General features: G+C 68.4%; 71 protein-coding genes and 9 pseudogenes. 39 read left to right on the top strand and 41 right to left on the bottom strand.

The window, feature by feature from the left end; genetic code table 11:
- Positions 1 to 708 precede the first annotated feature (708 nt).
- The 8 genes and pseudogenes from ACZ4XD_RS27435 to ACZ4XD_RS27400 form a co-directional block, all read right to left on the bottom strand.
- Positions 709 to 927, bottom strand: a complete 219-nt coding sequence (locus tag ACZ4XD_RS27435) for an EF-hand domain-containing protein (protein ID WP_468046383.1) — start codon at positions 925 to 927, stop codon at positions 709 to 711.
- Positions 928 to 1,341: 414 nt separating this feature from the next.
- Positions 1,342 to 1,656, bottom strand: coding sequence for a hypothetical protein (locus ACZ4XD_RS27430; protein ID WP_468046375.1), 315 nt, complete (start codon positions 1,654 to 1,656; stop codon positions 1,342 to 1,344).
- A 1,098-nt stretch (positions 1,657 to 2,754) separates the two neighbouring features.
- A pseudogene (locus ACZ4XD_RS27425) lies at positions 2,755 to 3,824 on the bottom strand (IS30 family transposase); the annotation flags it as partial.
- 15 nt (positions 3,825 to 3,839) lie between these two features.
- The gene (locus tag ACZ4XD_RS27420) at positions 3,840 to 3,992 is read right to left on the bottom strand and encodes a hypothetical protein (protein ID WP_468046373.1); all 153 of its coding nucleotides are present in this window, start codon (positions 3,990 to 3,992) and stop codon (positions 3,840 to 3,842) included.
- Positions 3,993 to 4,097: 105 nt separating this feature from the next.
- Complete coding sequence (locus ACZ4XD_RS27415; RefSeq protein WP_468046371.1) at positions 4,098 to 4,454, bottom strand: hypothetical protein; 357 nt, start codon at positions 4,452 to 4,454, stop codon at positions 4,098 to 4,100.
- 143 nt (positions 4,455 to 4,597) lie between these two features.
- The gene (locus tag ACZ4XD_RS27410) at positions 4,598 to 11,074 is read right to left on the bottom strand and encodes a polymorphic toxin-type HINT domain-containing protein (protein ID WP_468046369.1); all 6,477 of its coding nucleotides are present in this window, start codon (positions 11,072 to 11,074) and stop codon (positions 4,598 to 4,600) included.
- 501 nt (positions 11,075 to 11,575) lie between these two features.
- Entirely contained in the window at positions 11,576 to 15,796 is a 4,221-nt protein-coding gene (locus ACZ4XD_RS27405) for a LamG-like jellyroll fold domain-containing protein (RefSeq protein ID WP_468046367.1), read from the bottom strand.
- 653 nt (positions 15,797 to 16,449) lie between these two features.
- Positions 16,450 to 17,229 (bottom strand): NAD(P)H-dependent oxidoreductase, encoded by a 780-nt coding sequence (locus tag ACZ4XD_RS27400; RefSeq protein ID WP_468046365.1) that lies wholly within the window; start codon positions 17,227 to 17,229, stop codon positions 16,450 to 16,452.
- A gap of 138 nt (positions 17,230 to 17,367) precedes the next feature.
- Here ACZ4XD_RS27400 and ACZ4XD_RS27395 point away from each other — a divergent pair, with 138 nt between their 5' ends.
- On the top strand, positions 17,368 to 18,216 hold the full coding sequence (locus ACZ4XD_RS27395; protein ID WP_468046363.1) for a helix-turn-helix transcriptional regulator: 849 nt from the start codon (positions 17,368 to 17,370) through the stop codon (positions 18,214 to 18,216).
- Between the two features lie 332 nt (positions 18,217 to 18,548).
- Here the strand turns inward: ACZ4XD_RS27395 and ACZ4XD_RS27390 are convergent, their stop codons facing one another.
- Complete coding sequence (locus tag ACZ4XD_RS27390) at positions 18,549 to 19,082, bottom strand: DUF1648 domain-containing protein (RefSeq protein ID WP_468046361.1); 534 nt, start codon at positions 19,080 to 19,082, stop codon at positions 18,549 to 18,551.
- Between the two features lie 682 nt (positions 19,083 to 19,764).
- Here ACZ4XD_RS27390 and ACZ4XD_RS27385 point away from each other — a divergent pair.
- From ACZ4XD_RS27385 to ACZ4XD_RS27355, 7 genes are all read left to right on the top strand, one after another.
- A complete protein-coding gene (locus tag ACZ4XD_RS27385) occupies positions 19,765 to 21,303 on the top strand; it encodes a sensor histidine kinase (RefSeq protein WP_468046359.1) in 1,539 nt (512 codons plus the stop codon).
- A gap of 3 nt (positions 21,304 to 21,306) precedes the next feature.
- Positions 21,307 to 21,711, top strand: coding sequence for a roadblock/LC7 domain-containing protein (locus ACZ4XD_RS27380; protein WP_127153809.1), 405 nt, complete (start codon positions 21,307 to 21,309; stop codon positions 21,709 to 21,711).
- Complete coding sequence (locus ACZ4XD_RS27375) at positions 21,708 to 22,061, top strand: DUF742 domain-containing protein (protein ID WP_468046357.1); 354 nt, start codon at positions 21,708 to 21,710, stop codon at positions 22,059 to 22,061. Before ACZ4XD_RS27380 ends, ACZ4XD_RS27375 begins: the two co-directional genes overlap by 4 nt.
- Positions 22,042 to 22,662 (top strand): GTP-binding protein, encoded by a 621-nt coding sequence (locus ACZ4XD_RS27370; RefSeq protein WP_468046355.1) that lies wholly within the window; start codon positions 22,042 to 22,044, stop codon positions 22,660 to 22,662. The genes ACZ4XD_RS27375 and ACZ4XD_RS27370 overlap by 20 nt, the downstream gene beginning before the upstream one ends.
- Entirely contained in the window at positions 22,659 to 23,933 is a 1,275-nt protein-coding gene (locus ACZ4XD_RS27365; RefSeq protein ID WP_468046354.1) for a cytochrome P450, read from the top strand. Before ACZ4XD_RS27370 ends, ACZ4XD_RS27365 begins: the two co-directional genes overlap by 4 nt.
- Before the next feature lie 554 nt (positions 23,934 to 24,487).
- Positions 24,488 to 27,562, top strand: a complete 3,075-nt coding sequence (locus tag ACZ4XD_RS27360; protein ID WP_468046352.1) for a non-ribosomal peptide synthetase — start codon at positions 24,488 to 24,490, stop codon at positions 27,560 to 27,562.
- A gap of 676 nt (positions 27,563 to 28,238) precedes the next feature.
- Positions 28,239 to 29,447 carry a polysaccharide deacetylase family protein gene (locus ACZ4XD_RS27355; protein WP_468046350.1) on the top strand — a complete coding sequence of 403 codons (1,209 nt, stop codon included), beginning with the start codon at positions 28,239 to 28,241 and terminating at the stop codon, positions 29,445 to 29,447.
- A gap of 99 nt (positions 29,448 to 29,546) precedes the next feature.
- Here the strand turns inward: ACZ4XD_RS27355 and ACZ4XD_RS27350 are convergent, their stop codons facing one another.
- Positions 29,547 to 35,552 carry a WD40 domain-containing protein gene (locus ACZ4XD_RS27350; protein WP_468046348.1) on the bottom strand — a complete coding sequence of 2,002 codons (6,006 nt, stop codon included), beginning with the start codon at positions 35,550 to 35,552 and terminating at the stop codon, positions 29,547 to 29,549.
- A gap of 56 nt (positions 35,553 to 35,608) precedes the next feature.
- Between ACZ4XD_RS27350 and ACZ4XD_RS27345 the strand changes: the two genes are divergently transcribed.
- On the top strand, positions 35,609 to 36,799 hold the full coding sequence (locus tag ACZ4XD_RS27345; protein ID WP_468046346.1) for an SLC13 family permease: 1,191 nt from the start codon (positions 35,609 to 35,611) through the stop codon (positions 36,797 to 36,799).
- 122 nt (positions 36,800 to 36,921) lie between these two features.
- Here ACZ4XD_RS27345 and ACZ4XD_RS27340 read toward each other — a convergent pair whose 3' ends face one another.
- From ACZ4XD_RS27340 to cynR, 10 genes and pseudogenes are all read right to left on the bottom strand, one after another.
- Positions 36,922 to 37,833, bottom strand: coding sequence for an inositol monophosphatase family protein (locus ACZ4XD_RS27340; RefSeq protein ID WP_468046344.1), 912 nt, complete (start codon positions 37,831 to 37,833; stop codon positions 36,922 to 36,924).
- Positions 37,814 to 38,479 (bottom strand): hypothetical protein, encoded by a 666-nt coding sequence (locus ACZ4XD_RS27335; RefSeq protein ID WP_468046342.1) that lies wholly within the window; start codon positions 38,477 to 38,479, stop codon positions 37,814 to 37,816. Before ACZ4XD_RS27335 ends, ACZ4XD_RS27340 begins: the two co-directional genes overlap by 20 nt.
- Positions 38,480 to 38,743: 264 nt before the next feature.
- Entirely contained in the window at positions 38,744 to 39,703 is a 960-nt protein-coding gene (locus ACZ4XD_RS27330; protein WP_468046340.1) for a hypothetical protein, read from the bottom strand.
- A 231-nt stretch (positions 39,704 to 39,934) separates the two neighbouring features.
- Entirely contained in the window at positions 39,935 to 40,147 is a 213-nt protein-coding gene (locus tag ACZ4XD_RS27325; RefSeq protein ID WP_468046381.1) for a DUF5958 family protein, read from the bottom strand.
- Positions 40,148 to 40,246: 99 nt separating this feature from the next.
- Positions 40,247 to 42,883, bottom strand: coding sequence for an NACHT domain-containing protein (locus ACZ4XD_RS27320; RefSeq protein ID WP_468046338.1), 2,637 nt, complete (start codon positions 42,881 to 42,883; stop codon positions 40,247 to 40,249).
- A 412-nt stretch (positions 42,884 to 43,295) separates the two neighbouring features.
- A complete protein-coding gene (locus tag ACZ4XD_RS27315; RefSeq protein ID WP_468046336.1) occupies positions 43,296 to 43,769 on the bottom strand; it encodes a nuclear transport factor 2 family protein in 474 nt (157 codons plus the stop codon).
- A 546-nt stretch (positions 43,770 to 44,315) separates the two neighbouring features.
- A pseudogene (locus ACZ4XD_RS27310) lies at positions 44,316 to 44,544 on the bottom strand (cytochrome P450); the annotation flags it as partial.
- A gap of 20 nt (positions 44,545 to 44,564) precedes the next feature.
- The gene (locus ACZ4XD_RS27305) at positions 44,565 to 45,140 is read right to left on the bottom strand and encodes a TetR/AcrR family transcriptional regulator (RefSeq protein ID WP_468046334.1); all 576 of its coding nucleotides are present in this window, start codon (positions 45,138 to 45,140) and stop codon (positions 44,565 to 44,567) included.
- A 161-nt stretch (positions 45,141 to 45,301) separates the two neighbouring features.
- Positions 45,302 to 45,781 (bottom strand): CoA transferase, encoded by a 480-nt coding sequence (locus ACZ4XD_RS27300; RefSeq protein WP_468046332.1) that lies wholly within the window; start codon positions 45,779 to 45,781, stop codon positions 45,302 to 45,304.
- A gap of 248 nt (positions 45,782 to 46,029) precedes the next feature.
- Positions 46,030 to 46,935, bottom strand: coding sequence for a transcriptional regulator CynR (gene cynR, locus ACZ4XD_RS27295; protein WP_468046330.1), 906 nt, complete (start codon positions 46,933 to 46,935; stop codon positions 46,030 to 46,032).
- Between the two features lie 124 nt (positions 46,936 to 47,059).
- Here cynR and ACZ4XD_RS27290 point away from each other — a divergent pair, with 124 nt between their 5' ends.
- Together ACZ4XD_RS27290 and cynS are read left to right on the top strand one after the other, a co-directional pair.
- Positions 47,060 to 47,659 (top strand): carbonic anhydrase, encoded by a 600-nt coding sequence (locus ACZ4XD_RS27290; RefSeq protein ID WP_468046328.1) that lies wholly within the window; start codon positions 47,060 to 47,062, stop codon positions 47,657 to 47,659.
- A 113-nt stretch (positions 47,660 to 47,772) separates the two neighbouring features.
- Positions 47,773 to 48,243, top strand: coding sequence for a cyanase (gene cynS, locus ACZ4XD_RS27285; RefSeq protein WP_468046326.1), 471 nt, complete (start codon positions 47,773 to 47,775; stop codon positions 48,241 to 48,243).
- Here the strand turns inward: cynS and ACZ4XD_RS27280 are convergent.
- Together ACZ4XD_RS27280 and ACZ4XD_RS27275 are read right to left on the bottom strand one after the other, a co-directional pair.
- A complete protein-coding gene (locus ACZ4XD_RS27280) occupies positions 48,203 to 48,631 on the bottom strand; it encodes a transposase (protein WP_468046380.1) in 429 nt (142 codons plus the stop codon). The two genes, cynS and ACZ4XD_RS27280, sit on opposite strands and share 41 nt — an antisense overlap.
- Before the next feature lie 425 nt (positions 48,632 to 49,056).
- Positions 49,057 to 49,641 carry a DinB family protein gene (locus tag ACZ4XD_RS27275; protein WP_468046324.1) on the bottom strand — a complete coding sequence of 195 codons (585 nt, stop codon included), beginning with the start codon at positions 49,639 to 49,641 and terminating at the stop codon, positions 49,057 to 49,059.
- A gap of 5 nt (positions 49,642 to 49,646) precedes the next feature.
- On the opposite strand from ACZ4XD_RS27275, the gene ACZ4XD_RS27270 reads away from it, so the two are divergent.
- From ACZ4XD_RS27270 to ACZ4XD_RS27255, 4 genes and pseudogenes are all read left to right on the top strand, one after another.
- A complete protein-coding gene (locus ACZ4XD_RS27270) occupies positions 49,647 to 49,775 on the top strand; it encodes a hypothetical protein (protein WP_468046322.1) in 129 nt (42 codons plus the stop codon).
- Between the two features lie 48 nt (positions 49,776 to 49,823).
- Entirely contained in the window at positions 49,824 to 50,207 is a 384-nt protein-coding gene (locus ACZ4XD_RS27265; protein WP_468046320.1) for a hypothetical protein, read from the top strand.
- Positions 50,208 to 50,407: 200 nt separating this feature from the next.
- A complete protein-coding gene (gene abc-f, locus ACZ4XD_RS27260; RefSeq protein WP_468046318.1) occupies positions 50,408 to 52,060 on the top strand; it encodes a ribosomal protection-like ABC-F family protein in 1,653 nt (550 codons plus the stop codon).
- 38 nt (positions 52,061 to 52,098) lie between these two features.
- Positions 52,099 to 52,245: pseudogene (locus ACZ4XD_RS27255) on the top strand (hypothetical protein); the annotation flags it as partial.
- A gap of 461 nt (positions 52,246 to 52,706) precedes the next feature.
- Here ACZ4XD_RS27255 and ACZ4XD_RS27250 read toward each other — a convergent pair.
- On the bottom strand, positions 52,707 to 53,981 hold the full coding sequence (locus ACZ4XD_RS27250; RefSeq protein ID WP_468046316.1) for an MFS transporter: 1,275 nt from the start codon (positions 53,979 to 53,981) through the stop codon (positions 52,707 to 52,709).
- Positions 53,982 to 54,111: 130 nt separating this feature from the next.
- On the opposite strand from ACZ4XD_RS27250, the pseudogene ACZ4XD_RS27245 reads away from it, so the two are divergent.
- From ACZ4XD_RS27245 to ACZ4XD_RS27235, 3 genes and pseudogenes are all read left to right on the top strand, one after another.
- A pseudogene (locus ACZ4XD_RS27245) lies at positions 54,112 to 54,289 on the top strand (IS5/IS1182 family transposase); the annotation flags it as partial.
- Positions 54,290 to 54,637: 348 nt separating this feature from the next.
- Positions 54,638 to 55,327, top strand: a complete 690-nt coding sequence (locus tag ACZ4XD_RS27240) for a FadR/GntR family transcriptional regulator (protein WP_468046379.1) — start codon at positions 54,638 to 54,640, stop codon at positions 55,325 to 55,327.
- A gap of 466 nt (positions 55,328 to 55,793) precedes the next feature.
- A complete protein-coding gene (locus tag ACZ4XD_RS27235; RefSeq protein ID WP_468046314.1) occupies positions 55,794 to 56,765 on the top strand; it encodes a GNAT family N-acetyltransferase in 972 nt (323 codons plus the stop codon).
- Between the two features lie 146 nt (positions 56,766 to 56,911).
- On the opposite strand, the gene ACZ4XD_RS27230 is transcribed toward ACZ4XD_RS27235, so the two are convergent.
- The 5 genes from ACZ4XD_RS27230 to ACZ4XD_RS27210 form a co-directional block, all read right to left on the bottom strand.
- Positions 56,912 to 57,067, bottom strand: coding sequence for a hypothetical protein (locus ACZ4XD_RS27230; protein ID WP_468046312.1), 156 nt, complete (start codon positions 57,065 to 57,067; stop codon positions 56,912 to 56,914).
- A 301-nt stretch (positions 57,068 to 57,368) separates the two neighbouring features.
- Positions 57,369 to 58,475: a PP2C family protein-serine/threonine phosphatase gene (locus tag ACZ4XD_RS27225; protein ID WP_468046310.1), complete on the bottom strand. Its 1,107-nt coding sequence runs from the start codon at positions 58,473 to 58,475 to the stop codon at positions 57,369 to 57,371.
- Positions 58,476 to 58,778: 303 nt separating this feature from the next.
- Positions 58,779 to 59,648, bottom strand: coding sequence for a hypothetical protein (locus tag ACZ4XD_RS27220; protein WP_468046308.1), 870 nt, complete (start codon positions 59,646 to 59,648; stop codon positions 58,779 to 58,781).
- Positions 59,645 to 61,510, bottom strand: a complete 1,866-nt coding sequence (locus tag ACZ4XD_RS27215) for a GMC family oxidoreductase (protein ID WP_468046306.1) — start codon at positions 61,508 to 61,510, stop codon at positions 59,645 to 59,647. The genes ACZ4XD_RS27220 and ACZ4XD_RS27215 overlap by 4 nt, the downstream gene beginning before the upstream one ends.
- The gene (locus ACZ4XD_RS27210) at positions 61,507 to 61,917 is read right to left on the bottom strand and encodes a hypothetical protein (RefSeq protein WP_468046304.1); all 411 of its coding nucleotides are present in this window, start codon (positions 61,915 to 61,917) and stop codon (positions 61,507 to 61,509) included. Before ACZ4XD_RS27210 ends, ACZ4XD_RS27215 begins: the two co-directional genes overlap by 4 nt.
- Before the next feature lie 308 nt (positions 61,918 to 62,225).
- Between ACZ4XD_RS27210 and ACZ4XD_RS27205 the strand changes: the two genes are divergently transcribed.
- The 3 genes and pseudogenes from ACZ4XD_RS27205 to ACZ4XD_RS27195 all read left to right on the top strand — a co-directional run bounded on the left by ACZ4XD_RS27205 (position 62,226) and on the right by ACZ4XD_RS27195 (position 63,468).
- Positions 62,226 to 63,071, top strand: a complete 846-nt coding sequence (locus tag ACZ4XD_RS27205) for a calcium-binding protein (RefSeq protein WP_468046302.1) — start codon at positions 62,226 to 62,228, stop codon at positions 63,069 to 63,071.
- A gap of 51 nt (positions 63,072 to 63,122) precedes the next feature.
- Positions 63,123 to 63,233 (top strand): annotated as a pseudogene (locus tag ACZ4XD_RS27200) (IS5/IS1182 family transposase); the annotation flags it as partial.
- Between the two features lie 52 nt (positions 63,234 to 63,285).
- On the top strand, positions 63,286 to 63,468 hold the full coding sequence (locus ACZ4XD_RS27195) for a hypothetical protein (protein WP_468046384.1): 183 nt from the start codon (positions 63,286 to 63,288) through the stop codon (positions 63,466 to 63,468).
- Positions 63,469 to 63,531: 63 nt separating this feature from the next.
- Here ACZ4XD_RS27195 and ACZ4XD_RS27190 read toward each other — a convergent pair whose 3' ends face one another.
- Entirely contained in the window at positions 63,532 to 63,882 is a 351-nt protein-coding gene (locus ACZ4XD_RS27190) for a hypothetical protein (RefSeq protein WP_468046300.1), read from the bottom strand.
- Positions 63,883 to 64,209: 327 nt separating this feature from the next.
- Here ACZ4XD_RS27190 and ACZ4XD_RS27185 point away from each other — a divergent pair, with 327 nt between their 5' ends.
- A complete protein-coding gene (locus tag ACZ4XD_RS27185; protein WP_468046298.1) occupies positions 64,210 to 65,112 on the top strand; it encodes an aminoglycoside phosphotransferase family protein in 903 nt (300 codons plus the stop codon).
- Between the two features lie 76 nt (positions 65,113 to 65,188).
- Here the strand turns inward: ACZ4XD_RS27185 and ACZ4XD_RS27180 are convergent, their stop codons facing one another.
- Genes ACZ4XD_RS27180 through ACZ4XD_RS27170 form a run of 3 tightly spaced genes read right to left on the bottom strand, consistent with a single transcriptional unit; the run spans position 65,189 to position 68,123 of the window.
- Positions 65,189 to 66,037, bottom strand: a complete 849-nt coding sequence (locus ACZ4XD_RS27180; RefSeq protein ID WP_468046296.1) for an ABC transporter ATP-binding protein — start codon at positions 66,035 to 66,037, stop codon at positions 65,189 to 65,191.
- Positions 66,034 to 67,110, bottom strand: a complete 1,077-nt coding sequence (locus ACZ4XD_RS27175; protein WP_468046294.1) for a FecCD family ABC transporter permease — start codon at positions 67,108 to 67,110, stop codon at positions 66,034 to 66,036. Before ACZ4XD_RS27175 ends, ACZ4XD_RS27180 begins: the two co-directional genes overlap by 4 nt.
- Positions 67,111 to 67,133: 23 nt before the next feature.
- Positions 67,134 to 68,123 (bottom strand): ABC transporter substrate-binding protein, encoded by a 990-nt coding sequence (locus ACZ4XD_RS27170; protein WP_468046292.1) that lies wholly within the window; start codon positions 68,121 to 68,123, stop codon positions 67,134 to 67,136.
- A 315-nt stretch (positions 68,124 to 68,438) separates the two neighbouring features.
- Between ACZ4XD_RS27170 and ACZ4XD_RS27165 the strand changes: the two genes are divergently transcribed.
- The 3 genes from ACZ4XD_RS27165 to ACZ4XD_RS27155 all read left to right on the top strand — a co-directional run bounded on the left by ACZ4XD_RS27165 (position 68,439) and on the right by ACZ4XD_RS27155 (position 71,595).
- A complete protein-coding gene (locus ACZ4XD_RS27165) occupies positions 68,439 to 69,173 on the top strand; it encodes a (2Fe-2S)-binding protein (protein ID WP_468046290.1) in 735 nt (244 codons plus the stop codon).
- A gap of 666 nt (positions 69,174 to 69,839) precedes the next feature.
- Positions 69,840 to 70,073, top strand: coding sequence for a hypothetical protein (locus ACZ4XD_RS27160; RefSeq protein ID WP_468046288.1), 234 nt, complete (start codon positions 69,840 to 69,842; stop codon positions 70,071 to 70,073).
- A 265-nt stretch (positions 70,074 to 70,338) separates the two neighbouring features.
- Positions 70,339 to 71,595, top strand: a complete 1,257-nt coding sequence (locus ACZ4XD_RS27155) for a protein-glutamine gamma-glutamyltransferase (protein WP_468046286.1) — start codon at positions 70,339 to 70,341, stop codon at positions 71,593 to 71,595.
- A gap of 396 nt (positions 71,596 to 71,991) precedes the next feature.
- Here the strand turns inward: ACZ4XD_RS27155 and ACZ4XD_RS27150 are convergent, their stop codons facing one another.
- The 3 genes from ACZ4XD_RS27150 to ACZ4XD_RS27140 all read right to left on the bottom strand — a co-directional run bounded on the left by ACZ4XD_RS27150 (position 71,992) and on the right by ACZ4XD_RS27140 (position 73,940).
- Complete coding sequence (locus ACZ4XD_RS27150; protein WP_468046284.1) at positions 71,992 to 72,345, bottom strand: hypothetical protein; 354 nt, start codon at positions 72,343 to 72,345, stop codon at positions 71,992 to 71,994.
- Positions 72,346 to 72,401: 56 nt separating this feature from the next.
- Positions 72,402 to 73,247: a hypothetical protein gene (locus tag ACZ4XD_RS27145; RefSeq protein ID WP_468046282.1), complete on the bottom strand. Its 846-nt coding sequence runs from the start codon at positions 73,245 to 73,247 to the stop codon at positions 72,402 to 72,404.
- Between the two features lie 180 nt (positions 73,248 to 73,427).
- Entirely contained in the window at positions 73,428 to 73,940 is a 513-nt protein-coding gene (locus tag ACZ4XD_RS27140; RefSeq protein WP_468046377.1) for a PLAT/LH2 domain-containing protein, read from the bottom strand.
- Positions 73,941 to 74,259: 319 nt separating this feature from the next.
- On the opposite strand from ACZ4XD_RS27140, the pseudogene ACZ4XD_RS27135 reads away from it, so the two are divergent.
- The 4 genes and pseudogenes from ACZ4XD_RS27135 to ACZ4XD_RS27120 form a co-directional block, all read left to right on the top strand.
- Positions 74,260 to 74,548, top strand: a pseudogene (locus tag ACZ4XD_RS27135) (transposase); the annotation flags it as partial.
- A gap of 217 nt (positions 74,549 to 74,765) precedes the next feature.
- Entirely contained in the window at positions 74,766 to 75,302 is a 537-nt protein-coding gene (locus ACZ4XD_RS27130) for a hypothetical protein (RefSeq protein ID WP_468046280.1), read from the top strand.
- 211 nt (positions 75,303 to 75,513) lie between these two features.
- Positions 75,514 to 76,497 (top strand): AraC-like ligand-binding domain-containing protein, encoded by a 984-nt coding sequence (locus ACZ4XD_RS27125; protein WP_468046278.1) that lies wholly within the window; start codon positions 75,514 to 75,516, stop codon positions 76,495 to 76,497.
- Positions 76,498 to 76,629: 132 nt separating this feature from the next.
- Complete coding sequence (locus ACZ4XD_RS27120; protein ID WP_468046277.1) at positions 76,630 to 77,631, top strand: AraC-like ligand-binding domain-containing protein; 1,002 nt, start codon at positions 76,630 to 76,632, stop codon at positions 77,629 to 77,631.
- 676 nt (positions 77,632 to 78,307) lie between these two features.
- Here ACZ4XD_RS27120 and ACZ4XD_RS27115 read toward each other — a convergent pair.
- On the bottom strand, positions 78,308 to 78,790 hold the full coding sequence (locus tag ACZ4XD_RS27115; protein ID WP_468046275.1) for a DedA family protein: 483 nt from the start codon (positions 78,788 to 78,790) through the stop codon (positions 78,308 to 78,310).
- 661 nt (positions 78,791 to 79,451) lie between these two features.
- Between ACZ4XD_RS27115 and ACZ4XD_RS27110 the strand changes: the two are divergent.
- Positions 79,452 to 79,706: pseudogene (locus ACZ4XD_RS27110) on the top strand (thiopeptide-type bacteriocin biosynthesis protein); the annotation flags it as partial.
- A 172-nt stretch (positions 79,707 to 79,878) separates the two neighbouring features.
- A pseudogene (locus tag ACZ4XD_RS27105) lies at positions 79,879 to 80,073 on the top strand (lantibiotic dehydratase C-terminal domain-containing protein); the annotation flags it as partial.
- Positions 80,074 to 80,586: 513 nt separating this feature from the next.
- On the opposite strand, the gene ACZ4XD_RS27100 reads toward ACZ4XD_RS27105, so the two are convergent.
- Entirely contained in the window at positions 80,587 to 81,438 is an 852-nt protein-coding gene (locus ACZ4XD_RS27100) for a LysR family transcriptional regulator (protein WP_468046273.1), read from the bottom strand.
- Positions 81,439 to 81,518: 80 nt separating this feature from the next.
- On the opposite strand from ACZ4XD_RS27100, the gene ACZ4XD_RS27095 reads away from it, so the two are divergent.
- Together ACZ4XD_RS27095 and ACZ4XD_RS27090 are read left to right on the top strand one after the other, a co-directional pair.
- Entirely contained in the window at positions 81,519 to 82,013 is a 495-nt protein-coding gene (locus ACZ4XD_RS27095) for a cupin domain-containing protein (RefSeq protein WP_468046271.1), read from the top strand.
- A 59-nt stretch (positions 82,014 to 82,072) separates the two neighbouring features.
- Positions 82,073 to 82,432 (top strand): DoxX family protein, encoded by a 360-nt coding sequence (locus ACZ4XD_RS27090; protein WP_468046269.1) that lies wholly within the window; start codon positions 82,073 to 82,075, stop codon positions 82,430 to 82,432.
- A gap of 383 nt (positions 82,433 to 82,815) precedes the next feature.
- Here ACZ4XD_RS27090 and ACZ4XD_RS27085 read toward each other — a convergent pair whose 3' ends face one another.
- From ACZ4XD_RS27085 to ACZ4XD_RS27070, 4 genes and pseudogenes are all read right to left on the bottom strand, one after another.
- Complete coding sequence (locus ACZ4XD_RS27085; protein WP_468046267.1) at positions 82,816 to 83,286, bottom strand: hypothetical protein; 471 nt, start codon at positions 83,284 to 83,286, stop codon at positions 82,816 to 82,818.
- Between the two features lie 747 nt (positions 83,287 to 84,033).
- Positions 84,034 to 84,159, bottom strand: a pseudogene (locus tag ACZ4XD_RS27080) (NADP-dependent oxidoreductase); the annotation flags it as partial.
- A gap of 72 nt (positions 84,160 to 84,231) precedes the next feature.
- Positions 84,232 to 85,356, bottom strand: coding sequence for an FAD-dependent oxidoreductase (locus ACZ4XD_RS27075; RefSeq protein WP_468046265.1), 1,125 nt, complete (start codon positions 85,354 to 85,356; stop codon positions 84,232 to 84,234).
- A gap of 95 nt (positions 85,357 to 85,451) precedes the next feature.
- Positions 85,452 to 86,345 carry an NADP-dependent oxidoreductase gene (locus ACZ4XD_RS27070; protein WP_468046263.1) on the bottom strand — a complete coding sequence of 298 codons (894 nt, stop codon included), beginning with the start codon at positions 86,343 to 86,345 and terminating at the stop codon, positions 85,452 to 85,454.
- Positions 86,346 to 86,416: 71 nt separating this feature from the next.
- Between ACZ4XD_RS27070 and ACZ4XD_RS27065 the strand changes: the two genes are divergently transcribed.
- From ACZ4XD_RS27065 to ACZ4XD_RS27040, 6 genes are all read left to right on the top strand, one after another.
- The gene (locus tag ACZ4XD_RS27065; protein WP_468046261.1) at positions 86,417 to 86,989 is read left to right on the top strand and encodes a TetR/AcrR family transcriptional regulator; all 573 of its coding nucleotides are present in this window, start codon (positions 86,417 to 86,419) and stop codon (positions 86,987 to 86,989) included.
- A gap of 838 nt (positions 86,990 to 87,827) precedes the next feature.
- Positions 87,828 to 88,097, top strand: a complete 270-nt coding sequence (locus ACZ4XD_RS27060; RefSeq protein ID WP_468046259.1) for a LuxR C-terminal-related transcriptional regulator — start codon at positions 87,828 to 87,830, stop codon at positions 88,095 to 88,097.
- A gap of 464 nt (positions 88,098 to 88,561) precedes the next feature.
- Complete coding sequence (locus ACZ4XD_RS27055; RefSeq protein ID WP_468046257.1) at positions 88,562 to 88,945, top strand: Hpt domain-containing protein; 384 nt, start codon at positions 88,562 to 88,564, stop codon at positions 88,943 to 88,945.
- Positions 88,946 to 89,123: 178 nt separating this feature from the next.
- On the top strand, positions 89,124 to 89,342 hold the full coding sequence (locus ACZ4XD_RS27050) for a histidine kinase dimerization/phospho-acceptor domain-containing protein (RefSeq protein ID WP_468046255.1): 219 nt from the start codon (positions 89,124 to 89,126) through the stop codon (positions 89,340 to 89,342).
- A gap of 603 nt (positions 89,343 to 89,945) precedes the next feature.
- Positions 89,946 to 93,395, top strand: coding sequence for a response regulator (locus ACZ4XD_RS27045; RefSeq protein ID WP_468046253.1), 3,450 nt, complete (start codon positions 89,946 to 89,948; stop codon positions 93,393 to 93,395).
- 82 nt (positions 93,396 to 93,477) lie between these two features.
- The gene (locus tag ACZ4XD_RS27040) at positions 93,478 to 94,302 is read left to right on the top strand and encodes a maleylpyruvate isomerase family mycothiol-dependent enzyme (protein ID WP_468046251.1); all 825 of its coding nucleotides are present in this window, start codon (positions 93,478 to 93,480) and stop codon (positions 94,300 to 94,302) included.
- Positions 94,303 to 94,494: the final 192 nt, after the last annotated feature.

Genomic DNA, 94,494 nt, shown 5'->3' with positions numbered 1-94,494 from the left:
CCGGACGAACTCCCACTCGGCATCCGACAGTTCATGGCGACGTATCACCCGACCATGATCCACCACCCGAGATCATTTGAAGACACTGCCTAGGGAGGCACCAGAGTCCTGCCGGACGGAGGTATCACTGTGCTCGTCCGGCTGGTGGGCGGCCGGCTCGGTCGCCGTGAGCTGTCGACCGACCCGGGCCGTGGGTCCGGGCCCTGGCTCACCGCCGGTGACACCGCTGGGGGAGTACGTCCCCTCGCACCGCGAGCCCGTGACCGGCGGTGTCCTGGCAAAGGCCCGGCCCACCGCGTCGTGCCGCTGATAGCCGCCGACGGCTAGACGGCCCCCATGGCCCCGTCCATCGTCTCGCAGCCACACCAGACGCGGGCTCATGACGGCCCGGGGTCCGCGCGCACTGCCGTATCCGGCTGGTCAACCACCCTCCGCGACTACGGGCAGCTCAGGGCTCCGACTCGACGCCAGAACCGCTGCAGACGCCGACAACCCACATTCGGCACCGGCGCACGTCATGACGGCCCGCCCGCTGCTCATCCCGTACACACCCCAGCCGTTCTCCTGACGCATGCAGTCTTGCCCAGGCCAGCGCTCTTGCCGGAATACGGGCGCAGACTCGCTTTGAGCGGCCCACGGGCTACGCCATGACGGGGGAGGGGCCCACTCCCTGCCTGCCGCCCACGCTCACGTGCCGGACCCGCAGCGTCAGCCCTTCATGGCCGCCCAGAACTCCTCGAAGGACATCTGGCGATCGCCGTTCGTGTCCAGCGAGTCGATCAGTTCCTGCGCCTGCGCTTCGCTGATCTCCGAGCCTTCCAACTCGGCCACGACCTTGCGGTATTCGTCCGCGGTGACCACGCCGTCCCCGTCGATGTCGTAGCGCTCAAAGACCTTGCGCGCCGCCGTCTCCATGATGTCTGCCATGTGCTTCACCCTTGTACGATCTTTGCTGACGAGCCCAGATTATCTGTCCGTCCGGAGCAACGCGGGCGCGGCCCAGTCTGTCTAGCTGTTGCGCGCCATGCCCGTTCCGAGGCCCACGACGACACTCCGGTCGCGAACACTTCAGTGACGGCCTGGGCGAAGCCACTGTCCGATCGAGCCCGGGCCGACACGGAGCGGCGATCTGCCGCGTAACCGGGAGCCCTACCCCGCCGACGCTTTGGCTACGGCCAGTCGATACCTAGTGCCGAATCAGGCAATGTTTGCCCTGTTGCGACGTGACGTGCCGTTCGGATGCTGGCTCGGGCGGCGAGGTGTTGCAGGCAATGCGGGTGGCAGCACGAGTACGCGCCACGCGAGATCGATAACGCTGAAGCGTGACGTCCGCTGGGTCCGCTACCGCCGGGCGGTCTCCTGCACGCTGAGCAGCAACTCGTTCTCCATTACGGCAGTCACGACCCGCACCTCCACGACGGAGCCGTCAACGATGTGGCGCTCCAGAAACCGGTACACGTCGGGCGTGATCCTGGTGACTTCCTCGATCTGGATCGACAGGCCAGGCTGGCTGCCGCCCGCACTACGCAGGGATTCTCCCAGCGTCTCAAGGCCGAGGATCGCTCCATCTGTCGTCACGAGCGCGAAGGACTCGTGGTGTGCGCCCAGGAATGCGTGGAGGCTTTCGGCCTCTCTGCCCCTCAGCCACGCAGTCAACTGGTCATGGTGTCGGGTCAACCGGCGCATGCCCGCCTGGCCCCTACCAGCAGCAGCCGGGGGCGCTCGCTTCGTTCCCTCCAGCACCGCCCACCCAGCTGCCAGGACGATAGCGCACCGCCGTAGCGAAGACGGTAGGGGTATCAGCCTCAACAAAGGCGGCTGGCTCCAACCTGCCCCGGACTGCATTCAGTCCGGGGCCTTTCGATCACGTGTAGGGCCTGAACGTGCGTAGCAGACGAAGGGCAGGGTTACCGATGGCGAGGACGTGGGCGAGGAGTCGGCTGTGGAGTGCGCTGAGACGGGCTCCGCTGCTCCTTGTGGCAGCGGCCTCTGGCCAGCCCGTCGTATCGGTCGGTGCCACTCGGAGCATCCCTGGACCGTGCCTCCGTGGGTACCACCGTTTGTGCCACGGTGTGTTCCACCGTGAGCACCACCCTACGTTCCAGGTCAGTTTGGACCTCAGGTGCATTCATGAAGCCTGGCGGTGCGATGTGCAGCGCACGAGGGGTGGCCGATGCGCGCTGTGCCGAGGTGACTCCCCTCCTCGCTCACGAAGCCAACCGCTGGTCCGCCATCTCCGGCGCACCGATCCACCTGCATGGCCCAGCGAACCGGTCGCCACCAAACTCGGCTTGGTCGCCTGCCCGGACGCTGTCTTGTGCCGCACGAACGTCGGTGCCATCACCGAAGTCGTCCCACTACGGCCGCTGAAAGACCGCGTCGCCCTCGTCGGGTGAGGCGAGAGCCTACGCCCCGGGCCTCAGCTGCTCGCCTGCAGAAAGGCCGCCGAACCAGTCATACCGAACTCGTACTGTTCACCTCGTGGGGCGACTTGCAGGACTACGAACGTCTTACGACCCATCAGGGCGCGACCTGCAACCGCTGGTCAATCTTGTCGACAAGCACGGCACAGCCATTCTCGCCGTCGTTCAACGAGCTCATTCACGAAGACCAGGCGCACGTGACCGTCTCGATGGAGCACGAAGCCAAAAGCTGTGAATGGCCCAACGTGCGGGTCGCCGACGACTTCCCACCAGGTAAGCCCCGCCAGGGCGCGGCGGATTCCAGGGGTCGTTGCAACACGTGGTTGGTTGATCAGGCCGCGAGCAGTTTCTGCAGGCGCTCGGCTGGGGTTTCCCAGTCGAGCGTTTTGCGTGGGCGGCTGTTGAGTTCGGCGGCGACGGCGGCCAGGTGCTCGGGACCGTGGGCGGTGAGGTCGGTGCCCTTGGGGAAGTACTGCCGCAGCAGGCCGTTGGTGTTTTCGTTGGAGCTGCGCTGCCAGGGGCTGGCTGGGTCGCAGAAGTAGACCGGGATGTCGGTGGCGACGGTGAAGGTGTGGTGGGCTGCCATTTCGGAGCCCTGGTCCCAGGTCAGTGACTTGGTCAGGTGCCGGGGCAGGGTCTGGACGGTGGTCTGCAGGGCTGTGCTGACGTCTTCGGCACCGCGGCCCTGGGGCTGGTGGACGAGCATGACGTAGCGGGTGGCCCGCTCGACCAGGGTGCCGATGGCGGAGGCGTTGTCCTTGCCGATGATCAGGTCGCCTTCCCAGTGACCGGGCACGGCCCGGTCGTCCGCTTCGGCCGGCCGTTCGCTGATCATGACCATGGGGTGGGAGAAGCGTGGCTGTCGGGCAGTGGCCTGGCGGTGAGGCTTGCGCCGGGTCCGACCCGTGCGCAGGGCGCTGGCCAGCTCGCGGCGCAGTTCACCGCGGCCCTGGACATAGAGAGCCTGGTAGACTGTCTCGTGGACCACGTGCATCTCCGGCTGATCGGGGAACTGTCTGCGCAGAGCGTGACAGATCTGTTCCGGGCTCCACCGCATCGTCAGGTGGGCCTGGATGAAGTCCCGCAGTTCGGTGTTCTGGCCGATCTTGCCGGGCTTGGGCCGGGCTTGGGCCGGGGTTGGCGCCGGTCGGCCCGGCGCTGGGCGGCGTGAGGGCGATAGGCCCAACGAGTGTGGTCACCGCGCAGGGGCGTGCCGTTGCGGCGGATCTCACGGCTGATCGTGGACGGGCTGCGGCCCAGCTCGGCGGCGATCGCACGGACGGACGCTTTCTCCCGCAGCCGGTCGGCTATGTGGATGCGTTCGTCTTCCCGCAGATACCTCGCCGACGAGGGGGCGGGCTCCTGCTCTGCCAGAGCAGGAGCCCGCCGTCGCTTTGGGTCGGTCCGGCCGTTTCGTCATTCGCGGCCGGTCCGTTCATGGACACCGACGCGTCGGCTTGCCTCTTTGTTGGTCAGCCCCATCTGCACGAGCCGGAAGTATTCCTCCCGCTCAGCTTGGAGCCTCACAGGCCCCTGAGCCTTGCGGACCTTACGGATCTCGAAGTCCATCGCACCCCTTGAGCTGGGGTGTTGCGACGACCACTAGAACCGAAGCGCACCTGGCGGGGCTTCATTTTTGCTAGCGCTATCGAATCTATCGCTTACCTATCTGCTTCATCGTCTGTCACTCTGAAAAACAGGGTCAAGCCAGACAGAAACCAGATTACCGGTATCGATACCCAGGACAATGCCACTGGCGATCTGGACGAAATCGGCGTCGTCGGAATCCTTCAGGTGAATGGCGACCCATCCAGATGAAGGGTCATGAGTAACCCGCAACTCTTCTCCAGGAACCTCAAGTGAGACTCCAGAGTGGAAGGAGTGAACTGATGAGATGGACACCCGTCCAGGGAAGCAGTTGGGTGCACCCAACTCGGCCACCTTACCCCGGACGTTCGGGAAATACCCCCAGGCGAACAGCACGTCTCGAGATTCGACGTCGACCTCGAGTTGCAGCGTGCCGATCAGCACGCTCGTAACCCCCTCTGAGCCAAGCCTCTCACTCAGCAAAGCTGCGCTCTGCGCGCTAAAGGAGAACCCGTACTCGGAATCATCGTAGGTGAGTACACCCTCAAGGGGAGATCCTTCTCGGATAGAAAACTTCACTTAGATGACTAACCTTTCGTGCTCTTGAAGAGGAAGTGGACAATCCTGTTCGAGTTTGCGTCGATGTTGAGTTCCCAGATCCCGTTGCTTCCGTTCATCGCTCCGGGCGTCCTCCACTCGACAACCCCGGTAGCGCCGCGGGAATCTAGCCTCGGGGTAGATCCCGCCATGATCTCCCCTATGAGCTGCCCATTGTTGCCATTCATGTAAGGACGTGCAGCCTTTCCGAAGTTACGGGCACCCACGTCTCGGGTGCCAGCGATATCCCAAGTGTGATTTTCGACTGTCTTGGTCATCGAAAGGTTCTCAACATCGATCTTCGATGCCAGATCCGCGACGCCGCAGTTGCTGTTGTGTACGAGAACCGGCGTCTGCCCCGCCAGCACATAGTACGTGTGCGTACCGGCGATGGTCAGGTCGTGAGTGCGTTGCTTCTTCTGGAAGTGTCGGACTGCGGTGATTTTGGCGATGGTGCCCTGGGGGGTGCGGAGTTGGGTACCGGGGCGCAGGTCGCCGGCGTCGATCCACTTTTTCTTGTCGAGGGACCAGAAGGGGTGGGTGTCGGTGGCGATGATGCTGGAGTCGCCGGTTGGGGTTGTGATGGTGAGGTCGGTGAAGTGCTTGTCGTCCTTGGTGACGATGGTGGCGACGACGGGGCGGGTGGAGGTCTTGCCGGTTTCGGGGTCGGTGGCTACGACCCTGTCGCCGGTTGTGACGTCTTCGATGTTCTTCTTCTCGCCGTCGGCGAGGGCTACTTCGGTGCCGGGCAGGAAGCTGTGGGCGCACGGGGAGGTGTCCCCTCGCCTGCCGCCGCCGGCTCGTATTCCTCCGCCGTCACGGCTGCCTGCGAAGGTCATCGCGCCACTGGCCATGGAGGAGAACAGGAGCTGGGCAAAACTCTCCGGGCAGTGGCCTTTCAACTCGGCGCACACTCCGAATTTGAGGTTCGTGAGCGTGACTTGTGTGCTTCCTTCCCTCGGGTCGATCTCGAACATGCCCTGGTAGAACAGCTGACGGCTGGTTGCCTCGGCATAGATGGCGTTGGTGAACTCGTCGGAGCGCTCCCATGTGGAATCGACCCAGAGTCCGGGAAGGACCGCTGCCTGCGAATGGCTGCGGTAGCCACCCCATTTCGACGGATTGATGGCCGCCAGCCCGTTCAGGAAGCGCTGCCGGTCCTGCTTCGAGCCCCAGTCCATCCATGGGCACAGGACGGGGTCGCAGCCCTTCGCGCCTGATTCGGCGGGTCTCATGAGGCCGGTGGGGTCGGAATCCGTCATCGGCGTGCTGCCGGCGTAGGTGTATCCGTTGAGGGATTCCGAATCGGCCAGGTTCAGCAATGGGTCGACGGAGAGGAAGCGTCCGGTCTCCGGGTCGTACTCGCGTGCCCCGAGGTGTGTCAGCCCTGTGTCTGTAGTGTCGTCGGTGCCGCCGACGTAGCCCTTGGAACCCGGCCAGTTGGTGGGTTTGGTGCCGCGGAGGCCGCCGAAGGGGAGGCTGCGACGCTGGGTGAGGGACTGGTCGGCCGCGTTGATGGCGAGTTGGCCGGTGCCGAGGCGGTCGGCGAGGGTGATGGTGTAGATGCCGTCGTCGGTCAGGACGGCCTGGTTGCCGCCGCCGAGGGGGATGTAGCGGGTGGCCTTGGGTTTGGTGGCGCCCTTGTCGAGGGTGAGTTCGGTGTGGTCGCCGAGGGTGAGGGTGGTGCGGTCGCCGGTGCGGGTGATCAGGCGGTTGCCGTCCGCGTCGTAGACGTAGGACGTGGTCTTGGTGTCGTTGTCGCCGGCTGGTTGGGTGACGTTGGTGAGGTGGCCCTCGGCGTCCCAGTGCAGGGATTGCTGGTCACCGTGCAGGAGTCGTGTGGTGGTGTTGCCGACGTTGTCGTAGTCGTAGCTGCTCTTGCTGGTGCCCGTGGGCCCTGTGGTGTCGATGGAGTTGAGGGTGTGCGGCTGGGGCTTGCCGGGGTCGGGGTAGTGGTAGGTGCTTTTGGTGTCCTTGGCTCGGTCGCCGGCGGGGTCGTGTTGGGTGAGGCTGGTGCGGTTGCCGGCGCTGTTGTAGGCGTACGAGTGCCAGTAGGGTGCCGGGCCGGCGATCAGGTTCCCGGCCGGACCCGCGGCGCAGGTTTTCTCGTCCTGGGTCCAGGCGTCGGTGAGGCGGCGCAGGTGGTCGTAGGTGAAGCACTGGGTGTCGGTGCCGGTGCGCGAGACGTCGGAGAGGGAGGTGACGTTGCCGGCGGGGTCGTAGCCGTAGGTGGCGGACTGGTCGACGCCGGCCACGTCCTGGCGGTCGACGCGGGCGTTGGACAGGCGCTGGGTGCCCCACTCGTAGGTGTTGGTGACCTGGGTGGGTTTGCCGCTGCCTACGATTTTGTAGGTGAGGGGCTTGCCGGTGAGCGTGTAGGTGGCGTCGGAGCGGATGTCTGTGCTGTAGACGGTGGTCATCCGCAGGGTGTCGTCTGCGTAGTTGTAGTTCCATCCCTTGCTGACAAGGTTCCCCATGGTGGAGAAGCTGCGTGCCTTGGGAAGGCCATTTCCGTAGTACGAGGTGCTGGCCTGGTAGGTGCCGGCAAGTGCGCCCTCGGAGTCGGGGATGACGGTGGCGGTGCGCTGCGGCCGGTAGAGGGTGTCGTACTGGGTGACTTTGGTCGTGTACGGCTTGCCGTTGAGGTAGCGGGTGGATTCGGCGAGCTGCCCCTTGGCGCCGGCGAGGGTGTCGTAGACCCACTTGGCGCGCAGCGGGCCGTCGGTTGTCTTGTCGTGCAGTTCGGTCTTGCGGCCGAGGCCGTCGTAGACGGTGGCCAGTACGGCGCCGTTGGCGTCTTGGCTGGAGGTCTGCCGGCTGCGGTCGTCGAACGTCGCCTTGGCTTCGCCCTTGTCGGGGTCCTGGGACCAGATCTGGTTGCCCAACTGGTCATATTGGTAGGTCCACTTGTTGCCGGCGGGGTCGGTGACGCCTTCGAGTTTGCCTGCCGGGGTGTAGGTGTAGCGGGTGGTCTCGGCCGGGGCGTCGGCGGATCGGGTGTGGTGCTGCAGGAGCTGGGTGGTCTGGCCGCGGGCGTCGGTAACCGTGGTGGTGGCGGTGGCGCCTTCTGGCGGGACGACGGTGGTCCGGTCGCCGCCGTGGAGTGTCTTGGTGACCGCCAGGACCTTGCCACCCTCGCCGTTTCCGGCGACATCCCGGCTCTCGGTTTCCCGGCCCAGGCCGTCGTATGTCTTCCAGGTCTGGGATTCGACGCTCAGGGCGTCGGCGGGCTTGAAGATCTCGCGTTCCGGCTTCTTCAGCGCGTAGTACGGGGCGAAGGTTTTCGCCGCCAGCCCGCGCTCGTCGTAGAACGTATCGCTGATCAGCCGCCCGCCGTCAGGGCCGGGCGTCTGGATCTGGCGGGGGCGCAGGTAGCCGTCGTACAGGGTGTAGGAGACCGTCTGCGACTGAGCGCTGGGGTTGAGGGTGTACTGGGCGACGGCAGCCGGCTTGCCTTCCTCGACCGTGTAGGCGAACTGGTAGGTGGGCAGGGAGCCGCGGTCGGGCAGCCATACCTTCACGGAGCGGCCCAGCGCGTCGTACTTCAGCGTGGTGCGCTTGCCGTTGGTGTCGACGGTGGCGGCGGGCTGGCCGCGCAGCGGGTCGAGTTCGGTGGTGGTGGCCTGGGCTGTGGCGGCGTCCTTGGCGTCGGCGGGGGGTGTGGTGGTGACGGTCTTGGTGGGGAAGCCGGTGGCGGGGGTGTAGGCGGTGGTGGTGGTACGGCCGTCGGTGCGGGCCGTGCGGGTGGGTGCGCTGTCACCGATGGCGGTGACGTTGGCTGTCAGGTCGGTGACTTTTTCCGGGCGTCCGTAGCTGTCGTAGGTGGTGCCGGACTCCAGGTAGGTGGCCGTGGTGCCGTCGTGCTTCTTCAGCTTGGCGACGGCGGTGGCATCGCCCTTGGTGGGCGCGGCGCCGTAGCCGCCCCCGTCGTAGGCGGTGCGGACATCGGAGATGACCTGCTTCGTACGGTCGGGGCTGCTGCCGCATTCGGTGGCCACGGTCTCGACGCGTGCGGGCAGGGTGAGGATGTTCTTGTCGGTGTTGGTGGCGTAGGTGGTGCGGGTGCACCGGTCGTCGTCCGTGGTGGAGTCATCGCCGCGGTCGCTGACCTCTTTGACACGTCCGGCAACGGTGTCGAAGGTGGAGGCGGTGGTGGTCGTGCGCCACTTCGCACCGGCACCGTCGTCGAGGGAGGTCCAGGCGCGGGTGCTGGCCGTGCCGGAGAAGTTGGCGGTGACCGTTCCCCAGTCGCGGGTCTTCTTGGCTGTCTGGTGGTGCCAGGGCCGGCTGACGGTCTTGGCCAGGACCTTCCCGCCGGGGGCTGAGAAGGTAGCCGTCTTGTAGGCGAATCCGGCCGCCGAGGCGTCGTCGGTGAGAGGCTCGCCCTCTCCAGCACTCAGCGAGACGCTGACGTCCTTGGTGCCGCCACTCGCGTTCTTGCGATCGCCGTCCATGCCGCGCAGGAAGTAGCTGTCCTCCTGCGTCCTCATGGTGTTGGCACCCGTGCCCTGGCCGCCGGTCTGGACGCGAACGTGGCCATAGCCGCGCCACTGGGACCAGGTCTTGAACTTTTCCTTCGTCAGCCCGTCATCGTCGTCGTAGTGCCAGGCCGCATCATCGCGGTAGTCGTAGCGGGTGACCTGGTCGGGTGCGCCGCCTGTGCGGTCGGTGGTCGTCACGGACTCGACGACGTACTTGTTGAACCACTCCCTGTCCATGTCGTCGCTGGAGCTGCCGCCGATGAACTGGGGGAAGCAGCGGGTGGTGTTGGACTCGGGCGTGGGCAGGTCGTTGAACGCGCAGGCGGGCTTGGAGTAGTTGACGTCGGTCTGGCCGCCGTATTCGTCGGCGATGGTCGACAGGCGGTCCTTGATGTAGGGGGCGTAGCCGTCGCCGGTTTTGTCGAGGCGGTTGGCGAGCTGGGTGTAGGCGAAGGTGGTTTTCGGCAGGGTGAGGGGTTTGGTGTCGGTGTGGCCGGTGTGCTGGATGGATTCCAGTTCCAGCTGGTAGTCGACGTCGGCCTTGCCCCAGCGGTGGTTCAACGCCCAGGAGTCGACCGGGGTGAGCGCGCCGTCCTTGAGGACCTCGGTGGTCACCCCCGTCAGGCGCTTGCGGGTCCAGAAGGTGGGGGAGAGGCGCCCCTGGTCACAGGCGGTGCCGACCTTGCAGTTCAGATCCCAGGGGGTGTCGTACCAGTAGAAGCTCTTGGCGTCGATGGTGTCGGCCGCGCAGGTGACACCGCTCTGCGGCAGACAGCGCTCGGAGTTGGCGAAGGACACCCGCGCCAGCGGCTTGCCCGCGTACAGGTCGCTGGAGGACCGGCCGTATTCGATGCGCTTGAGGTAGCCACCGCGGGTGTAGGGGGTGTCGTCGTCCTTGTTCAGGTCGCGGCCGTAGGAGTTGGTCTCCTTGTCGTAGTAGTACGAGATGGCGTTGCCGTGCGGGTCGACGACGTAGTCGAGGTTCCAGCGCCATGCCTGCCGGCACCAGGAGTCCTTGAAGGCGTCCTTGTGACAGTCCTCGCCGCTGTCGTTGCCGAAGACCGGGACTGTCCACGTCGAGTCCGTGGTGTCCTTGCCGGCGGCCCACCCGGGCAGCTTGTGGTAGCCGAAGTAGAAGCGGGTACCGGAGGGTTCGGTCAGCTCCCAGTACTCGTTGTCGTTGTCCTCGTTGTCGCGAGCCGAGGACGTCAGCCGCTTGATCCTGGTGCCGTCGTCGTTCTGGAGCTTCCACTCGTCCTTGCCGGCCGGGACCAGTTCGCCGGCCTTGCCGTTGAAGGAGATGAAGGCGTTGTCGTACCCCCAGCACAGGTCGCCGGGTTTGCTGCCGTCGGTGTGCTTCTCGCCGTCGTCGGCGCAGGGCTTGTAGCGGCGCTCGATGTAGCCGGGCCACAGTTCGAAGCCGTCACCGGCCCAGGAGCCCTGGTTGCTGCTGTTGCCGGTGCGGCCGTCGATGGAGCCGGAGGAGTACGACAGGCCCACGCTCGGCTTGAGACCGCCGGGGACCTCGGGGACGGGCATGTCGTAGGACCAGGTGAAGTCACCGGTGTTGAGGTTGGTGTTCCAGGTGGCGGAGGGGGAGAGGCTGGTGGCCTTGTAGTCGCCCTTGACGCTCTTGTCGTCACCGACCGCCGCGAGCACGGTGGGGCCTTTCGCGCGCAGTGGCACCGAGGACGCGATCAGGGTGTGCTTCTCGGTGTCGTTGCGGGTGGCCAGCGGCTTCGCGGTGCGGCACTCGGTCTTGTCCGGGGAGGTCGCCGCGCATGCGGGGAGTTCGACCAGACGCAGCCGGGAGGCGTAGCCGCCGCCGTGGGCGCCGGCGAAGGCCGCGTAGTCGACGGTCACCCGCAAGGGCGCCGGGGACACAGCGCCCTTCGTCGTGGCGGCGGTGTTCGGCTGGAGGGTGAACAGCATTCCGTCGACGCCGGCCCGACGGGTCTGCTTCCGGCCGAGGACTCGAGCGGTCACCGCGTCGGGCGTCGCTAAGCGCCCCGCAGCGGACGATGCCCTGACACCCTGGGCCGGTGCCAGTGTGAGAGGCAGATCCCCGCCCGCACCAGATGCCGACGACGCATCTCGTTGGGCAGGATGGAGGATTGCGGAGACGGCCTCGGGCCAATCATTCCTGGGGTGTGCTTGGGGAATTCGTGGTCCCTTGGCCAGCTTCCGCGGTGTAACCCGTATGCCATCGACCCCCGGAACGGGTTTTCCGGCGTCGGGGCGGCTCGATACTCCAGGCGCCGCCGCGGCTTGAGCCACCGGGAGAGCCTGCAACAGGGATCCCGCCAGCACCGCGGAGACGCCCAAAGCGACTCTGCGCTGGAGTCGAGTATGTCTGAAGAGACCACGCATGCCGTTCACTTCTGTTGCCCACCCCTCATTGCTCACCGACCGGAGCCCGTGGGCACCGTGGTGTTCCAAGCCGGAAGAAAAGTGCGTTGGTGTCGGCCGGTCCGCGCCGGCACGTCTTCACCCCGCCCCGGGCACGTTCGGTACTTCGGTGGGCAGCTCGTACCACTCACCAGCCAGGCGGCCGATCTGTTCCTCGGTGAGCGCGCCTTGGAAGGTCCATACGTCGTCGATCGAGCCAGGCCAGTAGTCCCGGAAGGCGCCGCGGCCCTTCGCCCGGCCGATCTGCAGAGACTTCAGTGCCCCGAGGGAGAGCACGTCTTCGGCCCACGGCACCACTTCGGTGCACTGTGCATCGTCGGCCCGGCCGTCGCCGTCCGCGTCCAGGCAGGCCGCCTCCCCGAGTTCACCGTTGACGTAAATACGCAGGAGCCTGGCGAAGCCGTCGTACACGATCGCGATGTGGTTCCAGTCCGCCACGCTGCTCATGGGGCGCGCGCTGCCTGCCCAGTCGTAGTCGGTATCGGCCGTGTCAGCCCGGGCGGTGACCGCCTGCCACACTCCATCACCTGTCTTCGTGGGGTTCGGCACGAACCCCATGGCAAAGCTGCTGGAATTTGTTGCCTCGGCGCTCACCAGTGACGCCGGACGGGCGGGGGCCGATGCCGCCTGTGCCCATGCGGTCACGGTGAAACTCTCACTCGTGTCGAGGGGAATCGCGCTGGAGGCATAGTTTTGGACGCCATCCAGCACCAGCCCTCCGTCTCCCAGGAACCCTGCACCGCTGACCTGCTTCGCCCCGCCTCCCAGCGCCATGGCCGGCCCCCGCGCAACGGAGTTGGCCCCCGGATCAGCTGCCTGGTCGAACTGCCACCGGCCGGTCAGGACCGGCCGGCGCTGGACGAGCTGGTGGATCTCCCCCTCGGAGACCGGGCGGTCGAAGACACGCACGTCATCGATCTGACCCGTGAGGTAGTCCGTGTATGCGCCCCGGTAGAGAGCCCGTCCGATCTGCAGGCCACCGTCGCCGTACCAGACCTGCGACGCCGCGGTGCTTCCCTGGAGGATGCCGTTGACGTACAGGCTCACGGTGTTGTCGGTCGTGTCGTGCACGGCGGCCAGGTGCGCCCACTTGCCGATGGCCGCCTTCTGCTTGGAGGCGATGCGCTGTTGGGTGACGTTGCCGTCGGTGGCGTCCTTGCTGGCCAGCCGGGCACTCCACACCCCGCCGGAGGCCTCGTACGACAGGTAGAAGGCGCTGAGGAAGCTGCCGTCCTGCGCGACGACGGTCTGGTTGCGGGTGGCGTCGGTGACCCGGGCCCAGGCGGTGACGGCATAGGACCGCTCGGTGTTGAAGTGTGCCGCGTCCACCGAGGCGTGGTCGTCCTTGCCGTCCAGCGTCAGACCGTTGCCCGCCACTCCTGCTGTGCCGGGTTCGGCACCGCTGTGGAGGACGGCCGGCAGGACCTCGCCGTGACCGGACACCTGCTGTGCCGCGGCCGGCTCGTCGAGCGGGAAGACCGCGCGGGCCGGGCGCCCGGGGCCGTGGATGCGCTCCTTGTTGTACAGCTGGGTGACCTCACCGGCGGAGACGGGCTTGTCGAAGATCTGCACTTCGTCGATGGACCCGGAGAAGAAGGAGCCGGGTGTTCCGCCGTAGGAACCGGCGCCCAGCTGGAGGCCGCGGCGGGCGTTCCAGGCGGTGGTGTACGGCGTCTGACCGGCCAGCTTGCCGTCGACGTAGAGCTGGAGCACCTTGGCGGTGCTGTCGTAGGCGCCCACCAGGTGGGTCCATGCGTTGGCGGTGACGCCGCCGGGCTGGGCGGCCATCGCGCGGGCGATGCCGGCGTCGGGGCTGTCGGCGGTGTACTGGTTGAACACCCACCGCTTGAGGTCGGCGGAGTAGTACAGCTCGAAGCCCGGCCGGTTGTTGCCCGGCTGGGTGGCAACGATCGCCGGATGGTCGGGAATCCGACTCGGGCGGACCCAGGCGGATACGGAGAAGCCGCGGGAGGTGTCGACGACGGGGATGTCGGTGGCCGCGTACCCATCGGTGCCGTTGAGGGACAGGGCGGTGCCTGCCACTCCTTCCGCACCGGGGGTGGCGCCGCCGTGGAGGTCGGCGGTCCGTGCCGGGGTGGAACCCTTCGCCTCGGTGGCGCCGCCCGGCTCGTCGAACTGCCACGTGGCGCGCTCGGGCTGGCCGGCTTTGACCCGGAACCGGTAGGTGCGGATCTCACTGTTGTTGCCGGCCGTGTCGAAGGCCTGGACGGTGACGAAGTTCAGCCCGGGCTTCTCCGGTTGGACCGAGATGTTCCGCGCGGCGCCGGCACTGGTGGTGACCGTGCTCTTGCTGGACGGGTCGCCGTTGATGCCGTACACGTAGCGGTTCACGTCACGATGGCTGTCAGCGACGGTGAAGGTGCCGTACTGGCCGACCCCGTCGTACCAGGGATCGTCCGGGTTCTCGGGGTCGGAGGGGGGATACTCCCCTGAGCTGATCGTGGGGGCCGCGGGCACTGTGGTGTCGAGGACGAAGTAGCACGCCTCGGCTGACCCGGTGAACGACCATGGGGAGTACTGGGCGCCGTCGTAGGTCCGCACTGCCCAGTTCACGGTCTTGTTTGTGGGAATCGAGGCGGGCAGAGTGACGACGAAGTCCCGGCCGGACTGCTTCGCTGTGGTCAGTCCCGGCTTCCACCGTGCGGTGGTGCCCTTGCCGTCTCCGGCGTCCCAGCTGGCCTGGAACTGGACCTGAATCCGGTCGTGATCCGGGTCGGTGACGTGGTTGGCGTGGATCTTGCCCCGGGTGCGGATCCGAGCGGGAGCGCCGGACTTCTTGCAGGTGCCGCCGTACTCCATCGTTAGCTGTGAGGGCCTCACCTGCGGCGGCGGCCGGTTGTAGGTCACCCGCAGGTAGGCCTTGTCCGAGAACCGTTTCCAGGCCAGAGCGTCGCCCTCGCTGCCGGCCTTCAACCCGAACGTCAGCGTCGGCCACTTGTTGTCCGCCGCCTCCTGTACGGCGGATCTGACACCGAACTCGGCGTCCTTGGCCGAGCAGCCCTCGTAGCCGTGGGCGAAGCTGTCCGAGGCCAGCTGCTTCTGCCAGAACCCGGACTCGTTCTGGGAGTTCCAGGTCGTTGCGGACGAGATCGGTCTGGTCCGCCACAGTTCCACCTCTTTTTCCTTGCAGGAGGCGGACCAGGTGTTGCGGACCACGAACTCGGCCGACAGCACCGACTTCCCGGCGAACGCCGATGTCGGGATCTGGTAGAAGAGCCGCTTGGTGTCCTCGGGCTGGCAGTGGTTCCAGTCGCAGTACCCCATCCCCGCGTCGTGGTCGCCGTTGAACTTCCACTGCGGGGAGGACGCCCAGTACTTCGACGCCATCGTCCATGAGGTCGCCCGCGGGGTGGACCACTGCGGGTCGATGTAGACGGGGTAGACGGTGTCCTTGCCCTTCAGGACGTCGGCGTCGGGCTTGAGGACGACCTGGTCCTGGCCCGCTGGGACGTCCACCCCCACGGGTGCGAGCTTGCCCGACTCACCGGCCGACGGTTCTTCGCCCTCACCACCGGGAGCACTCACCCGTCCGGCTGCCCGGGCTGCCTTCCCCTTGGCCGGCACGGTCTTGAGGTCCTTGCGGGCCGCGGAGGTCTTCCCGCCCGTGCTGGAGTCCCACATCAGTGGGGTCGGCGCCTCGAACACCGGGGAACCGGCACCCTTGTCGAGCGCCTCCAAACCACCCGTAGTTGTCTCTTTGACGTCCATGCCGGCGGCCGACAACTTCAGTCGAAGCTGCGCCAGCTGCGAACTGGCAGCAGCCTGCGCCGACTTGACGATCAGGAGCTGTGTGAACCCGTCGGCCTGAGCCCCCATTCTCAGGTCCACGCCGGGCAGTACGTCGGGGTACGTGGCCTGCGCCCCGTCGAGCACCGGAGCCGGCAGCGTTCCCGGCCAGGACAGCTCCAGCTCGCGCCCCGCCTTACGAAGCGTTACCAGAGGCTTGTCGCCACCACCCGAGAACGCCAGGTCTACGACTGCGGCCTTCGGCGCCACCGTCCCGTCACTGGTCCTGGCCAGGTCGGTATCGATGTCCCGCCAGCCCCCCGACGCCCGGGTCCGCACGGGACGCAGGTACTGCCGGGCCTGGAGTTTGCCCGCCGGAGTGGCCACGACATCAGCCGATTCACTGCGCAGAGAGGTGACTTCCACTTCCCGCCCGGTGCGCTTGGCCTGCTCCAGGGCGGAGTCCTCGTCGGGAGCCTGAGCGTCCGGGGCGTGTGCCGCGGCGGCTGCCGACGGGCGGGGCGCTGCCCATGCGGCCGCTTCAAGGGGCACGGGCAGCAGACCTGCCGTCAGCAGCCCACCTATCCCCGCTGAGAGCACCCGATGTAAGCGTCTTCGACGCACCGAGACCGGCATCCCGTTCCCCCACCCACAAAAATGAAGATTTCATGAAGAAGTTGTGAGCGGGAACGTATACGCACGCATGTCCACCTGGATAGCTCCATGAAACGGGCAATAGGCGAAACAACCGGCATTCCGTATTGCGGGGTTAAGTGATGCCCCTCACCATGCTGTGGGGTTGTACGGCTTCAAGCCGTCTCCGAGGTGAGAACGCGCCAACGGAGCGTCAGCGCAAGCTTGAGGGCGAGCAGGCCGATTGAGGGGCGAGCATGACGGAACCCGTCCCGGGCGGCTCGCCTCAAAATCGTCTGCTGCCGTCCGGTTACGCCGTCCCACATCACATCTCGACCCGCCATGCGAGGGGCAGCCAGCCTTGAGGGCTGCCCCTCCTGCTCTGTTTAAGGGCCTTCGGTTTCCTTGAACCCACGGGATCACGGCCCCGGGTCCTGGCCCAGACACCAGCCGCAAAGCAGCGGGTGATCACGCGCCCATCGCTGGGGCGGCTTGCTCGTCGTGTTGGCACAGCATCCGCATGCCGGGGGCGGGTGAGGGACGCCGGCCCTTCTTCGTGCCGGTGGTGAGGGTTAGCCGCGCACGTGCAGCCCGAAACCCGTGCGGCCCGCAGGTTCCAGTCCCTCCTTCAGGTGCAGCGAGGGGATCTCGTAGTCACCGAAGTTCTGCCGCCGGAACGCGATCGGCTCGGTCGACTCCAGGGTGAGCAGACGTTGCTCCCAGGACTGGGCGATGTCCGGGAAGTCCTCGCCGGTTATCCGGTCGGCGCCGTACAGCACGAAGGGCGGCAGCACCTCGATGCCCGGGTAGTAGAGGATGCCGTGATGGATCGGGAAGAGCAGATCGTCGATGGGGCCGTTGATCCCGCGAGCGGCGTAATGCGACTCCGGGCCGCCGGTGGTGACCGACAGCAGAGCCTTCTTGCCCGCGAGGGTGCCTTCACCGAAGCGCTCGCCGTATTTGGTGTCGCTGTGCTCGCCGACGCCGTACGCGAAGCGGTAGGTGAACACCCGGTCCACCCAGCCCTTGAGGATCGCGGGCATCGTGTACCACCACAGCGGGAACTGGAAGATGATCGTGTCGGCCCACAGCAGCTTCTCCTGCTCGGCGAGGACGTCGGGGGTGAGCGCCCCGGCGTCGAAGGCCCGGCCCGAGTCCAGGGCGAGCTTCAGCGGACTTGAGGCGTGGGGGCCGTAGTCCACGGCGTCCACGACCGCCTTCCAGTTCATGGCGTACAGATCGCTCACCCGTACCTCATGCCCGGCCGTCTCCAGAGTGGACACCGCGAGGTCCTTCAGCGAGCTGTTGAGCGACTTCGGCTCCGGGTGGGCGTGGACGATCAGCGTCTTCATGGGAACTCCTTCGGATCGGATGCCTTCGATCCTGGGCTCCGCGGCGCCCGGTGTTCAGGGGCGCCGCTTCCATCGGACGGGGCTTCCTGGTACTGGCAGGACCACCCTCACGGGCAACACCGAGGCCATACTGGGCATATGGACGATCTTGCGGGCTTCCTGCGGACCCGGCGTTCCCGGGTCGACCCGGCGACCGCCGGCATCCCCACCGACAGCCGCCGCCGGGTGCAAGGGCTGCGCCGCGAAGAGGTGGCGCACCTGTCCGGAGTCAGCGTCGACTACTACGTACGCCTGGAGCAGGGCCGCGCGACTCAGCCCTCCGAGCAGGTTCTCGATGCGCTCGCCCGCGTCCTCGACCTCGACGAGACCGAACGCGGGCACCTCTACCGGCTCGCCCGGCAGCGCCGCCGTCGCGCGAAGACGCCGGGTGGGCGGGTCCGGCCGGAGCTGCTGCGCGTTCTCGACCTGGTCACCGACGCACCCGCGCTGATCATGGACCACCGCCTGGACGTGCTCGCCGGGAACCGGCTCGCCGGCCTCCTCTTCGGCCGGCCGATGCCGGGCCTGAACACCGCCCGGCACATCTTCCTTGAGGAGTCCGAGCGCGGTCTTTACGCGGACTGGGAGAAATGCACCCTCGACGTGGTCGGGCACCTGCGCCTGGCTGCCGGCAAATACCCCGAGGACCCCCGCCTGGCCTCCCTCATCGGCGAGCTGGCGATGGGCAGCGAGCGGTTCCGCCGCCTCTGGGCCCGCGCGGATGTGCGCGCCCGCACACATGGACGCAAGGCGTACCGGCACCCGCTGGTCGGACTGCTGGAGCTGCACCAGGAGAACTTCGCGCTACCGGACGAGTCAGGCATGGAGTTGCTGGTGCTGTCCGCGGCCCCCGGCAGCCCCGCCGAGGACGGGCTGCGCTTGCTCGCGGGCCTGGGCACGGCCGGCGGCGACGCGCATCCCACCGTGAACGCCCAGGTCCGCGATTAACTCAACGACGCCCACCCACTGCCGACCCGGTCTTCCGGGCAGATCCAATACCTGGAGCGACGGACGTCGACGCAGAAGCAGGCCAGGGCTTTGTGGCCGCTGTCGAGGTGGTCGCCCAGCCCCAGTTGCTACGGGGCACCGCCGTTCGCTGATCGTTCGGGGGCGGCGATCCCGGCGAGTCTCGTCTGGGTCCGTTGTGCGCATCGTGCCGCCGGCCGGGGCGGCTCTGCCGTTCGACCTTGACTGCCTTGACTGTTGCATCAAGACCGGACCTGAGGTGTGGGGGCAGTGAACTTTCGCGTCGAACGGTCGGGCCGGAAGCTATGTGAAGCTCAGTGTGCAGGTGCTCGGCGGTCGCGGACGGCGGATCCCACCGTCAGGGCGGTCCCGGCGAGGATCGGCGTGATCATCGCGCTGAACAGCCAGCCGGATACTTCTGGCTCTGGCACCGAACGCCATAAGACTGAGCAGCCGATCAGGAGCGACATGCCCACACAGGCGTTGAGTGTCAACAACGCCCGGGCGGTCCAGAGGGCGGAGGCGCGTGTGCGAGGCCGGTTGAGTGACGACCTTACGAGCCCGTTGCCGAAGGGCGCAGCGCTGTCGGGAAGTTCGGCGCTTGGAGTTACCCGCAGTGTCAGCTCCGCGCAGGCGGTCAGCAGAACAGTTACGCCGATGTGTACGAATACGAGGACGAAGGCGCTACCGATGGACCGGCTCGTCCAGGCGTCCACCCCATCGGTGCCGATGTGCTGCGGTATCCGGCCCGGCAGATGCGGATAGCGGACGATGCCCCAGACGGACAGTGCGGTCAGAAGAGCGGCGTTGGGGAGGAGCCAGAGGCGTACGGGAGATGACAGGACCATGCGGCCGATTGTCCGACGAACGCGCAAGGGTGGGTACCGTTTTACCGGTGATGGCCGGCTGGAGCGTGGCGGTGGCCAGGCAGACGTCCGGGGCCCTGGTGTTTCCGTAGCCGATGCCTGCCGCTTCATGGGGGCGTCATCGTCCTCGTCCCCTGTGATGTACGCGTCAGTTGAGGGAAAGCAGCTGTGGCGTGGCGCGTTGAGTGATCCGGGCGGGTGGCCGGCGTCAGAGGCGTGGATCAATGCCATGGACATCCCGCAATGTGCAGGGATGTGACGGCGTTACGGAGTGCATCTGCCGTGGCGGCGTCGTGGCGTGCGGTGGGGAGCGTGACTGTGGCGCGTCCGTCGCATGTTTGCGCAGGTGGAGGAGTGTGCACCGGGAGCTGATTGGGCGCGCTGTCGAAGTGGCGGCGCACTCAGTCGGTTTGACGGAACGTCACATTGGCTGGGGGCTCTGCGAAGTCGCCTTAGCCAGACGTGGTCGCATCTGTGCCACCATGCGTATGGGAAGTGATCAATTCCGGTTACAGTGTTATCGGTCGAGTGCGCGGAATGAGCAGTTCCGGTGCCCTCGGGCGTCGCTTTGTCGTCACCTCGGACGGGCAAGGTAGCGGGACGTTTGTTGTCCCTGCCGCGCCTGTACGAGGTGACTGGTAGGCCCCCACGAATGAGGATGCTGATGGTTCGTACTGCGTCGTCGCCCGGAGGCTCGCAATCCGGATCCGTTGCGGCCTGGTCGGCACCCGCAGCCGTGGCGACCGCGGTTGCCGCAGCGCTCGTGCCGCCCGCGGTGACGGACGCGGTGCTCTGCTGCGGTGTGATCGCTACAGGGGGCATCGCCCTGGTGTCGGCGGTGGCGGCGCGGCGGGGCCAGGCGCTGTCCGCGCTGCGCGCCGAGGCCGCGGAACGGGAGACGCAGCTCGTCCAGCACCTGCGGCAGCAGGAAGCGGCGACGATCCGTCTCGCCGAGCAGCAGCTCCCGGTGGCCGTCAGCAGGCTCCAGGAGGGTGAGTTCGCCGAGGACGTTCTGCAGTCCCTCACCGTCGCGGACAACGGGCTCAGCCCGCAGTTCCGGGCGGCGCACGAGGCCCTGCTGCGCTCGGTGGTCGAGGCGGTGCAGGCCGAGGAGACCATGCGTGACTCCGCGCAGCGCGGAGTGGTCAACGTCGCCCGCCGGGTCCAGGCCATCGTGCACCAGCAGGCAACGGACCTGCGCGCGATGGAGGACCGGCACGGCCAGGAGCCGGAGTTCTTCGCCGACCTGCTGCGGCTCGACCACGGCACGGCACTCATCGGGCGGCTGGCGGACAGCATCGCCGTTCTCAGTGGTGCCCGGCCGGGACGGCAATGGAGCAGGCCGGTGCCGCTCTACAGCGTGCTGCGCGGCGCGATGTCCCGGATTCTGGACTACCAGCGTGTGGAATTGCACTCCGTCGCGGATGTCGCCATCGTCGGGCCGGCCGTCGAACCGCTCATCCACGCGCTGGCCGAGCTGCTGGACAACGCCACTCGCTACTCGCCGCCCAACACCCGCGTCCATCTGACCGCGGTGGAGGTGCACATGGGCATCGCCATCGAGATCGAGGACGGCGGTATCGGCCTCAGCGAGGAGGCACGCGGCCGGGCCGAACGGATGCTGACCGAGGCCCAGGCCGGTATCGACCTCAACGACCTCGGTGAGTCGCCGCGTCTGGGACTCGCGGTGGTCGGCCGCCTGGCGCGGGCCTACGGCTTCCAGGTGTCGCTGCCGCCCTCGGCCTATGGGGGAGTGCGCGCCGTACTGAGCGTGCCGAAGGCATCGATTACCACCGCGCCCGCACAGGGCAGGGCACACGGTATCGGCGCGGCCTCGGGCCCGCGTCCGGTGGCGCGCCGCTCCGGTCCGCCTGCCGCAGGCGTTCCCGACGACACACCGATCGAGCACTCCGCGCCACGGGCCGCGACGGAGGACACCGGCGCACACCACGCGGTCGAACCAGACCGCGCCACGGAGGAGCCCGCCGGGACCGAGGTGACGGCCAGCGGACTGCCGCAGCGGCGCCGGCGCTCGCCCAAGCCGGCTCGTAAGGCTCCCGCCCGGCCGGGCCCGGCGGCGACCGCGCACGAGGAACCGGCGCCCGGCGTCTGGATGGCCGAGCTGCACAGTGGTCTCTCCGGCGAACGGCCGAAGCCGGCGCCGGCTCGGAACAGCAACGACACTTCGGACAAGGGTGAGTAGCCGATGCAACAGCGTGCGGATATGGACTGGATGCTCAAGGATCTCGCGGAGAGCGTCCCCCAGACCCGTCACATCGTGGTGCTGTCGTCGGACGGCCTGTGCATGGCCCGGTACGACACGAGCGAGGACACCGCCGACCGCCTGGCCGCCATCGGTTCCGGCCTCCAGAGCCTGTCCGGTGCGGTTGCCGCCGAGTTCCCGCACAGCGACGGCCGGATGCGGATGGTCGTCATCGAGGTCAGCGGCGGCTTCATGTACCTGATGGCCGCCGGCGCCGGCGCGCATCTCGCCGTGCTCGCCGACGAAGGCGTGGACGCGGGGCTCGTCGGACAGTGCATGCGCGACCTCGTGGCCCGGATCGGCGCCCACCTCACCAGCCCGCCGCGGGTCGACGGACAGATGCGGTGACCACATCCGGCCAGGACTGGGACACGGCCGGGCCCGAGCGGCTATATGTGATCACGGGGGGCCGCTCGCAGAGCGGCGATCAGGCCGCACTCGACCTTGTCACGTTGATCGTCACGCGGGAGGAATCGCAGCTGGGCATGCAGCCCGAGCTCGCCGCCATCCTCCGGATCTGCCGGTCGCCGCTCTCCGTCGCCGAGATCTCCGCGCATCTGGCTTTACCGGCGAGCGTGGTCGGCGTACTCCTCAACGATCTCTTGGCCGATGGGCGGGTGGAGGCCCGCGCACCGGCCGCCAAACTCCCCGACATAGCACTGATTGAGGCGGTTATCGATGGTCTCCAGAAGCTCTGACGCCGTCACGGAGCCTCGGCGCGAGGACCAGCTGCCGTCGACGGCCTCCACCGCCGTCAAAATCGTCATCGTCGGTGGATTCGGCGTCGGCAAGACCACCCTCGTCCGCTCGGTGAGCGAGATCCGCCCGCTGACGACCGAGGAGACCATGACGGAGGCCGGCGCCGACGTCGACGATGTCTCCGGCATCGAGCGCAAGACGGCGACCACCGTCGCCATGGACTTCGGCCGGATCAGCCTGAACGAGGAGCTGGTGCTCTACCTGTTCGGCACGCCCGGCCAGCAGCGGTTCTGGTTCCTGTGGAACGGTCTCTTCGAAGGAGCGCTCGGCGCCGTCGTCCTGGTCGACACCCGGCGGCTCGAAGTCAGCTTCGATGTGATCGGCCGCCTGGAAGAGGCCGAAGTGCCGTTTGTGATCGCTGTCAACGCCTTCCCCGACGCGACCTCCTACCCCGCCGAGGAGTTGCGCGGCGCACTGGACCTGCCGGAGCAGGTGCCGATCGTGGTGTGCGACGCCCGCCAGCGGGCGTCGAGCCGGGACGTCCTGATCACGCTGATGCGCTACCTGCGCTCCTCCGCCCAGACCTCGGAGACTCTGTGACCGCCAACTCCCCCGAGCGTCCCGCCGATCACCACCTGGCTGCGCCGCCGGGCTGCCCGGCACACGTCCGTGCCCCCGAGGGCCTGTACCGCCTGCACGACCCCGCGGTCCAGGCCGACCTCGTGGGGGTGTACGAGAAGCTGCGCGCCGAGTACGGCCCGGTGGCTCCGGTACTCGTCCAGGGCGACCTGCCGGCCTGGCTGGTGCTCGGGCACCGCGAGAATCTGGAGATCCTGCGCACCCCGAGCGTCTTCTCCCGCGACTCACGTCACTGGCGGGACATGAGCCAGGGCCATGTCCCGGCCGACCACCCGCTGGCGCCGATCACGACCTGGCAGCCGCTGTGCGTCTTCGTCGACGGGGAGGAGCACCAACGCCTCCGCGGCGCGGTCACCGACAGCCTGGACCGCTTCGCGTCACGTGGCATCCGCCGCCATGTCACCCGCTTCACCCACCAACTGGTCGACGAGTTCGACGGATCGGGACAGGCCGACCTGGTGGGTCAGTTCGCCGCCCGGCTTCCGCTGCGTGTCATGACCCAGCTGTTCGGTATGCCGGAGGAGAACGGGCCGAGCCTGACGACCGCCGTCGAGGACGTGCTCAACGGTACGCAGACCGCGGTGGCCAGCAACGAGTACCTCACCCGGACCCTCCAGCAGCTGGTCGACCGGAAGCGTGCCCACCCCGGCCACGACTTCCCGTCCAAGCTGATCGAGCACCCCGCGGGCCTCAGCGACGACGAGATCCGCGAACATCTGCGGCTCATCCTCACCGCGGCGAACGAGACCACGGTCAACCTGATCGCGAACACGCTGCGGACGGTCCTCACCGACCCCCGGTTCCGTGCGCATCTCGCCGGCGGCCACATGACGCTGCCCGACGCACTGGAGCAGGTCATGTGGGACGAGCCGCCGATGATGACGCTGCTCGGGCGCTGGGCGACCAGCGACACACAGCTGGGTGAACAGGCCATCACCAAGGGGGACATGCTGCTGCTCGGTCTGCGGGCAGCGAACGTGGACCCCGCGATCCGTCCCGATCTGACGGCGCCGGTGCACGGCAACCGCTCCCATCTGGCGTTCAGCAGCGGTCCGCACGAGTGCCCGGGTCGGCACATCGGCCGCGCGATCGCCGACACGGCCGTCGACACCCTGCTCGCCCGCCTCCCTGACCTCCGGCTGGCCGTTCCCGAGACCGAACTGCGGTGGTCGTCGTCGCTGATGTACCGCCATCTCGTCGCGCTGCCCGTGCAGTTCACGCCGACCCGGTGACAACCGCCTGTCGGCACCTTCGTCTGTCCGGTCCTCCGGTGATGCCCCGGGAGCGGCCCGTGGTCAGCCACCCGGCTTCCGGATGGCCAACGGGGCCCGCCACTGGGGCATACGCGTGCCCGCACGCCGAACGGGCCGCCGGCCCTTGGGGAGAAGAGCGAATGGCTCCTGTCAATGTGATCCTTATCGCGGCCCTACCTGGCCAGGGCCGTGTCTTAATGTGATGCCGATGGGGGCACTGCTGCTGAGATCAGCTCAGAGAGCCCCCGTCGGTGTTGTCGCTCAGCGCACCTGGCAGGTCAGGTCCTGCGGATGCGGTGCTGTGCGCCAACGGCCCCGTACGCCGCCCCTGCCCCGAGTGTGTCGCCCGGGAGCGAGCTGACGCCTGTGCGCGGCTCGGACCACAGCCGGGCCGCGGCATCCGGCCTCCGGTGAGGTATCACCGCGCGGCCGCTCGGAACCCATCCGCCCTCACAGTGCCCGCGTACAAAAGGCCGCTCCTCGGCGTTCTGCCTTCCCGTCCGCGTGAGCCCTTCCCTCCGTGTGGAGCCCTGATGAACACCAACACGCCCGTCGCCGACACCTGGAACCCCGCCCCGGTCCCTGCCCCACCAGGTGCCGCGCTTCCCGGCCTGCTCGCCCATCGGACGGCGTGTGCGCCCGACAGCCCGGCCGTGCAGGACGGCGACCGGGTCTTCTCGTACCGGGAACTCGACGACTGGTCGCAGTCCATAGCAAGGGCACTCCGCGCCCATGGCATACGCAGCGGGGACGCCGTCGCCATCCTGGGCGCCCGCTCATGGGAGGCCACGGTCACCATGGTCGGCGTTCTGAAGGCGGGCGCGGTATGCGTCCCGGTGGACGTCCACCACCCCTCGGCACGCACCGCCGAAATGCTCACGGACGCTCGTGCGCGGCTGGTCGTGGCCCTTCCCGGGCACACCTCGGCGGTGCCCGCGGACCATGAACCGATCGCCTGGGTCGCCTTCGACGACCTGATGACGACCGACCCCGGACGCGGCCGTGACATCCCGGCAGCCGCGGACCGCCGGCCCGACGACTGCGCGTACATCCTCTTCACCTCCGGCACCACCGGACGTCCCAAGCCCGTGGTCTTCCCCCATCGCGCCGTGACCCGGCTCGCCGCCGGGGACAACCCCTGGTGCCCTGGCCCGGGCACCCGCGTCCTCCAGACGTTCGGCCTCTCCTTCGACGGCTCGCTCTTCGAGACCTGGACCTCCCTGATCAACGGGGGCTGCCTCGTGGTGGCCTCACGGGACGTGCTGCTGGACACCGGGCGGCTGCGGTCACTGATCCGCGCGGAACGCATCACCCATGCCTTCCTGACCACCAGCCTGTTCCACCACGCCGTACGCACCCACCCCGCGATCTTCAGCTCCCTGGACATGGTGTTGATGGGGGGCGAGGCCATGGACCCGGACCTGACCGCGGCCGTGTGCGCGGCCGGGCGCCCCCGCCACCTCATCAACGGATACGGCCCCACCGAGGGCGGCATCATGGTCACGGCGTACGAGGTCGACCACGTACTGCCCAGCGCTTCCTCGATCCCGATCGGGCGGCCGGTGGCCGGCAGCAGCTGCCACCTGCTGCGCGCCGACGGAACCCCGGCCGGCGTCGAGGAGGAAGGGGAGATCTACATCGGCGGGGAGGGCATCGCCCTGGAATACCTCGACCGTCCGGACGAGACCGCCCGTGCCTTCGTCACCCACCACACCCCCTCGGGAGATACGCTCCGCCTCTACCGCAGCGGCGATCTGGGGCTCCGGCGTGCGGACGGCACGCTGGAATTCCGGGGCCGGACCGATCGTCAGGTGAAGGTCCGCGGCTTCCGGATCGAACTGGACACGGTGGAAGCCCTGCTGCGCGGGCACCCCGACGTCGCCGAAGCCGCGGTGCTCGTCCAGGGCAACGACGGAATCGGCAAGGGGCTCGCCGCCTTCGTCACCCCGGCGAACTCCGCCGGCCCCCCGGACCAGGCCACACTCCACCACTACCTCTCGGGCCACCTGCCGGCTCACGCTCTCCCCGCCCCCATTTCCGTCCTGGAACGCCTCCCTCTCACCGTCAACGGAAAGACGGACCACGCGGCCCTGCGGAACGCCGCCGCCCCCACCGCGATCCGGCGCGGGGCCGCCGTCCACCACAGCGGCGATGCCGTCGCCGACATCTGGGCCGAGGTGCTCGGCAGAGAGGTGTCCGACGACACCGGCTTCTTCGCCGAGGGAGGCAATTCCCTGCTGGCGGCCCACGCGGTCACCCGCACCATCGCCGCCCTCGCGCTCGCGCCGGACCGCTTCGCGCCGCTGCTGCAGAGCCTGCTGGCCACCCCCACCCTCGCCGCCTTCCGCTCCGCGACCCGGAGTGCACCGGCCGTCCAACACGACGGCACGGAAACGGAGTTGTCGGCGCAGCCGGACTTCGAGGCCGACGCCCGCCTGGAGCCGCTCCCTCCCGTCGCCCCGGCCCCCTCACCCCAGCCCACGCGGGCCCGCCACATCCTGCTCACCGGGGCCACCGGCTTCGTCGGGGCGTTCCTCCTCGAACGCCTGCTGAGGGACACCGACGCCACCGTCCACTGCCCCGTACGCGCCGCTGACCGGCCCGGGGCGATGCGCCGCGTCGAGGAGGCGATGCAGCGCTACGGCATCCAGCTCACCGAACCCGACCGCGTCCACGCCCTGCCCGCAGATCTGGCCCGCCCCGAACTGGGTCTGCCCCCCGCCGACTTCGGCCGGCTCGCCGACACCGTCGACCTCGTTGTGCACAATGCGGCACACGTCAACTTCCTCTACCCCTACGGCCAGTTGCGCCAGGCGAATGTGGAGGCCGTCCGTACCCTCGTCCGGCTGGCGGGGCCGCGCCGTATCCCCTTCCACTATGTGTCCACGACCGCCGTGCTCGCCGGCAGCGGCGTCGGCGGCGTACGCCACGTGGACGAGACCACCCCGCTCAGCCACCCCGAACTGCTCAGCATGGGGTACCCCGAGACCAAGTGGGTGGCCGAGCGGATGCTCGGCCATGCCGCCGGCACCGGGCTGCCGGTCACCATCCACCGCCCGTACGAGATCACCGGCCACAGCCGGACCGGCGCCTGGAACACCACCAGCGCCATCTGCGCCGTCTTCGACGCCATCGTGCGGATGGGCATGGCACCCGCGGTGCCGCTCCCGCTCGACCTGGTACCCGTGGACGCCGTCACCGACGCGATCGTCGGCATCGCCACCCAGCTCCCGTACCTCGGCGGGGTCGTCCATCTGACCAACCCCCGGCCGGGGTGCCTCGCCGACATGGTCGACCGGATGCGCGCCGCCGGACACCGCATCGACGAGGTGAGCTACCAGCAGTGGACCGACGCGCTCGTCGACCACGTGCGCACCCACCCCACCTCACCCATCGCGCCCTTCGTCCCGCTCTTCCTCACTCCGGCCAACCAGGCCGACTTCAGCGTCAAGGAGATGTACTTCGACACCGTCTTCCCCGAGGTCCGGCGCACGCGCACCGACCAGCTCTGGCCGTCCTGGCACACCTCGTGCCCGCCGGTGGACAGCACGCTGCTGGACACCTACCTCAGCCGCCTCAAGCGCAGTGGCCTCCTCGGCGGCTTCTGAGCCGTCGCCGCCCGCTGCCTCAGGAGCCCTTCACCCTGTCGGCGCCGATCCCCTCTGCGTACCGGAGCACGCGCAGGGGGGCGGCGGCGGGTCTCACGGGCTTTTCGTCACGCGAGGGCCGTGCGGGCAGCGGATCCGTGAGCGATGATCCCGCCACGCCGAGTGCGAAAACGGCACGACGGGGACCGAGGAGTCCAAGGCCACGCACGGCAACTCGGCGGTCGAATGGCCCGCGACCCAGGCTTTCGCGGGCAAGGGGTTCAAGGACTCCTGCCGTGAGCTGCATCCGAGCCCTGCGAAGGAGCCGGCAACACCTGGTCTCCCGTGACCAAGCAGAACAGCGACTACGGCAACAAGCCGGAGCCACGGGGCCGCATCGACTTCATCCTGGTAACGCCTGTTAGTGAGGCGTTATCGGTGCGCTAGCGATGTCCGTGAGAGTCATGTGCGTCAACGGGTGCTGGCTGCGGGTCGTCGTCGCTCCGGTCGGAAGCTTCCTGGCCCGCCCACGCCCATCGCGCAGAGGCAGAGGGAGCGCTCGATGTCAGAGTTGCCGGACATGCCTGCTTTACGTGGGTGAAGCGGAGCCTCGACTTCCGCTGCTATCTCTCCAGGTGTCCCACTTCTCTGGGCGCCTCACTCACCAGAACTTCGAACGAATGCGACGGGGACCGTTATGCGTGAATTCAGCCGCCGGAACATATTCGGACTCGGGGTAGGAGCGGCGGCCGCGCTGTCCGTCACAGGCTGCTCGTCCTCCGGGTCGTCGGGCTCCTCCGGCAAGGTCGGCACCGAGCCCGGCCAGACGGCGCAGGCCAAGCCGATAGGCGACGGCTCGACCGCGTACACCGGAAAGCAGCCCAACCAGCCGCCCGCACCGGAGAAGCTGGAGCCGGGCCAGAAGCCTCCGCAGTTCGTCGTCTTCTCCTGGGACGGCGCGGGCGACGTGGGGGACGGCCTCTTCCCGCGGTTCCGCAAGCTCGCCAAGGACCACAACGCGGCGATGACGTTCTTCTTCTCCGGGCTGTACGCGCTGCCCGAGTCGAAGAGGCGGCTGTACCGGCCGCCGAACAACCCCGTCGGCGCCTCCGACATCGACTTCCTCACCGACGACCACATCAAGGCGACGCTGAAGAACCTGCGCGCGGCGTGGCTGGAGGGCCACGAGATAGGCACCCACTTCAACGGGCACTTCGGCGGGACCGGGCCCGGTTCGGTCGCCCATTGGAAGCCCGCGCAGTGGGAATCCGAGATCCAGCAGGCCATGGACTTCGTCACCAAGTGGCGTACCCACACCGGTTTCACCGATCTCGATCCGCTGCCCTTCGACTACTCCAAGGAACTCGTCGGCGGCCGCACCCCTCAGCTGCTCGGCCAGCCGAATCTGCTGCCCACGGCCCGCAAGCTCGGCTGGCGCTACGACTCCAGCTCACCGGGCGGGCTCCAGGTGTGGCCCGGCAAGAAGCAGGGCCTCTGGGACTTTCCGCTACAGGGGATACCGTTCCCCGGCCACAGCTTCCCGGTCCTCTCGATGGACTACAACATGGCGGCCAACCAGTCGCCGAGCAACGTCACCAAGGGTCCGCCGGCCAAGTACCCCCAGTGGCGGAAGGAGGCCACCGGCGCCTACATCGCCGGCTTCAAGCGGGCCTACGAGACCAACCGAGCCCCCCTCTTCATCGGTAACCACTTCGAGAAGTGGAACGGCGGCATCTATATGGACGCCGTCGAGGACGCGCTCAAGTACATGGCCGACGGCACGCACAAGGACGTCCGGCTGGTTTCCTTCCGCCAGCTCTGCGACTGGCTGGACGCCCAGGACCCGCGGGTCCTCGCCGGCCTGCGCGGCCTCGGGGTGGGTCAGAAGTTCACCGGACGCGGCTGACGGCACGGGGAGCGGGCGGTCGCTTCCTGGTCCCGCCCGCCAGGGCATCGCCAGCCCTCGGCTCGTGCCGCGTGCGGCACGAACCGCCCGGCCCGGAGCTCACCCCCGCTCGGCCTCGTCCTCCGGCGGGCCGCTTATCGGTGCCGTCATCGGTAGCCGGCGCACCCCCGGGAGGAAGCCGTCGAGTTCGCCCGGCTCGAAGCGGCACATGCCGACCACGTGCCAGAACTCGCCCGCGATGTCGCCCTCGTACTTGTAGCCACCGGAGGACGTGAGCGTGGCCCAGCCGCCGGGCACTCCGATCAGGGTGGCCTGCAGGGACGGCTCGCCCTGATCGGGCACGGTCCACAGCCGTACGGTGCCGTCCTCGCCGCCGGTGGCGAGCAGCGAGCCGTCGGGGCTGAAAGCGGCTGAGAGGATCCGGCCCGTGTGTCCGGTCAGTTCGCCGGTCTGCCGACCGTCGCGCGGGTCCCACAGCCGTACGGTCCGGTCGTCACCGGCGGTGGCGACCAGGGGGCGGCTCGGGTGGACGGCGGCGGTCCACAGGCGGCCGGAGTGACCGCGGAGCCGCTGTTCCGGCCGGCCGTCGACCCAGATGATCGCGTCGCCGTCCCAGGACGCGCTGACGAGCCAGGCGTCACCGGGCCCGAACGCTACCGTGTAAACCCGGTCCCGGTGCCCGTCGAGTTCGGCGGTCAGCCGGCTGTTACGGACGTCCCAGAGGCGGACGACGCGGTCGTCGCAACCGGTGGCCAGGCGCCGGCTGTCGGAGCTGAACGCGATCGACCGCACCCGGCCCCGGTGCTGGGCCAGCGTGGTGACATGGGTGCCCGTGGTGCGGTACCACAGGCGTACCGTGTCGTCGTCGTTCGCGGTGGCGAGCAGTTCGCCGTCGCCGCTGAAGGCCTCGGCCCACACATGGTCGGTCTCGGCGTCGATCTCCCGCTGGTACTCGCCCGTGGCGGCGTTCCACAGGTACACGTCGCCGTCGTTGCTGGAGGTCCCCAGGACGGACCGGCCGGCCCCGGCGGGGCTGAAGACCGCCGACACCAACCGGTCGCTGTGCCCGGTGAGTTCCCTGAGGCGGCGGCCGGTCGACGGCTCCCACAGCCGTACGAAGCCGTCGTTGCTGCTGGCGGCCAGGTACGAGCCGTCGGCGCTGAAGGCCAGGGTGCCGATCCGGCGGCCGTGGCCGCGCAGGATGCGCCGGCCCTGGCCGCTGGCGGTATCCCACAGGCGCACCATGCCGTCGTTGCCGGCCGTCACCAGCAGGGGGCCGGACCCGGCACCGCTGAGACCGCTGCGCGGCCGGAACCGGCACGTCCAGACGGAGCCGCGGTGGTCGGCGGGCTGCTGGCGCAGTGGGGTCACCGACCAGCCGGAGGCGTCGGGGCGGTCAGGATGGATTCCTGGGCCATCGGCCCCCGCCGTGGTGGGCTGCACCCGCCACAGCCGGACCGCGCCGTCACTGTCGCCCGCCGCCAGCAGGCTGCCGTCCATGTCGAACACCACCCGGTACACGGCACCGCCGCTCCGGCCGGGCTGCCCGGCCGGGGTGCCGGACACCGGGTCCCACAGCCGCACCTGTCCGTCGGTGTCGCCACTGGCCAGCAGCGCGCCGCTCGGGTGGAAGTCCAGGGTGTAGACGCGCCCGGTGTGGCCGGTGAACGTGTGGCGCAGCCGTCCCGACGCCACGTCCCACACCCGCACCGTGCCGCCCCGGCCGCTGCCGTTGTCGCCGGTGGCCAGCAGCGCGCCGTCCGGACTGAACTGCGCCCGGTTGCAGACGCCTTCGTGGCCGGGCAGATCTCTGCGCAGCCGCCCCGTGCGGGTGTCCCACAGCCGGACGCCCGCGGCCGCGTCGCCGGTGGCCAGGGTGCGCCCGTCGGGACTGAAGACCGCGGTGAAGACGGGCGCCGCATGCCCGGACAGCTCGTGCCGCCGCCTGCCGGAGGCCGCGTCCCACAGGGTGACGGTGCCCTCCGCGTCACCGGTGGCGAGCAGCGTGCCGGTGGCGTCCAGGGAGACCGGCCACACCCCGCTCGGGTGGATCTCCAGCCGGTGCAGACAGGCACCCGAGACGGCGTCCCACAGCCGCACCGTGCCGTCCGCCCCGCCGGTGGCGAGCAGGCCCTGGCGGAACTTCACGGCGTAGACCCGGCCGACGTGCCCCTGGAGGGTGCGCAGCGCGGTGCCGGTGGCGGCGTCACACACCAGGACACCGCCGTCCTCGCTGCCCACGGCGAGCAGTTCGCCGTCCGGGCTGTACGAGACCGGCTCGGGCAACCGGACCGACTGCACGCCGAAGCCGTAGGGCACACCGACCGCGGAGGGCCGGAAGCCCGCGTCGACGGGCATGCCGGGAGCGGTCGCGGCGGAGCGCAGCTCGGGGCTGCGCAGGGTGTCGTCGTCGGTGGTCGTGTCGATCAGCGCGGCCCGGTTCCAGTTGCTGCCCTCGGCCCGGATGCCGCGCAGGTCGGCGCGGATCAGCCGGGCCCGGCGCAGGTCAGCGCCGCGCAGATCGGCGCCGGTCAGATCGGCCTCGTCCATCCGCGCGCCGACCAGGCGGGCATCGCGGAGCACGGCTCCGGAGAGGTTGGCGCCGACCAGCTGGGTGTCGCTGAGGTCGGCACGGGTGAGGTCGACGCCGGAGAAGTCGCGGTGGGAGAGGTCCTCGCCTGCCAGCGCGGCACCGCGCAGGTCGGTGTGGGCGGGTACCCGCAGACGGGCGAGCACCTTGACCGCGTTGGCCCGCGCGACCTCGTCGGCCTGACCGCGCCGCCGCGTCTCCCCGTCGGCGTTCTCGTCCCCGCTGTCCAGGACCCGCTCCGCCCACTCCTGGCAGGTGCGGTGGTCGGCGAGGTCGCAGAGGAACTCGACGGTGAGCTGGCTCAACGGTCGGCGGGCCAGCAGCTCGTGCTCGCCGCGGGCGAGCCGGGACGCGGACTCGGAGGCGACCAGCCACTCCACGATGGAGCTGTGGATGAACTGGAACAGCCCCTCGTCGCTGCGCACCAGCAGACTGCCGGAGCCGATGGTGTGGGCGGCCTCCCGGGGGGACAGCTGGATGTCCGCGAGCCCTGTCAGCGTCGTCGCGACATCGGTGAGTTCGTCCAGGCTCAGGGTGCTCCGGCCGCTGGACCACAGCCGCAGCGCGAGCGTGGTGACCGCGTCCCACCGCTGGTCGAGGTTCATTCCGGGGGCGGCGCCCGGGCCGCCCTGGCCGCGCTGCTCCTCGAACTGCAGCCAGGAGGTCAGCACCTCCTCGTACAGCCCCGCCGCGCTGAGCGCGCGTCCGGCACCGGCGACAGCGCGCAGCCGGTCGTGGTCGAGGTCGGCGACGAAGCTCAGCAGCCGTGGGTTGCGGCACAGCGCCAACAGGTCGGGGATGCCTTCCAGGAGCCGTACCCGGCGGTCGGCGGACTGTGCGTCTCCGTAGCGGTTGGCCAGGTAGGTGCGGATCTGCTGCGGGGTGAACTCCTGAAGGGCGAGCACCCGGCGCTGCGGCAGCAGTCCGACCCGCTCACCGAGGGCGGTGAGCACCTGCGACTGCGACTTGAAGTGCTGGTTACGGCTGCTGACGACGACCTTGGCGTGGTCCACGACGGCGTCGAGGAGGACCTGGAGCCGGTCGGTGGCCCGCTCGTAGCTGACGCGGTTGGCCAGTTCGTCGAAGCCGTCGAAGAGCAGGACGATCCGGCCCTGCTGGAACATGTAGCGGAAGGCCCGGAGGTTGACGGAGTCGACGCCGTGGTTGGCCAGGTGAGCGGCGACCAGGCCGTCCAGGGAGTACGCCCGGTCCAGGGTGTTCAGCTCGATGAACAGCGGTACCAGATGGGGCATCTCCTCGGGGATACGGCGGGCGAGCTCCCGCAGCGCGAAGGTCTTGCCGTGCCCGAAGTCCCCCAGGAGCAGCAGGAACCGGCCGTGGTCGGCGTCGAGCAGCCGCAGCATGTCCTCGACCAGCCCGTCGCGCTCCTCGCCGCCCGGCCGTTCGATCTCCCGGTAGCGCTGCGGGAGGTAGAGGTCGGGCCGGTAGCGCTGGTCGGTGCGCAACCGCTCGGTCTGGGCAGCGACATAGTCGCGAAGGTCCAGCAGGCCCTGGAACTCGGTGAAGCTGCGGACGCGGACGCCCCGGCGGCGGGCCCGCTCGCGCAGGTCGCGGGCCGGCGCCGGCCCGTCGTGGACGAGTTCGGCGTCGGGTTCGGTGTCGGAGGCGTGGACGTGGTCGAGGAAGCCGTCGATGTCCTCGGCGGAGGGGGTGCCGTGGCAGACCCCCACCCGCTGCTGCCGGACGAAGCCGGACTCGGTCCAGGTGACCAGGAGCTGGGGCAGCCGGGCGGTGATACGACGCAGCTGGGCGCCTTCGTGGCGGGTACGGCAGACCTCGGCGACCCGGGCGACCAGCTCGTCGAGCGGGTCGCCGAGGGTCCGGGCCTCCACCCCGGGCTCATGGCCCGGCACACTCGGCTCCGCGGTGGGCGGTGCCGGCACGGCGGGTGCGCCCTCGTCGGCGCCGGCCTGCGGACGCGGCGGCCCGAACACGCGCTGGGCGCGCCGCCAGCCGGTGTCCACCTGCTCCGGTTCCGTGTCGGGCCGCTCGTGCCACCGGGTGAGGCCGTCGCGGGTGAGGCGCAGGAGTTGGTGCCGGGCGGGCCCGGCCGCGCCGTACACGGGAAGTTCCCCGGCGGTGAGAGCGAGGGATGACATGGCGGACGACACGGACGGGGCGCGGCGGTCGCTGTCGGGGCCGTGCAGCAGGAGGTGGAGCCGGGGCGCGGTGAGCCGGGCGAGGGCGGCGGTGTCACGGAGCCGGCCGGGGCCGTGCGTGGCGCCGGGGCGGTCCCCGTCCTCGTCGACCGGGTGCCGCAGCGCACCGAGGCGCAGCCAGCCCTCCTCCTCGTACGGGCGCAGGGCCTGGGCGAACCACGCCGCCTGCTCGGGGCCGAGCCATCCGTACTGGTCATCGGGCCGGTGGCTGTACGCCATCGAGGAGTTGAGGCCCGCGATGACCGTGCGCAGCTCCGGGACGGGGAAGAGGCTCCACGGCTGATCGCCGTCGAAGACGACATCGAGGCCCTGGTAGAGCTCGTGGAACAGCCGTGCGTAGTGCCGCCACTTGGGCCAGTAGGGCGGCTTGGGCTGCATCTCATCGGCTTCGCAGGTGCTGAAGTAGGCGCGGCAGGCGGCCTGGCTGACGTCCTGGCCGCCGGGCACGACGGCGAGGCGGTGCGGTTCGAGGCCGAGCAGCGAGCGCAGGCCGGTGAGGAAGCTGAGGGCCTGGTCGCACTCGCGGGGGCTCCCGGAGGCGGTCAGGTCGCCGGTGACGACGAGGAGGTCGGGCGCCGGCGCACCGGCGTCGGTGAGTTCGACCAGGTCGCCCCAGATGGCCGCCTGGAGTTCGGCCGGGTCCTGGCCGCGGCCGAAGGCGGGTCCGGCCAGGTGCAGTACGGTGACCGCCTCCCGGGCGTGGTGCGCACCGGACTCCTGTGGGTACTGCGGCGAAACCGCGGGGCGGCGGCGCCCCGCCCAGCCGGGGCGGCCGAGCGGCCGGCCGGATCCGGACACCGGCCGCGGGATGCCCGCCGGGGCGTCGGCGCCGGTCCCCGGCCCTCCGGGGTATCCGGGCCGGCTGGTGGGCCGGGCCCGCCCGTCGAGTGCCTGGCCCACCCGGGTGAGCAGCATCTCGCGGGCGGTGCCGGTGTCGGTGACGCCGACCAGGTCGACGTAGGTGATGGTGGCGAGCAGTCCCTCGACGGGGATGTCCTCGACCCGGACGGTCAGCAGTCGGCGCTCCGGTGCGTCGGGGTCGGCACGCAGCGCGGCCTGCCACTCCATGCGCCCGTAGCGGGAGCGTTCGTAGTTGCTGGAGAGGACGGCGATGACAGCGGCGGATTCACTCACGCCGCGGTCCATGAAGTCCACGAAGTTGGTGCCCGGGACGAAGTCCCAGGCCTGAAGGACCGTCCGGTAGCCCGCCTCCTCCAGGGTCCAGGCGATCCAGGCCGCCCATCGTTCGTCAGCCGGTGAATAGCTGATGAAGAAGTCCAACAGGCCGGTTTCCGGGCGGGTTTCGGGGTCTCCGAATTCCTGACGAGCCACCATGCCTGCCATCCTATGTTTCCTCGTCAAGCGGCTGCACAGCGTTTACCCTTTTGCCTGTGCGTGCCATACAACGCCTGCATCCGCTGGACTGGCTTGCCGTCGGGCTGCTCGCCTGCGGTCTGCTGTTCACGGCGACGGGCCTGCTTCCCATGGAGTCGGCCGGACAGGCGATGGTCCGGATCGGTCCCCTTCTCGCCTTCCTCGCCACGGTCATCGTGCTGGCCGAACTCACCAGCGAGGCCGAGGTTTTCGACGTCGTCGCCTCGGGCGTGGCCCGCGCCGGACGGGGCCGCTACCCACGGCTGTTCGTGCTGTGCGTGGCCTTCGCCTCGATCACCACGATCACCCTCAACCTGGACACCACGGCGGTGCTGCTGACCCCGGTGATGCTCGCGCTGGCCTCCCGGGTGAAGATCGCCGCGGTACCGCTGGCGATGACGACGGTATGGCTGGCCAACACCGCCAGTCTGCTGCTGCCGGTGTCCAACCTGACCAATCTGCTGGCCGCCAACCGTGTGGCGCTCCGCCCCACGGAGCTGGCCGCCACGATGTGGGCTCCACAACTGGCCGCCATCGCGGTGACGATGGGGTGTCTGTGGCTGTTCTTCTGGCGCCGGGGGCGGCGAGGGGCAGAGGCCTACATACCCCCGGAGCGGCACCGCCCCGGCGACCGGGTGCTCTTCCGGGTGTGCGCCGTCGCCTGTGCGGGGTTCCTGCTGGCGATGCTGCTCGCCGATGTACCGCTGTGGCTGGCCTCCGCGACGGCGGCGGTCGTGGTGGTCGTGGCCTTCGCCGTGCGCCGTCCCGCCAGCCTGCGTCCGTCACTGGTGCCGTGGCGGCTGCTCGTCATGGTGCCCGGCCTGTTCCTGGTGGTGGAGACGGTCAACGTCAACGGACTGCATGAGCTCCTGACCGCCGCGGTGGGCACGGACGGCGGGGTTCTCGGCATGTTCCGCGCCTCGGCGGTCGGCGGCGGCCTGTCGAATGTCCTCAACAACCTGCCCGTCTATCTGGCGGGCGAGTCGGCCGTCCCCCTCGGGAACCACCAGCAGCTGCTCGCCCTGCTCATCGGTACCAACGTCGGCCCGGTGGTGACACCGTGGGCGTCGCTGGCCACCCTGCTGTGGTTCGAGCGCTGCCATGCCCAGGGCGTACGGGTGCCGCTGCGCAGCTTCATGGCAACGGGCGCGGTGCTCGCGGTGGGCGCGGTGCTGGCGTCCACGGCGGCGCTCGTGGCAACGAAATGAGAGGGCACACACGCCCCCCCGGTACGCCGGGCAGGCGCCCCGCCGCGCCCGCGCGCCGCGCGGCCCGTACCGGACTTCGCGAGCCGGGCGGGACTTCGCGGGACAGCCCTGCGGGACGGGCCTCAGCTCCGGCCGACGAGGCCGAGCAGATAGGGCATGTCCTCCGGGCGGCCGGCGACAAAGCTGCGGTCGCTGTCGGGCCCGGCGAGGGTGCCCCGGAACGTGCTGCCGTCCAGGGCCCGGATCTCCAGCCCCGCCTCCGCCGCGAGCAGCGCCCCGGCGGGGAAGTCGATGAGCTCGGCCCGGTAGCCGACGAACCCGTCGATGTCGCCTCGGGCGAGCATCGACCAGGTCAGCAGCGGTGCCCAGAGCTGCAGCAGCCGCCGGGAGCCCGTCTCCACGGCCGACTTGAGGGCCCGTGCGGCCGGATCGTCGCGGGCGACAGCGTGCCCCTGGGTCCAGGCGAGCAACGGCCCGGAGGCCGCGAGCGGGCCGCTGGGCCCCGTCATCCGCCCCAGCGGTCCGTAGGCCCCACAGCCGGTCAGGGCCGACCAGGTCCGGTCGGTGACCGGCTCGTGGACGACGCCGACCACCGGTGTGTCGTCCACACACAGCGCCACACCGACCACATAGGCGGGCAGCCCGATGACGACGTTGTTGCTCCCGTCGAGCGGGTCGACCAGCCAGGTTCTGCGCGGGCCCGGCCCCGCCCCGGCGTCGCCTCCCAGCGCTCCCGCCTCCTCGGCGAGAATCAGGTCGTGCGGAAAGCGCTCGCGGATGCGCTGCACGACGAGCCGCTCGGCCAGTAGGTCGAGTTCGGTGACCACGTCGCCACGGTCGTCCTTCGGCCGGACGCCGTACTCACCCTGGAAGCGCGAGCGCACCAGCGCGCCGGCCTCCCGTGCGATGGCCACGGCCAAGTGCCGCTCGGCCGCGAACTGCGACAGGGCAAACGTCTCCGGTGCGGACGGCCCTGCCGGAGGCGGCCCCGGCGGGTGTCCCGAGCCGGCCGGGTCATTCCGGGTGGTGCCCATGCATCCTCCTGAGGGCGGACCGCGCGGTCCGGGCGGTCCGAACGCCGTCGCATGTCTGTCGTACCACCCGGTGCCCGGTTCCGTGCACCGGTCCGAGGGACAGGTCGGTGTGCTGCGGGACCGAGCGGCCCAGCACCAGGGTGGCCGCGGCGCTGCCGCTCGGGACGACAGTGCTGTGGAACTCCCCGGCCGGCAGCCGGTAAACCTCCCCGCAGACGCTGGTCTGCTCGGGGCCGGGCTCGCAGCGGACCAGGCGTGAAGTCGGCTGGATCTCGTCCACTCCCGAGGGGCTGCTGTGCACCTCGAAGACCCTGTGCGTGGGCTGCGCATGCTCCGTACGCACCCGGATACGCAGATTCCCGACCTCGCCGTAGAGCACGAAGCTGGTCAGTTCCCAGCTGTGGCAGTGCAGGGGAGAGGTGGTGAGGGGCACCGGGCCGGCGGCGTCGGGCTCGAAGAGGTGCACACAGACGCCCTGGTCACCGTCGCGCAGCACCGGCAGACAGAAGAAGCCCAGCGGATGGCGGACGGCGTGCAGCTCACGCCGTCCGGCGGCAACCTCTTCGAGCGCGGTGGACGCCGCGCCGAAGAGCAGCTGGGCCCCTCCGTCCCGTCCCATGGCCCGTTCGAGAGTGCCGTAGTCCATGGGGAGTTGCCCGGGGTGTCGGCTTGGCGGGCTCACCTGACCTCCCGAAGGGTGCTGCGGTCTGCGGGCCGGGCGGGACTCTGCGGACACGCCCTGGGCCGCGCACACGAGTGGCCGGTCGCATCGGGCTCTGCGGCACGGCGCCGGGCTGTGCCTGCGGCCCCGGTGTGGGTCGGCACAACGGCCCTCCTCTCCACGGTCGGCCGGGAAACAGGAGCCCAGGGGCGCCCGGTGGTGCCGGGCGCGCCCAGGCGTGGCAAGACATCAACTCCGATACGGGTTCTCCGCGTGCAGCGCCTTGTCGATGATCTCACTGACGTCTCTGTCGGTGACGGTGGAGGACAGCGCGAGGTCCAGGCTCTCGAAGAGCTGGCGTGCCTCGTCGACCGTGGGCTCGTCGCTGAGCGGCACCGCCTGGTGCAGGCTGAGGGCGAGGGCCTGCTCCCGGGCCTGGTGCAGCTCGGTGAGGTAGTAGTCGTAGAGCGGACGCCCCCGGTCCACCACGAGGTTGACCCGGCGCAGGTCGTCCTGCGTGATGATCAGGCACGAGTCGGTCAGGTCGAACCGGAGGGTGGGCACGACGGACGACAGATGCACGTCGATCTCCAGGACGTCCAGCCGCTGCTTGTACCAGCAGGCCGCCAGGACGGTGGCGTACGCCTCCTTGCGGGTGCGCTCGGCGCTCCAGGTCTGCCGCTGCGCCGTGTCCGCCTGACCGCCGTGGAAGGTCCGCCGGAAGCGGGCGTACGCCTCACACGCCTGTAGGTCCGCCGGGTTGACGATGTCGATCTTCATCGTGAGGGAGCGGCGCTGCTCCTGCGCCTTCCGGACGCACTCGGGGAGTGTGACCGCGCGCAGATAGGTGCCCGTGCCGCCCTTGAACACCCAGCGGTCGGTGTTCTGACGGGCCTCGTCCAAGGCGCGCCGGACCTCGGTTCCGGACAGTGAGCGCACCATGGCGAGGTCTTCCAGCGCCTGCTGTGTCCCGGCCGTTGCCTCCTTGATGTCGGCGACCCGGCGCCGCCGTTCGGTGAGCGAACCGAAGACCAGCGCGGCCAGCACCAGCAGCGTGGCACCGGCGGTGACGTTGTCCGAAACGGCGTCGCTGAAGATGTCCATCAGGCCGACGACCATGGCGCCGGCAATGGCGACGACCCCGTCGAGGTGTCTGAAGGTCCACGAGACCGCGGCCTCGATCCGATTCCCTGTCGATGGTCCTGGCACGTGTCCTGTAGGTGCGTCTCTGCGCGCCACTCGGTCCAACTCCTCCCCCGGGTACCGCAATCGTAGGAGCTGAACCGCGTGGTCCGCCAGCAATTACGATCATCGATGGGTGCCATCTGCGCCACAGCTGCCGCACAGCGATACGTTCCCGATACCGGGCGTGCCACTCACCTCCGGAACCCGATACCTGACAACACACCACGTCGTCATCGCGCCTCGGTTCGCGACGGATCACTCGACCTTGGGCAGTTGGTGCCACCAGTGGCCGCATCCGTCGCAGCAGAAGCGATCACGGCGGCGTCGGTCGGCGATCGAGAGCACTGCGATCAGCAGCCGGAATGCCTTGCGGCGTTCGTCGGGAGGCGCGAGACCGACGATCTTTCCCAGTTGCTCGTCGATCCGGCCTCGCGAGATCAGCACCGCGGGCGTATGCGTCGGACGCAGCCTCCGAGCAGCACCGCCAGCTCGGCCGTGCCCTCAGCGTCGTCGGCCCAGCGGGCGGGCTGCGGTGGGTGAACCTGGCCCAGGAGCGGGCGGCACCCGTCAGGTCGTGCTCAGGCGTGTTCGCACAATTCGCATGGACGGCGGAAGAGCCTCGGATCCCACGAACACGGTTTCCTCGGAGAGCCGAATGGTGCGCAGGGAGCTGACCTTCTTGAGGCTGCTCACATCGAAACTGGTCAGCGGGCTTTCGAAGGTGATGGTGTGGAGATTCGGGAAGTACGCCAGCCACTCCCAGGTGGTGCCCGAGTCGGCCTCCACCCACAGATGAGTGAGGCGAGAGCCGTCGCAGGCAGTTTGGAACTCCCGAGGTGTGATCGTGCCTGTCATGCGGATGCGGCAACGGCCACCGAATCGTCGGAGCGCATGCAATTCCTGTGCATTCGAGACGCAGAAGTAGAGATCTTCCTCTCCGAGGTGGGCAATGACTTCCTCAGCGAATCGATCGCACTCGAAACGGCTCCAGACCCTGGCCAGTTCCGAACGGACACGGAGGTCCGAGAGGTCGCGGTATTGCGCCAGTACGGAGATTGCGGCGTCGGTGGCAAGGCGTGTCGCGGACAGTACCGTGAAGTACGCTTCGTCGGCGGAGAGTCCCTGCGGCCCGGGAAGCAGGTCCAGAACGACTGGGCCCACATCGGCCAGAGCGCGCGCCTGATCTGCCGATCGAGGAGGAATCAGTGCCGCGGCCCGCTGTTCCACCTTCATCCGCACCTCCGGGTTCAGCTCTGTCGCATGTTCCAAACAGGCCGCTGCCAGTAGATGGAGACGCCTGCTGTCCTTCTCCGATGCGTCACCTCGTTCTATGAGACCGGTCAGCAGCCGGGTTCGCTCCATGGTCCGAGCGTGGGCAACGGACATCCGGATGACGTCTTCCCATTGATCGAGATGCGCGTGCGCGATGAGGAAATCGAAGTCAAGACCTTCCACCGCGGCCTTGGCGCCCAGGTAGTCCTGAAAAGTGCGGTGAATGAAATCCATCGAACCTGCACTGGGTTCGCGCAGGAGACCACTTCGGATCAGCAGGTGGTGATAGATCTCCTCAGCAGTCCCCTGTTCGGCGATCTTCGGCATCGCGGGTAGTGCGTGCTCCAGCAGCTCGACGGCGTCGGCCCGGTCCATCTCGGAACGACCGTTGCGGATCATCCAGTAGGCCAGCTTCTGGATCAACTGGATGTGATGTTCCTCGCCGATGCGGATGGTGCCCGGCTTGTAGATTCCTCGCTCACGGTCACGCCGGGACAACAGCATGGAGAGAGCGGCGTCGTAGACCTCCTTCCGGCCGTCCGGGAGGTAGCCACGGCGGTCCTGGTGAAGGGCGCAGATAAGCGCGCACATCAGGGGGTTGGTGGCGAGCCGGCCCAGGTCCGGCTTGGTCCGCACAGACCGCAGGAGATCTGTGGCATAGCGGTCACCGATGCCCGCGGCTTTGTGCCACCGCTTGATGAACTCGGCGACGTTCTCCCGGCTCATCGGAGCAAGGTCGAGTTCTGCGAAGTCGTCACCGACCAACCAGTCCTGGCGTACGGCCGAAGGCCGAGAGGTCACCAGCCACCGGTTGCGCGGGTAGGAACTGACCAGCTCCTGTAACCAACGACGAGCCTCTTGGCGTTCGCTTTCCGGAATTTCATCGATCCCGTCGACCAGGAGCAACCCACGCCCGGACCGCAACACCCTGTCGAACCACCCCGTGGGCTGGAGGTTGGCGATGGGACAGTCCACGGCGGCCAGGAATCCGTCGGGCGTGGGAAGTTTGGCGCCGCCTCGGGTCAGCGTGCGCAATGGCAGGACAAAGGGCACCAGGCCGTAGAGATACAAGAGACGTTCGTCTAGAGCCTTCCGCGCCGTGGATACCGCCAGCCACTGGACGAGCGTCGTCTTCCCTGACCCCGCCACGCCCCGGAGCAACACTCGATCACGGCCGGCCAAGATGTGATCGGCGGGGAGGAGGGTGGGGAGTTCGCGCGTTCCGCCGCCCGCTGCGTCCAAGCTCAGATAGGCGGCGTCGAGCGGCCAATTCTCCGGCGCCTCGGACAGATCGAGCCCAAAGATGGTCAATTTGCCGTGCTTGGAGGCGATGTATTCGGCGTACCGCTCCTCGAAAGGCCCGTCGGCCGGCGACGGAGTGCGGGCGATCAAGGAGTCGATCTTGAGAGACAACTCTTCGATCCGACGGCTGTGTTCGATCAGCGTACGGGCCACAAAAGTTGATCTCTGGGTGAAGAACTGCAGGATGTGCAGGCACGCGGTATCGAGCACGCTCGCATGAAGTGTCACCGCGTCGCTGGACAGACCGAGGGTGGCCGAGGGGCTCTGCGACCGCAAATGCCGGGAGAGCGCCAGGTGCCCGAGCTGTACGGCCTGCACGTCGTCCATGTCGATGTAGCCGAGCGATCTCAGCGAGTCCGCTACGGCATGGGCCACAGCACGCTGTTCGTACGGGGGCAGACGTTCCTCGACGCCGGTGGACTGCGCTGCGCGATTCACCAGTTCCTCGGCGATCTTGTGCAGATCTTCGTCCGACAGGGCTCGCTTCTCGCCCTTGAACGAAACGAGCTTCGAGACGCGCAGCGGCTTGTCGACCAAACCGGCGCCGGGGCCGTCAGCCACGAACAGTCTCTTGACCAGCGGCGCTACAACACTTGAGGCGAGGCGAGCGCCAATGGCGGCAGCTTCCATTTTGCTCCCCGGTTGGTGTGTGGACGGCAGCCAACCGTCGGCCCGGCAGCAGCTTAGGAGACGGAGTGATGGGTTGCCCGGGAAACAGCCCAAGTGCGGTGGCCGGCCGCCCATCGCTGCCAAGAAGCTGGCCCGGCCGGTCAGGGCGAGCATGGGCCTCCAGGCCGGCAGGGACGGCCGCCGGCGCCGCCCGCTCGGCAGTCGTTCGGACACGCGCGTGCTGCGGTCCTCTCGTAGAGCAATGTGCTGCCGGGAGCGTGGGCCCGGTCCGGCTGCTGCCACTCGGCGCACGTTGGGAGCCGAGCGCCCCACGACGCACGAAGAGGCGCCGGGTCGACACATAGGTTCAGAGCGGCCCTGGGCCACCGTAGGCCCTGCTTCGGAGTTGGGCCCACGGCGAGGCATCAGGCGGTCAGAGGTCGAGTTCACTGAGGCCGGGGTGGTCGTCGGGGCGGCGCCCGAGCGGCCAGTGGTACTTGCGCTCCGACTCCTTGATGGGGAGGTCGTTGATGCAGGCGTAGCGCCGACGCATCAGGCCGTTGTCGTCGAACTCCCAGTTTTCGTTGCCGTAGGAGCGGAACCAGTTCCTGGAGTCGTCATGCCATTCGTAGGCGAAGCGCACGGCGATGCGGTTGCGGTCGAAGGCCCAGAGCTCCTTGATGAGCCGGTAGTCCAGCTCCCGGTCCCACTTGCGAGTGAGGAAGGCGATGATCTCGTCGCGGCCGGTGGCGAACTCCGCGCGGTTCCTCCAGCGGGAGTCCACGGTGTAAGCCAGGGCGACCTTCTCCGGGTTGCGGGAGTTCCAGCCGTCTTCCGCCAGACGGACCTTCTCGATGGCGGTTTCCCGGGTGAAAGGCGGGAGCGGGGGGCGCGGTTCGTCGGTCATGTCGTCTCCTTGAGTGTGTGCCGTATCGCCGTAGGCGGGTGCGTGCGCCGGTGGAGTGGGCAGTGATGTGATGGAGAACGATGGTTCTCTCTGTATTTCGACGATACGAGAACGGTCGTTCTCATGCAAGTGTCACGACAGACTTGAACAAGAGATGTCGGGGGGACCGCCGAGGTGGAGCGAATCGTGCTCATCCCCACGGCCTGTATGCCCTGGCCGTGGAAGAGCTCTGCTGCGGCGTCGAGGGCTCGCTGCTCGACTGTCTCGCCGTTCCACCTCGATCACGAAATCATCGTTCTCTCGCATGCCTCGCCCGATGCCGGGGCGGGCACTCCGGCTGGCCGGGGGCATGAGGCGCGGTCCCTGCGTGCACACGTCTCCCTGTCGACCGGGTCACCGCCGTATTCGACCGCGCTGCGCCTAACTGGCGGCGTAGGCCGGGGTGAACTCGACCGGTAGCACCGTCAGTCCCCCTGCGGATCCACATCGAGGGCCGCCATGCCAGCGCCTGAGCGTCCACCGCGAGGACGACGTCGGGAATCCGGTCCAGGGGGCCGTGGGCTGATGGCGGCTGCGATCAGCGAGATCAGGTCCTGGATGGCCTCGTCGTTGGTGAGCCCGGCTGGATGGGCCGGCATGCAGGAGACGACGTCCGGGCCGGGCTCGGGCGCTAGTGCTCCACCAGCCGCTGGAGCCTGCCTTGCACCCGCAGGTAGGCGGCCACTGGGTCGCCTACCTCTCCTGCGTCGAGCGGGATGACAAGGTCCTCGGTCAGGCCCGAGGCCGCTCGTGTGCTCAGGCGGGGGCGATGATGTCCGTGCGCGCGGTGCGCAGCAGGATGCGTGCGGCGTCTTTGGCCTGGCGGGCGGGCTCCGGTGATTCGAAAATGGCCGCGGTCGTCATCGCGCCCTCGGCGAGGAGGACGAGGTGGTCGGCGAGCCAGCTGGGTGCCTCCGCGGCGGCTACGAGGTCGGCGATGTACTGCCGGAATGCTTTCTTGTGGGCCTTCACGATATCCGCGACGGTTTGGGAGGACGCTCCCAGTTCTCCGAAGGAGTTGATGAAGCCGCAGCCGCGGAAGTCCGGCTCGCTGAACCAGCGGTACAGCCAGTCGAAGACCGCCAAGATCCGCTGCGTGGGGGAGTCGTAGGCATCCGCGTATCGGGTCAGATCGCGTAGCCATCTCGCGTCCCGCCGCCGCAAGTATGCCTCGACCAGGGAATTCTTCGAGGGGAAGATCTGGTACAGGCGCTTCAGGGGGACAGCGGAGGCGGAGCGGATCGCGTCCATCCCCACGGCCTGGATGCCTCGGCCGTAGAACAGCTCTTCGGCTGCGTCGAGGACTTTCTGCTCGGCCGCTTCGCGTTCCATCGCCCTCACCTCATCTCGGGAATCATCGTTCTCCTACCGTACCGCGGGTGGGCCGGGGGGTGTTCTCGCGCGTCGGGCCGCGGCGCCGCCGTGTTTGTGTGTCCCTGTGGGATCGGGGGCGAGCGGCTGGCGTCCGCTGTCCGCTCGGCGGCGGATCGGAGTCACTCGCGACCCGTTGGCGCCGGCCGGGCGGTGTGCAGTCCGAGGGGGCCGTGAGCCGCGGTCCGCTCCGAGCCGTAGACCTTGTCGAGCGTCCGGATCGGGGGGGGGACCGGGACGCCGCCTGTCTTGAGTGCGGCGCACCAGCCCTCGACGGTGTCCCGGCACAGGGTGGCTTCCAGCGCGGCGTTGAGCTCCGCACGGTGGGCAACGCGATCCCGGTTGGTGGCGAACAGGGGGTCGCTGCCCAGGTCGGGCCGGTTGAGCACGGCACAGAGCCGCTGCCACAGATCATCGTTGCCGACGGCGATCACGGAGTAGCCATCGGCGGTCCCCGTGAGCAGCCGGTCTCCCCGGTCGAGCAGCAACTCCCAGTGGGCGGCGGCCAGTTCGGCGGCAGGACGGATAGGTGGCTCGTCGAGGGCGCGTAGTCGGCGGGGAGAGGTGTCGGCTACCAGGCGGTGCGCCGACTCCTGTCGCATGCACCTATGCGCAGGGGGCGAGGACGGCCCCTCTTCGGATCCCGAGCGCAGGGGGCTGCGGCACGACTGGCAAGGCTTGGTCAGAGTCAGGGTTTGGTGGCATGTCCGGGGATCGGCGATGCCGTTGACCGGATGTGCTGTCTATATCCGGGCCCACCCGAGGTGGACCGGCTCCGTACGAGGCGCGGGCACGACGGCGAGCCCGGGGTCCTGCCTCAGGCGCGCGCGGATGAGGCGATGGGGGGCGGTCAGGCGGGGGCGTAGCCGCGGGCGTGGACGAGTTGCCGGGTCAGCTGGGTGAAGGCGCGGGCGGCGGCGCTTTGGTAGGCGCCTTCGCGTCTGAGCAGCGTGACGGTCCGGGTGGGCAGGTGGGGTTCGAGGGGCACGGGGGAGAGGTGGGGGTGGTCGTGGGTGATGGCATCGGGCAGGACGGTGGCCAGCGGGGTGCGCCGGACGATTTCTGTGAGGGCCTGGATGGAGTTGGCCTCTACTACGATGCGCGGCTGCACCTGGTGGGCGTTGAAGTAGGCGTCGATGTGGCCGCGGGTCGCGAAGTCGGCGCTGAGCAGCGCCAGGTGACGTGCTGTGAGGTCTTGGACGGGTAGCGGCTTCTCACGGCCGGTCCCGGGCCGGTGGGCGCCGATGACAAGGCTCAGGGTTTCGGTGAACAGGGCGCTAGCGGTGATGCCCGGCAGGTGGGAGCCGTGGAAGGCGATGCCGAGGTCGAGTTCGCCGGTCAGCAGACCGGCTTCGATACGGTCCTGCGTCATCTCCTTGACGTCCAGGGTGATGCCGGGGTGGTGGGAGTGGAGTTCGGCGGTGAGGGGGCCGATGAGGTAGGCGGTGAAGGTCGGGGTGATCGCGAGGCGCAGGTGGCCGCGGGAGAGGTCGGCCACGTCCACGACGGCGCGTTCGGCTGCCGCCAAATCCCGCAGGGCACGGCCGGCGTAGCGGACGTAGACCTCACCGGCGTCGGTGAGCCGCACGGTCCGCCCCGTGCGGTCCAGCAACTGCGCGCCCACCGTGCGCTCCAGCTGCTTGATCTGCTGGGACAGGGTGGGCTGGGAGATGCGCAGGTCTTCGGCGGCACGGGTGAAGTTGTGGTGCTCGGCGACGGCGAGCAGATAGCGCAGGTGACGCAGTTCCAGAGCCATACCCGCAACTATAGATGCGATCGATCATAGTCATGGCTACTTCGTCTTGGACGCTATAGGTGCAGGTGGCGCATGGTGGATCTCGTCAGCCCCACGGGGGCGGCAGCCACCGAAAGGAGCGACCGTGCAAAATTTCACCGAGGGCGTCACGCGTTTCCAGCGGGATGTCTACCCGGCCAAGGCGGAGCTTTTCGCCCATTTGGCCGCGGTCCACCGGCCGAAGACGCTGTTCATCAGCTGCTCCGATGCTCGTGTGGTGCCCGAGCTGTTCACCCAGAGCGAGCCGGGTGAGCTGTTCGTCATCCGCACCGCGGGCAACCTCGTCCCCGCCTACACGCCTGGCCCGGACGGCGTCGCCGCCGGCATCGAGTACGCCGTCGCTGTCCTGAACGTCACCGACATCGTGGTGTGCGGGCACTCCGCCTGCGGGGCGATGACCGCCCTCGCCGAGAACCACGACCTGAGCAGCGTGCCCGCGGTCGCCGACTGGCTGCGCCACGTGGACGCCGCCCGTCCCCACACCACCACAACCGGCGGGACGAACGTGGGGGCCCTGGTGCGCCAGAACGTGCTCGCCCAGCTGACGAACCTGGTCAGCCACCCGTCGGTGGCCCGCGCCCTGGCCGACGAGACGGTCACCCTGCACGGCTGGGTCTACGACATCCCGACCGGCATCGTCGAGGAACTCGACGCCACCGGCCGCTCGGCCCCCCTCGCTGCCTGACCCCAGCCCCCGAACCTGCTCCCTGCCGCCCGCCGGCGCCCGGGATCACCACCAAAACCGCCGTTCCCCGCTGTGCTTGGCGAACGGCGCTCTCAGGAAAGGAAGCCCTTCTCATGGTGCATGCTCAGTTCGACCCCGCTGCCCGTCAGGCCCTGGCCGCCGCAGCTGTTGAGGCCAAGGTGCGCCAGGACCTGTCCTGGCAGCAGATCGCCGACGTGGCCGGTCTGTCGGTCGCCTTCACCACCGCCGCCGTGCTCGGCCAGCACCCCCTGCCCCAGGCAGCGGCCGAGGCCGTCGCCGGGTTGCTGGGCCTGGACGAGGACGCGGCGCTGCTGCTGCAGACGATCCCGACCCGCGGCTCCCTCCCCGGCGGTATCCCCACCGACCCGACCGTCTACCGCTTCTACGAGATCCTTCAGGTCTACGGCACCACCCTCAAGGCTCTGGTCCATGAACAGTTCGGTGACGGCATCATCAGCGCGATCAACTTCAAGCTCGACGTGAAGAAGGTCGCCGACCCCGAGGGCGGGGACCGCGCCGTCATCACCCTCGACGGCAAGTACCTGCCCACCAAGCCCTTCTGATCCGGCTGGCATCGGCAAGGACCGGGGCGGGCCCGTGACGACGACACCGGCCCGCCCCGCCTCGCTCCGATCGACCGTTCGGTCTTCCAGCGATGCCGACCGAGGCGTTCGCCGGACTCGACTTGCCGGGCCGCGCGATGCGCGCGACGAGCCCCGGCTCGCGCAGCCAGGCCAGGTGTTCGGCGGAGAAGTACGCCTTGTCCGCGCGGAGTTTGACGGGTCGGCGCCGCCGTGGTCCCCGGCGGGACCGGACAGCGGGTATGCCGCGGATGAGCGGCTTGCGGGCGAGGCTGTCGTGCGTGTTCGCGCCGGACACGGCGACGGCGAGCGGGATTCTCTGGGCATCGGACAGCACGTGCGGCTTGCTGCCCTTCTTGCTTGCCGCGATCGACCGGGTTCGGCCCGGTCAGCGATCCCCCCTTTTGGCGCGAACGGAGGCCGCGTCGACGCTCGCCGAGGTCCAGTCCACCTGGCCCCGGGCCCCGAGTTCGTCCAGCACCGCCCGGTGCAGCTGACGCCACAGGCCGGCCTCGGTCCATACCGTGAAGCGGCGATGCGCGGTGGCGGTGCGACGTGCCGAACGTCGGTGGCAGATGCCGCCAGGCACAGCCGCTGGTCAGCGCGTACACCACTGCCGTGAACACGGCCCGCTCGTCACACGGAGCGTGTCCCACCACCTTGCGGACGAGCAGCGAACGACGGCAGCAACGGGGCGGCCGGCTCCCAGAGTTCATCAGGAACCAGACGCTTCGATAGATCAGCACCTACGACCGGCGTCCTGCCGCACGAGCATCACGTCACGTGAGACAACCTCTAAGCCTTGCTTGGTGCGGCCGACCTGGCGGCCTGCTCGATCTTCGCGCAGTAGGCTGCACGGGCTTCCTCGTCGATCCGCTTCTCGTGTTCGGCGCGCAACCCGGTCCGGCCGTCGAGGCCCTCGCGCAGGATATCGGCGTGCCCGGCATGCCGGATGGACTCGCCGAGGACATGGACCATGACGGCGAACAGGTTCGTGTCGGCATCAGGCTCCGGCCACCACGGCACATGGCCGGGGGCGTCGAGGGGAAGCTCGTTGATCGTCGCGTCCGAGTGTTCCCACGTGCGCCGGCAGAACTCGATGATCTGATCGCGGGTCTCGTCCTCGGTCGCCCACAGATCGCTGCCGTTGGCGTCCTGCCACCGGGGCAGCGGTTCCGGGGAAGGGCGGTTGAAGACCTCGCCGAAGTACCTGGCCTCGACGGTGGCCACATGTTTGACCAGGCCGAGGAGGTTGGTCCCGGTCGCTGTCAAAGGTCGGCGGGCGTCGTATTCGGACAAGCCGTCGAGTTTCCAGAGCAGCGTCTTACGGTCCCGCCGCAGTCTCCCGTGCAGGTTGTCTTTCGCGAATTCATCGATCATGCGGCATGAGCCTGCCATGGGCTGCTGGTGGCCTCAAGATCGCGTACGTGGTCCGCAACGACTGGCAGAGCCGAGGCCTGGCCATGGCCGCCGCCCTGACCTGCTACAAGAAGCTCGCGAAACTTGCCACGTGAGACAACCTCTAAGGGCCCCAGACCGGTCTCCGCGCCCCAGGCCGGCCATTGGCCATCGCTGAGCCGATCGCGGATCCAGTGCTCGGCCTCTTCCAGAGGCCGGGCCAGTATTGGTGGTGGCTGCCCTTCATGATCCTCTTGCTTGAACGTTCAGCGCATTTCGGCCAGGGGTCGGGCAACGGCGGGTCGGGGTTTGCGCTCGTGCACGTCAACGCCCTGCTGGTGCAGCAGGTCCTGGCCGAGCGGGTCTGGGTGAAGGAGCTCAGTGACGAGGGCTGTGGCGGCCTGACCGCGTTGTTCTGGTCCAACGTCAACCCGCACAGCACCTTTCCGCCTGGACATGGACAAGAGCCTCGACCTGGGCACGGCCGCTGCCGTGCCCGTCCCCGCAACCCAGCGGACGCCGCCCGAGCGACCACGGAGAACCGATGAAGGTCTTCCAGGACCTCACTGCCCCCGGTTGAGCGAGGATGCCGCGGATCGCGGACTACGTGTCACATACGCATTGAGGCGAGACGATTCGTCTTGTTACGATGGCGGCATGGCTTTCCTCTTCTTCGTCTGAGTCCGGGTACGGCCGATGCCGCCGTTTCTGCTGCCCGTAGACCCTTCGCATGCTCAGGGAAAGTCACATGCGCGACCGCGCCCATACCTTCGTGCCCACCGCCGTCCCTGCTGCCGTGGCGCAGCTGTCCGTCAAGGACGTCACCAAGTCCTATGGCGCCCGGACCGTCCTCGACCAGGTCTGCTTCACCGTCCGTCCGGGCGAGAGGGCCGCCGTCATCGGTGAGAACGGCTCCGGCAAGTCCACCCTGCTGCGGCTGCTCGCCGCGGCCGAGATGCCGGACGCCGGGGAGATCACCGTCGGCTTCCCCGGCGGTACCGGCCACCTCGCCCAGACCCTCGACCTCGATGAGGCCTGCGCCGTGCAGGACGCCATCGACCTCGCCCTGACCGAACTGCGCGATATGGAGCGACGGCTCCGTGCGGCAGAGGAGTCCCTCGCAGACGCGTCGGACAAGGAGCTCGCCGCGTACGGCGAACTGCTGATGGCATATGAGGAACGCGGCGGATACGAGGCGGACGCTCGCGTCGACGCCGCCATGCACGGGCTCGGGCTCGCCGGGATCACCCGCGACCGCCTGCTCGGCTCGCTGTCCGGCGGCGAGCAGTCGCGGCTCGCGCTCGCCTGCGTCCTGGCCGCCGCCCCCGAACTACTGCTCCTCGACGAACCGACGAACCACCTCGACACAGCGGCCGTGCACTGGCTGGAGGATCACCTGCGCGCACACCGCGGCACCGTTGTCGCGGTTACCCACGACCGAGGCTTCCTGGAGCGCATCGCCACCACGATCCTCGAGGTCGACCGGGATGCGCGCACCGTGCGCCGGTACGGCGACGGCTGGGCGGGCTACCGCACCGCGAAGGCCGCCGCCCGGCGCGGCGCGGAGCAGCGGTACGCGGACTGGGTCGAGGAGGCGGCCCGTATGGAGGAACTGCTCGAGGCCGCAGGGAGGCGGCTCGCCACCACCGGCCGCGACCCGAATCAGGGTTTCGGAAAACACCGCCGGTCCAGCGAGGCGAAGCTCGGTGGGAAGGTGCGCTCCGCCCGGGAGCGCCTGGCCCAGCTGCGACGCAACCCGGTGCCGGAGCCGCCGGCGCCGCTCCGTTTCACGGCGGCGCCGACGGCGGCAGACGGCCCCGCCCAGGGCCCCCTCGCCGAGTTCGACGGCGTCCGGGTCGGCGAGCGGCTGCGTCTGGAGGGGCTCCTTGCGATCGCGCCTGGACAGCGGCTGCTGGTCACGGGGGAGAACGGCGCGGGTAAGACGACGCTCCTGCGCGTCCTGGCGGGCGACCTGGAGCCCGACGCGGGCACGGCACGCCGCCCCGCCCGTATCGGCTACCTTGCGCAGGAGCTGCCCGCGCACACCACACGGCTGCCGCTGCTCACCGCGTTCGCGGCCGGGTGGCCCGGACTGCCGGACGAGTACGCCGAACAGCTCCTGGGAATGGGCCTGTTCCGCGAGGAGGACCTGCGCGTCCCGGTCGCGGCCCTGTCCGCGGGACAGCAGCGGCGGCTGCAGATCGCCCGCCTGGTAAGCCGGCTGGCAGACCTCCTCGTCCTCGACGAGCCGACCAACCACATCGCGCTCGATCTGGTCGAGGACCTTCGGACAGCGCTTGCGAGGTACCCAGGCGCGGTGGTCATGGTGTCGCACGACCGCGAATTCCGCGCCCGCTTCGAGGGGGAGCAACTGGAGCTGCGTGCCGGCCGCAGGTGTTGATCCCGTCGGTTCGCCTCCGCCGCGAATGGCCCGCCCGCATGAGGTGCTGCAACCGACTGGGCGACTTAAACACCCTCATGAAACGGTCCAGGGCCGTGAGCGAGGACTTCAAGCGCGTGGGAGCGCACTCCTGCCCGTTGTTCACCTGTGCCGCCCCCGCGGGCTCCTCGTGCCGGACCGGGAAGGGGAGGGTGGCCAGCCAGTACCACACCGCCCGCTTCCGCCTCGTGCCCCAACTCGCCCAGGTACTCAGCGTTCCGATCCCCTCCGTACGCAAGCCGGGCTCGTGGGGACCGAGCTGCCCGGCCCGTCAGCGCCGGCGCCGAGCCTGTCGGACACGTCAGCCTCGGGTACGGCCCGTGCCTCGACCGCCCGGCAGTTCCTCGACGCGCAGCTCGACTCACTCGCCGAAGCCTGGGGTGAAGCGCGTCTTCTCGGAGAAGATCTCCACCCGCGCCACCCGGCGCCCCGAGCTGGAGGCCGTCGTGAAGTTCGCCGGGAAATCCGCTCCTCCGGCGTCGCTGCGACCACCGGTGCGGGACCCTTGCTCACGGCCAGGGATCCCACAGTCGCGGCGAGAGCGGCGTCGGCAGCGAGGAACGGGACAGCGGATGGGAGAGCTCTTGGATGAAGGCGTACGGCAGGGTCAGCTTCGCCGGCTAGCCTGCGTGCGCTTCGACGCCGCGAGCGGTTGCTTCCCGTGCGGAGAGGAAGGCACATTCAGAGGGCGGTCGGGAAGCCGGACGGCTATGACAACAGCAATCACGAAGACCGCGAGCAGGGCATAGAAGACGGCGGGCAGCCCACGTGAATCGGCGAGCCATCCGAACGCCGGTGAGCACAGGCCGCCTGCCGCCATCGCCAGTCCCAGGGTCAGCCCACTGGCCGTACCTGGACGATGGGGCAAGTAGTCCTGACCAAGGGTTACTTGCGCGGCGAAGGGCAGGAACATCGCCACGCCGAACACTCCCGCACTCAGCACCAGAACCGGGAACGTCGGAGCCCAGGCGATACCCAACAGGGCCGGAAGCGCCACGAGATAGCCGACCCGCACCGACGACATCCGGCCGTACCGGTCACCCACCCAGCCGCCGAGCAACGTACCAGCAGCCCCGGCCGCGGTGTACGTACTGAGAACGGCGGCGCCGCCTGCCGCAGACTCGCCCAGATCACGCTGCGCGTGCAGTGACACCATCGACGTGACCGTGACGAACGGAATGGACCATCCGACGATGAGGGCCACGAGACGGGCAAAGGAACGCCAGTCATCCGCCCGCCCCTCATCACCTGCCCCTGCCCCTGCCCCTGCCTTGGCCGATGCGCCGGTGACCAGCGGAGCCGCCGCCGTGTGGCCCCGCGATCGCATCCAAGGCTCCTTGAGGGCCCACAGCATCATCATGACCACGGCAGGGATCGCCAGCAGATAGCTTCCAGCGAATCCCGCTGCCCCGATAACGAGGGTGACCAGCGTCGGAGCGATGGCCCCGCCGATGGTTCCGCCGACGGAGAAAATGCTCATGGCCTTCTGCGAGGATCCGCCGGCCGCACGGGCCTGACTGGTCGCGGGCGGGTGGTACGCCGCAATGCCGATCCCTGCCAGCGCAACACACAGCCAGGTGACCAGGTAGTTCCCGGACAGCCCTGCCGCCATCACGCCGAAGGCCGCGGTTCCGAAGCCCGCCGGCACCAGCCAGGGCCGTGGCTTGCGGTCGGAGAGCGCGCCGAACAGTGGCTGGAACAGGCTGGATATGCCACTCGCTGCGAACGCCAGGCCGGAGACCGCTGCGTAGCTGTAGTGACGCTGCGACATCAGAAACGGCAGCATCGCGGGGATCGCGCCCTGATAGAGGTCATTGACCATGTGCGTCCCGGCCAGAAAGCCGAGTTGACCTTTTTTCATGTGGAACGTCTGCTCTCTCATTCTCCGTGATGTGGACTGAGAGCCTCAGCTACTCAGGTCCTCAGAGGAGTTACCTTAACGAGCACGACAGGGCGAGTAAAACCCTTATCTGTCAGGACAGTTGGACCGCCTACCGGTCCTTCCGTCTCGCGCACCGCTGTTCGGGATCTCACCGGCCACGATCTGCCGCGCATTCAGCGCCCTGGGCCCCTGCTCGCACCGGAGCCGACCCCGCGGCCCGTTGCCGACATCGAGCGGTTGTGGATGGCGACGGCACCCTCGTCCCCGCCCGCGACCGGACGGTGGGTGCTTCGTCGCGTAACCACCGGCGTCCGCCGCAGTGGGAACGGCGGACGGGCCCCGTTCCCACGTGCCGTCGAGAGCCCATCTGATGAGGCGTTTGCGGGCAGTCTGGGACGACCCGAGTTCACCGGGCAGACCCGGCAGCCCCCTGGGCAAGCACTTTCGGTACCTTCACGCGATGGCCTCAAGGGCGCGGAGGGGGTCAGCAACACCGCTTGCCGTGCCAGGGTCCAGCACAGGACGCCGTGACCGTGGCCTTCGCGCTCTCCGGCAACCTCGCGAGGGCGGCACTCGCCCTTTCGTCCGGCCTCAGAGCCACGCCAAGTACACTCAACGCGATCCAGCCATCAGACAAGCTGAGAGGTGAAAGCGGTATGCCGCTCGGCGCTCTTCGCCCAAGCCCTCTGGTCGAGCAGGCCACCCAGCATCTGCGCGACCAGATCACTGGAGGGCAGTGGCCGGTTGGCACCAAGCTCCCTGCCGAAACCGCCCTGGCCAAGACCCTCGGCGTGGGCCGCTCCACCGTGCGTGAAGCCCTGCGTGCCTTGGCCGGAGCCGGCCTGCTGCAGGCGCGCCAGGGGGCCGGCGTCTTCGTCATCGCCGACGAACCCGAGAAGGACTGGGCCACCCGGCTGCGCCAGGCCGCAGTCACCGATATCTACGAGGTGCGCATGCTCATCGAGGTGCAAGCCGCGCGCCTGGCAGCACAGCGCTGTACCAAAGTCGATCTCACCGCTATGCAGACGGCTCTGGACGCCCGCCGAGCCGCTGCGGACGGTGATGACGCAGCCTTCGTCGACGCGGACATCGCCCTGCATGCGGCGGTCGTCGCCGGAGCCCACAACCCCGTACTCACCGACCTGTTTGCCGAATTCGTCCCCTCGCTGCGCAAGGGGCTGATCGATCTGCTGGACATTCTCGACCTACGGGCCAATGAGCCGAATCACGGGGACGTAGTCCATGACGCACTGGTGCGGGCCATCGAGCGCGGTGACGCCGATACCGCCGGCAGCACCCTCCAGGCTGAGCTGGAGCAGACCCTCGCACGCCTCCACCGCCTCTGAACCACGGCGGCATGCAGCAGGAACCGAAGTGCCGGACCACTCATGCGGGTTCTCGATGAGGTACTGAGGGCCGGTGGCGGCAGATGATCTGGTCGAAGTCGGGTGGCTTTGTTCACGGATCACGACAGCGGTTGTTCAGCACTCTGGGAGGCGCCTGCCCCGGGGGCGAGGTCGCTGTTCACGAGAACGGACAGCACCCGTCGGCTGACTCCGCAACCCGGGCAGGGGTGGCTCCTGAGCCTCGGCACCCGTAGTGGTGTGCTGACTAGATCGTGTGGACGATCGAGGCGGCCATGGTGGTCGCTGGCGCCGGCTACCTGCTGCGGTTCCCGCGGAAAGGCGAGGTAGGCGGAAAGGCAAGGTAGACCGGCTTGGTCCCCGATTCTCGGGGGTGTCGCCGGACCGTTCACCTCGCCTGCGGCGCACCTCCGTGGTCCGATGGAACGTGGGCAGGAAGGAGAGGGCGATGGTCCCACCAGCAGCGGAGCGCAAGGGTGGCGCGGCCCCGGTATCAGTCCGCCCGCTGGATGAGACGGACCTGGATCGGGCCGATGAGATCTGCAGGGTCGCTTTCGGGACCTTCCTGGGGGCACCTGATCCGTTCGGGACCGCCGACTACGTCCGCACCCGCTGGGCGGCCGATCCACAGGCGGCGTTCGCGGCGACGGTCGAGGGCGAAGTAGTGGGATCGAACTTCGCCGCCCACTGGGGCAGCGTCGGGTGTTTCGGACCGCTGACCGTACGTCCGGATCTGTGGGACCAGGGCATCGGCAGGCGTCTGATGGATCCGGTCATCGACTGCTTCGACGCCTGGGGGAATCGCCACCTCGGCCTGTTCACCTTCTCGCACAGTCCCAAGCATCTTGAGCTCTACCGCCGGTACGGTTTCTGGCCTCGATTCCTCACAGCCATCATGAAGAAGCAGGTCACAGACGGTGCCGCAGCCCCCGGCCGGGTGCTCTATGGCGAACTGCCCGCCGCCGAACGGCCCGACGCACTGAGCCGCTGTCGCGCACTGACCGGAGCCGTGTACGAGGGCCTGAGCCTGGAACGCGAGATCGTGGCCGTGCACGCGCAGGGACTCGGTGACACCATCCTGCTCCATGGCACTGGCTCCGAGCTCGACGGCCTGGCCGTCTGCCACTGCGGAGCCGGGTCGGAGGCCGGCGTGGACGTGTGCTTCATCAAATTCGGCGCCGCACGTCCTGGTCCGGAGGCCGCCGACCGGTTCGAGCGACTGCTCGACGCATGCGAGCGGCTGGCCGCCGAGCGCGGGCTGGGGCAACTGGACGCCGGCATGAACCTGGGGCGCCCGGATGCCTACCGGCGCATGATCGACCGCGGTTTCCGCACCTGGTTGCAGGGCGTGACCATGCACAGGCCCAACGAACCCGGGTACAGCCACCCCGACGCGTATGTGATCGACGACTGGCGTTGACCACCGCCGCGCTCGGCCCGCCAGGAAAGCCCGGTGCTGTCAGAACCCGTGAATGTTCCGAGCCAGTTCCGACGGCAAGACAGCTCCTGGACCACTGTCGAAGTGCTGTCCGTTCCCGCGGATAACGCCATACATGTACGTCTCGGTCACTCAGCGCTCCGCGCGGACGGCTTCGACGGCCGCGACGAGGGTGTCGCAGGCGCCTCGTCGCCGACGGCCAGGTCCGCATGGATATCACCGCCGAGTACGCCCTCGGGGGCCTGGCCATGGCCGTGCAGCGCCTTGCCGAGGGCACAACGCACGGCAAGAGCATCCTCCGCGTCGCCTGACAACACGCAGAAAGCGCCGATCGCGAGGCAGCCGGCGCCAACTGGTTGCGTTGGGTATCTGCCACTTCGGTCGTGATCACCGTTGTCTCGGTCTGGCCGAAGGCGCGGGGGACGCGGCGACGTGGACGGCTCTGGCCGCGTCGTGGCTTCGCGAACGTGCGGAAGCCTGAGGGCGGATGTCCGCCGGCTCTCGGGGCCAGAGGTGTGGTTCGCCGATCGCCGGGGCGACCATCGGCCGGCTTCGCAGTCACGTGCTGCCGGTCGTCTCCCGCCTTCAGGCGCTCTTGGCAATTGCGATGATGACTGCGTCGTCGCCGAGGTTTCCGCCTGCATGGCGGAGCAGGTCGTCGTGGAGGTGGCGTACGAGGGTGTCGGGGGCGGTCGTGTCGCAGGAGGCGACCCGGTCGGCAAGGGGATAGAAGGCGCCGCTCCGGTCACGGGCTTCGATGACCCCGTCGGTGTACAGCAACAGCAGGTCGCCGAGCTCGAAAGAGAAGGTTTCCACCGTGTAGTCGCTCGCCGAGGGGGCGGTGAGGCCGAGGGGGAGGGCGGGTTCGTCGGCTTCCAGAGACTGGATCTTTCCGTCACGTAGCAGCAGTGGCGGGGGGTGACCGCAGTTCACGAGCTCGATGAAGGGGCCGTCATCGTGGATGTCCAGTACCAGCGCGGTGGTGAACGACTCTTCGGCGTCGGGACCTCCGTCGACGCGGTGGCTCGTGTTCCAGCACGCGGCGTTTCCCAGGTGGGCCACGATCCCGGGCAGAGAAAGCTCGCGGTAGGCGGAGCCCCGGAAGGCCCCGAGGATCGAAGCGGCCTCGTCCACGGCAGGCAGTCCTCTACCGCGGACGTCGCCGACGACCAGGCGGGTGGCACCAGGGGAGGCCACTGCCGCGTACAGATCACCGCCGATCAGGGCCTCGGACTCGGCCGCGATGTACATGGACGCGATCCGCAGCCCTCCGATCTTGCGGGGCAGCGGCCGCACCAATACCCGCTGTGCCATGGTGGCTACGGCACGTACCTCTTCGAGAGTCCGCTCACGCCGGTCGCGCACGTAGCGGAAGATCGTCACCAATGCTGAGATCAGGAACAGGGCGGCGATCTGAGCCAGGTGGTTCGCAGTCATCAAGCCGCCGTGCAGCTGACCGATGAGTACTTGGGCCGCTACGGCGAGGGCGCCGATGGAGGCGGTGACGCCGGGGCCGGCGAAGGAAGCGGTGAGCGCGGGCGCGGCCACCAGGAACGGACCCAGGTGGACGGCCTCCGGAACGTTGATGTCGATCACCGTTACCGCCGCGATGATCGCGAGCGGGATGGCGATCAACCCGGTGCTTGGCTGCCAGGATCTCTGGGAGCCGAGAAGGTCATGCCGGACGCCCATATCTCCTGCTTACACCCGGAAGGCTCCAGGCGCTCAGAGCCACACCAGCGTTGCGCTGGTGTGGCTCTTTGCCGGATGCCTCCGGATGCGACAAGCGTTTCCGCACACGCCTCGGCCCTGGAGCGTGCCGACGGCCGACGGCCGACGCCGCGATGCCGCCGCGGGCTGTCGGCACGGGGGCACGCCGGCTCCACCTACGGGGGTGCTTGCACAGCGATGAAGCTCTTGGCGGACGGGTGACCGACCGAGATCAGCTGTCTTCACCCGGATCTGCGTGCGCTGGTCCAGCTGAGGGCCCGGCGGTCAGGGACGCGGTCGCGTCGGCAGGTAGTACGGGCGGTTGTGGGCGGCCACCGGGGGAGACTGGTACGTCCAGGCGCCGGCGGCCGGTGTTCCGTCGCCGAGGAGGGCGCGGAAGTCGCGGCCCAGGCCGTCGTCCGGGGCATGGACCGCCAGGCGGGTGCGGCCGGAGTGTTCGGGGGCGGACAGGTCGTACCAGCGGTAGGGCTGGTACACGTTCATGGGGCCGGCGAGCAGTCGCCCCTCGGGATCGGTGCCGTAGCCGGTGATCGGGGCGGAGTTGGCGGCGACGGGGGTGAGGCCGTCCAGCTCCGCCGTGATGTCGAGCAGCGGGCCCGGGTCCTTTTCCAGGGTGTCGTCCGGGCCGACCGTGGCTGTCTTGCACCGTACGGTCCAGGTCTCGCCCGCGGGTCCGTTGAGGGACGGCAGGTCGACCTCGAACCAGCCGGGATACTTCGGTTCCGCGTACAGCTCTTGCCCGGCCCTGATGGCGAACGGGTTGTCGCACACGACGTGGACGCGGGCGATACCGAGCAGCTTCGTCTGGTCCCAGCCCTGCGCGTACTGGGCGTAGGTCAGCCGCGGCAGCCGGCCGCTCTCGTCCGTCGGGAACGCGATGATGTTGAACTCGATCTCCTGGGTGATGCCGCCGCCGAACGCGTACTGCGCGAAGTACAGCTGGTAGTTGAGCGAGACCAGCGCCTGACCGTCCTCGAAGGCGGCGGCGGTCAGGGCCGGGTGGTGTTTGGCGAGCAGGACGTGGGCCGGTCCCGGGTCCACCAGCCAGTCGATGCCGATCTGGTGCAATGCCCCGTAATGGAAGGGGAGTTGCAACGGCTGGGTCACGGGCGGCAGGGGCAGCGGGGTGGTCATGCCTGGGCTCCTCGTGTCGATGACGGCTCGTTGAGCGCGGGGGATGCCGGGGGCGAGGCGAGGGAGGCCGGGCGGTCGCGGGCCGCCAGGTCCGCTTCGATGCGCTCGGCGCTGCGCAGGGCGAGCGCGGCCATCGTCAGCGTCGGGTTGGAGGTGGCCACCGAGGGCATGCTGCCGCAGCCGATCACGTACAGGCCGGGGTGGTCCCAGCAGCGCTGCCAGGCGTTCACCACCGACGTGGCAGGGGAGTCCCCCATGATGTGGGTGCCGGCGGCATGACCGGCACCGCGGTAGCCGTACATACGTCCGCGGTGCTCGAAGCGGCCCGGCCAGGCCGCCACCGGCGTGTAGTCCGTGTGATCCTCGGCACCGAGCAGCGCGAAGATCTGGTCGGAGACCGCCCGGGCCGCCGCCATCCCTTCCTTCACGTGCTCGTCGAGGTCGTACGTGACGAGGGGGCGGGGCAGGCCCAGCGGATCGCGCTCCTGAGGATGGAGGGTGACCCGGTTGGCGGGGTCGGCGGCCTGTTCCATCTCGAACTGGAGGGTGAACTGGCGGCGGATCCGGTCCCCGACCGCCCGCCGTAGCTCCGCCCCGAACAAGCCCCGCTCGGTGAGGAAGTGGTGCACGTCCGCGTCGACGGATCCCTTCGCCCAGGCCCAGCCCCACGCCCCGAGCTCGACGCGGAACGGCGCCCGCAGCCGGCGTGCCGCGCCGGTGCGGAAGCCCTCGAAGCCGGAGACCGAGCCGGGGCCCCGGTACGGCCCGGTGTCCTCGGGCAACAGGCCCCAGGTCAGCAGAACTGGATGGTCCATCAGATTGCGGCCGACCTGACCACTGCGGTCGGCGAGCCCGGAGAGGAGCAGTAACCGGGCGTTCTCCACGGCGTGCGCGGCGAGCACGACGACATCGGCGTGCGCGACGGACACCTCCCCGTCGTACGAGTGGTACGCCACGCCTGTGGCGTGCCCCCGCCCGTCGACGAGCACACGGCTCACCACGGACCGGTCCTGGAGTACGACGGTCGCGCTCCAGCGTCCCTGGGTCTTGAGCGCGGTGTACTTCGCGTACGAGGGGCAGTGTGGGACGCAGCTCGCATGGCCCACGCACCGGCTGTCCGGGGCGGGCCGCCCGTCCCGCCCGCGCGGCACATAGCCGCGGCCGCCGTCATAGCGGGGGTCCGGGACACTGTTGCGCGCGTGTGGTGTGCCGACCACTCTCAGCTCGACCTCGTGCAGGGTGACGGGGTCCTTGACGCGCCGCCCGTCGAGGCGGGCCGCGAGGAGACGGTCCACACGCGAGGCCGGCAGCGGGCGCATGGGGAAGACGTAGCCGTCGGGGAAGGGTAGACCGACGTGCTCGCGCTGTTCGTCGGCATCGGCAGCCACCCCCAACTCCTCCTCGGCCGCCCGGTAGTGACGCTCAAGGTCCGCGTACGTGAACGGCCACCGCCGTCCGTACCCGAAGGTCTCGGTATCGAAGTCCTCCGGGAGCATGCGCGGCGCGAGGCCGGTCCAGACGTTGCCGGTGCCGCCGTTGACGCGGACGTATCCGCTGGCATACGGGAGCGGGCCGTCCTGCCGCAGGTGGCCGACCGCCCGGTAACCAGGGGTTCCCTCCGTGCCGGAGAGGTCCGTCACGTCGGGCCAGGGGGCCGCCGGATGGGCCCGATAGGGGGAGCCGGGCACCTTGGCGGCGGCCGTCACATAGGTGGTGAGCGGGTCGGCGGACGGTTCGTGAGCGCCGGGGTCCGCCGCGCCGGCTTCCAGGACCAGGACTCGTCGGCCGTGCAGGCCGAGCCGGTGCGCGACGAGCGAGCCCGCGACACCGGCGCCGACGACGATCGCGTCGTACCGCGTCATCGGCCACTCCCCGCCACTCCGTCACCCGGCCCGGACCGGTCGCCCGCCTCACCCCAACTCCCGTACCCCCCAGGCACCGTGGCGGGAGCCTTGAGGCCGGACGCCTTCCACGCCAGGCCCTCTGCGTAGGCGAGCGGGGACACCACGATCGGCGGCGGGCCAGGCCAACTGCCCGTGTACCAGAGGTACGTCACCGCCTGGGCCGCCTCCCGCAGCTCGCCATCCATGGCGTCGTCAGGTTCCACCAGCTCGCGCAGCAGCCGCGCGTACCGCTCAGCGCCGAGCCGTTCCATGGCGACCGCCCGGTACACCTCGGTCAGCCCGGTGGCCTCCAGAGCCACTCCGTCGAAGCCTGTCAGCCGCGCCGACAGGGCGGTGAAGCGCGGTAAGTCGTCTGCGATGGGCACGCGGGCATCGGTGCCCAGCCGCCTGCCGGTCCATGCGCCGCGCCCTCGGAAGGGCTTGTTAGCGACTCCGGGTGGGCCCGGATCTTCGCAGGGACTCACCCGCGCTCCCGCCAGTGACGTTCGGTCGACGAGGAGTGGGATGTGGAGTACACATGGGGGTGTCGACCCCCCGGAGCTGTCCAAGTCCCGGCCACTGCCTGGTCCGCTGTTGTTCATGATCGATGGCACAACTCCGTTCGCGGATCCCTCGTCAAACCCAGTGACCACAAGCACCACGGCGCACTGACATTCCGAAGGGCCACTTCCGCATGCGCACCTACGGCACCATCATTGCCACCGCCACCCTTGCCCTCGCCCTCGGCGCGAACGCCCTCGCGTCGCCGGCCGTCCAGGCGGCCCCGAGAGCCACGGCCACCGTCGTCCACGAGGACGGCGAGCTCTGGTACAAGGCCGCCCCCGGCCAGCAGAACAAGCTGACGGTCGACGAAGAGATCGAGCGGCGCGGTGAGTTCGAGTCGTACTACGTCCTCACCTTCCGCGACCGGAACGACATCGCCATCGACGCGAGTGCGGCGAGCGCGGACGAGTGCACCTACCCCACGCAGGGCGACCACACCGTCGTGCGCTGCGCGGTCGAGATCCCGCAGAACTCGGATGACTCGGACAGCTACGACATCGACCTCGGTGACAAGGACGACACCGCGACGCTCGAACCGGACAGCGATGCGTGGGCCGGGGTTTACGGCGGCAAGGGCAACGACGTGCTCAAGGGGTCCGTGTCCGCCATGCTCCACGGTGACGACGGCGACGACCGTCTCGACGGCGGCGGTGGTCCGTTCGGCTTCGGCTCCTTCGGAGGCCCGGGGAACGACACCCTCACCCATTGCGGGCAGGACTGCTTCGGCGGAGCCGGGAACGACTCCTTGACCGGCACCGATGAGGAGAACAACCTGCACGGCGACGATGGCAACGATGTCCTGCATGGCAGGGGCGGCGCCGACGTCCTCCAGGGCGGAAAGGGCAACGACAAGCTGTACGGCGAGCCGGGTAACGACGCGCTGTGGGGCAACAGCGGTGACGACGCCCTATGGGGCGGCCCGGGCACCGACAAGCTCTCCGGCGGCCCCGGCCGCAACGAGCTGCACCAGGACTGAGCTTGTCCTGCCTGCCAGGTGTGGGTCTGGGACGGCCATTCGCAGGATCGTCGGGCCCAGGACGGCGGGACGCAGGACACGCCTGATGAGGCGGTGCTCGCGGCGATCGTCTACGTGCTGGGCAATGGCCGTGCCTGGCGCGCGTTGCCGCCGTGCTTCGGGCCCTTCACGGGAACCGGGGTCGCTCCGCGCCTCAAAATGGCACCTTGTGGCTATGGCTTCTTCCCCTTCTGTTGTCGATCTGCGTGCCGACCCGGTCGACGAGGTGCTCGACCGGGTCGAGCGGTCTTTGGACGTTGGTTTGGAGCGGGGGAGTGTGGTGCGCAAGCGTCGCTCGGTCGGCGCGCGCACGGACCGCGGGACCTGGGTGCGGTTGGAGCGCCGTCAGGCCCGTTGACGACGCGAGTGGTCGCGCAGCAGCTTGCGGTACTGGCGCACGGTCGCCTCGTTGCTGGGTCCGCTACCGACGGGCGGTCTCCTGCACGCTGAGCAGCAACTCGTTCTCCATTACGGCAGTCACGACCCGCACCTCCACGACGGAGCCGTCAACGATGTGGCGCTCCAGAAACCGGTACACGTCGGGCGTGATCCTGGTGACTTCCTCGATCTGGATCGACAGGCCAGGCTGGCTGCCGCCCGCACTACGCAGGGATTCTCCCAGCGTCTCAAGGCCGAGGATCGCTCCATCTGTCGTCACGAGCGTGAAGGACTCGTGGTGTGCGCCCAGGAATGCGTGGAGGCTTTCGGCCTCTCCGTCCCTGAGCCACGCCACCAACTGGTCATGGTGTCGGGCCAAGAAGTTTCCGTTCATCCCCTAACTGTGGCAGCTGATGCCTACCGACCGACGGCGGGGGAGCGATTCGGGCCGCCGCCGGAGCGCTGTATCGCAGCAGGGCGAACGGTTGCTGATGTGGCACTAGGCAGCGGCCGCGTCCCACCGGGACCGTCCCACCGGGACGTTCCGCACCGCGCATGTGCCCGGACGGATGCCGGCGGGCGGCGGCCCGGCCGGCCTGTGCGTACCGTCGAAGCCATGCGATCGCTCCGGCAGGGAACGGTCTCCTTCGGCCTGGCCGCTTCTCTGAACTTTGGAGCTGTTCCGCCTGCTCCGCCTGCCGCCTCAGTACTGTGACTTCGCATGACCGAGACCGAGATCGAGACCGAGATCACCGCAGACCTGGTCCGCGAACTGCTGCAGGAGCAGCATCCAGACCTGGCGGGGCTGGCCATCCGCGAGGTGGCGGGCGGCTGGGGCAACCAAATGTGGCGCCTCGGGGACGAGTTGGCCGTGCGCATGCAGCGGATGGACCCCACCCCGGAGCTCCAGCTCAAGGAGCGGCGGTGGCTACCCGTGCTGGCCCCGCGCCTGCCGCTCCCGGTGCCGGTCCCGGTACGGTTCGGCGAACCGTCCGAGCGCTTCCCCAAGCACTGGACCGTGATGACGTGGGTTCCCGGCGAGCCGCTGGACCACGGCTCGATCAGCCGCGGCACCCACGCGGCCGACACGCTGGCGGGCTTCCTCCAGGCGCTCCATGTGGAGGCGCCCGCCGAGGCGCCGATCACCACGGACCGCAGTGCCCATCCCCGGAACTGCACGGACGGCTTCGAGAACTTCTTCCAGGCCGTTGCCCCCGACGACATCGCTGCCGACGTCCGGGCCGTCTGGGACGACGCCGTTGCGGCCCACGCATGGGAGGGCCCGCCGGTGTGGGTGCACGGCGACCTCCATCCCGCGAACGTCGTCGTCTCGGACGGAACGCTCTCGGGCATCGTCGACTTCGGTGACCTGTTCGCCGGCGATCCGGCGTGGGACCTCGCCGCCGCATGGGTGCTGCTGCCTGCGGGCACGGCCGCACGGTTCTTCGACAGGTACGCGCATGCAGACGAGGCGGCGATCCGGCGCGCCCGCGGGCTGGCCGCTCTGAAGAGCCTCTTCCTGATGCTCATGGGGCAGAACGGAGATCGGGGCCTTCCCGGCGGCAAGCCGAACTGGGGACCTGCAGGCCGGGCGGCACTTGATCGTGTTCTGAAGGGCGTTTGACGCACGCTACTTTGAACTTGTTCTCGATCTTGGCCGATGGCCGTCCGACTGGCCCCGGCTCCGTGTCTCTTCTGGGTCACCCTCTTTGTCCTGCTTGTTTTCCTCCGTTCGGGCTGCCGGTGGCCGCCGCTTCCACACCGGGAAGCACGGTGACGTACGGCACGCCGGTGCGTGGGTGCTCGGTCACCTCCGCCTCGACGCGGTAGACCTCGGCCAGCAGCGCGGGCGTGAACACCTCCGCCGGACTTCCGGTCGCGACCACCCGGCCGCCGTCCATCACGCAGATCCGGTCGCAGAAGGAGGCGGCCAGGTTGAGGTCGTGCAGCGCGACGACGGCGGTGACGCCCAGCCTTCGGACGAGCCGCAGTGCATCGAGCTGGTGACGCAGGTCCAGGTGGTTGGTCGGCTCGTCCAGCACCATCGTTCCCGTGCGTTGCGCGAGCGCACGGGCGATCAGGACCCGCTGCTTCTCCCCGCCCGAGAGCTGGTCGAAGGGCGCATGCGCCAGGGCACCGACGTGCAGTTCCGCCAGCGCTCGCAGGATGATGTCGCGGTCGTCCGCGTCATCGCCGGCAAACGCCCGCTTGTGCGGCGTACGGCCCATGGCGACCACGTCGTACACGGTGAGCTCGAAGTCCCCGGCGGTTTCCTGCAGGACGGACGCCAGTTGCTGCGCGAGCCGTTTGCCGGGCATCCGCCAGACGTCCGTCCCGTCCAGCAACACCCGGCCGGAAGTGGGGCGCTGCGCCCGGTAGAACGTGCGCAGCAGCGTCGACTTGCCGGCCCCGTTGGGACCCACGAGCGCCACCATCTCGCCGGGCGCCACATGTAGGGACACCTGGTCGACCAGGGTTTTGCCGTTGACTACGACGGAGACCTTTTGAGCATCGAGCGCCCCGGCCGCCGCTGTCGCGCTGGTCGTCATCGGGCCGCCTTCCGCCGCATCAGCCACAGGAAGAACGGGCCGCCGACCAGGGCGGTGAGAATGCCGACGGGTATCTCCTCCGGACTCATCATGGTGCGCGCGGCCAGGTCGGCGGCGATCAGGAAGGCCGCGCCCAGGAGCGCGGCGGCAGGCAGTGCACGGCGGTGGTCGGCGCCCACCAGCAGCCGAACCACATGCGGCATGATCAGCCCGACGAAGCCGATCTGCCCGCTGACCGCGACGATCGTGCCGATCATCAGCGCGACGAGGATGAAGAGCGCGGCCCGGAAGCGGTGCACGTCCAGGCCCAGGGCCGCTGCGGCCTCCTCCCCTGCCAGCAGGAGATTGAGCGAACGGCAGACACCGAGCAGGACCGCCGTCCCCAGCAGGACCGCACCCACCGGGATCCACACCGTCGCCCAGGTGGTGCCGGCCAGCCCGCCGAGCATCCACCGCAGCGCGGCCTGGGTCTTGTGCGGGTCGTGGGAGGTGACGATGAGAAAGCTGGCCAGCGCGGAGAGCACCTCGGCCATGGCCACACCCGCCAGTACCAGCCGCGCCGTGGTCATCCTCCCGCCGGAACGGGCCAGCAGATAGACGGCGACGAGCGCGGCCAGCGCGCCGCAGAACGCCGCGACGGGCAGGGAGAACATCCCGAACAGCGTGACGTTCAACACCAGCACGAGCACCGCACCGACCGACGCGCCCGACGAGACGCCGAGCAGCATCGGGTCGGCCAGCGGATTGCGGACCAGGGCCTGCAGCGCCGCCCCGGACACCGACAGTCCCGCGCCCACGGCTGCGGCCAGCAGAACCCGGGGCAGCCGGACGTCGACGACGATCGTCTCGCGCACCGGGGGCCACGCCGGCTCGGCCAGCGCCGGATGCACCCGGTGCAGCAGGATGCCCCAGACCTGGTCAGCCGGAATGCTGATCGAGCCCACCGAGATACCGGCCGTAGCGGCACCGACCAGCACGGCGCCCAGAACAACGAGCACCAAGGAGTAGGGAACCCCGGGGCGGCGCCTGGCGAGCGACCCGGGCGTCTCCCGCTCACCAGGCTCATCGACCACCCCAGCCCTCTCCTGCACATCGGTCACGTGAAGCGCCCCGGGTGGAGCTGGCGGGCCAGCGACTCCACGGCCGACGGAACCCGCACGCCGAGCACGGTGGACGACAGCGGCAGCACCGCGAAGCGCTTGTTCTTGATCGCCGGCACGTCCTTCAGCGCCGGGTTGGACAGCAGGAACTTCTTCTTGGCCTCGGCGGACTGGTCGCCGTAGTCGTAGATGACGATGACCTCGGGGGCCCGCTGCGCGACCTGCTCGAACGAGACATCACCAAAGGGCTTGTGCAGGTCGGCGAAGAGGTTCGCCCCGCCGGCCTGCTTGATCACCTCGTTGCCGATGCCCTTGCCGCCGGCGGTGAAGGCGGTCTTGTCGCCACTGTCGTAGACGACGACCTTGACCGGGGAGACCCCGGAGAGCTTGCGCTGCACGCCGTCGAGCACGCTGTGCAGACTCCGCACCTGCCGTTCGGCTCGTCCGCGCACGCCGAAAATCTTGGCGACGGTACGAATCTCCTCGTCCATCCGGTCCATCGTCACGGGCCCCTTGGAGCACTCCTCGATATTCAGATGGGTGTTGATCCCCGCCTTGCGCAAGGCGGCGCGGCCGCGCCCCTCCTTCTCGTCGAAGGTGCTGGCGAACCCGCCGTAGACGAAGTCGGGCTCGGCTGCCAGAAGCGTCTCGAACGAGGGGTACTCCTTCGACAGGGTTTTGACCCTGCTGTAGGCGTCCTGGTACTTCGGGAGGATCTTGTCGTCCAGGTAGCCCGTGCCCACCATCGACTTCTCCAGACCGAGTGCCAGCATGACCTCGGTCGCGTGCTGGTTCAGCGAGACGGCCCGCTGCGGCGGACGCTGATAGGTGGTCCGCACACCGCAGTTGGACACGGTGACGGGGAACCCCTTCGCGGCGGGGCCCGCGGACGAGGCGCCGGTCTGCTTGGCGGGACCGCCACAGCCGGACACCGAGAGGGCCACCAGCGCGGTCAGCAGCAGCGGCAGCGAGCGTCTGCTCTTCATGGGGGTTCCTTCCAGGCTCTTTCAGGAGGCGACACACGCCGCGAAGCGGGAGGCCACGGTTCCGCAAGTTATGCGTAACTGCGATGGTGATGCAATAAGGATCCTGAGGGGGAAGCGTGAGGAGAGAGGACGCGCGGATGCATGAGCCCGGCGTACGCGAACACCGACGTCGTTCAGCTCCAGCCGGAGGTTCCCCGGAATGGGACTGCGGACCGAGCGTGCCCAGATGACCAAGCGGTCGGCTCACTGCGCGGAGCCCCGGCTGCCGCGCACATCCCGCTTCCTTCCGCGACTGACCCGGGCGAGGCACCCATGATGACCACCGACATACTCGCTCAGATCTCCGCCATCGGTCCCTACTTCAAGGTGTCCAGCGGGCCACGGCCAGATGCCGCGGACTTCTCACTGCTTATCGACCTGCACAGCGAACAGAGGGCGCTGGAAGCCTCCGTCACTGCCATGGGCAAACGACTCGGCACCGACCAGCAACGGGTGGCCGCCTCGACTCTCCACATCGGAACGGCGGCCCGCCTGTGGTCGGTCGCCCTGGCCGCCACCGTACTGACAGGTGAGGTGCCCGACCTCGCGCCCGAACGGCTGTGGTGGCGCGCGGCCGCCTCCGGCCCGATCGACCTCTGGCTGCCCAAGATGCCCGCCGTGTCCCGCGGCGACGACCTGCCCGACGCCCTGTACGAAAGCATCGTCGTACGCCACCTGCGGCCGCTGGACGAGGCGATGCGCCGGCACTTCGGACTCTCATCAAAGGTGCTGCAGGGCAACGCCACCTCCGCACTCATGGGCGCCGTACGCACTCTGACCAGGCGCGCTCCGCATGCCCCGCACCCGCCGCTCCCGCTCGCCACCGCCCTACTGGAACGGGAGCCCCTCGCGAGCGCGGGCACCCTCATCCTCGACCCCCTCGAATACCGTCGCCACAACTGCTGCCTCTACTACCGGGTCTCGGGCTCCGGATACTGCGACGAGTGCGTCCTCCACCGCAGGCGGCAGTCTTCACGCGGCGCCGAGCGCGTCAACTCGGCCACTACGTAGTCGTCCTGCGCAGAGCGGCCGGTGACCCGTTGCGAGGCCGACATCGTGGGCAGGGCCCTCGCCTGCCGGTGTCGGGCGCAAGTTGGTTGGATCGCTCCGGGCCTGATGATCCGGGGTGTGGGGCGGCTCGGCCGGAGCTGGGGGAGTCGCCGACGAGCTGTGGGCGGTGCATGATGCGCCGAACAGAACGACCGCACCACTCGCCCCGCGCCTCTGCCGGAAGCTTCTTTTTTGGCTGCTCGGGGTGCTTAGGGACGGGGCGCCGGGCCCATGGTCTGTGGCGGTCAGTGCGGCTACGGTGCCGGCTTGAACGTCACCGTCGTATCCGGGCAGCCGGCCGCGATCGTCCGCAGGGCCCTGGTGCGGCGCACCGCTGCCTCCGGTCCGCGCTGCCCAACTTGCCCACCGGTTGTTCCGAGGCCGTGACCGGCTCCATCGACAACATCGGTACCGGCCTCGCCGCGAACCACACGCCAGGAGGAGGGGAACGCTGCCGCATCGCATCCCCACAGGCCGGCTCGGATACATGGCCGGATACGTCCTACGTGACAGATTGGCCGATTGTAAGACGGCGACGTTGCCGGGGAGTTGGCGCCGGGGCATGATCACTGCTCGTATCTACCTGATCACTCATCCGGGAGCCGATACGTGATACGCACCATCGCTTTGCGCGCTCTCCCTGCCGTCGCCGTGACCGGCGCCCCCGCCCTGCCCCTCGCCCAGGGAGCCCAGGTGGCTGCCCTGGCCCCCGTCGCCCCGGCGACTGCCGCTGTCGGTCATCCCGGCCAGGTCCGCCGGGGCGACACCGACTTCATGCACTCCCATCCGTGCGTCGAGGTCCGCTACGGCGACCTCGGCTCCCGGACCGGGTCCGCGTCGTCGCCTCGGCGGCGACGCTGATGTAGCGAGGCACCGGTGCCGCCCGACCCGGGCGGCCCGCCGGCTACCCGGTCATGACCGGCGACGGCCACGCCGCCACCGCCGTCTCCCGCCTTTGCCGCATCTCCTTCCGCCTCGTGGCGGCGTTCCTTCCTGTCTCCGGCGCAGCGACCCAGGACAGCGCGGCTGGGGTCACGGAGCGGTTGCTTACCGCAACCCCTCATTGCGTCGTTCGCTCGCATGCCCCGTTTCACGAGATTCCACAACAAGGGAGTTACTGATTTTCATGTACAAACGTCGGAGTTTACTCGTCTTCGCCACTGTGAGCGCGGCGATATGCACCGCTGGAGTCATGCCGTCGGTCAGCCACGCCGCCAGTGGCGGCGGCGGGGAAAGGGAGGGGTCCTACGCCGAAACGCACGGCCTGACGGCGGAGGACGTCAAGAACATCAACGCACTGAACGAAGGAGCCCTGACTGCGGGTCAACCTGGCAACTCTCTCGCGGAATTGCCGCCGAGCGCCAGTGCGCTCTTCCGGGCCCCCGACGCTGTCGACGAGAGGGTGACCCCTCCCGCCGAGCCGCTCAACCGGATGCCTGACGCGTACCGGGCCTCCGGAGGTAGGGCCACTACGGTCGTCAACAACTACATACGCAAGTGGCAGCAGGTCTACAGTCACCGCGACGGCGCCCAACAGCAAATGACCGAAGATCAGCGAGAAAAGCTGTCCTACGGCTGTGTTGGCATCACCTGGGTCAATTCGGGCCCCTACCCGACGAACAAATTGGCGTTCGCGTTCTTCGACGAGAACAAGTACAAGAGTAACTTGGAAAACAGCAGACCACGCCCCAATGAGACGCAAGCCGAGTTTGAGGGGCGCATCGCCAAGGACAGTTTCGACGAGGGGAAGGGTTTCAAGCGGGCGCGTGATGTGGCATCCGTCATGAACAAGGCTCTGGATACTGCGCACGACGAGGGGACTTACCTCGACAACCTCAAGACAGAGCTCGCGAACAAAAATGACGCTCTGCGCTACGAGGGCAGTCGCTCGAACTTTTACTCGGCGCTGAGGAATACGCCGTCCTTCAGAGAAAGGGATGGAGGCAACTACGATCCATCCAAGATGAAGGCGGTGGTCTACTCGAAACACTTCTGGAGTGGGCAGGACCAGCGGGGCTCCTCCGACAAGAGGAAGTACGGCGATCCGGATGCCTTCCGCCCCGACCAGGGCACAGGTCTGGTCGACATGTCGAAGGACAGGAATGTTCCGCGCAGTCCCGCCCAACCTGGCGAAAGTTGGGTCAATTTCGACTACGGCTGGTTTGGAGCTCAGGCGGAACCGGATGACGACAAAACCATATGGACCCACGCCAACCACTATCACGCGCCCAACAGCGGCCTGGGCCCCATGAACGTATACGAGAGCAAGTTCCGGAACTGGTCTGCCGGTTACGCAGATTTCGACCGCGGAACCTACGTCATCACGTTCATACCCAAGAGCTGGAACACCGCCCCCGCCGAGGTGAAGCAGGGCTGGTCGTAACAGCCGGGTAGGAGGGCGGGGTCACCTGGCCCTCCTACCCCAGCCCGCCACACGCCGGCGTCGATGCGGTCCCGGTCTTCTTCGGTCACACCCCAGCGGTTCAGGCGAGCCAGGACGAAGCGGCGTACGGTGCGCATGTGGCGCTTCCCGGAGGGCAGGGCGATCACGGCGTGCCGGCATCCTGGTTCAGGAAGCAGAAGCGGCGCCGGTGTTGGCCCCCCGGACCCCAAGGACGCGCCCTCGCCGGCACATGCAGTGCTACGGGCCAGTGGAATTTTCAGGTCAACGACGCTGACGGGACCTTTCAACCAAGGGCTGTCCCGTAACCCCCACGGACGAGTGACGTGCCGGTGGGCCGGCGCCTTCCTCATAGGGCGGCGCCGGCCTCGGCTCTACTCAGCGGGTTGCCGCCCATTGGTGGGCGCTGCCCTGGTGAACGGCGGCGTAGATGTGGTCGCGCAGCAGGTTGGCGTCATGGTCGGTGAGGGTCCGGTCCAGGTGCCGCAGGACTACTTTGAGGAGCACGTTCTTCGGGTCCGGGTGGGCTCCGAGCCGCTGCAGCGCTTGCGGCGGCAGTTCCGCGCACGGCGTCTGCGTGAGGATCTCGACCGCCTCCACGCAGTCAGCATCTGGACCCAGGGCGTCGCGGACCCGGTCTCCGAGATCTTCCGCCAGGTCATTGCGGTCTACGGCGACGGAGTGGAAGTAACTGTCAGCGCATTGCCTGCGGCTGGCTCCAGGCTCAGTCATCAGCCTCTTGGCATGCCACGTCGGCTCGGGCGGTGGCGCGTTCGGCCGAGGTGGGTTCAGACGTCTCCCAGCGCTTGTCGCCGGCGGCCGCGTAGGGGTCGGGGTAGTCGAAGCCTGCCTTGGCCATGCAGGTCTGCTACCGGTGCAGGGCGTCGCGTACTTCGGGGGTGCGCCGGGAGGTCTCCAGGGCGGTGCCGGTGAGCTGGTTGAAGGCGTGGAAGTCGGGGGGGGCGCGGTGTCGTCGGCGAGTTGGCGGTCGGCGGTCTTGCGGCAGCCCCCTTGCCGGAGCGACCGTAGGTCGCGCGCCGCATCTCGGCCAGGAGCGCCTCGCGTTCGTCCCAGGCGCGGCTGCGCCGTATCACCGACGGTGGGTCGGGGCTGGGGTGGTAGCCGTTGCGGAGGGCTTCCGCCTCGTCGGCTCCGTACCGCCGGAGGTTGGGCGGTTCGGTGTCCTGGGCGTCCACCAGGGACAGCGTCTTCCACTCCAGGCCCCGGCCCTTCATGCAGCGACGCGTGAGGATGTCCTGTGCGTCTTCCACGAGGTGGGTCTCGGCGACGGTCGACGCGTAGGCGTCCAGAGGGAGGCGGAGCTGCCTGGCGTGCCGGGAGACCGTCAGGGAGTGCGGGGCGGGCGTCGGTTCGTGCTCGGCGGCGGTCCAGCCCTGGCGCTGCCACCAGCCGATCGCCTTGCGCGCGATGGACAGCTCCCGGTTGACGGTGTCGGCGTCAATCTCGTCCGCCCGCGCCGCCGCCAGCTCGGCCGGAGTCTCCGGCAGCGCCGGATCGTCGATCGCGGCGACGGGGAAGACAGGCGGCTTCGCGCCCCCGGCGTGCTGCGGTGCCCCTCCGCGTCCGCTGCCCAAGATCTGTGCCAGAGCCCGCTCGAACCGTGCGAGCCGCACGAACGATGCCCCCCGGGGCCGCCATCGGGTCCCAGGGGGCCTCGTTATCGTCCTCTCGTGGCTCCGCCGCCAACTGCGTTCCGCACCGTACGAGAACACCGCGTGGTCTGCGTCGCCGCGCCTCCGATCGACGAGGTCGCTCACCCCCAAGTGCGGTGAGGTCTCGGAGGGTAATGGTGCTCAGCTGCGCTGAAGGTGCGCCCAGGGCCTTTTGTCATCTTCGTCCGTGGCAAGCCACCGGTTGGCTTTGAACGTGACGCCGTCGGTCGTGACCTTGTTCAGGTACCAGCCAGGCTTCTCACCTGTGTTGTCGTGCCAGATTGTGATGCTCTTGAGCCGGCCGACATCGCGGAGACCGAGAGTGAAGCGATCGGTCTTGCCGCGCTCGAAGTTATCTTCGGAGTTGTCAAGCTTGTGCTTTACGTAACCCCTGGTGCCGTAGATGGTGATGGAGACGTTCGCGTCGGTGCCAGCATCCGCCCTGTTACCGGTGTACACGGTAACGCGGTATTGGTGGTGAGCCGCACCGCTCCCCTTGTTCAGGGGAACGGATGGTGCGTTCTGCCGCCCGGAATACGCGTGGTCCGATCCGACGCGGGGTGTGACGCCGGCAGCGGCGCTTTCTGAGGTCGCCATGGTGGTGGTGGTGGCGGCAAGCGCCATCGTGCCTGCGACGACCCGACCGATACGCATCTTCACGACATGCTCCTTTCGGCTGGTGGTGTGGATACGCCCCGTACCCTTGCCTTATTTCGTCGGCGGGACCCGGGCAACGAGGCTTCTGATGTGCCTCGCCTGTATGTCCGAGGATCCGTTACCGACCAGCCTGCCGGGGCCCTTGACGAAGGTCGTTAGCAGTGGGTCCACACCTCTGCGCAATCCGTCCACATTCCGCCGGATACACGGCGGTGAGACAGCCACCCGAGAGAACGCCTGGATGGTTCAGCCTGCCCAGTCGAGTCCGAGGGCGGCGAGTGCGGACCGCCCGCAACCGCCAGTGTCGGGGTGGAGCCGCATTCGTGGAGCGCGTTCGCGGGCGCCGGGCGCGGTCGCCACCGTCATCGACTCCCAGTCCGTGGAGGCCGCGGAGACCGTCGGGAGGATTCGCGCGGCTGCGACGGCGCGAAGAGGATCAATGGCCGCAACTACCTGGCGTAGACGTCAAGGGCCTGCCGCTGTTCGTCCTGGTCACCCGGGCCGACATGACTGACCGCGAGGCGGCGAAGGAAGTGCTGTTCCGGCTGCGGCTGATGCACCCCGAGATCGCGATCGTCTGGGCGGACTCGGGCTATGCCGGACAGTGACCGGCCGAGAGGCACAGGTGTGCTCCCTCCTCCTCCGGACCCGGTTTCGCCTGGGCGTTGTGCGCCCCATTCCGAGCCTCCCTAGCTCCTTCAGCGCGGCCGCGTCACTCTCCATCGCGCGGCGGACCACTTCGTCGGCCTCGGCGCGGTGCCGCCCGACCGAATGGCCGGAACTAAAGTTTCCGAGAAACCCAGTGGTAACTAAAGTTGTCGCATGACTTCGATTGAGATCACCCCCGAAGAGAGGGCCGAGCTGGGCAAGGCCCTTACGGACGCCCTCAACCCACTCGCAGCGGCTATTCGCTCCCGCCAGTCAGGGCTGTCCACGGCCCGCATGTGGGAGGCGGACCCGGTTGATGTGGCTCTGTCCGTACTCGCCGCCTGGAAGGTGATGGATTCGGAGGTCAAGCAGCTGACGGCGCGCTCGGCGGCGACAGCCGGCTCCTACGGCGCGAGCTACGAGCAGATGGGTGCGGTCTGGGGCATCACCCGCCAGGGCGCGCGCAAGAAGTGGCCCGACGCGGTTCCCCGTCCCGCAGCCGCGGCGGTGAAGGCGGGCGCGGTGCTCGAACTCTTCGGCGGCAGAGCCGAATTGGTGCAGGATCCGTCGTCCGGCGGCTGGGCCTGGGTGGGCGAAGGCGCGGACGCCACGCGCGACGCTGCCGAGGACGGCACCTGGTACGCGACGAAGGAAGAGGCCGCCGCTCGTGCCGGAGCCTTCCTGCGGGAGCACGCCGCCACCGACGCGTAGTGCTCCAGTGCGGTTTCGCCCGGCCCGCTACCGGGCCCGGGAAGGAAAACAGGCACTCATGTTGGACAGATATGCGATGTGAGCCGGTGGCACACGGCTCTCTCCACCAGGGTATTCATCTGCTGCGTATCGGCGACTGGTGAACTCCTGAACTTCCGTATCAGGGAGCACGTGCTGTTCAAGGGCTCGTGAGGCAGCTGAGGGGGAAGAGATGCTTACCGAGAGGCTGTTCCGGACTGACGACTTACCGCCGGCGGACCGGTTCGACTGCTGGCGCGAACTGGTCAGTGGGACGCATGCTCCGCTGGACTTGTGCAGCGACCACCGGGCGGACTTTCTGGCTTCGCAACGTGTACTGGACCTCGGTGCTGTGTCAGTGTGGCCGACGACGTTCCAGCCAGTGAGCTTTCGACGAACGCCGAAACTCATCCGCCAATCCGATCCAGAGGGGCTGCACCTCTCTCTGTCGTTGCACGGGGCGTTGCGCGCCGTTCGGAGCAACGAGGAGACCGTCCACGGTCCGGACAGCCTGTGCGTCGTCGATACCTCGCGGCCCGTCGACGTTCATGCGGGCGACGACTCAAGGCCGCACACGGGAGTCGGGCTGGAGGTCCCCAAAGCTCTGCTGCCACTGCCTCAGCACACGTTCGATCGAGTCACTACCGTGCGTCTGTCAACCCGCGAAGGTTTTGGCGCCCTGCTGGCACAGTTGCTCACTCAGCTGGCGAACGACACCTCTTCTTACCAGGCGGCTGACGGGCCCCGGCTCGGGACAGTGGTGATCGACCTGCTGTCGGCGCTGCTCGCCAACGTCCTCGACGCCGACAGGTCGCTCCCCCCGGAAACTCACCGACAGGCCCTCGTGCTGCGTATTCGGGCCTTCGTCCAGCAGCATCTGCACGAGCCGAATCTGACCCCGTGCACCATCGCTGCCGCGCACCACATCTCTCGCAGCTACCTGTACCGCCTCTTTGAGGACGAAGAGGAGTCAATCGCTGCCTGGGTTCGTGGCCAGCGCTTGGAGCACGCTCGCCGTGACCTCGCACAGCCCGCCATGCGCACCACCCCCATCCACGCCATCGCCGCCCGCTGGTGCTTCACACACGCCGCCGACTTCACCCGCGCCTTCCGACGGGAATACGGCATGTCACCCAGGGAATACCGCAGCTTCGCCATCGCCCACAGTGCGATGTGAGCCGTGGCGCACGGCTCTGTCCACCAGGGTATTTATCTGCTGCGTATCGGCGACTGGTGAACTCCTGAACTTCCGTATCGGGGAGCAGGCACGTGCTGTTCAAGGGCTCGTGAGGCAGCTGAGGGGGAAGAGATGCTTACCGAGAGGCTGTTCCGGACTGACGACTTACCGCCGGCGGACCGGTTCGACTGCTGGCGGGATCTGATGTCGAAGACGCTCTGCCCCATGGATATGAACAGTGACCGCCCGGCGCAGTTTCAGGCTCAGACACGGCTGTTGGAATTGGGACCGGTCAGCGTGTGGCCAACAATGGTCGAGCCCATGAGCTGGCGGAGAACGCCGCGTCTGATTCGGCAGTCCGATCCGGAGAACTACCACGTCACGCTCCCGATCGCCGGGTCGGTCGGCGTCACCCATGCGGGCCGGGAAGCCGTCCACGGCCCCCGGGAGATGCATGTGGCGGACACCTCACAGCCGTTCCACTGTGTCACCGGCGCCCTGCACGCGGTGGGCCTGGAGGTGCCCAGAAATCTGGTTCCCCTGCGCAAGGAGCGGGCAGACCTGCTGCTCACCCGGCGGCTGCCGGCAGAGGAGGGGTACGGGAGCCTGCTGGCGCAGTTGCTGGGGCAGTTGGCGAAGGGCGCCGGCCCGTACGGCCCCGCGGACGGCCCACGACTGGGCTCGATCATCGTCGACCTGTTGTCCTCGCTGCTCGCCCATACGCTGGACCAGGACGCCGCACTGGCGCCGGAGACCCGCCAGCGGACCCTGACCTTACGGATCCGCGCCTTCATCGAGGACAACATCGGCGATCCTGGACTCACACCACCTGCCATCGCCGAGGCGCACCACATCTCCCTCAGCTACGTGCACCGCCTCTTCCGGCAGGAGGAGGACACACTCGCCGTCTACATCCGCCGCCGGCGCCTGGAACGCGTGCGCCGCGACCTCACCAACCCAGCCCTGAACGACACGCCCATCCACGCCCTCGCCGCGCGCTGGGGCTTCCCCCGCGCTGCGGACTTCAGCCGCGTGTTCCGCAGAACATACGGAGTCCCGCCGCGGGAGCTTCGTCAGCGGGTGCTCAGTGCCTCTTCCGGGATCAACCGCCGGAACACTCGCACGACGGACTGACGAACTTCGTCGCGCGCTGACCCGTATGCAGCCGGGCCCAGATGAGAACTCATCTGGGAGAAACATCACGGTGACGGCTGGGATGAGCACCGCAGAGTGGCGGTGGGCGGCGGAACGCCGCTGATCGGTCCGGACGGCGCCCCAGGCGCGGTCCGCCCCCGGTGGCGGGGCTCGTGCGAGGGGAGGCGTTCCGGCTGCTGGCAGGGATGCTGCTGTTCGAGACGTCCGTCGAGCATCAGCGTTTCGACCGCAACACCCGCCGTCGCCGCAAGGCCCCATCGACGGCTGGCGGATGGAACACCTCCAGGAATCGGCGGGTACGGCGGCCACGGCCGCGGTGCCCGCGTCCCGGAGAGCCCGCCCGCGCCCCCGGCGTACGGGCGGCCCGTGCTCCTGCGCGGGGCCAGGAGAACGACGAGTTGGCCGTGCGCACCGGAGCCCGGGTCGAGCCTGGGCACGGCGTCCTGGATACCGCGAGCGCACCCGCACCCGCAGGTTCCTCGTGGCTGATGACATCCGTACGGGCCCGGCATGCCATGCGTTTCTCCCGCGCCGCGGCTGGCGGCAAGCCACGTATCCTGCGCCCGACGGCCGTGGGATGGCTGTCTTCCTGAGTCCCGGCCACCCCGCTGTCCGAGAGCACTGACTGGCTTGCAGCCAGTACGCGGGCTGCCTTTCAGGATTCGTCGGCCGCAGTGTTGCGGTGGGTCGCGGCAGCTCTTCTACGCCGATACATCAGCACGCCGCTCATCGCGAGGAGGAGCGCGGTGACCGCGCCCGCACCGATCACCGCCTGCTCGGCAGAAAGCCTTGCCAGCAGCTCCAGCACGCCGATACCGGCCGTCGCGTAGAGCAGCGCCCAGCCTGCTCCGCCCACGAACAGTGCCGGGAGGTAGCGCGACAGAGGCATGTGCATGCTCCCCGCGAGGAAGTTGGCAGCGGTCTGGAATCCGACGGTCAGGAAGGAGACGGCCACTACCGGTGCGCCCCACCGCTGGATGGCCCGTTCGGCGCTTCGGAACTTGGGCGTGGAGATTCGCTCCGCGAGCCTGCCGCGCCTGGCCCCGGCTCCGGCGAGCCAGCCGACGGCGAAGGTCCCTCCGGCGCGCAGCAGGACGATGGTGTAGAGACCGGCAGCTGTGAGCGCGACCTTATCCACGACGTCCCGCCCGCCAGGCCGGGCCCTCGCCGTAGATCGCTTCTCCCGTCACCCGATGCCGCGGTTCTCGCCCCAGCGGGCTGGCAAAGGGCATGAGGCTGGTCCCATACCTCACCTGCATCTGCTGGTCCATCCCTGCATACGTGTCGAAGCGGTACTGGTTCCCCCGGCATGACGCAGAGCATTCCTGCGTCCAGGAGCCTTCCCCGGTACGGCCTCCTATCAGGGCCACCCGGCACACCCAGATTAAGCGAACTTGCGTGCCCCGGGTACATGCCCGTCCTGCGGCCGATGCGACGGGGCTCCCGGTTCACCGAGAGTAGTCATCGCCGAAGGGCATACGGCTGAGCTGCCCATGCCAGGGCAGCCGCCCGCCCCCGACTGACGCCCGACCACGGCGACGGCTGCCGGCAGCTGGTCTTCACCGCACCGGGCGAAACTCGAAGGGGCCGGCGGTCTGTTACTCCTGTTGCTGTCTGATCGGCGTGGGGCCGAACGGCCGCCACACCGTCGAACTCGTGGTGTCCATGACCCGTAACGTCCCTGTTCCGCGCTCCGTTCCACCTCACAAAGCTGGCGCCCGGGTGGCGAGGGCAGACCGGCTGCGCCCCCCGGCGACTGGACCTTCGTCAAGCTCCACGGCGACCGTAAGGAGGAATCCCTGCTCGTCGGCGGAATCCGCGAGCTTGTCCGCTCGCTGGACCGCCATTCCGACCGACGCGTCTTCCTGCGCTACGCGGACCCCGAACCCCACCTGCGGCTACGCCTGCGCGGCGACCCTTCCGTGCTCGTCCCCGCACTCAGCGACTGGGCGGGCACCCTCCTCGCCGACGGCCACGTCTCCCGGTTCACCTTCGACGTCTACGATCGTGAGATCGAACGCTACGGCGGCCTCATCGGTATGGACGTCGCCGAACAGCTGCACTCCGCCGTCAGTTCCGCCGTTCTCGACCTGCTCTCCCTCATCCACGCCGGTACTACCACCGGGGGGCTCCCCAGCGACGGCTCGCGGGTGCGGAGTACCGCACCCGCAAGGCGGAATTCTGTGACCTGCTGCGCAGACCACCCCCTCGTCTCATCGGCGACGTCCTCCCCTGGCAGACGTCGCCGACCGGCTCGCCGATCTGAATCGTCGCCGGCAACTCGGCAAGACGCTGCCCGAGCTGTGCCACAGCTATGTACACCTGCACTGCAACCGCCTCCTGGGCACGGACCATGCTGCCGAGGACACCGCGTTGGAACTTCTCTACCGCACCCGCCACAGCCTGGTATCAGGAGCCTGAACCCCGATTCGGGGTGGCCGGGTGGTGAGGGGCACACGGGATGCCGCCCGATTTTGATGGCCTGTCACGAGTCCGATGCGCAGGAAGCGGCCGGTCCAAGCGATTGGCACACCGGCCCGCAGAGAGATGCGCTTGATGGCGCGGGTGACGGAACCGGGGAACATGCCGCCGGTGATTGTGGCCTCACTGGTCGATGCCGACGAATGCCGGGAGGTCAAGGAAGACGGTCTGCGGGAAGGTCTCATGCATGTCGTGGGCGTGGACATCGGCTCGGTGAAGCAGTCCAACTTTGCCTGGGCACTGATTGACTCGCTGGAGCACCCAGCGGTCTCCTGCGGAGACGACCCAGAGGGGCCGCTGTACTCGCCGGCGGCAACGGGGTGCCGGTGCGCTCGGCGTAGGCGACCACGTCGGCGGTGCCCCCGTGGCCCGCGCGGGCTTCCCGTCCCAGAGTGTTCCGAGGGGCTCTGGGATCAATTGTTCACGAGCTGTGGCGGGACCAGTTGCCGGTGTTCAGCGGCGGTAGGCGGCTGTCGCGATCTCGATGAAGGATGGGATCAACGGGTTGGTGTCACCTTCGTTCCACGCCGCCACCACTCGGCTCGGTGCCATGTCGGTCAGCGGTAGTACGGCCAACTCCGCGGGCAGGTCGTGTCCGAGGGGGGCCAGGCCGACTGTGCCGTTCCACAGCACGGCCTGCAGGCATTCCTGGACGGCGCGTACCACTGGGCCCTCGCGTGGCGTGCCGCCGTTCCAGTAGGACTGCCAGCTGGGGTCGGTGTCCTGGGGGAACTGGAACCAGCGGCGGTCGCTCAGGTCGGCCAGCCGCAGCCGGTCGCGGCGGGCCAGCGGATCGTCGGCGCGCAGGACCACGCCGACCGGATCGGTCCGCAGGGTGCGCACCGTCAGGGCGGTCTCGTCGAACGGCGCCCGGGTCAGGGCGATGTCGACCAGTCCGGTGCGCAGCCCGCACGTCGGGTCGGTCAGATCGGTCTCGCGGATGTGGATGTCGATGCCGGGGTGGTTTCGGCGATAGGCGGCGGCCAGCCTGGACACTCCCGGGTCGGTGCCGTCGCCCAGGATGCCGACGGTGAGGGTCGCGGCGCCGGCTGCCGCGCTCACGCGTACACGGAGGCGGTCGGCATGGTCGAGTAGGGCCCGCGCCTCGTCGAGCAGCACCGTGCCCACGGGTGTGAGCGTGACGCCGGACGGCGAGCGGGCGAACAGGAGGGCCCCGACATCGGCCTCCAACTGCTTGATCGCCCGGCTCAGCGGCGGCTGACTCATGTGCAGTCGGGTGGCGGCCCGGCCGAAGTGGAGTTCCTCGGCGACGGCCACGAAGTAGCGCAGGGTTCGTAGCTCCACGCTGCGACGATACCTACGGCGTATCGGCGCTGCGGGATGGGTCTTGGACAGCTGTGGGTCACCGGCGGTGCACTTGGGGCATGACCGAAGAAGTGAAGACCAGCGAGTCGCAGGCCGTTCCTGCCGTATCGGTGATGGGCCCCGGCGACGGCGAGACGATCGTTCTGGGCACCACGCGTATGCGTGTTCTGGAGGACGGCAGCCACACCGGGCACCGCCTTGCGATCGCCGAGTCCGTCCTGGCCCCGCACACCCAGGGGCCGCCGCAGCACCGCCACGCCCAACACGACGAGGGCTTCTACATCCTCTCCGGCACCGTGCGGTTCACCGTCGGGGACGAGGACCATGACGCCATCGCGGGCACGCTGGTGATGGTTCCGCCCGGCACCCCGCACACCTTCGCCAACCCGTCCGACCAGCCCGCTGTCATGCTCAGCACGTTCACTCCCGACCTGTACGTGCAGTACTTCCGAGACCTCCAGGAGGTGCTCGCCGGCGGCCGGCCGTTGACGCCACAGGCCAATGTCGAGGAGATGAGCCGCTATGCGACCGAGCCTGCCACCGACCTGGCCTGAAGCAGTCGACGGGTCCCCGTGAACCGGTGATCCATGAGCGGGAACTTTGAACGGGAACTATGAACATCGCCTACTGGATCGTTGCGGGGCTGCTCGCCCTGTTCTACTTCTCTGCGGGGACGTTGAAGGTAATCCGCAGCCGCGATCAGCTGAGACCGATGATGGCCTGGGTCGACCGCGTACCCTTGCCCGGCCTCAGGGCGCTGGGGACGGTCGAGATACTCGGCGCGACCGGCCTGATCCTGCCGCCGCTGACGGGCATCGCGCCTGCTCTGGCGCCGGCCGCGGCCAGCGGCTTCGTACTCCTTCAGGCAGGTGCGATCGCCGTCCACCTGACCGGTGAAGACAGCCGGATCGCACTCAGCGTCGGGCTCACCACCACCGCGGGTGTGACCCTCTGGCTGGCCACCGGGCTGTGACAGAGCACAGCTCTCGACTGGTGGAGGCAACTGCGGGGACAGCCGCCACACGGCTGCCGTCATTTCTCGCGAACATCGAATACGCCGCCACCCACGCGCTGCTCGGTGAGGTGTACATCTGCTGTCGCAACTCGTGTGCAAGGCCAGTGGGCTGGGTGGGTGACGGCTTCGGCGAGGAGGCGACTCGTTGCGGGTGCTGCAGCCGTCCTTGTCCTCGTCGATCCAGTGCTTGCACTTGGTGCAGCGACCTCGGAAGCCGGCAGCCACCGACCCCGCCTCCTCCGTATCCGTCGGGGAGATTCGGATTGAGCATCCGGTGGTTCGTACCTGCCAGGAGTACATCCGCGGCGACCTTCGTTGAGCCGACGTGGCTAGTTCCTTCCTTAGCGGTTGTTGGGGCTCAGCAGCGTGGCGGCCGCGGCGATGAAGGCGACGGATGCTTCCTTGGCGGCATGCCGCCGGGCGTCCAGCTCGGTGCGGTCGGTGGCCTTGCGCAGCGCGTAGGTGGCATCTGCGGCCTGCTGGGCGGGGCCGGACAGTTCGGGGACCAGGACCTGAAGGCGGATGTGGGGTGCGGTGATGGCCGCCCGGGTGTCGTGGGACCTCGTCTGGGCTTCCAGCTGGTGCTCGGTGCCTGCCTGGGTCAGGGCGAGGCGCTCGCGATGGAACATTGCCGAGCGGTGCGCGTCCAGGGCGGCCGCGAAGTCGGTGACGGCGCCGAGCTGGTCCTGGCGGTGGCTGTCGGCGCGCTCCTCGGCGCGTGCGGCGCGTGCCGAACGGTGCTGGAGGAGTCCGGCGGTCAGGGCGCCGGCGAGGGTACCGAGTACGGCAACGAGGGAAGGCCATATGGACATCAGGTGTTGGATCCTCTTGGGTTGTCGGTTTCGGTGGTGAGGTCGGCGGAGGCCGGGGTACGCGGCGGCGCTTCGGCGGCGGGGTTACGCCTGCGGCGCTCCGGACCTACCCTGGCGGTCAGTGTGCGGCTGGGGTCAGAAATTGGGAGTCCGGAGCCATGATCGCTTGCTGCGAGCCGACCAGGACACGAGACAGCCGGCAGTAAGTACCGGCGCGCTTCCGGAACTCAGCAACATCTTTCTTGCCGCTGACGGAGCGATTCCAGCGGTGACCAACAAACGTTGCCGGCTGACGGCGGTAAGACCACCATGGGTCACCACCGGAGCCGACCCCGCCTCCGGGCAACAGCCGCTGACCCCCACCACCGAAGCGGACTGAGCCGTGTCAACGCCCAACCTGAGCGACTGTGAGAGCGGAGGCCGAGGCGCGGCTCAGCAAATCCGATCGGGCCGCGGCCGCGTCGGCAGTGCTCTGACTTTTGAGCCGGGCTGCGAGAGCAGCACGCAATTGCCGGTCTTCCACGGTCAGTTGGCTGCCGTCGGTGAGGTGGTCGACATCGGTCCGCAGCGGATGCACTCGGCTTCACGCGCCAAGCGCGCGAACACCGACGGGGGAGGGGGTACCGCCCCGGCTCGGCGGGTTGCGTGGGCCTTTGACGAGCATGCCGCCGGTCCCGCGGCGCGCTGGTTCCGCGACTTCGAGGGGCTGACCGGCCTGTTGGAGGAGTGGGGCCGCGTCCTGACCGAAGCCGGGGTGACGCCGGTGGCTCGTACCGCGATGCGGACCTGGCCGGGCCCGGCGTGCGGCTTTTCGGTCTCCTCCGTGCAGAGGACTTCGGAACCGCCGTAGCGGTGGTATTGCATAGCGAACACGGACAACCTCCGTACGCGTAGAGAGTCGTTCAGCAGGAGAGCTTGCGGTCGCTGGCGGCCTCTGCGGGGCTGTCAGATTCGCGCTTGGTCCCGGTCGGTGAAGAAGTTGATCAGGTCCTGGGGCGTGGGGTGGTGGGCGACTTCGGCGGCGGCCGCGGCGCTGCGGGGGAACAGTGCTTGTTCGTATGAGGTGAGGGCGGTCTCGATATCGTCGGGGTGTGCGGCGAGCGCCTTTCCGAGTTCGGCACCGTCCTGCATGGCCAGGTTGGCGCCTTCACCGTTGGGGGTGGAGAGGTGGGCGGCGTCGCCGAGCAGGGTCACTCCCGGCACCCGGTCCCAGCGGTGCCCGGTCGGCAGGGCGTGGAGGGGGCGCAGGACCGGCGCGGTCTGGCCGGCGGTGATCAGGGCGGTGAGTTCCGGTGCCCAGCCGTCGTACTCTTCCGCGATTCGCTCGGCGGCTGCCGCGGCATCGGTAAAATCGATGGTGGCGAACCAGTCCTGCGGCTTGGCCAGTGTGATGTAGGTGCGCAGGGCCCCGCTCTTCTCCCGGTGAGCCACGAGCCACTTGCCGTGCCCGTCCGGGTCGAGCGCGACGAGTGTCCCGCCGCCGACCGCTTTCGCGGTGGCCGGGTGCCGGGTGTCGGCGTCGTGCAGGCAGGTCTCGGCGAAGGAGCGGCCGACGTATTGGGGTGTGGCGTCGGAGAGCAGCGGTCGGACGCGTGACCATGCGCCGTCCGCGCCGACCAGCAAGCGTGTGACGACGGAGGCGCCGCCTGCGAAGGTCACCTCGTGGCGGCCGTCGGTGCGGGCGCGGACGCCGGTGGCCTTGTGGCCCCATCGGACGGTGCCGTGGGGGAGTGCGTCCAGCAGGAGCTGTCGCAGTTCGCCGCGCTGTACCTCGGGGCTTTCGCCTGTGCCGTCGTCGGCCTTGTCGAACAGGACGGTTGCGTGGTGGTCCAGGAGCCGTATCGCTTGGCGGCCCTCCAGGATGAGGTCGCGGAACTCGTTGCTCAGTCCGGCTGCTTTGAGGGCGAGTTGGCCGTTGTAGTTGTGGATGTCGAGCATTCCGCCTTGCGAACGCGCCGTCGGGGAGGGCTCCGCCTCGTAGACCGTGGCCGGGATGCGGTGGAGGTGCAGGACGCGGGCCAGGACGAGGCCGCCGAGTCCGGCGCCGATGATGGTGACAGGAGGGTGCATGGGGCTCCTTGCGTGTCGCACACCTGCCGGGTGGGCGCCGGCGGGCGCTGGAGGGAAGGCGGCTCGCCGGGCCGTGCGGCCGGGCAGGGAAGGGCTCAGACGACGATGACCCGGCGCCCGCGCGTGTGACCGGCCCGGCTGTCGATGTGTGCCGCGGGGGCCTCGGCGAGTGAGTACGTCTTGTCGACCGGGATGTGGAGCTTTCCCCGTGTGATGAGGCGGACGGCCTCGGCGAGGGCTTGCGCAACGTTCCCGGTCACGCCGGAGAACCGGGCACCGAGCTCCGGCGCACCCAGGTCGGCGATGGAGACCACCCTTTGCGGATCCCCGGTCAGCTCGACGAGCTCGCGGATCACGCCTGACCCGGCCAGATCGAGCGCCGCGTCGACCTGTCCGAGCCGCCGCACCCGCTCGACCCAGCCCTCGCCGTACGTCGCGGCGAGGGCGCCCAGGCTCCGCAGATACTCCTGGTTCGCGGCTCCGGCCGTGCCGATCACCGTGATGCCCCGCTCGCGGCAGATCTGGAGGACCGCCGATCCGACTCCCCCGGACGCGCCGCTGACCAGCAGCGTCTGCCCGGACCGCACACCGGCCTGACCGATGATGCGCAGCGCGGTCTCCACGACGGAGGGGTACCCGGCCGCCTCTTCGAAGGTCAGGGTCTCGGGTATATGGGCCCAGGTCGCGAGGACGGCGAACTCGGCATATGTACTTGCGCCTCGCCCGAACACGCGGTCACCGACCTCGACGCCTGCGACGTGCTCGCCGACTTGGTCCACCACCCCGGCGGCGTCCTGCCCGACTCCGGCAGGCATCTCGACCGGGCGGACCTTGTGGAACTGGCCTTCACGGATCCGCCAGTCGACCGGGTTCACGCCCGCGGCCCGCACGGCTACGCGTATCTGGCCGGGGCCCGCGTGGGGCTCCTCGGCGTCTTCGAGGTGGAGAACGTCGGGACCGCCGAACTCGGCGAAGCTCACTCTCTTCATGCGGCCGACCGTAACACTAACTGTTATAGTTTTGAAACAGCTACTCCTTTGGATTTGGTAGTGTCAGCGGCATGACCGTGCCGACCACCGGACGCCGCGAACGCAAGAAGGCCGCGACCCGCCAGAAGATCGCCGACACCGCCCTGCGGCTCTTCCTGGAGCGCGGTTACGACGCGGTGGGCATCCGTGACGTGGCCGCCGAGGCCGACGTGGCCGTCACGACGCTCTTCTCTCACTTCGCCTCGAAAGAGGCCCTGGTGTTCGAGCAGGACGAGAACTTCGAGCAGCGCCTCACGCAGGCGGTCACCGGCCGGGGCCCGCACGAGCCAGTCATCCCCGCGCTGCGCCGCGAGATCCAGGCCATGGTCCGGCACTGCACGGGGGACGGCGCCGCCCCGGTCTACCGCATGATCGACGCGTCACGTGCCCTGCGGGAGTACGAGGAGTCGATGCGGCTGCGCCACGCGGAGTCGCTGGCCACGGCCCTCATCGCCGATCCCGACCTGCCACAGAGCGAAACGGCCTGCCGGACGATCGCGAGGTTCGTCATCGACGCCTATGCGCTTGCCCGCGAGGCGGCCGACCCGGACGCCGCGCTGGACGAGATCTTTCAGATGATCGAGGCGGCCTGGGAAGTCACCTGACCTTCTGGGGCAGGGTGCTGACGAGCAGTGAACCCAGAGCTGGACGGGGCCTCAGTGCGAACTCTGGTTCCGCATGAGCCCACTCGTCTCGGAACGACATCTGATCCGATCAAGACGGACCGTCTAGGAAACGACATGAAATTGCAGACTCCGACGTCCGACACGGCGTGAGACCGAGGAAGAACCTGCAAGCAGGTCACGAAGGTGATCTCCGATACCAGCCGCGAGACCCTGCAGCTGTAGGGTCTCGAATTTCGTGTCGGAATCTCAGGGCTGATGTTGGATCAGAGCCGGATGCGACACAGGGCTGAGACCGCAGTGCCCTGTCGCGATGAAGCCGTGGGGTTCTCACTCGTTCTCGTCCGTGCTGCTCTGGGGAGGCGCGATCCCCCTCACGGCCTCACCTATCCTCTTCTGCTGCGCCTGCGGGCGAAGTCGGGAGGCGTCTTTGAGGCTGCACTGGCCGCAGGAGAGGTATTCCTGGCGGCCGGTGGGCAGAATCCTGCGGTCCTGCCCTGGCAGTCCGAGGCCGCGCTATGCTTGCATCAGCTGGACCGGGAAGCGGAAGCCCAGCCCCCAGCGTTGGAGGAACTGCGACTGGCCCGCGAATGAGGCGCGCCCTGGCCCGCTGACGAGCGTTGCGTATCGCCGGAGTAGTTCACCGTGGCCAGATGGCCTTCTTTGAGCAGGCCGTTTACCAGCTCCGGTTTTTTGCCGGTCTGCCTGGAACACGCCAAGGCAACCGCGAAATACAGCGCTACGGCGCGTCGGCCGGCGCACGGACGCCAGGCGCGTCCTGAATGGGGCCTGGGACGTCGCCTGTCGCCGCGGTGAACAATTGCTAGTCCAACAGATCAACGCCGAGCTCAAGGCATGCGATGCCCACTCACGCAGCGCTCTTGCGGTCGGAATCGAGGCCCTTACTCCCAGTGAACGGCGCGTCGTGGAGTGGGCCGCCGCCGGCAGATCCAACCGCGAGAACGCCCGAACCCTGTTCGTCACGCACAAGACTGTCGACGCGCTCTGGACAGGTCCTGTCGCAAACTCGACATCAGCGGCCGGCGCCAGTTGGCCGAGCAGCCCCCAGCCCGTCCAAGGTCGAGTCTGATTCGGAGCGCAACCACAACCCGGGTTCACATGAGATCAACCGATCTGGCTTGGAAATTCTTTGAACGCCTGCGAGCGGGGCTCACACCGTGATCCCAGAACGAGGCCGATTTCCGGTTGTCGATGACCACCGGATGAACCGCATGATGGTGACCTACCGGCTGGAAAACAATGGAGTCCATACAGAGGCCGCCGAGAGCGCATCAGGCACTGAGCGTCATGCGTACGGAAGCTTTTGATGTCGTCGTGCTCGCTTTCGACGGGCGGTTCCGGCCCGATGGCACCAGGCCCGGTGATCAGCGGGTCGTGCCCGGGCGTCCTGGCTCAGTGATTCCCCGTATGCATAACGAGAAGCGGCCACCCGAAGTGGACCGATCAAGCTCGGGAAACGACTTAACCGCCACGTGCTGGTCCTAAGAGTGCCTTGCCACTACCAGGGCGGCAGTCTGATCGGAGGACGAAAGCATGCAAACCCCACCCGTACTGAACCCTCAGGCCGTGCAGGAGCTGGGGAAATCGCTCGAAGCTCCGTTCGTCATCGAGCTCGTCAACACGTTCTTGGAAGACTCTCCCCAACTGATCGACCAAATCCACCAGGGGGTCCAGGACAACGAGACAGAGCAGGTCCACCGCGCCGCGCACACGCTGAAATCGTTCAGCAAGACTTTCGGGCTCGAGCAGCTGGGATCGTTGTGCCAGGAGCTGGAGAAACTCTCAGCACACGGCGAACTGTCCGAGGGTGCGACGTCGGCCGCAAGGGACACCGAAGCCGCCTACCGCCATGCTCGACAGGCTCTGGCAGACCTTCGACAGGAGCTGGCGTCCAGCAGTCGGCCACGGGAGAGCTGATCGCGGAGGAGGGCGATGAAGAGCCGCCACGCTGCGGTGACTAGTTAGGGGCCGGATGAACCCGGGGTACAGCCGCGGGTGACGTGCAAGATACCGCGCGGAGAGAGACGTCGGCAGTGAGGCCGCGGATATGGCATAAGCTCGCCGCTAAACGATCGGTTGGCGGAGCGTTTGCATAATGAATGCGGTCATCGGCATGACGGAACTCCTGCTTGGTGCTCGCCTAACCGCAGAGAAGCACAATTTCGCGGAGGTCGTTCGTAACAGCGCAGACAATCTTCTGGCGACCACTAACGACATCCTTGACTTTGCCAAGTTCGAGGGGAGAAAATTCGACCTGGAATGCATTCCCTTGGGTCTGAGTGAATGCGTTGAATCCACCTTGATTTCATCATGACTCGCGCGGATGAAAAAGAGATTCTTGGACTACTGCGACGCCTGCCTGGCCGCAGGAATGGATGACTTCATCACAAGCCACTCCATCTGATGACCTGAGAGCCGGGCTGGACAACTGCACCCCTGGGCACCAGGTGCCCCCGGTGATCCTCGCGACGGTCGATAGAAGAGTGGCCAGGCATCGGCCACCGAAGGCGTGCCAGTGCTCGCGCCGACGCCCACAGCCCGTCTGTCTGCCCGGGCGCCAGCCTGGCCTGGTGCCGTTCCTGCCGCAACGGGCCCGTATCGGCGTCAAGTTCAGCGATCATCCCGGCCGACGGGACAGTGGCCCTGGGTCATTGATGATCCCTGCACAAGCCGCGGTTCTCAAACAAGACCATGATCAACGATCAATAGCTCGACGCTTCACTACCGCGAACGGGCTCGCAGGGAAGCTCGCCGACCCGCTGCACCGGTCACTGGTTGGATACCCTGGGAATCGGCAAATGGCACCTGGCTCATTGGGGTGTGAGAGCCAGCTACACACCGAGTTCGACGAGAGACGCCCAGCTACACACCGAGATCGACGAGAGACGCTGGGTGTCCTGTCGGAGGGGTGGTGGCGATGAAGCGTTCTGTGGGGCGGCGGGTGAATGTGTCGCTCCGAATGCTCGTGCGTGTTTTCGTTGTGGTCAATGCCCTCTTGCTTGCCGTGGTGCTTACCCTGAGTGTGGTTGCCGTGCAGAGCATGCAGGACGCTGCACGGGCCGAGAGCCGGCGGTCGGAATCGCTGCGCCTGGCCGACGAACTGCGCCAGACCTCCGATGACCTGACCCGCATGGCAAGGACGTACGCGGTCACCGGAGAATCACGCTACCGGGACTACTTCGTCGAGATCCTGGCTATTCGTGACGGTAGAGCCCCGCGCCCCGAGCAGTACGACCGTGTCTACTGGGACGTGGTCACCGACACCGGGCGGCGGCCCACTTCCTCCGGACCGGCCGTCAGCTTCGATACGCTGGCCACGCGGGCAGGGTTCACCCGTGAAGAGTTGAGCCTGCTCAAGACGGCGCGGTCGCGCTCCGACGCTCTGGCGCGAATCGAAGAGACAGCCTTCGCCGAGATCGACAGCACAGCTGGAACATCCAGGGCGGCTGCCGGCCGGGCCAGGGCCGCCGCACTCCTCTACGGCGCGGATTACCGTCACGCCAAGGCTCAGATCATGCAACCGATAGGAAGCGTGTTCGATCTGGTCGACGTACGTACCCACCGGGAAACCGCGCAGGCAGTCGACCGGGCGACGGCGTACTCGTCGGCAGCGGTCGGCGTCGCACTGGTGATGCTGTGCGGTATGGCGGTCGTCGCGGTTGGGGCGCGGCGAGCGATCATCCGTCCGGTTGGCATGCTCGACCACGCCACCGCGCGCATCGCCGAGGGTGACTTGCGCGTGCGTGCGCCAGTCGGGGGCATGAGCGAGATCAGCTCACTCGCCAAGCGCTTCAACGGCATGGCTGAGCGGGTGCGGCGCCGAACCGGAGAACTCGAGCTGCTTCAACGCGTCGCGGTCACCGCCAATGAGGCCGCTGACCTGACTGAGGCGACGCAGGTTGTCCTTGACCTTGTCTGTGGCTACACCGGCTGGCAGGTGGGCCATGCATACTGGCTCGCCCCTGATGCGGCACGAGCCGAGGGCGCCAAGCTGGTCCCCTCGCCGGTCTGGCACTGCGGTGACTCTGCTGAGTTTCGAGCATTCCGGCAGGCGAGGGAAGCGAGCCCGCTGACCCCGGGGGAGGGGTTGCCCGGACGCGTATTCGCCAGCGGCAAGGCTGCATGGATCGTTGATGTCACCAAGACCCCCGAATTCTCCGGAGTCGGAAATGCGGACGACATCGGTGTGCATGCGGCCATGGGATTTCCCGTGCTGGTGGGCGATGAAGTCGTCGCCGTTCTGGAGTTTTTCTCGTTCCAGCCGGTCGAGCCCGACGGGGCATTGCTCGACCTGATGGGGAACATAGGCACGCAGCTGGGCCGGGTCGTGGACCGTATGCGTGCAGAGACTGCGGCACGCAACGTCAATTTGTTGCTGGAATCGACCGCAGAAGGTATCTACGCTACTGATCTCCAAGGAAACTCCACCTTCGTCAACAAGGCCGCAGCCGAAATACTGGGATACGAACCCGACTCCCTGGTTGGCAAGTACATGCACGAGCTGTGCAGTCACACCCATCGCAACGGTCTTCCGTGCTCGATCGAGGAGTGTCCGATCTGTGCGGCGTATCGGACTGGTCGTGGGCGCCAGACCGAGGGGGAGATGTTCAGACGGCGCGATGGAGTCCTCTTTCCTGTAGCTTGCACCTCCTATCCGATTAGACAGAAGGGGGAGGTCTGTGGGGCAGTTGTCACCTTCTCGGATGTCACAGCCCGGCGACGTGCCGAGGAGGCGTTGCAGCAGGCGAAGGAGGCAGCCGAGAGTGCCAACAACGCCAAGAGTGCTTTCCTGGCGACAATGAGCCACGAGATCCGCACCCCGATGAACACGATCATCGGCATGACCGGACTGTTGCTCGACACGGAGCTCGACCACGAGCAGCGCGACTTTGCCGGCACCGTCCGTGAGAGTGCGGAGGCCCTGCTCACGTTGATCAATGACATCCTCGACTTCTCGAAGATCGAGGCCGGTAAACTCAAGCTTGAGCACCAGCCGTTCCATGTCGGTGAGTGTGTTGAGGCCACGCTCGAACTCGTGGCCGCCGAGGCGGCCGCGAAGGACATCGAGTTGGCCTGCCTGGTTGACCCGGGCGCGCCCGAGGGCATGGTGGGTGACGTCACCCGGCTCCGGCAGGTGCTGCTCAATCTGCTGAGTAACGCGGTGAAATTCACCGAACGAGGCGAGATTGTGGTTACGGTCGACGCTGAGCTTCTGGCGGATGCTGGCGACGGGTCGGATGCGTCCCCGCGGTGCCGATGGCACTTTGCTGTGCGGGATACAGGAATCGGCATCCCGCCCGATCGAATTGAAGGATTGTTCGATCTGTTCAGTCAGGTCGATGCCTCAACGACCCGCCGCTACGGTGGCACCGGTCTTGGCCTGGCCATCTCAAAGCGCCTATGCGAACTCATGGGCGGGACGATCTTCGTGTCCAGTCGGCAAGGTGAGGGCTCGACGTTCCGCTTCACCGTCGAGGGTGGGACCGCAGCCGTCCGGCGGCGCGACCCTGTGCCAGAGGAAAGGCCGGAGCTGGCGGGAAAACGGGTGCTCGTCATCGACGGAAGTGCGGTCAACCGTCAGATCCTGATGACACAGATGGCGTCATGGGGCATGCAACCGAGCACCACCGAGTCACCGGCCGAAGCGGTCGAGTGGCTTTCGGCCGGAGCCCACTTCGACCTCGGAATCGTTGATGCAAAGATGCCGGAGCGGAATGGACCCACCCTTACCGAAATCATCCAGGCAACCCAGCAGCATCACTCCATCCCGCTCATCATGCTGACTTCGCTCGGTCAGCAGCGCAACGACCTCCCCAACTCCCAGATAGCCGCCTACCTGACCAAGCCGATCAGGCCGTCCCAGCTCTTCGACACCATCATCAGCGTCTTCACAGGGCAGTTGGCCGGTGCTGTGTCTGCCGTAGAGCGCGCACCCGGGACGCATCGGAGCGCTCCCCAGGGCACTCTGCGGATCCTCGTCGCAGAAGACCACGCGGTCAATCAGCGACTGGCAATACTGCTGCTGGACAAACTCGGATACCGAGCCGACGTCGCGAGCACTGGTCGGGAGGCATTGGCGGCGCTCGAACGTCAACCCTACGACGTCATACTCATGGACGTGCAGATGCCAGAGATGGATGGGCTGGAGGCAACCCAGCGCATCCGCTCGCGTTGGCCGGGCGAAGGCCGCCCATACATCGTCGCAGTCACCGCCAATGCAATGGAGGGCGATCGGGGGCCTTGCATCGAAGCCGGGATGGATGACTACCTCACCAAGCCCATCAATCTCAAGGAGCTGGGTAAAGCGCTCGCCCGCTCTGCAGGCCGGGGCGAGCGCCCTCACGGTGGCTTCGGCTCGCCAGGGTGACGCTGGGGCGGCGAACTGGGGCCTAGGTCTAAAACTGACGGAGGTTGTTGACAGGTGGGTCTCTGATTCCTAGGAGACCTGCATGACCGAACGGGAACTGCAACGACGTGCTCGGCATCGGCTGGCGGTGCTGCGGCACGTTGAGGAAGTCAGCGGCAGTGTGGCGCCTGTCGACTGGGTCAAGGAGGCGGTGCCGGGCTGGACCGTACGTGACCTCGCTACCCACGTTCTGGGCGACTTCTACGGGCGTCTCGCCCGCGACCGCGACGGCCATCAGGAAGGTCCCGCCTTCGCGCCGGGCGAGACTCTGGAGGCGTTCATCCACCGCGCCCACCAGGAATGGGTCGACGCCTGCCGCGGGGTGAGCCCGGCCGCGCTCACCGACACCCTTGACCTGATCGGCGGGCAGGTCGCCCGGTTCTTCGAGGCCGCTGCCCTCAACTCGCCATCGCTGGGGGTGTCCTGGGCCGGTGTCGACCCGGCACCGATGTGGCTGGACAGCGCCCGCGACTTCACTGAGTTCTGGACCCACCGCCAGCAGGTCCGGCACGCCATCGGCCAGGACACCGACCCCGATCCACGCTTCTTGTCGGTGGTCTTGGACACTTTCATGCGAGCCCTGCCCCACACTCTGCGTGACGTCGGTATGCCGGTCGGCACCCAGAGCCAGGTTCGGATCGACGGCCCGGCCGGGGGTACCTGGACCGCGACGGCCACCGGGGATCGCTGGTCGCTCGCCGAGCCAGACGCCGAACGCCCGACCGCGATCGTTCACCTGGACGCGGAGACCGCCTGGCGTCTGTGTACCCGCGGTATCCAGCCGGAGACAGCCCTTTCCCGCGTCGGCATTGACGGCGACCGCGACCTGGCCGAAGCCACCTGTCAAATCGTGTCGATCATCTACTGACCGTCACCACAAGAAAGCGCCCCGGCCGTGGCATCCGGTGTCCGTCAGCCGCGAAGCCACAGCCGGAGCACGGCCGTCGGCATGCTGCCGTGAAACACCTAGGCAGTGTCTTCAAATGATCTCGGGTGGTGGATCATGGTCGGGTGATACGTCGCCATGAACTGTCGGATGCCGAGTGGGAGTTCGTCCGGC

It is taken from the genome of Streptomyces sp. NPDC029466, from assembly GCF_055574515.1.
This window is presented reverse-complemented; position numbering and strand designations above follow the sequence as displayed.

What these genes read in the sequence shown, in the direction of transcription:
- ACZ4XD_RS27320 (WP_468046338.1), bottom strand. Translation starts at nt 42,883, where the DNA reads ATGGAAGCTGCCGCCATTGGCGCTCGCCTCGCCTCAAGTGTTGTAGCG.
- ACZ4XD_RS27190 (WP_468046300.1), bottom strand. Translation starts at nt 63,882, where the DNA reads ATGAACGGAAACTTCTTGGCCCGACACCATGACCAGTTGGTGGCGTGG.
- ACZ4XD_RS27435 (WP_468046383.1), bottom strand. Translation starts at nt 927, where the DNA reads ATGGCAGACATCATGGAGACGGCGGCGCGCAAGGTCTTTGAGCGCTAC.
- ACZ4XD_RS27085 (WP_468046267.1), bottom strand. Translation starts at nt 83,286, where the DNA reads ATGTCCATATGGCCTTCCCTCGTTGCCGTACTCGGTACCCTCGCCGGC.
- ACZ4XD_RS27140 (WP_468046377.1), bottom strand. Translation starts at nt 73,940, where the DNA reads ATGCGTATCGGTCGGGTCGTCGCAGGCACGATGGCGCTTGCCGCCACC.
- ACZ4XD_RS27395 (WP_468046363.1), top strand. Translation starts at nt 17,368, where the DNA reads ATGGACGATCTTGCGGGCTTCCTGCGGACCCGGCGTTCCCGGGTCGAC.
- cynR (WP_468046330.1), bottom strand. Translation starts at nt 46,935, where the DNA reads ATGGCTCTGGAACTGCGTCACCTGCGCTATCTGCTCGCCGTCGCCGAG.
- ACZ4XD_RS27275 (WP_468046324.1), bottom strand. Translation starts at nt 49,641, where the DNA reads ATGATCGATGAATTCGCGAAAGACAACCTGCACGGGAGACTGCGGCGG.
- ACZ4XD_RS27315 (WP_468046336.1), bottom strand. Translation starts at nt 43,769, where the DNA reads ATGACCGACGAACCGCGCCCCCCGCTCCCGCCTTTCACCCGGGAAACC.
- ACZ4XD_RS27305 (WP_468046334.1), bottom strand. Translation starts at nt 45,140, where the DNA reads ATGGAACGCGAAGCGGCCGAGCAGAAAGTCCTCGACGCAGCCGAAGAG.
- ACZ4XD_RS27215 (WP_468046306.1), bottom strand. Translation starts at nt 61,510, where the DNA reads ATGACGCGGTACGACGCGATCGTCGTCGGCGCCGGTGTCGCGGGCTCG.
- ACZ4XD_RS27050 (WP_468046255.1), top strand. Translation starts at nt 89,124, where the DNA reads ATGAATGCGGTCATCGGCATGACGGAACTCCTGCTTGGTGCTCGCCTA.
- ACZ4XD_RS27235 (WP_468046314.1), top strand. Translation starts at nt 55,794, where the DNA reads ATGGTCCCACCAGCAGCGGAGCGCAAGGGTGGCGCGGCCCCGGTATCA.
- ACZ4XD_RS27220 (WP_468046308.1), bottom strand. Translation starts at nt 59,648, where the DNA reads ATGACCACCCCGCTGCCCCTGCCGCCCGTGACCCAGCCGTTGCAACTC.
- ACZ4XD_RS27130 (WP_468046280.1), top strand. Translation starts at nt 74,766, where the DNA reads ATGACTTCGATTGAGATCACCCCCGAAGAGAGGGCCGAGCTGGGCAAG.
- ACZ4XD_RS27170 (WP_468046292.1), bottom strand. Translation starts at nt 68,123, where the DNA reads ATGAAGAGCAGACGCTCGCTGCCGCTGCTGCTGACCGCGCTGGTGGCC.
- ACZ4XD_RS27350 (WP_468046348.1), bottom strand. Translation starts at nt 35,552, where the DNA reads ATGGTGGCTCGTCAGGAATTCGGAGACCCCGAAACCCGCCCGGAAACC.
- ACZ4XD_RS27070 (WP_468046263.1), bottom strand. Translation starts at nt 86,345, where the DNA reads ATGAAGAGAGTGAGCTTCGCCGAGTTCGGCGGTCCCGACGTTCTCCAC.
- ACZ4XD_RS27300 (WP_468046332.1), bottom strand. Translation starts at nt 45,781, where the DNA reads ATGCGACAGGAGTCGGCGCACCGCCTGGTAGCCGACACCTCTCCCCGC.
- ACZ4XD_RS27065 (WP_468046261.1), top strand. Translation starts at nt 86,417, where the DNA reads ATGACCGTGCCGACCACCGGACGCCGCGAACGCAAGAAGGCCGCGACC.
- ACZ4XD_RS27165 (WP_468046290.1), top strand. Translation starts at nt 68,439, where the DNA reads ATGACCACCGACATACTCGCTCAGATCTCCGCCATCGGTCCCTACTTC.
- ACZ4XD_RS27125 (WP_468046278.1), top strand. Translation starts at nt 75,514, where the DNA reads ATGCTTACCGAGAGGCTGTTCCGGACTGACGACTTACCGCCGGCGGAC.
- ACZ4XD_RS27195 (WP_468046384.1), top strand. Translation starts at nt 63,286, where the DNA reads ATGGCTTCTTCCCCTTCTGTTGTCGATCTGCGTGCCGACCCGGTCGAC.
- ACZ4XD_RS27370 (WP_468046355.1), top strand. Translation starts at nt 22,042, where the DNA reads ATGGTCTCCAGAAGCTCTGACGCCGTCACGGAGCCTCGGCGCGAGGAC.
- ACZ4XD_RS27270 (WP_468046322.1), top strand. Translation starts at nt 49,647, where the DNA reads ATGAGCCTGCCATGGGCTGCTGGTGGCCTCAAGATCGCGTACGTGGTC.
- ACZ4XD_RS27250 (WP_468046316.1), bottom strand. Translation starts at nt 53,981, where the DNA reads ATGAGAGAGCAGACGTTCCACATGAAAAAAGGTCAACTCGGCTTTCTG.
- ACZ4XD_RS27045 (WP_468046253.1), top strand. Translation starts at nt 89,946, where the DNA reads ATGAAGCGTTCTGTGGGGCGGCGGGTGAATGTGTCGCTCCGAATGCTC.
- ACZ4XD_RS27225 (WP_468046310.1), bottom strand. Translation starts at nt 58,475, where the DNA reads ATGGGCGTCCGGCATGACCTTCTCGGCTCCCAGAGATCCTGGCAGCCA.
- ACZ4XD_RS27380 (WP_127153809.1), top strand. Translation starts at nt 21,307, where the DNA reads ATGCAACAGCGTGCGGATATGGACTGGATGCTCAAGGATCTCGCGGAG.
- ACZ4XD_RS27400 (WP_468046365.1), bottom strand. Translation starts at nt 17,229, where the DNA reads ATGAAGACGCTGATCGTCCACGCCCACCCGGAGCCGAAGTCGCTCAAC.
- ACZ4XD_RS27355 (WP_468046350.1), top strand. Translation starts at nt 28,239, where the DNA reads ATGCGTGAATTCAGCCGCCGGAACATATTCGGACTCGGGGTAGGAGCG.
- ACZ4XD_RS27040 (WP_468046251.1), top strand. Translation starts at nt 93,478, where the DNA reads ATGACCGAACGGGAACTGCAACGACGTGCTCGGCATCGGCTGGCGGTG.
- ACZ4XD_RS27150 (WP_468046284.1), bottom strand. Translation starts at nt 72,345, where the DNA reads ATGACTGAGCCTGGAGCCAGCCGCAGGCAATGCGCTGACAGTTACTTC.
- ACZ4XD_RS27335 (WP_468046342.1), bottom strand. Translation starts at nt 38,479, where the DNA reads ATGGACTACGGCACTCTCGAACGGGCCATGGGACGGGACGGAGGGGCC.
- ACZ4XD_RS27240 (WP_468046379.1), top strand. Translation starts at nt 54,638, where the DNA reads ATGCCGCTCGGCGCTCTTCGCCCAAGCCCTCTGGTCGAGCAGGCCACC.
- ACZ4XD_RS27390 (WP_468046361.1), bottom strand. Translation starts at nt 19,082, where the DNA reads ATGGTCCTGTCATCTCCCGTACGCCTCTGGCTCCTCCCCAACGCCGCT.
- ACZ4XD_RS27090 (WP_468046269.1), top strand. Translation starts at nt 82,073, where the DNA reads ATGAACATCGCCTACTGGATCGTTGCGGGGCTGCTCGCCCTGTTCTAC.
- ACZ4XD_RS27180 (WP_468046296.1), bottom strand. Translation starts at nt 66,037, where the DNA reads ATGACGACCAGCGCGACAGCGGCGGCCGGGGCGCTCGATGCTCAAAAG.
- abc-f (WP_468046318.1), top strand. Translation starts at nt 50,408, where the DNA reads ATGCGCGACCGCGCCCATACCTTCGTGCCCACCGCCGTCCCTGCTGCC.
- ACZ4XD_RS27155 (WP_468046286.1), top strand. Translation starts at nt 70,339, where the DNA reads ATGTACAAACGTCGGAGTTTACTCGTCTTCGCCACTGTGAGCGCGGCG.
- ACZ4XD_RS27340 (WP_468046344.1), bottom strand. Translation starts at nt 37,833, where the DNA reads ATGGGCACCACCCGGAATGACCCGGCCGGCTCGGGACACCCGCCGGGG.
- ACZ4XD_RS27185 (WP_468046298.1), top strand. Translation starts at nt 64,210, where the DNA reads ATGACCGAGACCGAGATCGAGACCGAGATCACCGCAGACCTGGTCCGC.
- ACZ4XD_RS27120 (WP_468046277.1), top strand. Translation starts at nt 76,630, where the DNA reads ATGCTTACCGAGAGGCTGTTCCGGACTGACGACTTACCGCCGGCGGAC.
- ACZ4XD_RS27095 (WP_468046271.1), top strand. Translation starts at nt 81,519, where the DNA reads ATGACCGAAGAAGTGAAGACCAGCGAGTCGCAGGCCGTTCCTGCCGTA.
- cynS (WP_468046326.1), top strand. Translation starts at nt 47,773, where the DNA reads ATGGTGCATGCTCAGTTCGACCCCGCTGCCCGTCAGGCCCTGGCCGCC.
- ACZ4XD_RS27420 (WP_468046373.1), bottom strand. Translation starts at nt 3,992, where the DNA reads ATGGACTTCGAGATCCGTAAGGTCCGCAAGGCTCAGGGGCCTGTGAGG.
- ACZ4XD_RS27205 (WP_468046302.1), top strand. Translation starts at nt 62,226, where the DNA reads ATGCGCACCTACGGCACCATCATTGCCACCGCCACCCTTGCCCTCGCC.
- ACZ4XD_RS27360 (WP_468046352.1), top strand. Translation starts at nt 24,488, where the DNA reads ATGAACACCAACACGCCCGTCGCCGACACCTGGAACCCCGCCCCGGTC.
- ACZ4XD_RS27385 (WP_468046359.1), top strand. Translation starts at nt 19,765, where the DNA reads ATGGTTCGTACTGCGTCGTCGCCCGGAGGCTCGCAATCCGGATCCGTT.
- ACZ4XD_RS27055 (WP_468046257.1), top strand. Translation starts at nt 88,562, where the DNA reads ATGCAAACCCCACCCGTACTGAACCCTCAGGCCGTGCAGGAGCTGGGG.
- ACZ4XD_RS27075 (WP_468046265.1), bottom strand. Translation starts at nt 85,356, where the DNA reads ATGCACCCTCCTGTCACCATCATCGGCGCCGGACTCGGCGGCCTCGTC.